This window comes from Bacteroides sp. 90-K9/2 (assembly GCF_047310725.1).
GTDB classification, from domain to species: domain Bacteria; phylum Bacteroidota; class Bacteroidia; order Bacteroidales; family Bacteroidaceae; genus Bacteroides; species Bacteroides vicugnae.
In genome coordinates, this window is the sequence record NZ_JBCGVL010000004.1 from 1 (window position 1) to 115,343 (window position 115,343).

General features: G+C 42.6%; 71 protein-coding genes, 1 tRNA gene and 2 pseudogenes (1 of these 74 running past the window's edge). 48 read left to right on the top strand and 26 right to left on the bottom strand.

Going from position 1 to position 115,343, the window contains the following annotated elements; genetic code table 11:
* Window positions 1–30: 30 nt before the first annotated feature.
* The 7 genes and pseudogenes from AAHJ11_RS11325 to AAHJ11_RS11355 all read left to right on the top strand — a co-directional run.
* Window positions 31–642, top strand: a pseudogene (locus tag AAHJ11_RS11325) (glutaminase domain-containing protein); the annotation flags it as partial.
* A 17-nt stretch (window positions 643–659) separates the two neighbouring features.
* Window positions 660–2,165: an IPT/TIG domain-containing protein gene (locus AAHJ11_RS11330; protein ID WP_148364128.1), complete on the top strand. Its 1,506-nt coding sequence runs from the start codon at window positions 660–662 to the stop codon at window positions 2,163–2,165.
* 12 nt (window positions 2,166–2,177) lie between these two features.
* Window positions 2,178–5,267 (top strand): SusC/RagA family TonB-linked outer membrane protein, encoded by a 3,090-nt coding sequence (locus tag AAHJ11_RS11335; RefSeq protein WP_148364127.1) that lies wholly within the window; start codon window positions 2,178–2,180, stop codon window positions 5,265–5,267.
* A 15-nt stretch (window positions 5,268–5,282) separates the two neighbouring features.
* Window positions 5,283–7,331, top strand: coding sequence for a RagB/SusD family nutrient uptake outer membrane protein (locus AAHJ11_RS11340; RefSeq protein ID WP_148364126.1), 2,049 nt, complete (start codon window positions 5,283–5,285; stop codon window positions 7,329–7,331).
* A gap of 20 nt (window positions 7,332–7,351) precedes the next feature.
* Window positions 7,352–8,371, top strand: coding sequence for a DUF4973 domain-containing protein (locus tag AAHJ11_RS11345; RefSeq protein ID WP_148364125.1), 1,020 nt, complete (start codon window positions 7,352–7,354; stop codon window positions 8,369–8,371).
* A 219-nt stretch (window positions 8,372–8,590) separates the two neighbouring features.
* A complete protein-coding gene (locus tag AAHJ11_RS11350; RefSeq protein ID WP_148364124.1) occupies window positions 8,591–9,943 on the top strand; it encodes a sulfatase in 1,353 nt (450 codons plus the stop codon).
* Window positions 9,944–9,980: 37 nt separating this feature from the next.
* Window positions 9,981–11,666: an arylsulfatase gene (locus tag AAHJ11_RS11355; RefSeq protein WP_148364123.1), complete on the top strand. Its 1,686-nt coding sequence runs from the start codon at window positions 9,981–9,983 to the stop codon at window positions 11,664–11,666.
* Window positions 11,667–11,810: 144 nt separating this feature from the next.
* Here the strand turns inward: AAHJ11_RS11355 and AAHJ11_RS11360 are convergent, their stop codons facing one another.
* Both AAHJ11_RS11360 and AAHJ11_RS11365 read right to left on the bottom strand, forming a co-directional pair.
* A complete protein-coding gene (locus tag AAHJ11_RS11360; protein ID WP_148364122.1) occupies window positions 11,811–14,375 on the bottom strand; it encodes a hypothetical protein in 2,565 nt (854 codons plus the stop codon).
* Between the two features lie 9 nt (window positions 14,376–14,384).
* The gene (locus AAHJ11_RS11365) at window positions 14,385–16,172 is read right to left on the bottom strand and encodes a glycoside hydrolase family 2 protein (RefSeq protein WP_148364121.1); all 1,788 of its coding nucleotides are present in this window, start codon (window positions 16,170–16,172) and stop codon (window positions 14,385–14,387) included.
* A 298-nt stretch (window positions 16,173–16,470) separates the two neighbouring features.
* Here AAHJ11_RS11365 and AAHJ11_RS11370 point away from each other — a divergent pair, with 298 nt between their 5' ends.
* The 5 genes from AAHJ11_RS11370 (at window position 16,471) to AAHJ11_RS11390 (ending at window position 24,346) form a co-directional block, all read left to right on the top strand.
* Window positions 16,471–18,063 carry an arylsulfatase gene (locus AAHJ11_RS11370; protein WP_167511710.1) on the top strand — a complete coding sequence of 531 codons (1,593 nt, stop codon included), beginning with the start codon at window positions 16,471–16,473 and terminating at the stop codon, window positions 18,061–18,063.
* Window positions 18,064–18,079: 16 nt separating this feature from the next.
* Entirely contained in the window at window positions 18,080–19,450 is a 1,371-nt protein-coding gene (locus AAHJ11_RS11375) for a sulfatase (protein WP_148364120.1), read from the top strand.
* 54 nt (window positions 19,451–19,504) lie between these two features.
* Window positions 19,505–20,881: an arylsulfatase B gene (locus AAHJ11_RS11380; protein ID WP_195648884.1), complete on the top strand. Its 1,377-nt coding sequence runs from the start codon at window positions 19,505–19,507 to the stop codon at window positions 20,879–20,881.
* 34 nt (window positions 20,882–20,915) lie between these two features.
* Window positions 20,916–22,295: a sulfatase gene (locus AAHJ11_RS11385; protein ID WP_217723549.1), complete on the top strand. Its 1,380-nt coding sequence runs from the start codon at window positions 20,916–20,918 to the stop codon at window positions 22,293–22,295.
* Window positions 22,296–22,825: 530 nt separating this feature from the next.
* Window positions 22,826–24,346 (top strand): arylsulfatase, encoded by a 1,521-nt coding sequence (locus AAHJ11_RS11390; RefSeq protein WP_320974443.1) that lies wholly within the window; start codon window positions 22,826–22,828, stop codon window positions 24,344–24,346.
* 103 nt (window positions 24,347–24,449) lie between these two features.
* Here the strand turns inward: AAHJ11_RS11390 and AAHJ11_RS11395 are convergent, their stop codons facing one another.
* Both AAHJ11_RS11395 and AAHJ11_RS11400 read right to left on the bottom strand, forming a co-directional pair.
* On the bottom strand, window positions 24,450–26,264 hold the full coding sequence (locus AAHJ11_RS11395) for a glycoside hydrolase family 2 protein (RefSeq protein ID WP_148364116.1): 1,815 nt from the start codon (window positions 26,262–26,264) through the stop codon (window positions 24,450–24,452).
* Window positions 26,265–26,481: 217 nt separating this feature from the next.
* Window positions 26,482–27,591, bottom strand: a complete 1,110-nt coding sequence (locus AAHJ11_RS11400; RefSeq protein WP_167511709.1) for a family 43 glycosylhydrolase — start codon at window positions 27,589–27,591, stop codon at window positions 26,482–26,484.
* 165 nt (window positions 27,592–27,756) lie between these two features.
* Here AAHJ11_RS11400 and AAHJ11_RS11405 point away from each other — a divergent pair, with 165 nt between their 5' ends.
* The 17 genes and pseudogenes from AAHJ11_RS11405 to AAHJ11_RS11485 all read left to right on the top strand — a co-directional run bounded on the left by AAHJ11_RS11405 (window position 27,757) and on the right by AAHJ11_RS11485 (window position 55,837).
* The gene (locus tag AAHJ11_RS11405; RefSeq protein WP_297284764.1) at window positions 27,757–28,746 is read left to right on the top strand and encodes a glycoside hydrolase family 43 protein; all 990 of its coding nucleotides are present in this window, start codon (window positions 27,757–27,759) and stop codon (window positions 28,744–28,746) included.
* A 105-nt stretch (window positions 28,747–28,851) separates the two neighbouring features.
* Window positions 28,852–29,424: an RNA polymerase sigma factor gene (locus tag AAHJ11_RS11410; protein ID WP_148364113.1), complete on the top strand. Its 573-nt coding sequence runs from the start codon at window positions 28,852–28,854 to the stop codon at window positions 29,422–29,424.
* A 112-nt stretch (window positions 29,425–29,536) separates the two neighbouring features.
* Window positions 29,537–30,739: a FecR family protein gene (locus tag AAHJ11_RS11415; RefSeq protein ID WP_148364112.1), complete on the top strand. Its 1,203-nt coding sequence runs from the start codon at window positions 29,537–29,539 to the stop codon at window positions 30,737–30,739.
* Between the two features lie 158 nt (window positions 30,740–30,897).
* Entirely contained in the window at window positions 30,898–34,329 is a 3,432-nt protein-coding gene (locus tag AAHJ11_RS11420; RefSeq protein ID WP_320974442.1) for a TonB-dependent receptor, read from the top strand.
* A gap of 11 nt (window positions 34,330–34,340) precedes the next feature.
* Window positions 34,341–36,260 (top strand): RagB/SusD family nutrient uptake outer membrane protein, encoded by a 1,920-nt coding sequence (locus AAHJ11_RS11425; protein ID WP_195648864.1) that lies wholly within the window; start codon window positions 34,341–34,343, stop codon window positions 36,258–36,260.
* Window positions 36,261–36,283: 23 nt separating this feature from the next.
* Window positions 36,284–37,606, top strand: coding sequence for a glycoside hydrolase family 76 protein (locus tag AAHJ11_RS11430; RefSeq protein WP_195648863.1), 1,323 nt, complete (start codon window positions 36,284–36,286; stop codon window positions 37,604–37,606).
* A 25-nt stretch (window positions 37,607–37,631) separates the two neighbouring features.
* Entirely contained in the window at window positions 37,632–38,774 is a 1,143-nt protein-coding gene (locus AAHJ11_RS11435) for a DUF4972 domain-containing protein (protein WP_148364108.1), read from the top strand.
* A 22-nt stretch (window positions 38,775–38,796) separates the two neighbouring features.
* Entirely contained in the window at window positions 38,797–40,263 is a 1,467-nt protein-coding gene (locus AAHJ11_RS11440; RefSeq protein WP_320974440.1) for a DUF4972 domain-containing protein, read from the top strand.
* Between the two features lie 231 nt (window positions 40,264–40,494).
* Complete coding sequence (locus AAHJ11_RS11445) at window positions 40,495–41,754, top strand: glycoside hydrolase family 76 protein (protein ID WP_195648861.1); 1,260 nt, start codon at window positions 40,495–40,497, stop codon at window positions 41,752–41,754.
* A 28-nt stretch (window positions 41,755–41,782) separates the two neighbouring features.
* Entirely contained in the window at window positions 41,783–43,954 is a 2,172-nt protein-coding gene (locus AAHJ11_RS11450) for a hypothetical protein (RefSeq protein ID WP_320974439.1), read from the top strand.
* A 31-nt stretch (window positions 43,955–43,985) separates the two neighbouring features.
* Complete coding sequence (locus tag AAHJ11_RS11455) at window positions 43,986–46,463, top strand: glutaminase domain-containing protein (protein ID WP_148364104.1); 2,478 nt, start codon at window positions 43,986–43,988, stop codon at window positions 46,461–46,463.
* 12 nt (window positions 46,464–46,475) lie between these two features.
* Window positions 46,476–48,767 carry a GH92 family glycosyl hydrolase gene (locus AAHJ11_RS11460; RefSeq protein WP_234132636.1) on the top strand — a complete coding sequence of 764 codons (2,292 nt, stop codon included), beginning with the start codon at window positions 46,476–46,478 and terminating at the stop codon, window positions 48,765–48,767.
* Between the two features lie 104 nt (window positions 48,768–48,871).
* Window positions 48,872–50,233: pseudogene (locus AAHJ11_RS11465) on the top strand (glycoside hydrolase family 125 protein); the annotation flags it as partial.
* 129 nt (window positions 50,234–50,362) lie between these two features.
* Entirely contained in the window at window positions 50,363–51,493 is a 1,131-nt protein-coding gene (locus tag AAHJ11_RS11470; RefSeq protein WP_320978789.1) for an aldose epimerase family protein, read from the top strand.
* Window positions 51,494–51,500: 7 nt separating this feature from the next.
* Window positions 51,501–52,649: an acyltransferase gene (locus AAHJ11_RS11475; RefSeq protein ID WP_320974437.1), complete on the top strand. Its 1,149-nt coding sequence runs from the start codon at window positions 51,501–51,503 to the stop codon at window positions 52,647–52,649.
* Between the two features lie 19 nt (window positions 52,650–52,668).
* A complete protein-coding gene (locus AAHJ11_RS11480) occupies window positions 52,669–54,723 on the top strand; it encodes a beta-L-arabinofuranosidase domain-containing protein (protein WP_320974436.1) in 2,055 nt (684 codons plus the stop codon).
* Window positions 54,724–54,748: 25 nt separating this feature from the next.
* Window positions 54,749–55,837: an acyltransferase gene (locus AAHJ11_RS11485; protein WP_008998070.1), complete on the top strand. Its 1,089-nt coding sequence runs from the start codon at window positions 54,749–54,751 to the stop codon at window positions 55,835–55,837.
* A 162-nt stretch (window positions 55,838–55,999) separates the two neighbouring features.
* On the opposite strand, the gene AAHJ11_RS11490 is transcribed toward AAHJ11_RS11485, so the two are convergent.
* A complete protein-coding gene (locus AAHJ11_RS11490; protein ID WP_320974435.1) occupies window positions 56,000–56,467 on the bottom strand; it encodes a hypothetical protein in 468 nt (155 codons plus the stop codon).
* Window positions 56,468–56,956: 489 nt separating this feature from the next.
* Between AAHJ11_RS11490 and AAHJ11_RS11495 the strand changes: the two genes are divergently transcribed.
* Window positions 56,957–57,592 carry an HU family DNA-binding protein gene (locus tag AAHJ11_RS11495; RefSeq protein WP_320974434.1) on the top strand — a complete coding sequence of 212 codons (636 nt, stop codon included), beginning with the start codon at window positions 56,957–56,959 and terminating at the stop codon, window positions 57,590–57,592.
* Between the two features lie 125 nt (window positions 57,593–57,717).
* Window positions 57,718–58,518, top strand: a complete 801-nt coding sequence (locus AAHJ11_RS11500; protein ID WP_320974433.1) for a hypothetical protein — start codon at window positions 57,718–57,720, stop codon at window positions 58,516–58,518.
* Between the two features lie 305 nt (window positions 58,519–58,823).
* Here the strand turns inward: AAHJ11_RS11500 and AAHJ11_RS11505 are convergent, their stop codons facing one another.
* Window positions 58,824–59,540, bottom strand: a complete 717-nt coding sequence (locus AAHJ11_RS11505) for a hypothetical protein (protein ID WP_320974432.1) — start codon at window positions 59,538–59,540, stop codon at window positions 58,824–58,826.
* A 295-nt stretch (window positions 59,541–59,835) separates the two neighbouring features.
* Here AAHJ11_RS11505 and AAHJ11_RS11510 point away from each other — a divergent pair, with 295 nt between their 5' ends.
* Genes AAHJ11_RS11510 through AAHJ11_RS11525 form a run of 4 tightly spaced genes read left to right on the top strand, consistent with a single transcriptional unit; the run spans window position 59,836 to window position 62,874 of the window.
* Window positions 59,836–60,285 (top strand): DUF4369 domain-containing protein, encoded by a 450-nt coding sequence (locus AAHJ11_RS11510; protein ID WP_320974417.1) that lies wholly within the window; start codon window positions 59,836–59,838, stop codon window positions 60,283–60,285.
* Window positions 60,263–60,634: a hypothetical protein gene (locus tag AAHJ11_RS11515; RefSeq protein ID WP_413579551.1), complete on the top strand. Its 372-nt coding sequence runs from the start codon at window positions 60,263–60,265 to the stop codon at window positions 60,632–60,634. Before AAHJ11_RS11510 ends, AAHJ11_RS11515 begins: the two co-directional genes overlap by 23 nt.
* Before the next feature lie 25 nt (window positions 60,635–60,659).
* Window positions 60,660–61,667 carry a DUF2059 domain-containing protein gene (locus AAHJ11_RS11520; RefSeq protein ID WP_320974415.1) on the top strand — a complete coding sequence of 336 codons (1,008 nt, stop codon included), beginning with the start codon at window positions 60,660–60,662 and terminating at the stop codon, window positions 61,665–61,667.
* 16 nt (window positions 61,668–61,683) lie between these two features.
* Window positions 61,684–62,874: a TlpA disulfide reductase family protein gene (locus AAHJ11_RS11525; RefSeq protein WP_320974414.1), complete on the top strand. Its 1,191-nt coding sequence runs from the start codon at window positions 61,684–61,686 to the stop codon at window positions 62,872–62,874.
* 84 nt (window positions 62,875–62,958) lie between these two features.
* Here AAHJ11_RS11525 and AAHJ11_RS11530 read toward each other — a convergent pair whose 3' ends face one another.
* A complete protein-coding gene (locus tag AAHJ11_RS11530; protein WP_217721791.1) occupies window positions 62,959–64,029 on the bottom strand; it encodes a M20 family metallo-hydrolase in 1,071 nt (356 codons plus the stop codon).
* A 109-nt stretch (window positions 64,030–64,138) separates the two neighbouring features.
* Between AAHJ11_RS11530 and AAHJ11_RS11535 the strand changes: the two genes are divergently transcribed.
* Window positions 64,139–65,953, top strand: a complete 1,815-nt coding sequence (locus AAHJ11_RS11535; protein ID WP_148364084.1) for an AMP-dependent synthetase/ligase — start codon at window positions 64,139–64,141, stop codon at window positions 65,951–65,953.
* A 183-nt stretch (window positions 65,954–66,136) separates the two neighbouring features.
* On the opposite strand, the gene AAHJ11_RS11540 is transcribed toward AAHJ11_RS11535, so the two are convergent.
* Window positions 66,137–69,055, bottom strand: a complete 2,919-nt coding sequence (locus AAHJ11_RS11540; RefSeq protein WP_320978790.1) for a M16 family metallopeptidase — start codon at window positions 69,053–69,055, stop codon at window positions 66,137–66,139.
* A gap of 99 nt (window positions 69,056–69,154) precedes the next feature.
* Here AAHJ11_RS11540 and prfB point away from each other — a divergent pair.
* From prfB to AAHJ11_RS11565, 5 genes are all read left to right on the top strand, one after another.
* Window positions 69,155–70,271, top strand: a protein-coding gene (gene prfB / locus AAHJ11_RS11545) for a peptide chain release factor 2 (RefSeq protein ID WP_143256892.1) whose coding sequence is annotated in 2 segments (ribosomal slippage) — window positions 69,155–69,217 and window positions 69,219–70,271 — 1,116 coding nt in all. Because the reading frame shifts where the segments join, the coding sequence is not laid out codon by codon here.
* An 84-nt stretch (window positions 70,272–70,355) separates the two neighbouring features.
* Window positions 70,356–70,490 (top strand): hypothetical protein, encoded by a 135-nt coding sequence (locus tag AAHJ11_RS11550; RefSeq protein WP_004299554.1) that lies wholly within the window; start codon window positions 70,356–70,358, stop codon window positions 70,488–70,490.
* 234 nt (window positions 70,491–70,724) lie between these two features.
* A complete protein-coding gene (locus AAHJ11_RS11555) occupies window positions 70,725–71,777 on the top strand; it encodes an OprO/OprP family phosphate-selective porin (RefSeq protein ID WP_259022031.1) in 1,053 nt (350 codons plus the stop codon).
* Window positions 71,778–71,896: 119 nt separating this feature from the next.
* Window positions 71,897–72,364: a CYTH domain-containing protein gene (locus AAHJ11_RS11560; protein ID WP_259022032.1), complete on the top strand. Its 468-nt coding sequence runs from the start codon at window positions 71,897–71,899 to the stop codon at window positions 72,362–72,364.
* Window positions 72,365–72,422: 58 nt separating this feature from the next.
* Window positions 72,423–73,715, top strand: a complete 1,293-nt coding sequence (locus AAHJ11_RS11565) for an MgtC/SapB family protein (RefSeq protein WP_148364248.1) — start codon at window positions 72,423–72,425, stop codon at window positions 73,713–73,715.
* Window positions 73,716–73,871: 156 nt separating this feature from the next.
* On the opposite strand, the gene AAHJ11_RS11570 is transcribed toward AAHJ11_RS11565, so the two are convergent.
* Both AAHJ11_RS11570 and AAHJ11_RS11575 read right to left on the bottom strand, forming a co-directional pair.
* Window positions 73,872–75,017, bottom strand: a complete 1,146-nt coding sequence (locus tag AAHJ11_RS11570) for a DNA/RNA non-specific endonuclease (RefSeq protein ID WP_148364080.1) — start codon at window positions 75,015–75,017, stop codon at window positions 73,872–73,874.
* A complete protein-coding gene (locus tag AAHJ11_RS11575; protein ID WP_320974230.1) occupies window positions 75,014–76,039 on the bottom strand; it encodes an endonuclease/exonuclease/phosphatase family protein in 1,026 nt (341 codons plus the stop codon). Before AAHJ11_RS11575 ends, AAHJ11_RS11570 begins: the two co-directional genes overlap by 4 nt.
* Before the next feature lie 200 nt (window positions 76,040–76,239).
* Between AAHJ11_RS11575 and AAHJ11_RS11580 the strand changes: the two genes are divergently transcribed.
* The 4 genes from AAHJ11_RS11580 (at window position 76,240) to AAHJ11_RS11595 (ending at window position 82,678) form a co-directional block, all read left to right on the top strand.
* Window positions 76,240–78,768, top strand: a complete 2,529-nt coding sequence (locus AAHJ11_RS11580) for a TonB-dependent receptor (protein ID WP_148364078.1) — start codon at window positions 76,240–76,242, stop codon at window positions 78,766–78,768.
* 47 nt (window positions 78,769–78,815) lie between these two features.
* Window positions 78,816–79,658 carry a DUF5689 domain-containing protein gene (locus AAHJ11_RS11585; protein ID WP_258979274.1) on the top strand — a complete coding sequence of 281 codons (843 nt, stop codon included), beginning with the start codon at window positions 78,816–78,818 and terminating at the stop codon, window positions 79,656–79,658.
* 20 nt (window positions 79,659–79,678) lie between these two features.
* Window positions 79,679–81,691: a DUF6359 domain-containing protein gene (locus tag AAHJ11_RS11590; protein ID WP_234132607.1), complete on the top strand. Its 2,013-nt coding sequence runs from the start codon at window positions 79,679–79,681 to the stop codon at window positions 81,689–81,691.
* 138 nt (window positions 81,692–81,829) lie between these two features.
* The gene (locus AAHJ11_RS11595; protein WP_234132605.1) at window positions 81,830–82,678 is read left to right on the top strand and encodes a DNA/RNA non-specific endonuclease; all 849 of its coding nucleotides are present in this window, start codon (window positions 81,830–81,832) and stop codon (window positions 82,676–82,678) included.
* A 47-nt stretch (window positions 82,679–82,725) separates the two neighbouring features.
* Here the strand turns inward: AAHJ11_RS11595 and AAHJ11_RS11600 are convergent, their stop codons facing one another.
* A complete protein-coding gene (locus AAHJ11_RS11600) occupies window positions 82,726–84,279 on the bottom strand; it encodes an ATP-binding protein (protein WP_148364075.1) in 1,554 nt (517 codons plus the stop codon).
* Between the two features lie 190 nt (window positions 84,280–84,469).
* Here AAHJ11_RS11600 and AAHJ11_RS11605 point away from each other — a divergent pair, with 190 nt between their 5' ends.
* Window positions 84,470–86,035 (top strand): ATP-binding protein, encoded by a 1,566-nt coding sequence (locus AAHJ11_RS11605; protein ID WP_234132602.1) that lies wholly within the window; start codon window positions 84,470–84,472, stop codon window positions 86,033–86,035.
* A gap of 152 nt (window positions 86,036–86,187) precedes the next feature.
* On the opposite strand, the gene AAHJ11_RS11610 is transcribed toward AAHJ11_RS11605, so the two are convergent.
* Complete coding sequence (locus AAHJ11_RS11610; RefSeq protein WP_259022038.1) at window positions 86,188–88,299, bottom strand: BT4734/BF3469 family protein; 2,112 nt, start codon at window positions 88,297–88,299, stop codon at window positions 86,188–86,190.
* A 1,098-nt stretch (window positions 88,300–89,397) separates the two neighbouring features.
* Here AAHJ11_RS11610 and AAHJ11_RS11615 point away from each other — a divergent pair.
* Window positions 89,398–89,847, top strand: a complete 450-nt coding sequence (locus tag AAHJ11_RS11615) for a hypothetical protein (RefSeq protein ID WP_195648846.1) — start codon at window positions 89,398–89,400, stop codon at window positions 89,845–89,847.
* 213 nt (window positions 89,848–90,060) lie between these two features.
* Complete coding sequence (locus AAHJ11_RS11620) at window positions 90,061–92,619, top strand: outer membrane beta-barrel family protein (protein ID WP_148364072.1); 2,559 nt, start codon at window positions 90,061–90,063, stop codon at window positions 92,617–92,619.
* Window positions 92,620–92,646: 27 nt separating this feature from the next.
* Here the strand turns inward: AAHJ11_RS11620 and AAHJ11_RS11625 are convergent, their stop codons facing one another.
* The 14 genes from AAHJ11_RS11625 to AAHJ11_RS11690 form a co-directional block, all read right to left on the bottom strand.
* Window positions 92,647–94,050, bottom strand: a complete 1,404-nt coding sequence (locus tag AAHJ11_RS11625) for a glucoamylase family protein (RefSeq protein ID WP_148364071.1) — start codon at window positions 94,048–94,050, stop codon at window positions 92,647–92,649.
* A 111-nt stretch (window positions 94,051–94,161) separates the two neighbouring features.
* Entirely contained in the window at window positions 94,162–96,471 is a 2,310-nt protein-coding gene (gene bglX / locus AAHJ11_RS11630; RefSeq protein ID WP_148364070.1) for a beta-glucosidase BglX, read from the bottom strand.
* A 142-nt stretch (window positions 96,472–96,613) separates the two neighbouring features.
* On the bottom strand, window positions 96,614–98,146 hold the full coding sequence (locus tag AAHJ11_RS11635; protein WP_234132597.1) for a RagB/SusD family nutrient uptake outer membrane protein: 1,533 nt from the start codon (window positions 98,144–98,146) through the stop codon (window positions 96,614–96,616).
* A 66-nt stretch (window positions 98,147–98,212) separates the two neighbouring features.
* Window positions 98,213–101,278, bottom strand: coding sequence for a SusC/RagA family TonB-linked outer membrane protein (locus AAHJ11_RS11640; protein WP_148364068.1), 3,066 nt, complete (start codon window positions 101,276–101,278; stop codon window positions 98,213–98,215).
* A gap of 181 nt (window positions 101,279–101,459) precedes the next feature.
* The gene (locus tag AAHJ11_RS11645; RefSeq protein ID WP_234132594.1) at window positions 101,460–102,350 is read right to left on the bottom strand and encodes a carbohydrate kinase family protein; all 891 of its coding nucleotides are present in this window, start codon (window positions 102,348–102,350) and stop codon (window positions 101,460–101,462) included.
* Window positions 102,351–102,406: 56 nt separating this feature from the next.
* Window positions 102,407–102,491 (bottom strand) — tRNA-Leu (locus tag AAHJ11_RS11650).
* A gap of 73 nt (window positions 102,492–102,564) precedes the next feature.
* A complete protein-coding gene (locus AAHJ11_RS11655) occupies window positions 102,565–103,599 on the bottom strand; it encodes a S41 family peptidase (RefSeq protein ID WP_008649432.1) in 1,035 nt (344 codons plus the stop codon).
* Window positions 103,600–103,644: 45 nt separating this feature from the next.
* The gene (locus AAHJ11_RS11660) at window positions 103,645–104,505 is read right to left on the bottom strand and encodes a DUF3316 domain-containing protein (protein WP_413579555.1); all 861 of its coding nucleotides are present in this window, start codon (window positions 104,503–104,505) and stop codon (window positions 103,645–103,647) included.
* Entirely contained in the window at window positions 104,505–107,150 is a 2,646-nt protein-coding gene (locus AAHJ11_RS11665; protein ID WP_195648833.1) for a DNA gyrase/topoisomerase IV subunit A, read from the bottom strand. Before AAHJ11_RS11665 ends, AAHJ11_RS11660 begins: the two co-directional genes overlap by 1 nt.
* Before the next feature lie 135 nt (window positions 107,151–107,285).
* Entirely contained in the window at window positions 107,286–108,614 is a 1,329-nt protein-coding gene (locus AAHJ11_RS11670) for an MFS transporter (RefSeq protein WP_008998021.1), read from the bottom strand.
* A 101-nt stretch (window positions 108,615–108,715) separates the two neighbouring features.
* The gene (locus AAHJ11_RS11675) at window positions 108,716–110,467 is read right to left on the bottom strand and encodes a RagB/SusD family nutrient uptake outer membrane protein (RefSeq protein WP_413579556.1); all 1,752 of its coding nucleotides are present in this window, start codon (window positions 110,465–110,467) and stop codon (window positions 108,716–108,718) included.
* 22 nt (window positions 110,468–110,489) lie between these two features.
* Window positions 110,490–114,032 (bottom strand): TonB-dependent receptor, encoded by a 3,543-nt coding sequence (locus AAHJ11_RS11680; protein ID WP_413579557.1) that lies wholly within the window; start codon window positions 114,030–114,032, stop codon window positions 110,490–110,492.
* Window positions 114,033–114,055: 23 nt separating this feature from the next.
* Entirely contained in the window at window positions 114,056–115,042 is a 987-nt protein-coding gene (locus AAHJ11_RS11685) for a FecR family protein (RefSeq protein WP_122137926.1), read from the bottom strand.
* A gap of 224 nt (window positions 115,043–115,266) precedes the next feature.
* On the bottom strand, window positions 115,267–115,343 hold the 3' end of the coding sequence (locus tag AAHJ11_RS11690; protein WP_148364063.1) for a glycerophosphodiester phosphodiesterase family protein. 862 nt of this gene lie beyond the right edge of the window; the window shows 77 of its 939 coding nt (coding positions 863–939); its start codon lies off the right edge, out of view; the stop codon is at window positions 115,267–115,269.

Below are 115,343 nucleotides of genomic sequence, written 5' to 3' on the forward strand. Positions count from 1 at the left end.
GTAACAATTAGTTATCTACTATCAACTTAGTATGGACAGGACCCGGAAAACCAACTTTGCACGGATGACTTTGCCGGACATTGGGCGCACAATGCCAACCTTTCAGTGAAAGCGATTATGGGCGTAGCCGGATATAGCGAGATGGCTCGTATGCTCGGTTTGAATGATGTGGCAGATAAATATGCAGCGACAGCCAAGAAAATGGCGGTGAAGTGGGAAGGAATGGCAAATGAAGGCGACCACTACCGTTTGGCTTTTGACCGTAAGAACACTTGGAGCCAAAAATACAATATGGTTTGGGATAAGTTGTGGAATCTGAATCTGTTCCCTAATAATGTAATCGGAAAAGAAATCAGCTATTACTTGACAAAACAGAATCCTTATGGACTTCCTCTAGATTCCCGCAAAGAATACACAAAATCCGACTGGATTATGTGGACAGCAGCTATGTCTCCGGATAAAGAGACTTTTCAGAAATTTGCTAATCCTCTCTATAAATATATCAACGAAACGGTATCTCGTGTGCCTATCAGTGACTGGCATCATACAGACAGCGGCAGATGGGTCGGCTTCAGAGCACGTTCAGTAATCGGAGGATACTGGATGAAGGTATTAATGGACAAAGTTCAGAATAATCAATAATTTAAATCTAGTGTATTATGAAATGTAAAACTATGAAACATGGGAGCATAGGGCTACAGTGCATGATGTTGGGATTCATCTTTGCAGTCTGTCTTGGTAGCTGTAAAGATAGTAAAGATGAGACATCAGCGCCTTACGATCCGAATCAGCCGGTAGAGGTGACAGATTTTACGCCTAAATCGGGAGGTGGAAAAAAGAAAATGATTATCTATGGAAGTAATTTTGGAACAGACCGTTCTATCATTTCTGTAAAGGTAGGTGGAAAAGATGCGATTGTTGTCAGTGCCAAAGGTACCAGTATTTACTGTTCTACACCGGAAAGCTGTTTTGAAGGGACTGTCGAAGTGAAAGTTGGTGAGCAAACGGTGATATTGCCTGAAAAATACCAGTATGAACCGCAAATGGTAGTAACGGACTTATGTGGTGATGTGGACGAATTGGGTAATGGAGATGTCGTAGAGACTGGGCCGTTCGATAATTGTGGAAAAATAGAGTATCCTTTCTGGTTCTCTTTCGATCCCCAACATCCTAACATTCTTTATTTGTCTCAAAATAATCAAAGTAGACCTTTAAGAGTGTTGGATTTGGAAAAGAAAATGATCTATTCCAAAAAATTGGATAATATTGATCGTACAACGACCATTACATGGACGAATGATGGAGATATGGTATTGGCTACCCCACAAAATAATGGTGCTACGAATAGAAATAATATTATTTTAGAGCGTGGCAGCAGTGCCGATGGGCAGGATTTCAAAGAGTCCAGTTGGGTGCCTTTGACGCATGGCAATGCTTGTAATGGATCTATGATTCTTCCACAAACGGGAGAGCTTTATTTCAATCATCGTGCAACGGGCAATGTATACAGATATAATTTTATAGAGAACGGCTATAATAACAATCCGAATGTTCCTAACGGAGCCGGATTGCCTGACCTTCTGGCATTTAGTGTGCCTAATCAGACGGTTGACTTCAGTATGGTCCCTCATCCAACGGGGAAATACATTTATATCATCATGCATGAGTCACATTATATCCTTCGTTCCAATTATGATGAAGAAACCAAAAAACTGGTGACTCCGTACATCGTATGCGGACAATCCGGTGGGGCTGATTATAAAGATCTTGTAGGTATCAATGCGCGTATCAATAAACCTGGTCAAGGTGTTTTCGTACTCAATGAGGAATATAAGGCTGCTAATAAAAGTGATTGGTATGACTTTTATTTTACGGATACAGAAAATCATTGTATCCGAGTGTTGACTCCGGATGGAATAGTTTCGACGTTTGCCGGACGTGGTTCTGCCTCTTCAACTAGTTATAAATGGGGTAAGCAAAACGGAGAGATACGCGAGAGAGCTCGTTTTAATAAACCGATAGCTTTGGCCTACGATGAGGCGACGAAGACTTTCTATGTTGGCGATTCGGGAAATTATAAGATTCGGAAGATTGCCAAAGAGCAGGCTCCGGACGATTTAGTCGGAGCAGAACCTAGTGACAGTGAGAATCAAGAAAATCAATAAAAAGAAGAACACATGAGAGTAAAAGAATTTATTACGATTTGCCTGTTACTGGTCTCTGTTTCCCTTTTTGCTCAGGAGAAGACATTTGAGGTGACAGGAGTCGTGACAGATACAAATAAAGAGCCGTTGGTCGGCGTCAATGTGACAGTGAAGGATAAGCCGGGCTTGGGAGCGATAACAGATATCAACGGACGTTACAAAATTAAGATTGAGGAATTTTCCCGTTTGGTATTCTCGTATATCGGTTTCGATACGCAAGAGGTATTGGTGAAACGTCAGAATTTGGTCAATGTATCGATGAAAGAATCGGATGCCAGGGAAATTGATGAAGTGGTTATCACGGGAACCGGTGCACAGAAAAAGTTGACCGTGACCGGTGCCGTGACGAACGTAGATGTCGAGGTTTTAAAATCTAATCCTTCAGCCAACCTCTCCAATGCGTTGGCGGGAAACGTGCCGGGTGTGCTTGCCATGCAGACTTCCGGACAGCCGGGTGTGAACACCTCTGAATTCTGGATTCGTGGTATATCTACTTTTGGTGCCAATAGCGCTGCATTGGTGTTGGTTGATGGCTTTGAACGTGATCTGGATGAAATCAATATTGAAGATATTGAATCTTTTACTGTATTGAAAGATGCTTCTACTACAGCGATTTATGGTCCTCGTGGTGCAAATGGAGTAGTGCTGATTACAACCAAACATGGTAAGGAGGGCAAGATTAAGATTAATGCTAAGGTGGAGACCTCTTATAATGCGCGTACCATTACGCCGGAATTTGCGGATGGTTATACTTATGCCATGTTGATGAATGAAGCGCGAATTACTCGTAATCAGGAGAGAATGTATCAAGATGATGAAATGGAGATTCTGCGGTTGGGACTTGATCAGGATTTGTATCCGAATGTAGACTGGATGGACGTGCTGTTGAAAGATGGAGCGATGACTTATCGTGCCAATTTGAATATGAGTGGTGGCGGCAGTACGGCACGTTACTTCGTGTCTCTTAGCTACGTCAATGAAGAAGGTATGTATAAAACAGACGAGGCCATGCGCAAGGATTACAACACCAATCCTAGTAGCCAGCGTTGGAACTATCGTTTGAATACAGATATTGACATTACGAAGAGTACTCTTGTCAAAGTAGGGGTGTCCGGTTCATTGAAGAAACGGAATGCACCGGGACAGGGTTCTAACGTATGGACTTCTTTAATGGGACAGAGCCCGATCAGTATTCCCGTCATGTACTCTAACGGTTACATTCCTTCACACGGAACGGACGATAATCGTAATAATCCTTGGGTACTTGCTACACAGAGTGGTTATAAGGAAATCTGGAATAATAAGATTCAGACCAATATCTCTTTGGAGCAAAAGTTGGATTTTATCACCAAAGGTTTGCGCTTTGAGGGACGTTTCGGATTCGATACAAACAATCAGAGTGAAATCGATCGGATAAGAATGCCGGAAACTTGGCGCGCTCAAAGAGACCGTGATGATGAGGGGAATGTGGTTTACAAGCAACAGAACGCAGAAAAACCGATGGCACAAACCAGTTCTTCTACTGGTGAGCGGCGCGAATTCTTGGAAGCATTCTTACAATATAGTCGTGCGTTCAAAGCGCATCATGTGGGTGGAACATTGAAATATAGTCAGGATGCTTATCGGACCACGGTTGGTATAGGAACGGATGTGAAAAATGGGGTTGCCCAACGTCACATGGGATTGGCAGGTCGTGCCAGCTATAACTGGAACTATCGTTACTTTGCCGATTTTAATTTTGGTTATAATGGTTCGGAAAATTTTGCGGATGGACACCGTTTCGGCTTTTTCCCGGCTTTTTCTTTGGCTTGGAATATAGCGGAAGAGAAGTTTGTCAAGAAACATCTGAAATGGATGAATATGTTCAAGTTGCGTTATTCTTATGGTAAAGTGGGTAACGACAAGATGAATGAACGTTTCCCCTATTTATACACGATTAATGATAATGGAAGTGGCTGGACTTGGAGTGATTACAATTCTTCGGACAATGTTTATACAGGAATGTGGTATACACAACTGGCATCCAATAATGTTACTTGGGAAATTGCAACCAAGCACGATGCAGGTGTGGATCTCTCCTTATTCAACGACAAGTTTACGGCTACTGTAGATTATTTCCACGAACGGCGTGACGGTATCTATATGGAACGTAAATATCTGCCGGGCATTGTGGGGGTGAATAGTAACCCGAAAGCGAATGTGGGAAGTGTGCTGTCGAAAGGTTTTGACGGGAACTTTGCTTATAAGCAGAAGTTGGGAAAAGTCAATCTGACTGTCCGCGGTAATTTCACTTACAGTAAAAATGAGATTCTGGAGAAAGATGAAATGAATGCGGTTTACCCTTATCAAAAAGAGGCCGGTTATCGGGTGAATCAGGCGAAGGGATTGATCGCTTTGGGGTTGTTTAAGGACTACGATGATATACGCAATAGTCCGCAGCAAACCAACTGGGGAAAGGTTCAACCGGGTGACATCAAATATAAGGATGTTAACGGAGACGGAATTATCAATGCGAGTGATGAGGTGGCTATCGGTGCCACAACGAAGCCCAATTTAATTTATGGGTTTGGTATCTCTGCGCAGTGGAAAGGGTTCGATTTCAATGCACATTTCCAGGGGGCAGGCAAATCTTCGTTCTTCATTAACGGGCCTACCGTATATGCCTTTAGTGGTAGCCAGTGGGGAAATGTCCTGACAAATCTGGTGAAAGACCGCTATGTCGATGCGGAGACAGCTGCCACATTGGGTATCTCTGCCAATGAGAATCCGAACGCTTCATATCCGCGTCTTAGTTATGGAGGAAACGACAATAACTATAGGGCCTCTACCTTCTGGCTAAGAGACGGTTCTTATTTGCGCTTGAAAACATTGGAAGTGGGCTATACCTTACCGAAATCGATCGTAAACAAGATGCGGTTTAATAAGATACGTGTATTTTTCATTGGTACCAACCTCCTGACGTTTGCCAAATTTAAAGAATGGGATCCGGAAATGGGAAGTACTAACGGAGAGAAGTATCCGCTTGCCAAAACATTTACTTTGGGGTTGACTGTGAATATCTAATTTAATGCATGAAAAATGAGAAAGATATATAAACTGTATATTGGTATTATGCTGAGCGTGATTGCCGTTGCTTGTTCGGATAAACTCGACTCAGATAAATATTTCAAAGACCGTCGGTCTTTGGAGGATGTGTTTACTGACAAGGAAAACACGGAAGAATGGTTGGCAAATGCCTATTCCTATTTGGGAGGATACAATCTGGAAGTATCTATGATGCTGAATACAATCACTAATTTTGCCGATGACATTTATTTCGGAGGCAATAGTCTCGCAGGGTATAAGACTTTTAAGACCGGTACTTACGATGAGAGTTACCGGCACTCATGGGATGATAGTTATAAAGGTATCCGCCAAGCCTCTATCTTCATTCAGAATATTGACATGAACACGAAGTTTACGGAAGAGGAGAGAGCGGATCTGAAAGCGCAGGCGCGCTTTGTCCGTGCTTACTATTACTGGTTGTTGTTACGCAAATACGGTCCTGTACCCTTGCTGCCCGATGAGGGATTGGATTATACTGCCACTTATGATGATCTAGCCATTCAACGCAGTTCGTATGATAAGTGTGTGGAATACATTGAATCGGAGATGCTTCTGGCTGCCAAAGATCTGCCCTTGACCCGTGCCATTAACCAGGTGGCACGTCCTACGCGCGGAGCGGCATTGGCTGCTCGTGCCAGAGCATTATTGTATTCGGCTAGTCCCATCAATAATCCCCGCCCGGGAGATGCGGACAAGTTCTCGGATATGGTAGATTACGACGGAAATTGTTTGATGTCACAGGAATACAATGAATATAAGTGGGCCAAAGCAGCTGCTGCGGCCAGAGATGTGATGGAACTTCCCGGAGAAAATAGCGGACATCGCTATGAACTCTATCATAAAAAGGCGACTAACATTGCCGAACCCGGATATCCGGCTACCATTGCCCCTTACCAGGACGATGACTTCTCAACGAAGACATGGGACGAAGGTGGTTATAGTGATATAGACCCTTATGAATCTTATCGGGCAGTTTTTAATGGTGCATTAGCGATGTATCAAAATCCGGAGTTGATTTTCAGTCGCGGACGTAACCAGGGAGGTAACAGCCTGGTTGAAATGGTGAAGCTTCAAATGCCGAGAACTTTAGGGAACGGAAGTAATGCTTACGGTATGACATTAAAGATGTGTGACGCTTACTATATGTATGACGGTTCAGAGTTTGACCGCCAAACCTTTTTGGACACTTGTCGGGTTGGAAACCGTTTTGTGACTGAAAAGGAAGGACAAGCAGGGACATATCCTCATTTAAAGAAAGGAGTGTGGAAAGAATATGCATGGCGTGAACCTCGTTTCTATGCTTCCGTTTCTTTCAATGGTTGCGTGTGGTCTTTACTGAAAAATGCAGAGACAACAGACTATAAGAATGACGTTGAGAAGCAGGTCAACTATTATTACGGCATCAATTCTGACGGTTTCTCCGGTACAGGTGTTTATTTGCGGTCCGGCATCGGTATCATGAAGTATGTACATCCGGATGATACGAATCGGAAAGAAATCAAAGCGAAAGCGGAGCCAGCTATTCGTTTTGCCGAAATTCTGTTAATCTATGCCGAAGCTTTGAATGAATTGGAAGACGGATCTTCATACAACATTCCATCGTGGGATGGTTCTACTAGTTATACTGTCAAACGTGATATTGATGAAATGAAAAAGGGCATCAGAGATGTGCGTCGTCGCGCAGGTGTTCCCGATTATACCATGACAGAATATCAGGATCGGGATGTGTTCCGTACGAAACTGAAACATGAACGTCAGATTGAGTTCATGGCAGAAGGACAGCGTTATTTCGATTTGCGCAGATGGAAAGATGCAGAAGTGGAAGAATCCAAGAAAAATTACGGATGTAACTTTTATATGTCGGATACAGAGGAGCAGAGAGAACAATTCTACACTCCGATTGAAATTGCGGATTTGCCCACTGCCTTCTCACGCAAGCTCTATTTCTGGCCGATCAGCCACGATGAGTTGAAACGCAATAAACGGTTGACACAGAATCCGGGATGGACATACAATGATTAATCTCCTAATAAGAATATGATATGAAGAATATATATATTTATTTAAGTTTATTGGCTGTCATCGTCTTGGGAACCGCTTGTAATAATGAGTGGGAAGATGAGCAGTATGAACAATACGTCTCTTTCAAAGCGCCTATCGCTTCCGGAGGCGATGGTGTTACTACTATCTACGTCAGATATAAGGAGGATGGGAAAGTGACTTATCAATTGCCTGTAGTTGTCAGCGGCTCTACAGTGAACGGACAGGACAGAGATATTCATATAGCGGTGGATAAGGATACACTGCACACGTTGAATATCGAGCGTTTCAGTCTTTATCGCCCGGAACTGTGGTATACGGAACTGGAGGAGGACAAATATGAATTCCCCGAAACGGTGCATATTCCTGCCGGTTCGTGTGTAGAACAGTTGAATATCGATTTCAATTTGCAAGGCATTGATATGTTGGAAAAGTGGGTTTTACCACTAACCATTGTAGATGATGAGTCTTACAATTATCAAAGTCATCCGCGCAAGAACTATGCGAAAGCTTTGTTGAATGTGGTTCCCTTTAATGATTATTCAGGTTCGTATGCGGCTTCGTCCATGAAAGTGTATACTTATATCAATGGTAAGCCCGATACCAATGCCAGAACGACCGATAAGCGCACCGCGTATGTGATAGACAACAATTCCGTATTCTTTTATGCCGGTCTGATTAATGAAGACATGGATAAGGATATCCGTAAGAAATACAAAATCAATGTGCGTTTTAGGGACGATGAAACATTGGATATGGAACCAGATGATCCCAATAACGAAATGCAGTTCAAATTGATAGGAACACCTATCTATAGCAAAACATCGATTATGGATGCTACACGCCCTTATTTGGAACGTCGTTATGTTCAAATCATGTTTGAATACGATTTTCAGGATTTCACCTATGGTGGAAGTGGTATAGAAGTCATTCCCATCAAATATAGGGTGGAAGGAAGCATGACGCTTCAGCGGAATATCAATACCCAGATTCCGGATGAAGATCAGCAGGTTGAATGGTAATCCTATTAATAAATAGAAATAGGGAAGATATAGGAAATTATATCTTCCCTATTTGCTTATAAATAGATTATGACCGACAGCTTTCACCTCTGTTTACCTGTTTTTTTCCTTTATTGATTTGTATTTTTCCTTTTTTAAAAGAAAACTTCTCTACTTTTGTTCTGTAGGTCAGTCATACAAAAAACGACAAGAAGTACAGTTAATTAAATCAAAATAGTTATGAACATCAAGAAACATTTGCCTTGGCTCGGAGCTTTGCTACCCGTGGTCAATATGCAGGCAGAGACAAAACCCAATGTTGTCATTATCTATATAGATGATATGGGAATCGGAGATATCGGTTGTTATGGAGGTAAGTTTGTCCCCACTCCGAATATTGACAAGATAGCGCAGGACGGATTATTATTCAATCAATATTATTCCTCGGCACCGGTCAGCTCACCTTCCCGTTGCGGACTGACAACAGGGACATTTCCTATAACACAAGGAATCAACACCTTTTTAAATGGGAAAGCTGCTAATAAAAAATGTGAGCAACGCAACTTTCTAAGCGATAAGGCTCCTTCTATGGCACGTGCTTTTCAGAGTGCAGGTTATGCTACCGGACATATCGGGAAATGGCACATGGGAGGCGGACGCGACGTGCGCAATGCCCCTTCTATTAGGAATTATGGTTTCGACGAATATATATCAACGTATGAAAGCCCTGACCCTGATCCGGCAATCACTGCTACCAACTGGATCTGGTCAGCTAAAGACAGTGTAAAACGTTGGAGACGTACCGAATACTTTGTAAATAAGAGTATTGACTTTGTCAAACGTCATAAAGACCAACCCTTCTTCCTGAATCTGTGGCCGGATGATATGCATACCCCTTGGGTACCGGAATTTAAGCAAAAAGAAAACAAAAGCTGGAATACGGAAGAAGCCTTCATTCCTGTTCTTGCTGAAATGGATAAACAGATCGGACGTTTTATCAAAGCACTGGAAGAGCTGGGATTATCAGAAAATACAATCGTGATTTTCACTAGTGACAACGGACCGGCTCCCAGCTTTCAATCCGCTCGTGCTGCTTATTTAAGAGGAACTAAGAACAGCCTTTATGAAGGTGGTATTCGTATGCCGTTCCTGATAAAATATCCCAAGAAGATAAAGGCCGGGCAAGTGAATAGCGAAAGCGTGTTGTGTGCAGTCGATTTATATCCGTCTTTGTGTGCAATAGCCGGGATTGCAACAGAAAAAGGCTATCAAGGAGACGGACAAAATTATGATAAAATTCTTTTGGGTAAGTCAAAAGCTAAACGTAAAACAGATTTGATGTGGGATTTCGGAAGAAATCAGTTCTTTAAGAAACCGGGAAACCCGAATGACAGAAGTCCTCATCTGGCTATACGCAGCGGTAACTGGAAGTTGCTGATAAATAGTGATGGAAGTGATGCGCAATTGTATGATATTGAAAAAGATAAGTTCGAGAAAAATGATGTAGCACAGTCGCATCCGGAAGTTGTAGCCAAGTTAAGTAAAAAAGTATGTAAATGGTTTGAAGAGAATAAAGATAAAGGAAAAGAGTAATACAGTGAAAAACAAATTATAAACCAACATTAAACTTATGAATTCTAAATTATTACTATTGCCGACTGCTTTGATGGTTGCCGGTAATTCTGTAGCGGAAGCGAAAGGGAAAAAGTCGGATAAACGCCCTAATATTCTGGTAATTCTTGCAGACGATCTCGGGTACTCCGATTTGGGATGCTATGGTAGTGAGATTCATACTCCTAATTTGGACAAACTGGCACAAGAAGGAGTACGATTTAATCATTTTTATAATGCAAGCCGTAGTTGTCCGACGCGTGCTTCCCTATTGACGGGACTTTACCAGCATCAGGCCGGAATCGGACGAATGACCTTTGATGCTCACTTACCGGGCTATCGTGGGACACTCTCACGTAATGCCGTTACCATTGCCGAAGTATTGAAGGAAGCAGGATATACCACCAGTATGGTTGGAAAATGGCATGTTGCAGAAACTCCTCTGCGCAAAGATCAACGCGAATGGCTGGCACACCGTGTTTTCCATGACACATTCTCTGATTTGTGTCATTATCCTGTAAATCGTGGGTTTGATTCTCATTATGGAGTTATTTATGGGGTAGTGGATTATTTTGATCCGTTTAGTCTGGTAGAAGGTGAGGTACCCATAAAAGAAGTACCCGACGGGTATTACATCACACAAGCTCTTTCAGACCGTGCTGTACAGGAAGTAGAAGAATACGCAAAAGATGACAAACCATTCTTCATGTATCTGGCTTATACAGCACCACACTGGCCGCTGCATGCATTGCCGGAAGATATTGAGAAATACAAGGATACCTATAAAGTAGGTTGGGAAGCTATCCGTAATGCCCGCTACGAACGTCAGAAGCAATTGGGCATTTTCCCGGGAATGGATAATTTCTTGTCCGAACGTCAGTTTCATGACAAATGGGAAGACAATCCGCACGCGGAATGGGATGCCCGTGCCATGGCTGTTCATGCTGCCATGATCGACCGTGTAGACCAAGGTATCGGGCAGGTTATTGAGGCTTTAAAAAAGACTGGGCAGCTTGATAATACATTGATTCTTTTCCTGTCTGATAATGGGTGCAGTAATGAAGATTGCCAGAATATGACTGGTGGGGAGAACGACCGTCCGGATATGACCCGTGATGGAAAGAAAATCATTTACCCACGTAATAAACAAGTATTGCCCGGACCACAAACTACATACGCTTCATTAGGAGCCCGCTGGTCTAATGTGGCTAATACTCCGTTCCGCTTCTGGAAAGCTAAATCTTATGAAGGAGGTATCTGTACTCCGATGATTGCCCACTGGCCGAAAGGTATCAAAAAGAACGTAGGTGGCATGACGTCTGAAATCGGCCATGTGATGGACATTATGGCTACTTGTATTGATCTGGCGGATGCAGAATATCCTACAACGTACAAAGGACATGATATTCTTCCTATGGAAGGAAAGAGTTTGCTTCCGATCTTTAAGACCGGACATCGTAAAGGACATGATTATTTAGGTTTCGAACACTTCAACGAACGTGCTTTCCTGTCTAATGATGGCTGGAAATTAGTTCGTCCGAAAAATAACTCTCAATGGGAATTGTACAACTTGAATGAAGATCGTAGTGAGCAACACGATCTGGCTGCTAAATATCCGGAAAAGGTGGCAGAGATGGCAAAGGCTTATGAAGCATGGGCGAAACGTTGTATGGTAGAACCTTATCCGGGACAGAAAAAGAAATAAGAATTATTTCATAGAAAATGGGTTTTATATAAAACAGATTAATAGAGGACTGAACAAATAATGGGGATGAAGGATTCCGGGTCAGGAATAACTTCATCCCCATTAATATATTCACATACTAACTTGACTAATCCGTAATAGAGATTATTGTTCTGTTTTGCTAATAGTAGAATACCTCATGCTTCCTATTTGTCCATCTTTACCCAGTGTTTCCGCTTGAATAATCAACGGAGTGGAATATTGATTATTATAACATTCAATCACCGCTTTCCCATTTTCATCAGCTTGTACGGATGGATTCCAGTATAACGTCCGTCTTTTATCTACTTTGTCCATATACAGCTCCTTGGTCGGGTAGGCGGGAGAATAATATTCCAATGGACGGGTATATCCTTGGATAACAGTTTGCCGGGTACCTAGTACCGCACTTTGGCTTTTATTCAATACATCGCGTCTGGGCAGGGGAATCAGGTAGAAAACACTATATTTATCCAGTTTGCTTATATCGACTCCTGTACTATCGGTCACCTCGGACATCTTTGTATTTTGGATGATGTCGTCATCAATACCTCCGGTACCTTTGCTAATGATGATAGAAGCTAATCCGTCCACCTCGGTCAGCATCATTTGAGTTTCTGTTTCAGACAAAATGTGATTATCCATAATATAGCAGATCGGTTTCTGGCGATACGTATGCTTGTCATTGGTACGATCCCAATAAAATTGCGGGCTCAACTTTTCCATTAATTCGGGAATGGTAGTGACAATCTTTCCATTATCGCGTAATACATCCACCGAACGGCGTACATCGTAATAAGCATCAATACTCTTCTCGCTGATCTTGGTAGCCATGTTACTTCCTTGCCGGCGTTTGCTTTTTATTTCCACCTCATCCAATACATAAAGTCCTTCTACCTTCCGGATAGAATCCATGTATAGAGAATCAAAACTCTCGGCTTTCTGTTGCCAGTAGGCCAGGTCTTTCCATTCCGGATGAAGCTCTTTGTAGCCGTAGGCCCGCGGAGCGGGGGAGAAATTACGGTCGATCAGGATAGAAGCATCCTTATTACGTTCTTTACCGACTTTCCGGGTTTGGATCACTGCCTCCGTCGTTCCTTCAAAATCTTCCACCGGAATGGTGAAACGACCGTTTTCATCGGTCACGGTTCCTCCGGTTATGAATTGATCGTCCTTCTTCACTATCACGCTAAGCGCAATATCTTTCAGCTTATTTTTGAGAATGGTTGATTTCACCTGCCCGTTCAGTGCCAATTGTGCTTCCGGCAATTGAAGCGGAGTGAAAGGAGCGGTAGAGATGGTCTGGTTCATGTCATATTTACGCCATCCGTGCACCATCAATAAAACATCCAGTTCGGTTTGCTTTCGCGGAGACGGGGATGCGAAGTAATAACCGGGTTGGTGGATATATCCTTTTAAATCGGAGGTTAACAGCAGATCGGTGAAAATATTGTTGTCATACTCCAGGTAATCCGACCGGACACCATCCCGGATGCTGACTGACAATTCTCCGGATACTGGTTCTCCCTTAGCATTCTTTACTTGCAATTCGCAACGAATGGGAGCGTAGGGAGCGTACACTTCTTTCAATCCTTCCGTCGATATTTGCAGGGGAGCACGCGGATTGGCAAAGACGAAACGTTCGCACAATGTATTACCTGCCCGGTTGATGAGGCTGACCTGCAGTACACCTGCCGGTAGTTTACGGGTGGGCAAAATAAACTCCTGCGGAGCATCTGCCCGGCAACTAATCAGCTGATGAATAGATGGACGCCCTTGATGACTGATAAATACAGCCAATGTGTCTTGAGGAGTGGCGGCATTGCAGGATACTCTCACCAAAAGGGCACCGGCATTACTGACAGTGCTTAAAACATACCCGTTGGGCAATGCCTGTGGAAGTGTGAATTCATATTTCTTTCCTTGAAAACTGACTTTAGCGATCGCGGGTTGAGCGGAAGGAGTATATTCAAAATGTCCTATTCCATCGTGCAAAGTTTCGAAAGAGGTGATCTCTGTTCCTTCTTTGGTATAGATCGTTCCCGATAATTCAATGTCCCCTCCATTCTTACTCTCCGCCTTGAAAGCGACTTGCGAAGTTACCCCCTCCACTAATTGTCCTCCTTCAGGGAAAAAACGCAAATTAAACTTCTCCTCCGTTTCAGACGGACGGTTCTTCATCGACGAACTTAGTTCGTAAGTCGTGATACTACGTTCCAATTTATCACTATTGGAAAGCTGATAAATAGGAAAAGTGCGCGAAAAATACTGTGGCTCATCGAAAGCAAGCATCCAGCGCGTATAGGCGCGTACCTCATAATAACCGGATAGCATTGAATGAGGAAGAATAAATTGCCCATTTCCTTCTCCCTGTGTCAGCTTGATAATTTGTTTATCTGCTATATGCCCTGTCTGGTCTACTAACTCCACATACAGAGGGCGACTGATCAGACTGAAAGTCTGCTTTTCGGCAAGGGTGACATAAGCTTTGAACCAAATTGTGTCACCGACGTAATAACTCGTATTATCAAAATGTAAATACGCTTTCTCCCGTGGAAAGTTGTTGGCGAATGTTTGTGCCTGGTTCATATATTGTTGGAATATAACCTTGGCGGGAGGTACTTCTCCTGACACATACGCGGTCAGGAGATTATATACAATGAATATCAGTACGAATAGTTTGTTTTTCATGGTAGTTTACTATTTTTTTATTTCTCTCGGCCTACTTGGAATCTTTTCGAAGATAGCTTTAATACGTTGCATATCCAGCTTGGGACGTCGGTCATAATAATAAATTCCATTTTTCTCTAAATCAATGTCGGTCAATTGCGTGTAGCAAAATCCTGTAACATCGGGTGAAGAAGCTATCGTCTGGATTAGCCCTTCCAGTCGTTCGTAGAATCCCTCTTCGTTGGTAAGCATTCCTCCATATCCCCACGAGTTATCCCGTTTGGTCGATTCTGTCCAAAGTATACCTCCGAATTCTCCGATGAAAAAAGGCTGATTGTTGTAGAACGCCATTCTGTTGTTAGGCTTCAAGTGTTGTGCAAAACGTATGGCGTCAGATTCGTAGTTCCTGATACTCCAGATGTCACTCATGAAGTGTACGTCCCCTGCAATACCGTTCACAGGACGTGAAGGGTCTATGGCTTTGGTCAGTTGATAGGTGCCGATGCACAGACGCATCATTGTACCCGACAGGAGGGATAATGCATCTTCAAGCGGCTGATTGAAGGGAACCCAGGTTATGATTGACGGATGATTGCGATCTCGTGTGATAACTTCTGTCCATTCGCTGAGGAAGTTGCGTGATGCTACTTCATTCTTGATATTCATACCCCAGTTGGGAGATTCTCCCCAGGTTATAAATCCCAATTTGTCAGCCCAGTAGTGGAATCTTTCTTCAAATACCTTTTGATGAAGGCGTGCTCCGTTGAATCCGGCTGCTTTGCTTAGTAGAATATCATTTTTCAGAGCTTCGTCGCTTGGAGCTGTCCAGATTCCATCCGGATAATATCCCTGATTTAGGACGAGGCGTTGAAAGTAAGGCTCATTGTTTAAATAGATCATTCCGTCTGATGTATGCACTTTACGCATACCTACGTAAGATTTTACCTCATCTACGGTTTCTCCGGTCGAATTTTTGACGCTGTAGACAATATCATAAAGTTGCGGATCTTCGGGACTCCAGAGTTTCATATTCTTGACGGGAAGAATGACAGGAATCCCATTATTACATTTTATTGTTTTTTGAATCACCTTTTTCTGGTTGTCGTACAAGGTGATTTGAAGTGTCCTGTCATTGGATGCCTGATAAAATTCTGGTGTGATGATTAGCTGCCCTTCATCAATATCCGGGATGGTTACGGCTGATTTCAGGCCATAGTGAGAAACTGCTTCCATCCATACTGTTTGCCAAATCCCTGTGGTACGGGAGTAGAAACATCCATAGGGAGATATTCGGGTGGATTGTTTACCGATAGTTTGAAGTCCGGAACGGGCATCATCTGTAACATAAACAACCAGATTGTGTTTTTGTCCCGCTTTTACGGCAGTAGTTACATCCATTGAAAAAGAAGAACTTCCTCCATAATGACTGCCTACATAATGTCCGTCGATGAAGACTTCTGTGTAATAGTCAACTGCTCCAAAGTGCAGTATGATTTTCTTTCCCTCCCAGTCGGAAGGCATGGATATGGAACGCTGGTACCACATCTGATTGATAAAATCTGTATAATTCACTCCTGACAGCTTGCTTTCAGGACAGAAAGGGACGGTAATTGTATTACTGAGTTGCTTGGCTGCTGTCAACCGCCGGCTTTTCCCCGAATTGGAGAAATCGAACTCATATGTCCATTCACCGTTGAGATTAATCCATTCGGATCTTTCAAACTGGGGTCTCGGATATTCCGGACGAGGAATATCATTGGTCGCATTTAATGTAAAGGATAACAATAAACCGACCAAAATCAGATGTGTCTTTTTCATTCTACTATTTTTTTATTTTGCGTTTGGTGCGCAATTTTTAGTGTATTAGTTTTATACAAAGATAGTGTATCTGAAATACAAAGGAGGAAACATTTTGTTCAATAAAAGAAAAAAGCTGTTCATTCTAAAAGGTTACATTGAATTAAACATCGAAAATGGAAGGTTACTATTGTATTTTAAATGGGGAATTTTCTTTCTAGGTATCACATATACCTGATTTTGTTCTTTATTGATTAGCATTTTTCCTTTCTTTTGCATAAACTTCTCTACTTTTGTTTTCCAGATAATTGATAATACTATGGTAAAGAAGAATTTCTTAATGACTGCCCCCTTACTGATGGCATCGTTTTGTTCGGCACAGGAAAAGCCGAACGTCGTACTGATTATGGTAGATGATATGGGTTATTCCGATATCGGCTGCTACGGTGGAGAAATACTGACCCCTAATATTGATGCGTTGGCATCCAAAGGAGTACGCTTCACCCAATTTTACAACACTTCACGTTCTTGCCCCGCCCGGGCCAGTTTAATGACAGGACTATATCAGCATCAGGCGGGCATCGGGCAAATGTCCGAAGATCCGTTTAAGCAAGAGAATCAAAAGAGTCCGAACGACTGGGGAGTGCCGGGATATAAAGGATTCCTGAACCGGAACTGTGTCACAATAGCCGAGGTCTTGAAAGAAGGAGGCTACCATACTTATATGGCTGGTAAATGGCATCTGGGAATGCATGGAGAAGAAAAATGGCCTTTACAACGGGGATTTGAACGTTTCTATGGTATCCTGGCAGGAGCTTGCAGCTATCTTCGACCATCAGGAGGACGCGGGTTGACGCTAGATAACACCAAACTTCCGACTCCGGAAGCGCCTTATTATACAACGGATGCATTTACTGATTATGCCATCCGCTTTGTTGATGAACAGAAAGACGATAAACCTTTCTTCCTTTATCTGGCTTTTAATGCTCCTCACTGGCCGTTGCAGGCGAAAGAGGAAGACATTCAGAAATTCACAAAGATCTATCGTGAAAAAGGATGGGATGAAATTCGTGAAGCAAGACGGAAACGGATGACTAAAATGGGAATTATTGACTCGAGCACAGAATTCGCCGAATGGGAAAACCGGAAATGGGATGAATTGACGGAGCAGGAGAAAGATAAAGTAGCCTATCGGATGGCTGTTTATGCAGCACAGGTGCATTGTGTAGATTATAATGTAGGAAAATTGCTGGATTACCTGAAGAAGAATCATAAACTGGACAATACGCTTGTCATGTTCCTGTCCGACAATGGTGCTTGTGCCGAACCTTATGCAGAATTAGGAGGCGGAAAAGTGTCAGAGATCAACGACCCGGCTTGTAGCGTATTCCCTTCTTATGGAAGGGCATGGGCACAGGTTTCCAATACTCCGTTCCGCAAATACAAATGCCGTTCTTATGAAGGAGGTATTTCTACCCCTCTCATCGTGTCGTGGAAAAACAATCTGAAGAATAAAAAAGGTGAATGGTGTCGTGTTCCCGGTTATCTGCCGGACATTATGCCGACTATTCTGGAAGCGACAGGAGCCGCTTACCCGGAAACTTATCACGGTGGAAACAAAATATATCCATTGGTAGGAAGCAGTCTTTTCCCTGCTATTCAAAAGAAAACAGACTCTTTGCACGAATATATGTACTGGGAACATCAAAACAACAGAGCGATCCGCTGGGGCAACTGGAAAGCGATCCGCGACGAAAAAGGAAAAGAATGGGAACTGTATGACGTGGTTAAAGACCGCACCGAACGTAACAATCTGGCAGAACAGCACCCTGAAGTATTGACGAAACTGGTTACCGAATGGGAGAAATGGGCGAATGCTAACTTTGTATTGCCTAAACATCCGAAGAAATAATTAGGAGGAACACAAAATGAATAAATTGCTATTGAGCGCATCCGTTGCATTGGGTTCTACCAGCCTGGCATATGCACAGCAAACGGAAAAACCGAACTTTGTGTTGTTTATAGCCGACGACTGTTCCCATTATGATCTGGGCTGTTATGGAAGTGTTGATTCGAAAACTCCGAATATCGACCGTTTCGCTACCCAAGGAGTACGTTTCACACAAGCCTATCAGGCTGTCCCGATGTCATCACCTACCCGCCATAATTTATATACAGGTTTATGGCCTGTACGTAGCGGGGCTTATCCCAATCATACTTGTGCCGATGAAGGAACATTGAGTGTCGTGCATCATCTGCAACCATTGGGCTATAAAGTAGCATTGATCGGGAAATCGCATATCGCTCCGGAATCAGTATTTCCTTTCGACCTTTATGTACCTTCTTTGAAAGGAGGAGATTTGAATTTTGAAGCGATTCAGAAATTTGTTTCCGATTGCAAAGCAAAAGGAGACCCTTTTTGTCTGTTTGTTGCTTCCAATCAACCGCATACTCCCTGGAATAAAGGAGACGCTTCGCAGTTTAATGCAGATAAACTAACCTTACCCCCTATGTATGTGGATATTCCCCAAACACGCAAGCAGTTTACTCGTTATCTGGCAGAAATCAATTTTATGGATCAGGAGTTTGGCAACGTCCTTTCTATTCTGGATCAGGAAAAGATGACAGATAAATCTGTTGTCGTATATTTGAGCGAACAAGGCAACAGTCTGCCTTTTGCCAAATGGACTTGTTATGATGCGGGAGTACATTCTGCGTGTATCGTCCGCTGGCCGGGAGTGATTAAGCCGGCAAGCGTGAGTGATGCATTGGTGGAATACGTCGATATTGTTCCTACCTTTGTCGACATAGCAGGAGGAAAGCCGCAGGCGAAAATGGATGGAGAAAGCTTCAAACCGGTGTTGACAGGCAAAAAGAAGGAACATAAAAAATATTCTTTCTCCCTTCAGACCACGAGAGGTATCAATGCCGGATCGCCGTATTACGGAATCCGTTCGGTATACGACGGCCGGTACAGATATATTGTCAATCTCACTCCGGAAGCTACTTTTCAGAATGTTATGACGAGTTCTCCTTTATTCAAGGAGTGGAAAAGTCTGGCGGAAACGGATAGTCATGCGAAAGCTATGACGACCAGATACCAGCATCGCCCTGCTATCGAACTGTACGATGTGAAGAATGATCCGTATTGTATGAAAAACTTGGCGGAAGATGCGGGACAAGCCTCTACCATCAGCCGGCTGGATAAAGAATTGAAACGATGGATGAAGGATTGTGGAGACGAAGGACAAGCTACCGAGATGCGTGCCTTCGAACACATGCCGGGAAAGAAAAAATAAGCCGTCACATATCAAACGAATGAAACACAGAATGTTATTAATAAATCGTATATCATGAAAAAAGAATTTTTTGGTTTGCTTTGTGGATGTACTCTGCTTCCGGCATTTCTTCATGCACAGACAGAGCGTCCTAATATTGTGATTGTATTGGCCGACGATTTAGGTTGGGGAGATGTCGGATTTCATGGAAGTGAAATCAAGACTCCCTGTCTGGATGCTCTGGTTGGAGAAGGAGTGGAGCTCGAACGTTTCTATACCTCTCCTATCAGTACGCCTACCCGTGCGGGACTGATGACGGGACGTTACCCGAACCGCTTTGGTGTTCGTTCGGCTGTTATTCCGCCTTGGCGTGAAGACGGTCTGGACGAGAATGAAGAAACGATGGCCGATATGTTGGCACGCAACGGATATAAGAACAGAGCCATTATCGGTAAGTGGCATTTGGGACATACGAAGAAAGTGCATTATCCGATGAATAGGGGCTTTTCTCATTTCTACGGTCACCTGAACGGTGCAATAGATTATTTCGACCTTACGCGTGAGGGCGAATTGGATTGGCACAACGATTGGGAAACTTGTCATGACAAGGGATATTCTACCGAACTGATAACTAAAGAAGCTATCCGTTGCATCGATGCTTATGAGAAAGAAGGTCCGTTTATGTTGTATGTAGCTTATAATGCGCCTCACACTCCGCTGCAAGCACAGGAAAAAGATATTAAACTTTATTGTGATAACTTCGACAGTCTGACACCGAAGGAACAGAAAAAGGTGACTTATAGTGCAATGGTTTCCTGTATGGACAGAGGAATCGGAGCTATCGTAGATGCCTTGAAGAAGAAAGGAATAATGGACAACACTTTCTTTATCTTCTTTAGCGATAACGGTACTGCCGGCGTTCCGGGATCCTCATCAGGACCATTGCGTGGGCATAAATTCGACGAGTGGGATGGAGGCGTGCACGCTCCGGCTGTTCTCTATTGGAAGAAAGCAGAGAAACAGTATAAGAACTTGAGTTCGCAGGTGACAGGTTTTGTTGACCTTGTTCCCACATTGAAAGAACTGGTAGGAGATAACAGTCGTCCGAAACGTGAATATGATGGTATCAGCATACTCCCTGTATTGAATGGTAAGAAGAGCTGCATCGACCGCGATTTCTATCTGGGACACGGAGCCGTAGTCAATAAAGACTATAAACTGATCAGAAAAGGCATGAAACCGGGACTTGATTTGAAACAGGATTTTCTGGTTGATTATAAAACAGATCCTTATGAAAAGAAAAATGCCAGTGCAGGAAACGAGAAGATTGTGAAGGCCCTGTATCAGGTTGCCTTGAAATATGACACCATCACTCCTTGTATACCGGAGGTTCCATACGGTAAAGGCCGTGACGGATTCAAGGCTCCTAAAGAATGGAAAGTAGTACGTTGAATCTGTTAACCCTATGAATTGAAAATAATACAAGATGGAAAAATCAATGATTAGCATGTGCCTTTTAGGCGGATTGGCGATAGGGAATGGGTTTGCCCAAACTCCTTCGAAACCTAATATTCTATTAATCATAGCCGACGACTGCTCCTATTATGATATAGGCTGTTTCGGGGCTGTAAACAACAAGACACCTCATATAGACGCACTGGCGGAGCAGGGGATCAAATTCAACAATGCGTATAACTCCGTTTCGATGAGTACGCCTACCCGGCATTGTGTGTATACAGGTATGTATCCGATGCATCATGGTGGTTATGCAAACCATAGTGCGGTCAATGCTGATGTAAAGTCTCTTCCCACTTATCTAGGGAAACTTGGCTATCGGGTAGGATTAGCCGGGAAATGGCATATCAGGCCTTTGGCTAACTTCCCCTTCGAGAAAGTACCGGGATTTCCTGAAGGATGTACAAGTACAAACACTGACTATCATACCAAAGGCATCGAAAAGTTTATGGAGCGTGATGCTTCCCAACCTTTCTGTCTGGTATTGGCTTCTATCAACTCGCATGCTCCCTGGACGGGTGGTGACGCTTCCGTCTTCGACCGGAAGAAACTTCAATTGCCGCCACAATTTATTGATACGGAAGTAACGCGTGAATACTATGCCAGATATTTGGCTGAAGTCGGTTTGCTCGATCAGCAGGTGGGTGACGCTATGCAGATTCTGAAAGATAAGAATCTGCTGCAGAACACGCTTGTCATTTTCATCTCCGAACAAGGTACGCAATTTGCCGGAGCTAAATGGACGAATTGGAGTGCAGGGGTCAAGTCGGCGATGGTTGCTTCCTGGCCGGGTGTCATTAAACCGGGTGTGGAAACTTCTGCCATTGTTCAATATGAGGATCTTCTTCCTACGTTCATCGATGTTGCAGGCGGAGAAATTCCTGACGTGATAGACGGAAAGAGCTTGCTGGGTGTGTTTCAGGGGAAAACGAAGACACACCATAAATATGCTTATCATGTTCACAACAATGTTCCCGAGGGTCCGGCCTATCCGATTCGCTCCATTTCAGACGGACACTATCGCTTGATCTGGAATCTGACTCCGGAAGAAACATACGTGGAAAAACATATTGAAAAGGCAGAATGGTATCTCTCCTGGAAAGCACAGGAGTCGGATCAGGCACATAAAATATTGAACCGTTACAAGAATCGTCCTGAATTCGAGCTATATGATATCAAGAAAGATCCGTTCGAGATGAATAATCTGGCGGATATGAAGAAATATAGTAAGAAGAAAGCTGAACTGACGATGGAACTGCAGAAATGGATGAAGCAGCAAAATGATACCGGAGCTGATAAGGACCAGCCACGCACCCCTAAGAACAAGCAGAAGAAAGCAGCCAATGCATAGCATTCCAACAATGCTATCGTTATTTGCTCTCTGAAAGAGATTTTATTTTTTTATTTCTCATTTCTCATAAAATCTCGATAATTAGCTTGTAATTAAATGTATATAGTATGAGAGATGTTTTTTAAACAGGCATCTCTCATACTTTTTATAGATATTTTAACGGAAAAAGGGCTTTCTCTCATACGTTTTTCAATCATTTCTCATACACTTCTCATCGAAATTGCACGGATGATGGGTACTGTAAACGCCTACATTGAAAACAGATGAAGAGCATTTTCCGTTCAAACAACCTGATGTCCTCCTGTTTTCCATTCGTTCTTGCCTTGTTATTGATAAAGCATCTGCATCGTTCCACTAGAGTGGCACAAACTGTTTACTAGAGTGCACAGACCTGTTCACTGGAGTGAAAGGGGTCGTTCACTGGAGTGGAACGAAAGAGATGGCAGTAGGATAATACGGGCATGCCGCTTGGAAAACATGAAGGCATAGGCGATATCACCTATTAACTACGGTTTTAATACATTATATATATGAATAAACTAATCACAATCTCTTCTGCACTTTTTGCAGTAACTGCTGTAAGGGCGCAAACACCCAATATCGTGTTTATATTGGCTGACGATTTAGGCTACGGAGACATCTCCGCCTTCAATCCCGAATCTAAAATCCATACTCCTAACATCGACAAACTGGCCGGGCACGGAATTGCCTTTACGGATGCCCATGCTTCCTCTGCTTTATCCACTCCTTCCAGATATTCTCTCCTGACCGGAAGATATCCGTGGCGTACCAAACTGAAACGAGGCGGTCTTAATGGTGATTCACCTGCTATGATCGACCCTGAACGTCGCACCATCGCACAAATGTTTTCAGCCAACGGATACAATACCGCTTGTATCGGCAAATGGCATTTAGGCTGGGACTGGGGATATACGGACAACGGTAGAAGCATGAAAGATATCGATTTCTCGCTCCCGATCAAGAACGGACCTACCGACAGAGGATTTGACTATTACTTCGGCATCCCTGCATCACTGGATATTTCTCCCTATGTTTACGTGGAAAACAATAAGGCAACCTCTATCCCCGATCATGTGATAGAACCCCAGAAAAAGAACCTGGCTTTACTGATGCACGGAGGAATGGCAGGAGCTGACTTCAAACCGGAAGAATGTTTTCCCAGCATCATTCGTCACAGCCTGAACTATATCAATGAGCAGAAAGGCAGTAAGAAACCATTCTTCTTATATTTGCCTATTACTGCTCCCCACACACCTATATTGCCTTCGAAAGAATTTCAGGGTAAAACCAGCATCGGTCCCTATGGTGATTTTGTAGTCATGATAGACGACATGGTGCGCCAAATTGTAGAAACATTGAAGAAGAATAAACAACTGGATAACACCATCATCGTATTTGCTTCGGACAATGGCTGTGCTGCCTATATAGGCGTCAAAGATATGGAAAGACAGGGGCATTTCCCCAGTTATATCTACAAAGGCTATAAGAGTGATATTTATGAAGGCGGTCACAGAATACCGCTTATTGTCTCCTGGAAAGGTAAATACGGGAAAGAGACAAATAACTCTCTGGTTTCGTTGATTGACTTTTATGCTACCTTTGCCGAAATGCTTAACCACAATTTGGAGACGGAAGAAGCCGTCGACAGTTACAGTATGTGGCCGATATTGAGTAAGAAAGGCACTTCCACCCGCAAAGACTTGGTGCATGAGGCAGGAGAGGGGTATCTGTCTTTACGTACTTCCCAACTGAAACTGGTATTTTACGGAGGCTCCGGTGGGTGGACATATCCCGTTAAACCGGTTGATGTAGCTAAGTTCCCTCCGATGCAATTGTTTGATATCGTGAAAGACCCTTCGGAAAAAGAAAATATCATCGGTGATAAACGTTATGAGAATGAGGTGAAAGAGATGAAACGGACTATGAAGAAATATCTGGAAGAAGGACGCTCTACACCCGGTGAGAAAGTATCGAATGATACGGAGAATAGCTGGAATCAGGTAAAGATCTTCATGCAGGAAGAAGAGTAAGCCCATCGGGAAAAAATGAAAACATAAAAAACAGCCCCCTGAATATAGACCTTCAGAGGTGCTGTTTTTAAATTCAACAAGGAAAAGAGTATTATTCTAATTATTATTTATTCAGAGAGTTACAGATTTTCTGGTTGATTTCCCTGATTTTAGCTTCATCCATTTTGATTACTTTACGGTCGTAAGTGAGCAGACCGTTGATTTCACCTTCTACGTCTGTTGTCTGAGTATATACGGCAGCAGAGAATCCTTTCTGGATCAATTCCAACAGATGTCTGCCATATTTGATGTATTCGTTGGTTACTTCGTCCGATGTATTGAACTTCACATAACCCCAGTTTTTCTTGTCATTCACCCAAGTGTTTCCTTCTACTACAAGGCCGATACCTCCGTACTCACCCAATACGGTAGCACGTCTCGGATCGTAAAGGAACATGTTTGGTCCCGGATAGTGGTGAAGGTCGAGAATATCGCCACAAGTGTAGTGATTACCACCACTGGCAGGATTCACCAGTCGGCTAGGATCGTATTCTTTGGTCCACGCTACGATTTCCGGAGTTTTGAATTGGCCCCATGCTTCATTGAAAGGTACCCATACAGCGATACTCGGATAAGAGTACAGACAGTCGATGATTTCTTTCCACTCTTTGCGGTAGTTAGCTTCGGAAGCAGCAGAGCGAATCACTTCTGTACCGTTGAAATAGTTACGTGCTTGCCACTGTGGGCTGGGACCACCGTTCGGCATATCTTGCCATACGATCAATCCCAACTGGTCGCAATGAGTGTACCAGCGTGCAGGTTCTACCTTAACGTGCTTACGTACCATGTTGTAGCCGAAGTCTTTTGTTTTCTTCAAGTCGTAAACCAAAGCTTCGTCTGTCGGTGCAGTATATAAACCATCAGGCCACCATCCCTGGTCGAGCGGACCGAATTGGAAATAATCTTTGTTGTTCAACTGCAGGCGAGTGATACCATTCGGACCCTTGCGGATAGAATATTTACGCATAGCAGTATAGCTCTTTACCTGGTCGATTGCTTTTCCGTCTTTATACAGAGTCACTTCCATATTGTAAAGGAAGGGAGAGTCCGGAGACCACAGTTTAGCATTAGCAGGCATTGCCAGTTCAACGGGTACTCCGTTCAACGCTGCACCTTTGGCTACAAGGTTCTTGCCGTCGAATACTTTTACTTCCACTTTGTCAGCAGAAGTTGTGTTGGCAGCAACTTCTACCTTAACAGAGTTATTATCAATATTAGGAGTAGTTTTCAGATTAGCGATGTATTGTGCTGCCACCGGTTCCAACCACACTGTTTGCCAGATACCTGTAACCGGAGTGTACCAAATGCCATGAGGATTTGCTATTTGTTTTCCTCTGGGTTGTTCGCCACGATCTGAAGGGTCCCATACTTTTACTACCAGATCATTATTGCCTTTATTAAGTACGGAAGTGATATCGAAATAGAAAGGAGTAAATCCGCCTGTGTGTTCACCTACCTTTACGTCATTCACCCAAACTTCTGCTTTCCAGTCTACTGCTCCGAAGTGCAACAGGACTTGTTTGCCACGCCAGTTGGAAGGAACGTCGAAAGTGCGTTGGTACCACAGTTCCTCTTTCTCGTTTATCATTTTGCCTACGCCTGATAAAGACGATTCTACAGCAAAAGGAACCAGAATGTCACCCTGGTAAGCAGCAGGCGCAGGAGCTCCCTTCTTTGTGATTGCATATTTCCAAAGCCCGTTCAGGTTTTTCCAGTCACTACGTTCCATGATAGGACGCGGATATTCCGGCAATACATTTTTAGGATCGAGCTGTTCTCCCCACGATGTCTTGATTTTGTCACCGGCAGGTTTCCATTGAGCAAAAGTCGAACTGCATAGAGCCAATGCAAGTAGCATTGTTAGAAAATTCTTTTTCATGTTCATGGTATACATTATAATTAGTTATTAGATATAAATTCCATAAGAAGGAACATTGCAAAGAAAGTGGAATTTAAAGAGAATAAAGGAAACTTGCCGTTCAAAAAACAGCAAAATCTCTTCTTTTTCTATATAAAGTCTCCTATAAAGTTACTTTTGATGATAAATACCGGAAGTAGTGGTCAGTTTTTTTCTTTGTTGAACAATCGTTTTTTTGTTATTTGTCAGCAGTTTTTGTTCCTGATGGTTTGGGGAGTTTCGTTCCGGCTTTGTCCGGAACACCCAGTACAGGCATTCCGTCTTTGTCCCACTCCATTTTTTGTAAGCGGGGAGTACGTGAGTCCATTGCACCCGGAGCGTCGTTGGGAATCTGGCGGGCATGATAAAGCATATAACATTCTTTTCCATCCGGTGAAGGAATGAAAGAACTGCCGCCGGGACCAAAAACTTCGTTTTTCGGCTCCTGCTGAAATACAGGGGTCGGATGTTTCTTCCAGGAAGCGGGATCCAGCAGGTCAGCATTGGCGTCTGCTGTTAGTAATCCTACACAATAATAAGGCGTCCAGCTACCACTGGCAGAATAAAAAATGCAAACTTTGTCTTTATTCTTCGGTTGGAAAAAATGAGGTGCCTCGTTCACATGAATCGGATAGGCCGTTTTACTGCCATCAGGATTGACCCATTGACATTCCCATTCATATTCAGGTTTGGAAATCAGGACTCTATCGGAAGAAAGAGTCCATGGATTTTCCATGGAAGCGATGTAAATGCACTGTGTCTCACTGTCGATTCTTCGTTTTTGCCATCCGCACCAGATCATATAATGTTGTCCGTTATGTTCAAAAGTGCTTGCATGAATCGCCCAGTTGTTATCTTTGTCAGTCGGTATTCGGCCTTTCATGACAAACTTTCCTTCTGTAGGAGTGGCAGCCTCGTTCTCAATTACATAAATCTGGTGATTGTCCATGTTACCGTCATCTGCCGCAAAATAGATATACCATTTATTATTGATCCGATGTAGCTCGGGGGCCCATAAATGGTGCGAATTACTAGGGTCTGTCGGTATCCATACCGGTTTTTTAAGACTGTCATCCAAGTTTGTTATATCACTCGTTTCCCAAAGTATGATCCTGCTTTCGGAACCTTGTGTGTAGTAATATTTCCCTTCGTGAAAAACACCCCATGGTTCTGCTCCTTTTTCGCGCAACGGATTCGTATAGGTATCTCCTGTTATCGTTTCCTTTTCCGGCTCTGTTTTCTTCTTGGGTTGGCAAGATGCACAAATAATGACTAAAAGTACAGTTAGTAATGAGATTCCGCTTTTCATGGTATTTTTCATTTTATAATGACACTGCAAAGAAAGCACAAAATCTTGATAAATCATCTTTTTTTTGCAGATTGGTTAGTATTTATCCTTAATTGGTTCATAATTATTGAATTTTCTATTCGTTTTTTCTCATCTTTGTAGCACGAACTTTAAAATTGATATTATATGAAACTAAAACATCTTATTCTTTTCTGTATTATTTGTTGTTCCCTGTCTGTATTTGGGCAAAAGGCCGGTCAGCAACCAAAGACAAGTGGCAATCCTGTATTTCCGGGCTGGTATGCCGATCCGGAAGGAATTGTGTTTGGAGATGAATACTGGATTTACCCTACGTATTCGGCGCCTTATGACGAACAAACCTTCATGGATGCTTTCTCGTCTAAAGACTTGGTGAACTGGACAAAACACCCGAAAGTGTTGTCGAAAGAGAATATAAGTTGGTTTAGACGTGCTTTATGGGCACCTGCTGTGATTCATGCGAATGACAAATATTATATATTCTTCGGTGCGAATGATATTCAAAGTAATAACGAGCTGGGAGGTATCGGTGTGGCTGTAGCCGACAATCCTGCCGGACCATTTAAGGATGCACTGGGCAAACCTCTGATTGATAAGTTTGTAAATGGTGCACAGCCGATCGATCAGTTTGTTTACAAAGATGATGACGGACAGTATTATATGTATTATGGTGGCTGGGGACATTGCAATATGGTGAAGCTAGCTCCGGACTTGTTGAGTATCGTACCGTTTGAGGATGGTACCATCTATAAGGAAGTAACTCCCGAAAAATATGTAGAGGGACCTTTCATGTTAAAACGTAACGGTAAATACTATTTTATGTGGTCGGAAGGCGGTTGGACCGGACCGGATTATTGCGTAGCCTATGCGATTGCCGACTCACCATTCGGACCTTTTAAAAGAGAAGCAAAAATCTTACAGCGAGATCCCAATATTGGAACGGGTGCCGGCCATCATTCTGTAGTGAAAGGTCCGGGAGCGGACGAATGGTACATCATTTATCATCGCCATCCATTAGGTGAAACGGATGGAAACGCTCGTGTGACCTGTATTGATCGCATGATTTTTGATAAAGACGGAAAAATAAAACCCATAAAGATGACTTTCGAGGGAGTAGAAGCCAGCCCATTGAAGTAAAATCTGAAAAGTTCAGCCCATCGGTAATTAATATTTTAATAAAGATGGGCTTTTTTTGATTTATTGTTTTATTTTTGTCCTTATAAATTCAATATACTTATTATAATGAAATCGGATATACACTCTCTCTCTGATTCCCTTTTGTGGAGAAGGTTTCTCGAAGGAGACTCGAGTGCGTATACCCAAATATATAATCAAACAGTACAAGATCTGTTTCGATTCGGATTATTATATACTTCGGATAAAGAATTAATTAAAGACTGCATACATGATGTGTTTGTGAAAATTCACATGAATCGTGCAAAGTTGGCTCCAACAGATAATATTGCCGCCTATTTGACAGTGGCGTTGAAAAACACTCTTTTTAATGCGCTGAAAAAAACAACAGATTCTCTCCCGTTTGATGAAATAGGTGAGAGAGAAGATACGGTTGACGACTCTCCTTCCACTCCGGAAACTATATATATTAATAATGAACAGGAAAAACAAGTTCAGACAACCGTACATTCTATGATGTCTGTATTGACGGACAGACAGCGCGAAATTATTTATTATCGGTATATCAAAGAGATGAGTATCGATGAAATCAGTAAGGTGACAGATATGAATAATCAGTCTGTTTCTAATTCTATTCAACGGGCTTTGGGACGTATCCGCGACTTATTTAAGAGAAAATAAGAGAGAATAATCAGCCCATTTTTCCTGCCTATCAAAAAAAGTGGAAAAAACTTCGAAAAAGGTGAGTATAAAATGAAAGTACAACTGTTATTCATACGTAAAGACAATGAAAATGATGAACTCTGAACAAGAACATACAGATTTTTCCCTATATACTTTTGAAGAATTTCTTCAGAATGATTTCTTTGTTTCTTCTATGAACTATCCTACGGAAGAAACACAGAAGTTCTGGGATGAATTTGAACAGATGAATCCTTCTAATATAGATGAATATATCGCTGCAAAAAGATATTTGGAAGTTTTTTCGAAAGAGAAGGGTGAGGTACTTTCAAACCAGGAAACGGATGATTTATGGATTCGTATTCAAGCGACTAATATAAATAAGGAGAAAGCGAGACGCAAGAACTATTTCTTAATAGGATTGAGTGCGGCTGCCAGTGTGGCTATTCTTGTGGGATGTTTCTTCTTTTTGAAGAACTATTCTTCGGCTCTGGATCCGGACATTGCCACATTTGCTGTGAATACGAAAGCCGATTTGCCTTTGACGGAAGAAACACTGTTGATTTTGGCAGAAGATAATGTCGTGAGTTTGAAGGAAAAAGAAACAGAGATCACGTATGATTCCGTAGAAATCAAAACGAATCAGGAAAGTATACAAAAGGAGAAATCGGCAACTTATAACCAATTGGTTATTCCACGTGGAAAACGTTCGGTATTGACGTTTGCCGATGGATCTAAAGTCTGGGTGAATGCCGGTACAAGGGTGGTTTATCCGGTGGAGTTTGAACAAGACAAACGTGAAATCTATGTGGATGGTGAAATCTACATAGAAGTGGCCAGAGATGAAAATCGTCCTTTCTATGTGCGGACCAAAGATATGAATGTCAGAGTGCTTGGTACTAAATTTAATGTAACTGCGTATGAATCGGAAGCAATTAGAAGTGTAGTGCTGGCACAAGGATGTGTTCAGGTGGAGACAGACCGGACTCCTAAAGCCATTCTGGCTCCTAATCAGATGTTCAGTTCTGCCGATGGAAAGGAAAATATAACACAGGTAGATGTAGAAGAAGCTATATCATGGGTGAATGGACTCTATTATTTCCAAAGTGCTGATTTGGGAATCGTTTTGAAACGTCTGTCTACCTATTATGGCATTAACGTAGAATTTGACCCAGCGCTAAGTAAAATAAAATGTTCCGGAAAAATCGATTTGAAAGACAACTTTGAAACAGTAATTAATGGATTAACCTTTGTTGCACCAATCTCTTATGCCTATGATGAACAATATAAGACGTATCGAGTCGTAAAGAAATAGATATGAAAAAATAAGATAAAGAATAAATCTAATTCCTGAATTTTATGGTAATTTTTGTAGAAAGTGGATGATACACGCTATCATCCAACTGGGACGTGTGTACCCAATAATGTTTAGATACAGAAATAATATTATGAGAAAATTTTAACATGTTTAATATGAAAAATGCAATTAGAGAACGAAAGAGTAAGGTTCTCGGGCTATTCCTTTGCTTTTTACTTCTCGGAATAGACTACTCTTTCGCAAGTTACAACAATTATTCTCAATTTAAGACCCTCTCGGTCAGCGTTAATAACTCGACGTTGAGAGAAGTGCTTAAAACGATAGAGAAAAGTAGTCAATTTGTTTTCTTCTACTTAGATGATGCTGTGAACTTAGAACGTAAGGTATCTATCGACAGTAAGAATAAGAAGATAGAAGAAATTCTTTCTGAACTTTTCGAGGGTACTTCATGTACTTATCGGATCTCTGACAGACAAATCTTTATTTCCGGAAAAGCATCGGCTCCTAATGAACAGCAACAGAATAAACGGAAAATAACCGGACGTGTTACTGATGTAAAAGGGGAACCGCTTATTGGAGTGAACGTTACCGTGGATGGAGATGCAAACGGTTCGATTACCAATATGGATGGTTTGTATGAGATATTCGTAACCAAAAAAAGCGTAGTGCTTAAATTTACTTATATCGGCTTCAAAACTTCAGAAATACGGACGAATGCTTCTACCAATATTTACGATGTGGCTTTGGAAGAACAGGTGAACGAGTTGGAAGAGACTGTGATTGTTGGTTATGGTACCCAGCGTAAAATAAGTAATATCGGTGCACAGTCTTCTATGAAGATGGAGGATATTAAAACACCTTCTGCCAGTTTAACTACAACGTTGGCAGGTCGTTTGGCCGGTGTTGTAGCCGTGCAACGTACGGGAGAACCGGGTAAAGATGCCGCTGATATCTGGATTCGTGGTATTTCTACTCCCAACACTTCTTCTCCGCTGGTATTGGTGGATGGAGTGGAACGTTCGTTCAACGACATCGATCCGGAAGACATTGAATCGTTGACAACACTGAAAGATGCATCGGCAACGGCTGTGTATGGTGTGCGAGGCGCTAATGGTGTGATTCTGATTAAAACCAAACCGGGAAAGGTGGGGAAACCGACAGTGAGCGCGGATTATTATGAATCGTTTACCCGTTTCACGAAGATGGTTGATTTGGCAGACGGTATCACTTATATGAATGCAGCTAACGAGGCAATGCGTAATGACGGTATTGCTACAAAATATACGGAAGACCAAATTCGTAATACGATTGCCGGCAAAGATCCTTATTTGTATCCGAACGTGGATTGGTTGAAGGAAATCTTTAATGATTGGGGACATAATCGCCGTGTGAATGTAAATGTGCGGGGTGGTAGTGAAAAGGTTGCTTATTATGCGTCAGTCAGCTACTTCAATGAAACAGGTATGACGGTGACTGATAAGAATATCAACACCTATGATTCCAAAATGAAATATAGCCGTTATAACTTTACCACTAATCTGAATATTGATGTGACTCCTACTTCTAAAGTGGAGATCGGTGCACAAGGTTATTTGGGAGAAGGAAACTATCCGGCTATCTCTTCTGCTGATTTGTATAATGCGGCAATGTCAATTTCACCGGTTGAATATCCAAAGATGTTCTTTGTCAACGGAGAAGCCTATGTGCCGGGAACTTCAACTAACAACAATTTTAATAACCCTTATTCACAAGCTACCCGTCGTGGATATGATAACCTGACGAAAAATCAGATCTATTCTAATCTACGTATCACACAGGATTTGGATATGCTTACTAAAGGGTTGAAATTGACTGGCATGTATGCGTTCGACGTGTACAATGAGATACATGTACATCAGGACCGTGCAGAGTCTACTTATAACTTCCTGGATACCAGTGTTCCTTACGATATGGACGGACAACCCATTTTGCAACGTATTTATGAAGGAAGTAATGTGTTGAGCTATAAACAGGAAACAAGTGGTAATAAGAAAACTTACCTGGAGGCTTCCCTGAACTATGACCGGACGTTCAATGACGATCATCGTGTCAGTGCATTGTTTCTGTTCAACCAGCAATCCAAACTGTTGTATCCGAAAGGTACACTGGAAGATGCGATTCCTTATCGTATGATGGGTATTGCCGGTCGTGCTACTTATTCGTGGAAAGACCGTTATTTTGCAGAATTCAACATCGGTTATAACGGTGCCGAGAACTTCTCACCTAAACATCGTTTCGGTACTTTCCCTGCATTTGGTGTGGGTTGGGTTATCTCAAACGAGAAATTCTGGCAACCGCTGTCAAAAGCTGTTTCTTTCCTGAAGATACGCTATACGGATGGTAAAGTAGGTAATAGTGAAGTTTCCGACCGTCGTTTTATGTATCTGGACCAGATGAAAGAGAATGGCGATTATGGTTATAAATTCGGACCGAATGGTACCAAATGGTCTGGTTATGAAACAGTGAATATGGCTGTTGACTTGATTTGGGAAGAATCTCGTAAGCAAGACTTGGGTATTGATATTAAACTGTTTAATGACGACCTGTCTATTGTATTCGACTTGTTTAAGGAACGTCGTGAAAACATCCTGTTGAAGCGTGAGCATTCTATACCTTCATTCCTGGGATACAATACATCTGCTCCTTATGGAAATATTGGTATCATAGAAAATAAAGGGTTCGATGGAACGATAGAGTATAACAAGCGTATTAATAAAGACTGGGTACTTGCGCTTCGTGGTAATATCACCTTTAATAAGGATAAATGGATTCAGGGAGAACTGCCGGAACAGAAATACGAATGGATGAACCAGTATGGACGTAACATCAATGGAGTTAAAGGATATGTGGCCGAAGGACTGTTCACACAAGCTGAAATAGATGATATGGCACGTTGGGAATCGTTGTCGGATGCCAATAAAGCAATCACTCCCAAACCTTTTGCTTCACAGTTTGGTACAGTAAAGGCGGGAGATATCAAATACAAGGATTTGAACAATGACGGTCAGATTGATGCGTACGACCAGACTTACATTTCCCGTGGGGATGTGCCGACAACTGTTTATGGTTTCGGATTTACTGTAGGTTGGAAAGATTTGTCGGTAGGTATGATGTTCCAAGGTGTAGCAGGAGCCGAACGTGTTTTGAATGGTAGCAGTATTAATCCGTTTAACGGCGGTGGTGGTAGCGGTAACCTCTACTCTAACATTGGCGACCGTTGGACAGAGGAAAATCCGGATCAGAATGCCTTTTATCCGCGTCTGTCTTATGGAAGCGAAACAACCAGTAATATTAATAACTTCCAGAAGAGCACATGGTGGGTGCGTAACATGAACTTCCTGCGTCTGAAGACATTGCAGGTATCTTATAACCTGCCGAAACCTTGGGTGAATAAAGTTCATCTGAAGAATGCGGCTGTATATGTAATGGGAACTAACCTGTTCACCTTGAGTCGTTTCAAATTGTGGGATCCGGAGTTGAATACCGATAATGGTGCTTCTTATCCAAATACGACCTCTTACTCAGTTGGTATTAATTTCACATTCTAAACAAAAAGATAATGAAAAAATATAATTATATAATCGTTAGTTTGCTGGCGTGTCTCTTGACGACATCTTGTAATGACTATTTTGATCAGGTGCCTGATGACCGTTTGTCACTCAAAGAGATTTTTACAACCAGAGATGGAGCTTTACGGTATCTTTCGAACGTATACACATTCTTACCGGATGAATTTAACCAACGTCAGGTACATGAAACCAGTCTGTACCGTACTCCCGGTCCTTGGACAGGTTCCAGTGACGAGGCAGAGTGGACAAATGACAATAAGGGAAAACTGATAAATAACAACTCTATCGATGCTACCGAAGGAACGATGGTATTGTATCGCTGGAAGAGCTGGTTCTCTGGTATCCATGAAGCTGCAGTATTTACAGAAAATGTAGGTCAGGCACCGTTGACTGTTACAGAAAGAAATCAATGGAAAGCAGAAGCAAGAGCTTTACGGGCTATCTACTATTTTTATTTAGTACGTACTTATGGCCCGGTTCCTTTGCTTGAAAAGGACTTTGCGATGGATACTCCAAGTGACGAGTTGCAACTCCCGCGTAATACGGTAGATGAGTGTTTCGATTTTATCGTATCAGAACTGAAAGGTGCACAAAATGACGGTTTGCTGGATGATGCTTCTACCGACAAGGTGTCCGGATATGGTCGTATTGACAAAGCGATTGCACAGGCATTTATCATTGAGGCATTGACTTATCGTGCCAGCTGGTTGTTTAATGGAGAAAGTACCTATTATTCTGATTTGGCTAATAATGATGGAACAAAACTATTTCCCGACAGACCGGATGAAGCTACCAAACGCGCCAACTGGCAGAGAGTGATTGATGAATGTAACACATTCTTCTCTAACTATGGTAGCCGTTATCATCTGATGTATACCAATAAGGATGGTGTTTCTGTTTCCGGCCCGGACTCGGAAGGATTCAGTCCGACAGAGTCTTATCGTCGTGCAGTGAGAACCCTGTTTTCTGAAATGGGTAACAATAAAGAGATGATTTTCTATCGTCTGGATAATGCTGCTGGAACCATGCAGTATGACCGTATGCCGAATAGATCCGGTAATACGACCGACTACAGAGGTGGTAGCTTGTTGGGGGCAACACAGGAAATGGTAGATGCCTATTTCATGTCAAACGGAGAATCTCCTATTTCCGGTTATAGTGCTGACGGAGTCACTCCGATTATCAACGAAAAATCTGATTATGTAGAAGAGGGAGTCTCTACAACAGAATACAAAGGAACAGACGGTACATTATATGCACCGGTAGGAACCAGAATGATGTATGTCAATCGTGAACCTCGTTTCTATGCCGACATTACCTTTAGCAATTCAAAATGGTTTGAGGGAACAGAAGGCGGTTATGTAGTAGATTTTACTTATAGTGGAAGTTGTGGTAAAGAACAAGGTAGCAATGACTATACGAGCACAGGTTATTTGGTGCGCAAAGGAATGGATTCCGGCGACCGTAACCAGAATTTGGTTTGTGTGCTCTTACGTCTGACTAATATTTATTTTGACTATATCGAAGCGCTGGCACATGTCAGCCCGACTCATGAAGATATCTGGACTTATATGAACATGATCCGTAAGCGTGCAGGTATTCCGGGATACGGTGAGACAGTCAATCTGCCTAAACCGACTACAACGGATGAAGTCATGGAGTTGATCCGCAAGGAGAAACGCATCGAATTGAGTTTCGAAAACTGCCGTTATTTTGACGTACGCCGCTGGGGATTGGTAAATGAATATTTCAACAAGGCAATTCATGGAATGAATGTCAATTATGACGGAAATGAATTCTTTAAACGTACGGAGATTGTAAAACGTATTTTTGACCGTCAGTATTTCTTCCCGATACCACAGGGTGAGATTGATATTGATAAGAACTTGGTTCAGAATACAGGATTCTAAATACTGATTATAAAATAGAAATTATGATGAAACAATATATTTTCTCTGCAGTTTGTCTCATGTCCGGTGTCCTTTGTATGTCCTCTTGCAATGAGGATAAGCAGGCAAAGCCGTATACGCCGGATTATGAGATTGTCCCGGAGTATACCAATGCAGATACCTGGACTGCCTATGAGGCATTTAATGATTATTTGCTGGACCCCGATAAGAATATTTATAAAACAAGTACCGCTTATACTGCTGCTGTAGACCGCAATAACGGAGCTGCCGCTATCTGGTGCCAACCTATTTACTGGGACATGGCGATGAATGCTTATAAACGTGCAAAAACGGAAGGGAATACGGAAAGAGAAAACAAATACAAGCAGTTGTGCGATGATTTGTTTGCCGGAAATAAAGCGCATTATGCAAACTTTGATTTTGACAATAATAATGAGAACACCGGCTGGTTTATCTATGATGATATCCAATGGTGGACCATTACTTTAGCGCGTGCTTATGAATTGTTTAAAGTAGACGAGTATCGCAGTCTGGCAGAAGCAAGTTTTGCACGCGTGTGGTATGGCTCGAAAAAGGTCGGTGATACGGGTTCGTATGCAGATCCGGAAAAGAATTTGGGTGGAGGTATGTTTTGGCAATGGCAGCCTATCAGCAATCCGAATGAGAATGTAGCCAGCGACGGCAAGATGGCTTGTATCAACTTTCCGACTGTAGTGGCTGCATTGACTCTCTACAACAATGTTCCTGCCGACCGTGTGGCAGATCCGAATCCGGAAAGCTGGAGTAATAAGTACGGTAACTTTACCCGTCCGCATTATGAAACAAAAGATGCTTATCTGGCAAAAGGAAAGGAAATCTATGAATGGGCTGTGAAGAATCTCGTGGACAGCAATACTGGAGAAGTTGCCGACAGTAAGCATGGCGAAGGAAATCCGGCATGGTCAGCCCATGTGTACAATCAGGCCACTTTTATCGGAGCTTCGTTATTGCTATATAAAGCTACCGGAGAGAAAACTTATTTGGATAATGCGGTTCTGGGAGCCGACTATACGATGAATACCATGTCTGCAACCTACGATTTATTGCCGTTTGAGAGTGGAGTGGAACAGGGTATTTATACCGCTATCTTTGCGGAATACATGGCTATGCTGGTAAACGATTGTGGTCAGACACAGTACTTACCATTTTTGAAGCGTAACATTAATTATGGCTGGGCTAATCGCGATCAGACACGTAATCTATGTGGCGGCGAATACCATAAGGCACAGATAGAAGGTGCTACTCTCGACAGCTATAGTGCGTCCGGAATACCGGCATTGATGTTATTGTTTCCGGCAGATAAATAATTGTAACCCATAAAAAAGAAGAATAATGAATACGAAATATTCAAATTGGAAAATGTGGTATTATGTGTTATGCATGATACTGACACTTCAATTGGCGGCTTGTTCTGAAGAAACACATGACGAGTATACTGCGGCTCCTGAAATAGAGGATGCCTATATCGACCAACTGGATGCATTGATTGCTGAAATGACCGATTTGCAGCAAAATTCAGAATACGGAGATAAGAAGGGACAGTATCCCACCGAAAGCCGGGCTATTCTGACAGATGCGATAGATGATGCTAATCGTGCAGTACTTCTAATCAAATATCAGAAACCTTCTCCGTCAGAAAGTGAGAAACAACGTTATGTGGCAGAAGCCGAAGCGGCTATAGAACAGTTTGAAAGCACGATCCGTACAGAAGATGCTGAAACTACGCCGGCTGAACTGTTTGTGGATGGACGTGGAGACGGTGGTTCTTACATCGATTTCGGACGTAGCGAAGAATATGTGAATTTCGGAACTGAAGGAAATCAAGCCTTTACTGTTGAGTTCTGGGTGAAAGTAACCAAAGGTGGTGGAAAAGACCAGAATGTGTTCCTCTCTACCTACATGGGCGGTGATGGATGGCGCAATGGCTGGATGATGTATTGGCGCAATGCAGACGGTGGTATTTATCGTGCAACTTGGGGCGAAACGGGAGGAAATATTTGTGAACCGTCATTAAAGGCTCCGGAAGATGGAGAATGGCAACACTTCCTGTTTGTGTACAGTGATAAAGGTTTGCCGGGTAGTCCGGAATTCCGTGCGAAGTTGTATGTGAATGGAGAAGTGAAAACGACCGAGGGAAATGTTGGCAGCAGATTCTATAATTCCAGTAACTATGCCAGCTATAACACGCCGATGACCGCTTTCGGACGGTATATGCGTACCAGTGATAATCTGTTTGAAGAAGGTTTTGCCGGTTATATGAAAAAAATCCGTATCTGGAAAAGTGCAAAGGATAACGAATATATCCAGAGCTCTTATAATGGGACGACTGAAGTGACTGGTAAAGAAGAAGACTTGGCGGCAGCATGGGATTTCACCACCAAACCTTCCGGTTCGGGTAATGAAGTAATAGACCTGACAGGTCGTCATACTGCTAAGATTATCGGTACTTACGAGTGGCAACGTATTGTTGAATAATAATGTAAAAACGATGAAAAACATGAAATGTTTAACTAATAAATGGAGAGAGGGAGCAATGCTCCTCTCTTTCCTCCTGATTTCTTGTCTGGCAGGGATATTTACCGCTTGTGATGATATTGAAGACGAGTATATAACAGATACACAATTGAGTATCCTGCAAGGGAACCGTACATCATTGAACTATTTATTGAAAAATTCAACCTATGGAACTGCTCCCGGCACCTATCCCGAAGCCGGAAAGGATATATTGAATGCTGCCATTGCCGAGTTGGATGCCCTGATAAAGCGGGTAGAAGGTGGCGAAGAACTGGATGAAACAACTCTGGAAGCTGCTGTAGCAAAGGTAAATAAGGCTATTGATGAGTTTAAGAATTCAAAATATTATAATCTGTCTCCGGAAGCACAACAATATATTAATAATTTGCTGGCTAAAGCGGATGAAATACTTGCAATCGTTAATGATGAAACGAAGTGGGGAAATCATCAAGGACAATATCCGGTTGATAATAAATCAGTTTTGGAGAGTGCTGCTAAAGACTTGGAAAGTCTGGCTGAAAGAATCAAATCCGGTTCCATTACAGATATGACGAAGGAAATTTATGATGAGGCTATTGCCGCTGCCGATAAGAAAGTGGAAGAAGTAGAAGATTCTGCATGGCCGGATAACAGCCAGATTACCTGGAATCTGTTTGTAGACGGAAATGCCGGTTCATATATAGACTTTGGTTATAGTGAGGATTATGTAAAGTTTGGAGAGGATGATAATCAGGCATTCACGATAGAACTTTGGGTGAATATCAAAGAATACTGTAATAAACAGGGGGAAGATAACTGTACTTTCCTTTCTACGATGACGAACGATCCTTATTGGAGCGGATGGCGTGCACAGGATCGCACAAAAGGGCTGTTGAGAACAATGGTTGCCCATTGGGAAGATGATAATCATACAAATCCTCAAGAGTGGGAGCCGGGATGGAAGAAATCGGACAACTGGACTAAAGATCGTTGGACACATTATGCATTCCTGTTCAGAGATAAAGGGTTGCCGGGATTTGACACTCCGACAGATGTGAAATGTTATTCCATGATTGACGGTACGAGACAAGGAGATCCCATCCGTGTGGGTGAACCCTGGAGAACATATATCAATAAACAATCCATAGCTAATCAGATTCACATGACCGGATTCTGTATGATGGACAATAATGGAAATCGTAATGAATGGTTCTCCGGTTACATAAAGAAGATACGCATCTGGAAAACAAACCGGACAGAAAATCAAGTATATGCTTCTTATATGGGAAATGAAGAAGGTGTAAATGCTGATAATGCGGATTTGGTAGATGCTTGGGATTTTGAAGTGAAAGGCGATCAGCCTACTCAAAGTGCTACCGAAACAATAAAAGGTGTGAAAGGTCATACAGCAACATTAGTTGGTGATAACTGGCAATGGGTTGAATCTACAACTATTTCAGATAACAAATAATTGTTTACCAGGATGAGTTTTCAATAGGTAGATTAAATATTCCCCTTATCTCTGTCGTAAGGCAGAATGAGGGGAAATTATTCTCCAATACCCTTTTATTAATCCTATATTTTTATTGCAGAAAAGCGTTTTGGTCTGTATTTGTTCTTTATTGAATAAATATTATTGTTTTTTTTCAGCTATTTCTGCAATCTTTGTAACAGGAAAAATACTATAAACTTATAAACTATCATGAAAGGCAAAATTCTTTTGGCTCTGACGCTGCTAATGGGAGCATCAACTACTATATGGGCAGTCGGCAATTTAGGAAAAGCAAACCAGAAGAAGCACGCATATACTAACGAAGATGTATGGGCAGCTTACGAAGGATTTAACAATACCCTACTAGACTCTAATAAATATATTTATAAAACAAATTCCTCCTATCCAAGCGCCGTTGACCGCGGTAATGGAGCGGCGGCTATTTGGTGTCAGCCTATTTATTGGGACATGGCGATGAATGCCTATAAACTGGCAAAGGCACAGAAAGACAAAAAAAAGACTCGTGAGTATAAAACTCTTTGCGAGAAAATTTTCGCAGGAAACAAAGCACAATATTGCCAGTTTGATTTTGATGATAACAACGAAAACACCGGCTGGTTCATCTACGATGACATCATGTGGTGGACTATTAGTCTGGCGCGCGCATACGAGCTTTTTGGAGTGAATGAATACCTGAAACTCTCGGAAGCCAGTTTCAAACGTGTGTGGTATGGCTCGGAAAAGGTGGGTGATACCGGTTCGTATGACAAAGAAAACGGAGGTATGTTCTGGCAATGGCAACCCATTCGGAATCCGAAACCGAATAAATTCGGTGATGGAAAGATGGCATGTATCAACTTCCCGACAGTGGTAGCGGCATTGACGCTCTACAATAATGTGCCTGAAAATAGAAAAGAATCGACCGACAAACGTCCGTCTTATCAGACGAAGGCTCAATATCTTGCCAAAGGCAAAGAAATCTACGAATGGGGAGTGGAAAATCTGCTGGATAAAGAAACGGGAAAGATAGCTGATAGCCGTCATGGAAATGGCAATCCCGCGTGGAAGTCACATGTCTACAATCAGGCAACCTTTATCGGTGCATCCATACTGCTTTATAAGGCGACCGGAGAGAAACGTTATCTGGACAATGCAATTTTGGCAGCAGACTATACAGTGAAAGATATGTCTGCGGAACATAAAGTGCTACCTTTCGAAGGTGGTATTGAACAGGGTATCTATACTGCTATCTTTGCAGAATACATGGCATGGTTAGTATATGATTGCGGACAAACCCAATATCTTCCGTTCCTGAAACGTACCATCAAAACAGGTTGGGCAAACAGAGATGAGACGCGGAATGTGTGTGGAGGCGAATATCATAAGAAGTTGCCGGCAGGTGCGGAAATCGACAGTTATTCAGCTTCCGGTATACCGGCATTGATGCTTTTATTTCCGGCTAAGAAGTAAATAGAAAACGACACAGAACCACGTGAAAATGAATAATAAACAACTACTGATTGTATTCAGCCTTTTATTAAGCGGTAATAATGCCTCCTTTGCTCAAACTCAAACGACTAACGGCAAGGAAGCAAAAACAACTTTTCAAACAGCCGAACCCTGGAAACCGGAAACAGATGTGCGTGCCGATGCCACGATGGTATATGGTACACTTGATAAAAAGGGTGTTTCTTTTGAACAACGTGTCCAGTCGTGGAGAGACAAGGGATATCAGACACAATTTATGACCGGAGTGGCATGGGGAGACTATAAAGACTATTTTCTCGGCAAATGGGATGGAATAGACGGTCACCTGAAAGAAGGTCAACGGGATCGTAACGGAAACGAGATAGCCCACGGACACTTGATACCCTACATTGTGCCTACCGAAAGTTTTATCCGTTATATGCAGGAAACGCAGATAAAGCGGGTGATTGATGCCGGAATTACTTCTATCTATTTGGAGGAACCTGAATTCTGGATGCGTGGCGGATATAGCGAAGCCTTCAAGTCAGAATGGCAGAAATATTATAATTTCCCCTGGAGACCTCAACATGAATCTCCCGAGAACACCTACCTTTCCAATAAGTTGAAATATCACCTCTACTATTATGCACTGGATAAGATATTTACTTATGCCAAAGAATACGGTAAATCGAAAGGGCTGGATGTGAAATGTTATGTGCCTACTCATTCTTTGATTAACTACACTTCCTGGCAAATTGTAAGCCCGGAAGCCAGTCTGGCTTCATTGGATTGTGTAGACGGCTACATAGCACAGGTATGGACGGGTACTGCCCGTGAACCGAACTTCTATAACGGTGTAAAGAAAGAGCGTGTATTTGAGAATGCCTTTCTCGAATATGGCTGCATGAAATCCATGACCGATCCTTTGAATCGCAAAATGTATTTCCTGACCGATCCGATTGAAGACCGTGCCAAAGACTGGCTGGATTATAAGATAAATTATCAGGCCACTTTTGCCGCACAGCTAATGTACCCGATGGTAGATACTTATGAAGTGATGCCATGGCCGGACCGTATTTATCAGGGATTATACCGGATAGCCGGAACCGATCAGAAAGAACGCATTCCACGCTCATACTCCACGCAAATGCAGGTGATGATTAATACATTGAATGACATTCGCACCTCTGACAAGCAGATCAACGGTACACACGGCATTGGGGTATTAATGGCAAATTCGTTGATGTTCCAGCGTTTTCCGGATCATAACGGATATGACGATCCGCAATTCTCCAGCTTCTATGGCCAAACTTTGCCATTATTAAAAAGAGGAATCCCGGTGGAACTGGTACACATGGAGAATACTCCGTTCCAAGAAACTTTCAAAGGACTTCAGGTACTCGTAATGTCCTACTCGAACATGAAACCGATGAAGCCGGAATACCATAACTATCTGGCAGACTGGGTTAAAAAGGGAGGTACACTGGTGTATTGCGGAGAAGATGTCGATCCCTATCAAACCGTTTTGGAATGGTGGAATACAGAAGGAAACGCCTACAAAGCCCCTTCGGAACATTTGTTTGAGACAATGGGCTTGTCCCGCACTCCCGGTGATGGAACATATCGTTCCGGGAAAGGTACTGTGATTGTCATACGCGAAGATCCGAAACATTTTGTATTGAAGAACGGCAACGACCGCAAATACTTTGAAACGATTGCATCCGCTTATCTGGACAAAACAGGTAAAAAGATAGAAATCAAAAATAATTTTGTGGTGGAACGGGGACCTTATACAATCGCGGCAGTAATGGATGAAAGTTCCTCTAAAGAGCCTTTGAAACTGTCGGGACTGTATATCGATTTATTCGACAAAGACCTGCCGATACTGACCATGAAACAGATTAATCCCGGTGAACAAGGATATTTGTATGACTTGAGTAAAGTGCCCGGTAAGGTGAAAGCGAAGGTGCTTTGCGGAGCTTCTCGCGTTTACGATGAGAAAGTCGGGAAGCAGAGCTACTCATTTGTAGCTAAGAGTCCGTTACATACGACGAATGTATCCAGAATCCTCTTGCCGCGCAAGCCCGGGAAAGTTCTGGTAAACGGGAAGACGGAACAGCCGCAATGGGATGAATCTTCAAAAACTCTTTTATTGAGTTTCGAGAACGATCCTGCCGGAGTGAATGTATCCATAGAATGGTAAAATAGATTAAATAAAACAGGTGATTTAAATTATGAAACAACAACTGATGATGCTGTTGCTGGGAACAGCTTCCGTACTTTGTAGCTGTGAGACCCAGATAGAGCAGCACGAGAAAAATGAATTACGTGCTCCGGCCTATCCGCTGGTGACGATTGACCCTTACACTAGTGCTTGGTCTACTACTGACAATCTGTATGATGGCTCCGTAAAACATTGGACAGGTAAGGATTTCCCTTTGCTTGGAGTGGCGAAAGTAGACGGACAAACTTACCGTTTCATGGGAACGGAAGAACTGGAACTACGTCCTTTGGTAAAGACATCCGAACAAGGTAGCTGGATAGGAAAGTATACCACTCAACAGCCTGCTGACGGATGGCAGAATGCCGGATTTAATGATAAAGCATGGAAAGAAGGCGAAGCTGCTTTCGGAACCATGGAGAATGAACATACAGCCAAGACCCAATGGGGTGAAGAATTTATCTGGGTACGTCGGGTAGCTGATATTCAGGAAGACTTGACAGGAAAGAATGTATATCTGGAATTCTCTCACGACGATGATGCTATCATCTATATCAACGGCATCAAAGTGGTAGATACTGGTAATGCTTGTAAAAAGAACGAGAGAGTGAAACTGCCCGAAGAAGTGGTAGCTTCTTTGAAACCGGGTGAGAATCTGATTGCCGGCTATTGCCGTAACCGTGTAGGAAACGGATTACTGGATTTCGGATTATTGGTAGAACTGGACGGTTACCGTTCTTTCCATCAAACAGCACAACAAATATCTGTAGACGTACAGCCTATGCAGACTTATTATACCTTTACTTGCGGTCCGGTAGATTTGAAACTGACATTTACCGCTCCTATGTTTATGGATAATCTGGATTTGCTGTCACGTCCGGTCAATTATATTTCTTATGAAGTAGCTTCCAATGACGGCAAGAAACATCAGGTTGAATTGTATTTCGAAGTATCTCCGCAATGGGCAATCGACCAACCTCACCAGGAATCTGTAGCCGACAGTTTTACTGACGGCGACTTGTTATTCCTTCGTACCGGAAGCCGTAATCAGGAAATCCTGAAGAAGAAAGGTGATGATGTACGTATCGATTGGGGACATTTCTATCTGGCTGCTGAAAAAGAAAACAGCACATCTGCAATCGGTGACGGCAGAGAACTGCGTAAAAACTTTGTAGCAAATAAACTGGAAGCTCCTACCACGAATGGTTATGATAAATTGGCTTTGGTACGTTCATTAGGCGAAACACAAAAAGCGGATGGTCATCTATTGATCGGATACGATGATATTTATTCTATCCAATACTTTGGCGATAACCTGCGTCCTTACTGGAACCGTCAGGGCAATGAAACGATTGTATCCCAATTCCAGAAAGCAGAGAAAGAATATAAGACACAGATGAAGAACTGTGCCGCTTTCGACAAGAAAATGATGGAAGAAGCGATTGCAGCCGGTGGACGTAAATATGCCGAACTTTGTGCATTGGCTTATCGTCAGGCATTGGCTGCTCATAAATTGGTAGAAGCTCCGAACGGTGACCTGGTATTCCTTTCTAAAGAAAACTTCAGTAATGGTTCTATCGGAACAGTCGACCTGACTTATCCGGGAGCTCCGCTGCTTTTGTACTATAACCCGGAACTGGTGAAAGCTACCATGAACCATATTTTCTATTATAGCGAAAGCGGAAAATGGGAGAAACCGTTTGCGGCACATGATGTAGGTACTTATCCATTAGCTAACGGCCAGACTTATGGCGGTGATATGCCGGTAGAAGAATCGGGTAATATGGTAGTGCTGGCTGCTGCTATTGCAAAGGTGGAAGGCAATGCAGAATATGCACAGAAACATTGGGAAACACTGACTACTTGGACGGATTATCTGGCAGAGCACGGACTTGATCCGGCCAACCAACTTTGTACCGATGACTTTGCAGGTCACTTCGCACACAATGCCAACCTTTCTATCAAAGCGATCATGGGTGTTGCTTCATATGGCTATCTGGCAGATATGCTGGGCAAGAAAGAAGTAGCCGAGAAATACACACAGAAAGCAAAAGATATGGCTGCCGAATGGGTGAAAATGGCGGATGATGGCGACCACTACCGTCTGACATTTGACAAACCGGGAACATGGAGCCAGAAGTATAACTTAGTGTGGGATAAACTGTTGAATCTGCAAATCTTCCCTAAAAATGTTGCAGAAACGGAAATAGCTTACTATCTTTCGAAGCAAAATAAATATGGTCTTCCATTGGATAACCGTGAAACATACACCAAAACCGACTGGATCATGTGGACAGCTACATTGGCTGACGACAAAGCTACCTTTGAGAAATTTATTGAACCGGTATATCTGTTTATGAACGTGACACCTAACCGTGTTCCGATGTCCGACTGGGTATTTACAGATGAACCGAATCAGAGAGGCTTCCAGGCACGTTCCGTTGTAGGTGGATATTTTATCAAGATGCTTGAAGGAAAACTGATTAAATAAAACAAGAATACCATGAAGAAACTAGCTCTATTCGCTTTTACGTTACTTAGTGCATGGAGTATGACTGCAAAAACAATTACCGGCCCAGTGGACTATGTTAGTCCGCTGGTTGGTACGCAGTCAAAGCACGCACTATCTACCGGAAATACTTACCCCGCCATTGCGTTACCCTGGGGAATGAACTTTTGGGTTCCGCAGACTGGTAAAATGGGCGATGGATGGGCCTATACGTATGACGCTGACAAGATCAGGGGATTCAAACAAACCCATCAGCCAAGTCCCTGGATCAATGATTACGGTCAATTTGCTATCATGCCGGTCACCGGTGAAGCAGTATTCAATCAGGACCAGCGTGCCAGTTGGTTCTCTCACAAAGCTGAAACGGCTACCCCTTATTACTATAAGGTATATCTTGCCGATCATGATGTAGTGACGGAGATTGCTCCGACAGAGAGAGCCGCCGCTTTCCGTTTCACTTTTCCCGAAAACGACCACTCTTATGTAGTGGTAGACGCCTTCGATAAAGGCTCGTTTGTGAAAGTGATCCCTTCGGAGAACAAGATTATCGGCTATACTACTAAAAACAGCGGTGGTGTTCCTGCCAACTTTAAAAACTACTTTGTACTGGTATTCGACAAACCGTTTACTTATACGGCTGCCGTAGCCAGTGGTGTGATTGACACCAACAAACTGGAAGCGACAGACAATCATGCCGGTGCACTGATCGGTTTCAAAACCCGCAAGGGCGAACAGGTGAATGTGCGTGTAGCTTCTTCTTTCATCAGCCCCGAACAGGCTGAACTGAACCTGAAAGAGCTGGGTACGGACAACATTGAACAGATTGCTGCGAAAGGCCGCAAGGTATGGAACGACGTTCTGGGACGTATCGAAGTGAAAGACGATGATATCGACCATTTGCGTACATTCTACTCCTGCCTGTATCGTTCGGTATTGTTCCCTAGAAGCTTCTATGAAATAGATGCCAAAGGAGACGTTATGCACTACAGCCCTTATAACGGTGAAGTACTTCCGGGCTATATGTTTACCGACACCGGCTTCTGGGATACATTCCGTTGTCTTTTCCCATTCCTCAACCTGATGTATCCATCCATGAATACAAAGATGCAGGAAGGATTGGTGAACACCTACAAGGAAAGCGGATTCCTGCCGGAATGGGCGAGCCCCGGTCATAGAGGTTGTATGGTTGGAAACAACTCTGCTTCCATAGTTGCCGACGCTTACCTGAAAGGATTGAAAGGATACGATATTGAGACGTTGTGGGAAGCCGTGAAACACGGAGCGAATGCTGTGCATCCGAAAGTGGGTTCTACCGGACGCCTGGGATATGAATATTATAACAAGTTGGGCTACGTACCTTATAATGTAGGTATTAACGAGAATGCAGCCCGCACACTGGAGTATGCTTATGATGACTGGTGTATCTACCAACTCGGCAAAGCCTTGAAGAAACCGAAAAAAGAGATTGAAATTTTCGCAAAGAGAGCGATGAACTATAAGAATCTGTATGACCCCGAACACAAACTGATGCGTGGCAAGAATGAAGACGGCACCTTCCAGTCTCCGTTCAACCCGTTGAAATGGGGAGATGCTTTCACAGAAGGTAACAGCTGGCATTACACCTGGTCGGTATTCCACGATCCTCAAGGTCTGATCGACCTGATGGGTGGTAAAGACGGCTTCAACCAGATGATGGATTCCGTATTTATTCTGCCTCCGATATTCGATGAGAGCTATTACAGAGCCGTTATCCATGAAATCCGTGAAATGCAGATTATGAACATGGGCAACTATGCACATGGCAACCAGCCGATCCAGCATATGCTTTATATGTACAACTATTCCGGCCAACCCTGGAAAGCGCAGCACTGGATTCGTGAAGTGATGGACAAACTTTATACCCCTGCTCCCGACGGTTATTGCGGTGATGAGGACAACGGCCAGACTTCTGCCTGGTATGTATTCTCGGCAATGGGATTCTATCCGGTATGCCCCGGTACGGATGAGTATGTCCTGGGTACTCCTTACTTCAAAGAGATGAAACTGCATCTGGAAAACGGAAAGACAGTAACCATCTCCGCCCCGAATAACGGAGACGACAAGCGTTACATTTCATCAATGACACTGAACGGCAAGGAACATACCAAAAACTACCTGACCCATCAGGATCTGATGAATGGCGCCACCATTTCTTTCAAGATGGATGCCAAACCCAATCAGCAACGTGGTACGAAAGAAAGCGATTTCCCTTACTCTTTCTCTAATGAATTCAAAAAGAAGAAGTAATCATGAAAAAACAAATCAAATATATCAGTGCAGGTATGCTGGCGGGTATGCTTCTCTGCGGTGGCCAGCTGCAAGCTTCCAACCGTATGACGGAAATGCATGTATGTCTGGCAGATGCCATTCAGAAAGATAACCGCCCGGAAATATCCAACCGCCTGTTCCGTTCGAATGCAGTGGAAAAGGAGATTCTTCGTGTACAGAAGCTTCTGAAGAATGCGAAGCTGGCATGGATGTTTACCAACTGTTTCCCGAATACCCTGGACACTACCGTACATTTCCGTAAGGGAAGCGATGGCAAACCGGATACATTCGTGTACACGGGAGATATTCATGCCATGTGGCTGCGCGACTCCGGTGCACAGGTATGGCCTTATGTGCAACTGGCTAATTCGGACCCCGAACTGAAAGAAATGCTGGCAGGAGTGATCCTCCGCCAGTTCAAATGTATCAATATCGACCCGTATGCAAATGCGTTTAATGACGGTGCCATTCCTAACGGTCATTGGATGAGCGACCTTACGGATATGAAACCGGAATTGCACGAACGTAAATGGGAAATCGACTCCCTGTGCTATCCGTTGCGTCTGGCTTACCACTACTGGAAGACTACCGGAGATGCAAGCATATTCACCGAAGAATGGATTCAGGCAATCACTAACGTACTGAAAACCTTCAAGGAACAGCAACGCAAAGAAGGAGTAGGCCCTTATAAATTCCAGCGTAAAACAGAACGTGCACTGGATACTGTGAGCAATGACGGCCTTGGAGCACCGGTGAAACCTGTCGGTTTGATTGTTTCCAGCTTCCGTCCTTCGGACGATGCCACCACTCTTCAATTCCTGGTTCCTTCCAATTTCTTTGCCGTGTCTTCTTTGCGTAAGGCTGCCGAGATTCTGGAGAAAGTAAATAAGAAAACAGCCTTGTCTAAAGAATGTAAAGACCTGGCTCAGGAAGTAGAAACAGCTTTGAAGAAATACGCGGTATATAATCATCCTAAATATGGTAAAATCTATGCCTTCGAGGTAGATGGCTTTGGAAATCATCATCTGATGGACGATGCTAACGTGCCGAGCCTGCTTGCAATGCCTTATCTGGGCGATGTGAATGTGAACGATCCGATTTATCAGAACACCCGTCGCTTTGTATGGAGCGAAGACAATCCTTACTTCTTTAAAGGCAAGGCAGGTGAAGGAATCGGCGGACCGCACATCGGTTATGATATGGTATGGCCGATGAGTATTATGATGAAAGCCTTTACCAGTCAGAATGATACCGAAATCAAGACCTGTATCAAGATGCTGATGGATACGGATGCCGACACGGGCTTTATGCACGAATCTTTCCATAAGGATAATCCGAAGAAATTTACCCGTGCATGGTTCGCTTGGCAGAATACTCTTTTTGGTGAACTGATTTTGAAGTTGGTTAATGAAGGAAAGGTAGATTTATTGAATAGTATACAATAATATGCTGACATACTAAATTAGACGTGGATAACGCGGATGATGCGGCTCTTTCTCTGATGTAAAATGAGAAAAAACGCGTTATCCGCGTCGTCTGCATCTGAAAATGAATATCTAAAAACAAGTTGTATCATGAAAAATTTATGTGTATGGGTAGTTGCCGCCCTTTTAATGGCATCTTGTACGCCGAAAGCCGAAAAGACTACGGATTCCGGTTTATTGCAGAGTAATTTCCAGACGGAAGTGGATGGAAAGAAAACTGATTTGTTTACTTTGCGCAACAAGAACAACATGGAAGTTTGTATCACGAACTTTGGTGGACGTATTGTTTCAGTGATGGTCCCCGATAAAGACGGACAGATGCGCGATGTCGTGCTCGGTTTCGATTCTATTCAGGATTATATCAGTAAACCGTCGGATTTCGGCGCAACTATCGGACGTTATGCCAACCGTATCAATCAGGGTAAATTTACATTGGACGGTGTGGAATATCAGCTTCCTCGTAACAATTATGGCCATTGCCTGCACGGTGGTCCGCAAGGATTCCAGTATCGTGTGTTTGATGCTGTTCAACCCAATCCGCAGGAACTGCAACTGATCTATCTGGCAGAAGACGGTGAAGAAGGTTTCCCTGGAAATATCACTTGTAAAGTGGTAATGAAACTCACAGATGATAACGCTATCGACATTCAATACGAGGCAGAAACAGACAAGCCGACTATTGTGAATATGACCAATCACTCTTATTTCAACCTGGAAGGAGACGCAGGCAACAACGCCGGGCACCTGTTGACAGTTGATGCGGATTATTACACTCCGGTAGACAGCACCTTTATGACTACGGGTGAAATTGTTACAGTAGAAGGTACTCCAATGGACTTCCGTACCCCGACTCCGGTAGGCGAGCGTATCAATGACTATGATTTCGTACAACTGAAAAACGGCAACGGCTACGACCACAACTGGGTATTGAATACAAAAGGTGACGTAACTCGTAAATGCGCTTCTCTGAAATCACCGAAGACAGGTATCGTACTCGATGTTTATACCAATGAACCGGGTATTCAGGTATATGCCGGAAACTTCCTCGATGGCTCACTGACAGGAAAGAAAGGTATCACTTACAACCAACGTGCTTCCGTATGTCTTGAAACACAGAAATATCCGGATACACCGAACAAACCCGAATGGCCGTCGGCTGTACTTCGTCCGGGTGAGAAATATACAAGTCAATGTATCTTTAAGTTTTCTGTAGATAAATAATAAAAGTATGAATCAGCTCCCTGCTCTCGATCATCGGATGGTCTGGTTAGACGTAATCCGTGCTGTGGCCATGTTAATGGTGATTGGTGTACATTGCATCGATCCTTTTTATATTTCTCCTACGTTGGGCGTCATTCCCGAATATACGCATTGGGCGGCTATTTACGGGTCTTTGTTGCGTCCTTCCGTTCCTTTGTTTGTGATGATGACCGGTTTGTTATTGCTGCCTGTCAAACAGCAACCTTTGGGAACGTTTTATAAGAAACGTATCTTTCGTGTATTGTTTCCGTTTCTGATCTGGTCTGTTCTCTACAATATGTTTCCATGGTTTACGGGAGTAGTGGGGCTTGATAAGTCCATTATCGGGCAGTTCTTTTGTTATGTGCAGGGAAATGAATCCCAAGAGTTGATGGATTCCCTGAAAGATGTGGCGATGATTCCCTTTAACTTCAGTTTTAAGGAGAATCATATGTGGTATATCTATCTGTTAATCGGCCTTTACCTGTATATGCCTTTCTTCTCGGCATGGATAGAGCGGGCAGATCAGAAGATGAAACGCACTTATCTGCTGATTTGGTTCATCTCTTTGTTTCTGCCTTATATGGCGGAATACATCTCCGGTTATCTGTTCGGTACAAGCACCTGGAATGCATTTGGCATGTTCTATTATTTTGCCGGATTCAACGGATATTTGTTACTGGGGCATTACGTCAAGAAAGGAAATGACTGGGGAATATGGAAAACGCTGCTTATCTGTGCCGTGCTTTTTGCCATAGGCTATTATGTCACTTATTCCGGTTTCAGTGCGGCGGCAGCCGACCCCAATCATACGGAATCGGATATGGAATTGTTCTTCACTTTCTGTAGTCCGAATGTCGTGCTGATGACGTTGGCCGTGTTCCTCTTGCTTCAGAAAGTGACGGTTACTAACCGCATCGTTATCAAGGCACTGGCAAATATGACGAAGTGCGGATTTGGTATTTATATGGTGCATTATTTCGTTGTAGGTCCATTCTTCCTGTTAATCGGTCCGTCGTCCATCCCTATTCCTCTGCAGGTTCCGTTGATGGCGGCAGGTATTTTCCTTTGTAGTTGGGCGTTTACAGCACTGATGTACAAGTTGATGCCTAATAAAGCTCATTGGATAATGGGATAAATAAAAAAGAATAGACGATATGAAGAAAATAAAGACTAAAAGTATTTTTGCATCGATAGTGCTTGGGGTGGCGGTTACAGCTTGCGCATCTGCTCCCTCCAGTGGTACGGTGACAGTAGTGGATCGACCGGACATACAGTCTACCAATACCAATTATACAGGGTATCGCGCTCCGCTTCGTCCATTGAATTTTATAAAGTTGCCGGTAGGCAGTATTCAACCTGAAGGTTGGGTGAAGAAGTATCTCGAATTGCAGCGTGACGGTCTGACCGGACACTTGGGAGAGATCAGTGCCTGGCTGGAAAAAGATAATAATGCTTGGTTGACAACCGGTGGTGACCACGGCTGGGAAGAAGTTCCCTATTGGCTCAAAGGCTACGGCAATCTGGCATATATCCTGAACGACCCGAAGATGATTGAGGAAACCAAGTACTGGATTGAAGGCGTATTTGCCAGCCGCCAGCCGGATGGTTACTTCGGTCCTGTCAACGAACGTAACGGAAAACGTGAACTTTGGGCACAAATGATTATGCTCTGGTGTCTGCAATCCTATTACGAGTATTCTCAAGATCAGCGTGTCATTGACCTGATGACGAACTACTTTAAATGGCAGATGACTGTTCCCGATGACCAGCTTCTGGAAGATTACTGGGAGAAAAGCCGCGGTGGTGATAATATCATCAGTATCTATTGGCTTTACAACCATACCGGAGATGCTTTCTTGTTAGAACTGGCTGAAAAGATTCATCGCAACACTGCCGACTGGACTAAATCTACCTCTTTACCCAACTGGCACAATGTCAATATCGCCCAATGTTTCCGTGAACCTGCCACTTATTATATGCAGACCGGGGATTCAGCGATGCTGAAAGCCTCTTATAATGTTCATCATCTGATTCGCCGTACTTTCGGACAAGTGCCCGGTGGTATGTTCGGTGCGGATGAGAATGCCCGTTTGGGATACATTGATCCCCGTCAGGGAGTGGAAACCTGCGGACTGGTTGAACAGATGGCTTCCGATGAAATCATGCTTTGCATGACGGGAGACCCTATGTGGGCTGAACACTGTGAAGAAGTAGCATTCAACTCTTATCCTGCTGCCGTGATGCCGGACTTTAAAGCATTGCGCTATATCACCTGCCCGAACCATGCCATCAGTGATTCCAAGAATCATCATCCGGGCATTGACAATCGTGGCCCGTTCCTTTCGATGAATCCTTTCAGCAGCCGTTGTTGCCAACACAATCATGCACAAGGCTGGCCTTACTTTACCGAACATCTGGTATTGGCAACTCCCGACAACGGAGTGGCAACTGCTATTTATGCAGCTTGCAAAGCTACTGTAAAGGTGGGCGACGGAAAGGAAATCACTCTTCACGAAGAGACGAATTATCCTTTTGAGGAAAGCATTGCTTTCTCTGTTTCTACCGGTGAAAAGGTCACTTTTCCGTTCTATCTCCGCATTCCTTCATGGACAAAAGGAGCAGAAGTGCGCGTGAATGGTAAGAAGGTAAATGTAGATCCCGTAGCGGGAAAATACCTTTGCATCCATCGGGAATGGTCGAATGGAGATCGCGTGGAACTGACGTTACCGATGTCTTTGTCTATGCGTACCTGGCAGGTTAATAAAAATAGCGTAAGCGTAGATTATGGCCCCCTCACTTTGTCTCTCAAGATTGCAGAGAAATATGTAGAGAAAGACAGCCGCGAGACTGCTATCGGTGATTCTAAATGGCAGAAAGGCGCTGATCCCCAGAAATGGCCTACTACTGAAATCTATCCGAATAGTCCCTGGAACTATTCATTGGTACTGGACAAGACAGAACCTTTGAAGAACTTCAAGGTAATCCGTAAATCCTGGCCTGCCGATAATTATCCTTTCACAGTAGCCAGTGTACCTTTAGAGGTAAAAGCTACCGGCCGCTTGGTTCCTGAATGGAAGATAGACGAAACCGGATTGTGTGGCGTACTGCCGGAAGAAGATGCAGTGAAAGGTAATAAAGAAGAAATAACGTTGATCCCTATGGGTGCGGCACGGTTGAGAATATCTGCCTTCCCGAATACAAGAGAATAAATTAATAACTAGAAAACTTAGAAAAATGAAACGTATTGTTTTTTTAGATTATGTCCGTGTGTTTGCATGCTTTCTCGTAATGGTTGTTCATGCCAGTGAGAATTTCTACGGTGCTCCCGGATCCACAGATATGGCAGGACCGCAGTCTTTTTTGGCTAATGAAGCAGACCGGTTATGGGTAGCTGTTTACGACGGTTTCTCGCGTATGGCAGTGCCGCTGTTTATGATAGTCTCCGCATTCCTGCTTGCACCGATGAAAGAGGAACAGACGATGTGGCAATTCTATCGCCAGCGCTGTCTCCGCATCCTGCCACCGTTTTTTATATTCATGATACTATACAGCACCCTGCCAATGCTATGGGGACAGCTGGACGCGGAAACATCTATCAAGGATTTATCACGAATATTCCTGAATTTCCCTACGCTGGCCGGACATTTCTGGTTTATGTATCCTCTGATTAGTCTTTACCTGTTTATTCCTATTATATCTCCCTGGTTGCGTAAAGCCACGGCAAAAGAGGAACTCTTTTTCATAGGACTATTTGTATTGTCAACCTGTATGCCCTATCTTAACCGTTGGTGCGGTGAAGTGTGGGGACAATGTTTCTGGAATGAATATCACATGTTGTGGTACTTCTCCGGCTTCCTCGGATACCTCGTATTGGCACATTACATACGTGTACACCTCACATGGAATCGTTCCAAACGTTTCATCATAGGCGCCATACTAATGGTGATCGGTGCTGCATGGACTATTTATTCATTCTACGTTCAGGCTGTACCGGGCGAACTCCATTCCACACCTGTAATAGAAATAGGATGGGCTTTCTGTACCATCAACTGTGTGCTTCTCACATCGGGTACGTTCCTTTTGTTCACATGCATAGAGGGTCCGAAAGCTCCGGTGCTGGTGACAGAAACATCCAAACTCAGCTATGGTATGTATCTTATGCATATCTTCTGGCTCGGATTGTGGGTATCTGTATTCAAGGACACATTGGGATTACCTACCGTTGCCGCTATCCCATGTATTGCAGTGGTTACATTTATCAGTTGTTTCGTAACGACGAAGATCATTTCGTATATACCGGGTAGTAAATGGATCATAGGATAAAATAAATATCCTATCAAATAAGGGTATCACTTTCACGGTTTCTATCGGTGAAAGTGATACCCTTTTTTTATGCTTGTTGAATTGAAACTACATCTTCAATTATCAACGGAATAAGGTTTTATATTCGGGTAATCAAAAATATAGTGCCTGATTAAAGACTGACTATTTAATGGAATCGAACTTCAATGTGCCATTTTCATTGACTATTTTCAAAGTGCGGTTACCTTTAATTCCCATATCAATGAAATCAACTTTGTAAAAGCCATTGGTTAATACGGCTACTGATGTCACTTTACATACGTCGCTTGGTCCATCTTGCGCACCTGTCCGGAAATCCCATATTGCATACCCTTCGCCGTCATACTCGTAGTTGTCTTTCAACTGTTTCTGCAATTTGGCTGTACAATGTTTCTTCACAGCCGGAATATAATTCTTTTCTCCAAAGACGTAGTTTGCGTAGAAATCTTTAATGAATTGGATTACTTTAGCATTGTCCACCTTAGGCGATTGCAGAATAGCAGTAGTCTTGTTGGCGGGAGGCGTTTCATTGTCGAGACAGCAAGCCTGAACTTGTATAGGCTGCAGAGCAACCCCTAGATAAATGGCATAAAAAAATAAAATCTTTTTCATATTCATATATTATGTATTTTTGTCTTTGCGCTTGTTGCTGATAAATGCAATATATTCGTCTTTTCATTTCATGTAATTAAACTATTGTAACTAAAAGAACTATGTTTTAGCATTCTTGAAAAACGTATTAGAATCTGCGACTTATTGCAAAGGTAGCGTTAATTATTAAAGATGAGCGAGATATGCGGGAAAATATAATATAAAGGGTCCCTTGCTATTTTTAATATTGGATGTAAATCAGCGATAGCTTTCAGGTAATTTTATTCATAATAAACTGTAGAATGTTTTATAGCTCTTTTATGCTATTTCTCTATGCTTTATCGTATCTTTGTTGAAGATCTATCAATGATTCACCTTGGTGATTTAAATAAACGACAAGCGTTATTCGATTGAATAACAGGAGTGATTTAAATGAATCACCAATGTGGTTCGTTGATAAATCTAAAGGTTTTGCATGAAAAGTATTCACTATTAAACCGTTAACTACTAATGGCTATACTATACGATTGGTATGAGAATCCCGGTGAGTCCGATGATTCGGAAGAGAAAGGCTTGCATCCCCGCATTTTTTTGAATGGTAAGGTAGGGACAGATAAACTGTGCCGGATGATTCACGGACGCAGTTCCCTTTCTGTGGGTGATGTGAAAAACACCTTCGAAATGCTGGCTCAAATTTGTGGTGAAGAACTACGTGAAGGGCGTGAAGTACATATTGAAGGACTTGGCTATTTTGCTCCTATCTTGAAGAGTACGCAGAAAGTAACCCGCAGTACTAAGAACAAATCGACAAAGATGGAATTGAAAACAATAGGTTTCCGTCCCGATGCCCGTTTGAAAGGTGAGCTTGTGGGTGTCAAAGTCAGTCGGACTAAGTATGCACGCCACTCGGAGTCTTTGTCGGAGGTAGAGATCGATATGCGGCTGAAGGAATACTTTACCGATCATGATGTAATGCTTCGCTACGATTTTCAGGAGGTATGCTACATGACACGGACTACAGCAAACCGGCATCTCCGCCGACTGTTGGAAGAGGGTAAGTTGCGAAATATAGGTAAGCGTATGCAACCGATTTACGTGGCTGCAGCAGGTCACTATGGGGTGTCGAGTGATGTGGTACGGCGATAGGGCGTAATCATTCTGTTGGATAATGCAGAACTTTTCGTTTTATAGTAAGAATATTGAAGTAGATTGACAATGTAAACATACTTTTTTTCTTATATTTGTGACTCAAGAGCACAAGATAAAAGAGAATGATGAAACAGTCCACTTATTCTATTAAGCAATTACTGTCGGGAGGTTTGCTTTGCTGTTTGATTCTGCTGACAGCCTATATATTTCAAGCTTTTTTCCCTGAAATGTATGTTGATGCATTTTCATCATCCATATATCTATTGATGTGGCTGACTCTTTTTGTGGGAGCATTGCTATGGACATTTCATACAAAGGGGGAACGTATGGGGATTTCTGAAATAATAGACTGGCAGTTTATTGCTGCTTTTATTTTGATTACGGCAGACCAGATTTATATGATTATGCCCAAAGAAATCCATATAGAAATGACTCCTGTATTGTCGGGTTATACTATTCCTGTGTTGGTGGTCGTTGGCATAATGGTAGCTGGCACAATTAAAGTCTCCATTGTGTTATATCGGAAATTGGCAGACGAGCGTCAACGCACCATTCTTCAAACTCAAAAGATCCGGCAATTACTGGATGCTCCTCCAGCAGAAGAAAAGAACATTTTTTATCTTCGTATGCTTATTGAGAACCGGTCTATCGCTCAATTCTCTGCCAAAGATTATCTCTTATTAGTAGAAGGGTGTCAGGTGATCGATCCTGATTTCTTTGCTTGGTTGAAGAAACAAGGTTGTCAACTTCCACCGCGAGATATTATACTATGTGTGCTTATTCGAATGCGTAAAACAAAAGAGGAAATATCATCTATATTTAGTATTAGTGATGGTACTTACCGTACGATGAAGTCTCGTGCCCGGAAACGTTTGGGTATTGGAGAAGTGGATTTGGAGGAGTTTTTGCAGGAGATTCACTAATAATATTGAATGTCCTTTATCTATTTAGTATTTCTATCAGTTTAACAAGATGTTTAATTGCTGCTAAACTTCCTCCCATGATGGCATAATAGAACCAGATCCTTTTGTTGGAGTACGACTCTTGGGGAAGTGTCCCGATGGCACCTATTATAATTACTATCCACGAAAGAAAGATAAAAAAATCAATGAGGAAAGCTTGTACGGTATAACTGATGTTATCTATAACACAATCTAAATAACACATGGCGATACTAATTCCCCATATTATATTATATTATATAAGATAATGTATCGAATGATCCTTTTCACTTGTTGTTTATGCATGCTTCATATTCTCTATCAGCTATCCTTCTATCTCTGGCATACCTTGAAGATACTTGTATGTAATATAAATATGAGGCGGCAGTTCTTCTACATTCAGCAATAGCATTATTATAATTTGTTTCTGCCTCTGTATACGCTGCTTGTTTCAACTCTTCACATTTACTGTTGCCATTTCTTGCGTTACGGGTCTTTAAGACCTTTCTTTTGGTTAATTCATGATTTTCAGCCCATGTCCTGAATAATAACGTCTGTTCGTTCTCACTCAATCTTAAGAATACTGTATGTTCAAGTAAGCCTTTTTTGGCTTCATCCATCTGTTGCAGTTCGTTTTCTAATTTTGCTTTTTTTATAAAGTCTTCTACATACTCTTCATTATTCAATTTCTCCATGAGTTTGTCATACTCTTGGTCGTTTAAGTTTGAGGTATAACTGCTGAATTTGTCGGCTAGTTGTTCACTGCATCTTTCAAATTCATAAAACTCGTCTGAATTGGCTACGGAATCTATTAATACATTGCCTGTATTCCATCTTTGAGGGGCAAAACTACGTGTTTGGGCAATCGGGTTTTCTTCTGTTTTTATCTTATCTGTATGGCTATACCCATCAGTATTGCAACTATAAATAAAGAATGTAGTCAACAATATTCCAAGTAGTGTGATTACATGTATACTACTCTGTTTCTTGTTTCTGCTTTTCATGTCTTGTTTATACTTTACATTAAAGAAACAAAGGAACGGATTTTAAGGCAAATAAATGGAATGATTTGCTCAAAAAATGAAATAATTAGTTCAGCTGTTTGTTTGGTGACCATGATAACTAATATGTAAATGTTACAATCCGGATATAAAATGATATTTTTTCGATTGTATATGCCCGATAAATGCCTGTATGACGGGGATAGAAGTGTAACGCTCTCTTGAATCGTATTTATTATACCCGTATTTTTGTATAAAAAAGTAATGCTGTAAGAGTCTAAATTTAATATGTGCAAAAATGAAAAATAGTGGTATATTACTGATTATCGTATTCGTTTCTATTGTTCAGTTATCTTATGGGCAGGAAAGATATACAATCAGGGGTGAGTTTCCGGATCATTCTTTAGATAATGAATATATATTGTTATATGAGCAATCTGCTCTTTTAGGTGAGTCTGAACGTATGAAGCAGGCATTTATAGACAGTATATTAGTGGTTAATAAGGAATTCCATTATGAAGGGACGATTCATCGAAAACCTTTTTTGGCATCGCTCTCTTGCAGTAAAGGCAGACATTTTCGATATAACACAACTTTCGTTGTGGAACCAGGTGATATTCAACTTCGCATTGTCGACTGGGAAGGTGAGGGGAAAGTATCAGGGACTCTTATAAACGATGATTACAACACGTATATTATTGAACGGGGGAAATCAAGTAAAAAGGATGATGTATTTGTTGGGAACTGAATGGGAGGATATAACGAAAAGGAATATTCATACAAAGGATGACAAAAGTGTATCTTTCATAAATGCGTACACGTATGCCGAAGAAGGCAAGTCTCTTTTTCTGGAAAAATATGCCCAATATCCAGATGTTATTCGGTACTGGCTGGCTTTGTATATAGATCCAACTGATTCGGTAGCAAAGGAAACTAATCTGCCGCGATTTCTGCATATTGTAGATCTAATGCCTGAAGTTGATAGGGATATTCTTTTAGCTTGGAGAGAATACAGGATCAAATTGAAGGAATATCAGGAAAAGACTAAAGCTCTAAGAGATAGCTTGGATGCTAATAAACCTCGTTTCATAAATTAATAAGTATAATTAAAACTGAAAGACAATGAAGAAACATTTTTCTTTTTGGGCAGTAACATGTATGGTTATGCTGTTTGCTTTGGCTTTACCCGTTTCTGCACAAAGAACAAACGCGACAGATGAGTATAAAGAAACAATGAAGAAGATAATGAAGCTTTCCGGTGCTTCGACAACTACGGACGACTTTTCACGAAAACTGTCGTCTATGATGAAATTCAATGCACCGGAAAAGGATGAGGCTTATTGGAATGAATTTACTAAAAAATGGAAAGAGAAAATAGAAAATAAGGTGCTTGAAATGTATATGCCTATTTATGAGAAACACTTAACATTGGAAGATTTGAAAGCTGTTGTAGCATTTTATGAATCTCCTGTTGGCAAGAGATATGCGGAGACTTCATTGATTGCTATGAATGAGGCGATGCCATTGTTGGTGCAACAACTCCAGACAGAGATGTTCAAAGAGGTAATGCCAGAGAAAAGTGAACGAGTAAAAAGAGGGGAACAACGGATAAAAGAATATGAGCAAAAGAAGAAACGTGATAAAGAATTGTATGCACAAGCTTATATGCTTCCAAGCGATAGCGTAGTTGTAGTGCCCGAAAAAGTTTATGAAGATGGGATGTCAACAACTCCTTCCTTATATTCGATTGAAAGGAGAAAAAATGATACTAAAGTAACATTCATACAGCCTATTTATTGGGATTGGCAATGGCTGTATTTTAGTCCGGGATTCAAGATTATTGATAAGAAAAGTGGTGATGAATATATTGTGAGGGGATATGATGGGGGAGCTCCGATAGGCAGATTGTTGGCTGTCAAAGGATTTAATCATAAATATATTTATATCAGTCTCTTATTCCCCAAACTAAAGAAAAGTGTGAAAGAAGTTGATATTCTTGAATTGCCGCATGAGAAGGATAAAGAGCAATTACCTTCCAATGACAATGGCAAGTCTAAGTCATATTTTAATGTAAAGGTGAAGGATTATCAGGTTGCTTCCGGTAAGGGAAACAAGAAGGTTTATTTCTAATATAAACTGATTTTGTATGAGAAAACAAATTATGATTTTATGCACTTTTTGTGCTATTGCTATATTTTCTTCGGCTCAAGAGAAATACTTAATTAAAGGCATTGCTAATGAGGAATTAAATAATCAACAGTTGAATTTATGCCTGATGGGAAATGGAGAAAAAGCCAAAGAGGTTGTTTTGGACAGTGCAACAGTGGAAAAAGGTTTGTTCTCTTTTTCCGGTGTACATCAGATGCCTGATATTGCAATCATCAAGGATATGGATGGAGAAACCTATCCGTTGATTCTCGAAAAAGGAAAGATTTCAATCAATATTGGTGCGAATGAGAGAGGGGGAACACCTTTAAATGATTCATTGAATATAGCTTTAAATCGTATACAGCCTATAATGGACAATATGGTAAAAACATCAGAGGATATTTCTAAGTTAATGACTGGAATGAAGCCTGAGGAATTTGCTGATAAGATGATGAATGATACTATATTTAGAGGAAGATATGATAAGATAGAGAAGATTTTTTTTGCACAAATAGATTCAATATCATGTTGCATAAAGGATTATAAGAATAGTATAGTGGGTATATACCTATTCTCTGTTGGAGGTATGATGATGCCTTTTGATGATATGAAGACTTTGATGGAAGAAGCTCCGCCTATGTTTTCGCAAAATGGTCTGGTGAAAAACATAGTGGAAAAGAAGAACCAAGCGCAGTTGCGCATAAAGGCGGAAGTGGAAAAGACAATGTCCAAAGAACGAATGGAGGCTCAAAAAAAGCGGCAGGATATGGACGCTAAGATAAAGATTGGCGAACGTTTTCCGGATGCTAAAGTGAAAGATAATGCTGGCAACATGAAACTCTTGTCTGATTATGTGGGTAAGGGGAAGTATGTGTTGATTGACTTTTGGGCTTCATGGTGTGGTCCCTGCCGACGTGAAATGCCCAATGTGAAAGCTGCCTATGAAAAATATGTTTCTAAAGGATTTGAGGTGATTAGCATATCTACAGATCGGAAACTGAAACCTTGGAGGGCTGCTATTGAAGAACTTGGAATGAACTGGACACAATTATTGGATGTGGATGCTGGTGACGTATATGGCATTTATGCTATACCTAGAACTTTTCTTGTAGATCCTACAGGCATAGTTATAGACAAGAACTTGAGGGGGGAAAAGCTGGAAGAAGCTTTATCGAAATTGTTTGAATAATCGTTGTTTTGTTTTTTATTGTATTGGTGAATTGATAGTTGAAAGTTATTAGTATGATAACAACTATCAATTCACCAATGACTTTTATTGAATAAGAAGTCCATCTAATAATTCCAGATATAGCCCGATAGCTTCTTCTATCTCTTTCAGCATAATATATTCCTCTGCCGTGTGTGAACGGGACGAGCGTCCCGGACCTATTTTCACCGATGGAAAGGACATTAATGCCTGATCGGACAATGTTGGAGAACCGAAAGGCACACGTCCCTGCTTCACAGCTTTTTGGACAAACGGATGTTTCTCGTCGATTCGTGAAGAGTTGAGGCGGAATGAACGGGCTTGTGCTTCGCAGGAAATATGTTTCTTGATTTCCGCAAACAGTTCTTCATTCGAGTAAAGCTCGTTGCTTCGAACATCGACAACGAACGTACATTTGTCGGGAACGACATTGTGTTGTGTGCCGGCATTGATGACAGTGACACTCATCTTCACAGGTCCCAATAACGGTGATTCTTTCTCGAAACGATAATCACGGAACCAGGCAATGTCGTCCAATACCTTGTAAATAGCATTGTCTCCTTCGTTGCGTGCGGCGTGTCCCGCCTTACCTGTGGCAGTAACATCCAATACCATTAATCCCTTTTCGGCAATGGCAGGTTGCATCTCCGTCGGTTCGCCCACTATGGCAAATGAAACAGGAGGAAGTCCCGATAATACGCTCTCAATTCCGTCTTTTCCAGAAACTTCTTCTTCACAGGAAGCAAGATAAATCAGATTGTATTTTTGTGAAGTACGACATAGTTGCAGGAACACCTGTAATAGAGAAACAACACTGGCACCGGCGTCGTTACTTCCTAACCCATATAATTTACCATTCTCTTCACGTGGAGTGAACGGATCTTTCCGCCAACCATTAACAGGTTTCACTGTGTCTATGTGCGAGTTAAGTAAAATAGTAGGCTTCTTCAAATCAAACATAGGGCTAAAGCACCACACATTATTTCCTTTACGTCCGGTCTGCATACCTGCCATTTCAATATAATTTTGCAGGAAATCCGCAGCCTGGGTTTCTTCCCGGCTGATTGAAGGGATACTAATCAGCGATTTAAGTAGGCTTACAGCCTCTGTCGACATATACGGAATATCATATTTCATAGTGCAAATCTTTTATCTATATCTTAATCTTTGCACAAAGATAGTCGTTTTGAGCAATAGTTTCAAATAAAACTAATACCTTTGTGCCATATTTACTAATACAAAGAGTATGACTTATCATCATTTATCTGTCCTGGTCCATCGTCAGGCCGAAAAATATGGCGACAAGGTAGCCTTAAAATACCGCGACTATGAGACAGCTCAATGGATTCCTATTTCATGGAAGCAGTTCTCCGGAACAGTACGGCAAGCAGCTAATGCTTTCGTGGCATTGGGAGTGGAAGAACAAGAGAATATCGGTATATTTTCACAGAATAAACCCGAATGGTTCTATGTAGACTTTGGTGCATTTGCCAACCGGGTGGTTACCATTCCGTTTTATGCAACCAGTTCACCTGCGCAGGCGCAATATATCATCAATGATGCGCAGATTCGTTTTCTTTTTGTCGGTGAGCAATATCAGTATGATGCCGCTTTCAGCATCTTTGGTTTCTGTTCTTCTTTACAACAACTGATCATCTTTGACCGTTCGGTGGTAAAAGACCCTCGTGACGTTTCATCTATCTATTTTGATGAATTTATGGCGATGGGAGAGGGATTGCCTCATAATGATACGGTGGAAGAACGTACGGAGCGGGCTTCTTATGATGACCTGGCAAATATCCTCTATACTTCCGGCACAACGGGGGAACCGAAAGGAGTTATGCTTCACCATTCCTGTTATCTGGAACAGTTTCATACACACGATGACCGTCTGACGACGATGTCGGATAAGGATGTATCGATGAACTTTCTTCCATTAACACACGTGTTTGAGAAAGCATGGTGTTATCTCTGTATTCATAAAGGAGTGCAGATTTGTATCAATCTCCGTCCGGCAGATATACAAACAACGATTAAGGAAATTCGCCCGACACTGATGTGCAGTGTTCCCCGTTTTTGGGAGAAGGTGTATGCAGGGGTACAGGAAAAAATAAACGAAACAACAGGGTTGAAGAAAGCACTGATGCTGGATGCTATCCGGGTAGGTAGAATCCATAATCTGGATTATCTGCGTCAGGGAAAGACTCCTCCGGTGATGAATCAACTGAAATATAAGTTTTACGAAAAGACTATCTATTCTCTACTGAAAAAAACAATCGGTATTGAGAATGGTAACTTTTTCCCGACTGCCGGTGCTGCCGTTCCCGATGAAATCAATGAGTTCGTTCATTCGGTAGGAATCAATATGGTGGTAGGATATGGGCTGACGGAATCTACGGCTACTGTATCTTGTACGCTGCCGGTTGGCTATGACATCGGTTCGGTAGGCGTCGTATTGCCGGGACTTGAAGTGAAGATTGGTGAAGACAATGAAATCCTGCTTCGGGGTAAGACGATCACAAAAGGCTATTACAAAAAAGCGGAAGCCACAGCTGCCGCTATTGAGCCGGATGGCTGGTTCCATACAGGTGATGCCGGTTATTTTAAAAATGGTCAGCTTTTCCTGACGGAACGTATTAAAGACTTGTTTAAAACATCGAACGGCAAATACGTCGCTCCGCAAGCTTTGGAAACGAAGTTGGTCATTGACCGTTATATCGACCAGATTGCCATTATTGCCGATCAGCGTAAGTTTGTCTCGGCTCTGATTGTTCCTGTATATGGATTCGTAAAAGAGTATGCCAAAGAAAAGGGTATTGAATACAAGGATATGGCGGAACTGTTACAGCATCCGAAGATTGTAGGACTGTTCCGTGCACGAATCGATACACTTCAGCAGCAGTTTGCACACTATGAACAAATTAAACGTTTCACCTTACTGCCTGAACCATTCAGTATGGAACGTGGAGAGTTGACTAATACACTGAAACTGAAACGGGCAGTAGTTGCCAAGAATTATAGTGAGCAGATAGAGAAGATGTACGAAGAAAATGAGAAATAAGCGATAGGCGGTTTATCGTTAAAAATGAAACGGTAAACCGTAAATGCGCAAACAATAAAGAGTGTATTGGAGCTCTCTTTAAAGTATTACCCCTGTTACAGATTGAACTGTAACAGGGGTAAACTTTGTATTTAGGGGTGCTTTGACACCTTCTTTTTATTATTTATGGCCGGATCATTTCTTTTAATATCCGAAGATTTGTTCCTGAGTCAATTCTTCAATAGGACCTACAGCTTTCAATTTATCCAGCTCCAAATCTTTCTTATCTCCCAGAATACAATAAACATACGTACGTCCTTTTACCCATTGCTTTTGGAAATCGACAATATCTTTCAGCGTCATGTTCTGTATATCGTTGTAGAGTTTGATGCGCGGGTCTACGTTTTGCCCTAAATCCTGTGCATTGATATAACTCCAGATAATGTCACCCTTGATGATACGTTCGGTGCGCAGACGGTTGGTTAATCCGTCTTTAGCCAGTTTGAAAGCAGCTTCGGATTCCGGCATATTGTTGATGATGTCATTAAATGTAGTGACGGCATCAATCATTTTGTCGTTTTGCGTGGCAATCTGTGTACGTAGTACATAGGGATACTTCAAGTAACTCGGCGGCATTATGCTAGCCCAGGCGGAATAAGCCAATCCACGTGTTTCACGCATTTCCTGGAAGACGATGGAGTTCATGCCCCCTCCGAAGTATTCATCATATAATGCGCGGATAGGTTCAATAGCCGGATCATGCTTCTTGTCGAGATTGGATATCTGTGCCATGTATATTTGCTTGGCGTCATAAGGAGCTATTAGAACTTTAGTGACGGGAGTCTCGAGATAAGAATACTCGTTTCCGGCAGGAATCTCTTTCAGAGTTGCCGGAACCTGATGATATTGGTTGATGGTAGCCAGTAAATTTTTGCTGCTGCTTGGACCGTAGTATAAAATACGGTGTTTGTAGCTGTTCTGATTGTGAATCCGGTCTACCAGTTCCTGTGGATTCATATTTGTCAGTTCCGCTTCCGTCAGTAGATTGGTGGCAGGGGATTTGGGACCGTACATGGCAAAGCTCATCAAACGGGAGAAGTTCTGTCCCTGATTCAGTTTGGCATCCGAACGGGCTTTCAGTATATCGCCGGTCATATTAGTATAGGCTTCCTTATTAACCTGCGCATCTGCCAGCAGCTTTTCGAATAATTGTACGGCAGCAGGCATGTTCTCATTCAGTCCGGAAAGTACGACATACGTGCGTTCGTTACCCGGAGAAACATAGAAAGTACAAGCCAGGCGATAGAATTCACTTTTCAGTTCTTCCGGTGTCATGTCCGAAGTACCCAGATATTCGAGATAATCGAATGCTGTTCCCAAAGCTTTGTCATGGTTGTTTCCCATATCAAAGACATAAATCAATTGGAACAGGTCATTGGCTACATTCTGCTTGTAAAGAACCGGAATATCCGATTTTGCTTTTAACTGGCTCATATCCTTTTGATAGTCGAGGAACACAGGTTCAATCGGTTTAACTGCGCTTTCCTGTACCTCCACAAGGAACGGACTGGCTACATCACGATTGGTTATGATGGGAGTAATCTCCGGTTTCGTCATCTTCTTTTCGTTCGGGTCTTTTCCTTGCTTTTTGTAGATAACGGCATAATTATCTTCTTTCAGGTATTTGTTGGCGAACGCTAGGATGTTTTCTTTGGTCAGTTTGGCCATGCGGTCGATGGCAGTAACTTCATTTTTCCAGTCTGTGCCGTTGATAAATGAGTTGACAAACATATCGGCACGTCCTTCGTTGCTTTCCATGTTTTGCAGTTCACCGAGCTTGAAGTTGTTGATGTTCGCTTCCAGCATTTTCTCGTCGAACTCTCCGGCACGGAGCTTCTTGATTTCGCTGAGTAGCAAGTCTTTTACCTCTTCCAGTGTTTGTCCTTGTTTGGGAAGTCCTCCTAACAGCAATGCAGAGTAATCTGCCAGTCCCATCGGGTAACCGTAGCTATTCAACACTTTCTGCTGCTGGTTCAGGTCAAGGTCGATAAGTCCTGCCTTTCCATTGTATAATACTTGCGAAACGACTTGCAGGATTTCAAAGTCCTTGTCGGACACACCGGGGAATCTCCAAGCCAGTGCAACGCTTTCGGCATCCGGACCTAGCACTTCTTTTACAACAGGTTGCGTGATTGGCGCCTCTTTCGGCAGGTCCAGTTTCGGAAGTTCCGGATTGGGTTTCAATCCGCCGAAATATTTGTCGATCAACGCAATCGTTGCATCCGGGTCTAAATCGCCGGACATACAGATTGCCATATTGTTAGGCACATACCATTGTTTATAGTAGTTCTTGATATTCGTGATAGAAGGATTCTTCAGGTTTTCCTGCGTGCCTAACACAGTCTGTGTCCCATAAGGATGGTTGGGGAAAAGAGAAGAAAAAATAGCTTCCTGCACTTTGCTATTGTCACGGGTGAGCGACATGTTCTTCTCTTCATATACAGCTTCCAATTCAGTATGGAAACCACGAATCACATTGTTTTCAAAACGATCTGCCTGAATCTTCGCCCAGTTTTCTATCTGGTTGGAAGGAATGTCTTCCTGATAGACCGTCTGGTCATACCAGGTATAAGCATTGCTGCCGGTAGATCCGATAGCTGCCATTAATTTGTCATATTCATTAGGGATAGCATACTTGGAAGCTTCGTAAGAAAGGCTGTCGATGGTGTGGTAAATCGCCTTACGTTCCGCTTCATCCGTAGTCTTACGATAAATCTCGAACTGTTGTTCGATTGCATCCAGCAGAGGCTTTTCGGTCGCGTAGTCTTGTGTGCCAAACTTGTCAGTGCCTTTAAACATCAGGTGTTCGAAATAATGAGCAAGTCCCGTCGTTTCTGCCGGGTCATTCTTTCCGCCCACTCTTACTGCGATAAATGTTTGTATGCGCGGAGTCTCCTTGTTTACGGTGAGGTAAACCTTTAGTCCGTTGTCCAGTGTGTAAATGCGGGCCTTTAGCGGGTCATCGGGCACTGTTTCGTAGCTATACTTCTTTTGTGAGCTACAGCTGCAAATCACTAATGCCAGGAAGAGTGACAAGCAAGAAAGTTTCAATCGTTTGTTCATAATATGACAACATTTTAATAACAAAAACAAAGGTAGCAGAATTTTGCTTATCTTTGTCCCCGATATCTGAAATTTGTAAATAATAAAATTGTAAATCAAATGATTACTATTGAACAACTTAAAGACGTGAAAGAGCGCACTGATGCGCTGAGGAGGTATCTTTGACATCGACGGGAAGAAAATTCAAGTCGAAGAAGAGCAATTAAGAACACAAGCTCCGGGATTCTGGGATGACCAGAAGAGAGCCGAAGCTCAAATGAAACTGGTGAAAGACCTGCAAAAGTGGATTGAGGGTTACAACGAACTCAAGACGCTGGCAGATGAACTCGAACTGGCATTTGATTTCTATAAAGAAGAACTGGTGACTGAGGAAGATGTAGATGCTGCTTATGCAAAAGCCAGTGAGGCGGTAGAGGCGCTCGAACTCAAAAATATGCTTCGTGATGAAGCCGACCAGATGGATTGTGTGCTGAAAATCAATTCAGGTGCCGGTGGAACGGAAAGTCAGGACTGGGCTTCCATGCTGATGCGTATGTATCTGCGTTATGCCGAGACGAATGGTTATAAAGCTACCATTGCCAACCTTCAGGAAGGGGATGAAGCCGGAATCAAGACCTGTACTATCAATATCGAAGGTGACTTTGCTTATGGTTATTTGAAAGGAGAGAACGGTGTGCACCGTTTGGTCCGTGTTTCTCCCTACAATGCGCAGGGTAAACGTATGACCTCTTTTGCTTCTGTGTTTGTTACTCCGTTGGTAGATGACAGTATTGAAGTTAATATTTTGCCTGCCAATATCTCTTGGGATACGTTCCGAAGCGGTGGTGCCGGTGGACAGAATGTGAATAAGGTGGAGTCCGGTGTCCGTTTGCGTTATCAGTACAAAGACCCTTATACCGGTGAGGAAGAAGAAATCCTGATCGAGAATACCGAAACCCGTGACCAACCGAAGAACCGTGAGAATGCAATGCGTCAGTTACGTTCCATCTTATATGATAAGGAATTGCAGCACCGTATGGCAGAACAGGCAAAGGTGGAAGCCGGTAAGAAGAAGATCGAATGGGGTTCTCAAATCCGAAGCTACGTATTCGATGACCGTCGTGTGAAAGACCATCGTACCAACTATCAAACCTCGGATGTGAACGGCGTGATGGATGGTAAAATAGATGGTTTTATCAAAGCTTATTTGATGGAGTTTTCTTCACAGGAATCATAAAAAATAAAATTAGCAAGAGTTATTTTTGGAAAGTTAATAGATTTGTACTTACTTTGTTAGCGTTGAACTTTAAAGCTAACTATTATGGGTAAGGTGAAGAAAAAAGTAGCAATTAGTAAAAAAGAAGAAGAACAAGCCCAGAAGGTTGTCAAAATAGTGTTCGTCTCATTAATTATTTTGGCATTGATTATGCTGATCGCATTTTCCTTTTTCGGCTGATAGTTCGCCACAAATTATACGGTTAACCCAGATTGTTTGGTTATTGATAGGATGAATATCAAATCCGATGTGTGTTAATCAGCGTAATTTGTGGTGAACTCTTTGTTTTGTAATGCATTTGTATTCTCTGTAATATAAATGTAACTTTTCTGTCATTTTCCCGTAGTTAATTTGTCATCTCCGTGTATCCTCACAGTTGTACTTTTGCCGTGAATTTAGTAGCAGACAACTGAAATGAGTAGAATCACAACAACCGTCGTTATGCTTTTGCTGGCGACAATGGCCTTTGGACAGGCAAAAGAAGATGCAGGGGATGGTAAGAAGCTGGATAAGCAGACCATGGAGTTTAAGGATTATCTGCCGGAGATTCACGGAACTATCCGGGGAAAGTACGAATACCAGACAGAAACAAGTGAAAGCCGTTTTGAAGTACGTAATGCACGCTTCAGTGTTTCGGGAAATGTGCATCCGATAGTTGCCTATAAAGCGGAAATCGACCTTTCTGATGAAGGTTCTATCAAGATGCTTGATGCGTATGCACGTGTTTTTCCGGTGAAAGACCTGAATTTTACGATTGGTCAGATGCGCGTTCCTTTCACGATAGACGCTCACCGTTCACCACATCAACAGTATTTTGCAAATCGCTCATTCATAGCTAAACAAGTAGGAAATGTGCGTGACGTCGGTTTCACGGCCGGCTATACGAATAAAGGCGGTTTCCCTTTTATCCTTGAAGGAGGATTATTCAACGGCTCCGGTTTGACCAATCAAAAGGAATGGCACAAAACGCTGAATTATTCCATAAAAGCACAGCTATTACCTAATAAGAACTGGAACCTGACACTTAGTACCCAAATGATAAAACCGGAAAATGTGCGTATTAATATGTATGATGCCGGTATCTATTATCAGAATGATCGTTTTCATATTGAGGCGGAATATTTATATAAGATGTACGGGCATGAAGCATTCAAAGATGTTCATGCAGTGAATAGCTTTATCAATTACGATTTACCACTGAAAAAAGTATTCAATAAGATCTCTTTCCTGGCTCGCTATGATATGATGACCGACCATAGTGATGGCAAAATGGATGAAACGACAAAAGCCCTGATTATAAATGATTATGCCCGCCACCGTGTGACAGGTGGAATCACATTAAGTCTTTCCAAAGCCTTCATTGCCGACCTCCGGCTGAATTTCGAAAAATATTTCTATAAGAACTCCGGCATCCCCAAAGAATCGGAACGGGATAAGATCGTGATTGAATTCATGACGAGATTCTGATGTAAATTGAGAATTGAAAATTGAGAATTAAGAAATGATAGTTTGATACCTTGCATCGTGTATCAGAAAACTACAGCGTTTTGATTCTCAATTTTCAATTTTTAATTTATCTTTGTGTCATGGCACAAGAAATAGAACGTAAATTTTTGGTTACCGGTGAATTTAAATCTTTGGCTTTTGCGCAGAGTCGCATTGTACAAGGGTATATCAGTAGTGCTCGTGGGCGTACTGTCCGGGTTCGTATTCGGGATGATAAGGGGTATTTGACGATAAAGGGGGCTTCTAATGCTTCCGGTACCAGCCGTTATGAGTGGGAAAAGGAATTGCCTTTATCAGAAGCGGAAGAATTGATGAAACTTTGCGAACCGGGGATCATTGACAAGACCCGTTATTTGGTGCGCAGTGGCAAACATACATTTGAAGTCGATGAATTTTATGGTGAGAATGAAGGACTTATTGTGGCGGAAGTAGAACTGGAATCAGAAGATGAGGCCTTTGTGAAACCCGGTTTTATTGGTCAAGAGGTTACCGGAGATATACGCTACTATAACTCACAGTTAATGAAAAAACCGTATAAAACGTGGTGAACGTTAACAAATAAACCGTATATTTGTTCTTATATAAAAAAGAGAGCAGTGTATGGATATGGAACAGTTGTACGGTTATGTGCCGCGTGAATTGGTTACTTTTGTTTTAGTTACTTTGTTTTCATTGCTAATCGGACTTTCGCAGCGTCGGATCAGTTTGAAGCGTGAAGGTGAGACTACTCTTTTCGGAACCGACCGAACTTTTACCTTTATCGGTATACTGGGCTACCTGCTTTATATACTTGATCCTATGGATATGCGCTTATTTATGGGAGGCGGAGCGGTGCTGGGATTGCTATTGGGATTAAACTATTATGTAAAGCAATCACAATTTCATGTCTTTGGCGTGACTACCATTATTATAGCCCTGATTACTTATTGTATGGCTCCTATCGTAGCTACCCAACCTTCCTGGTTTTATGTCATGGTGGTTGTGACAGTGCTTCTGCTGACCGAACTCAAACATACTTTTACGGAATTTGCGCAACGAATGAAGAATGATGAAATGATTACGTTGGCAAAGTTCCTGGCTATCAGTGGTATTATATTGCCGATGCTTCCGCATAAAAATCTGCTTCCGGATGTAAATCTCACTCCTTACTCTATTTGGCTGGCAACGGTAGTGGTATCCGGTATTTCTTATCTCTCTTATTTATTAAAGCGATATGTATTTCATGAATCCGGAACATTAGTCTCCGGTATTATCGGCGGATTATATAGCAGTACGGCTACTATCTCGGTACTTGCCCGTAAAAGCCGGAAAGCTTCGGAGCAGGAAGCTACTGATTATGTTGCTGCCATGTTATTGGCTATCAGCATGATGTTTCTGCGCTTTATGATATTGATACTTATTTTCAGTCGGGAAATCTTCTTGTCTATTTATCCGTATCTGTTGACTATGGCAGTGGTGGCAGCTATTGTGGCCTGGTTTATTCATTCCCGTCAAAAGCGTTCCAACGACCAGCCTGTCGAAGCGGAAGAGGATGATAGCAGCAATCCATTGGAATTTAAAGTTGCTTTGATTTTTGCCGTACTCTTTGTCGTATTTACTTTCTTAACTCATTATACACTCGTTTATGCAGGTACAGGCGGATTGAATCTCCTGTCTTTTGTATCTGGTTTTAGTGATATCACTCCTTTCATATTAAACTTGTTGCAAAATACGGGTAGTGTTGCTGCATTGATAATTACTGCTTGTAGTATGCAGGCTATCATCAGTAATATAATGGTAAATATGTTTTATGCTTTATTCTTTGCCGGGAAAGGAAGTAAACTTCGTCCTTGGATTCTGGGAGGGTTCGGTGTGGTGATTGCTTGTAATCTTGTGTTGTTGCTGTTCTTTTATATTTAAAGGGGCTTTTAGGTATAAAACAACTGTTATTTGTATGGACGAGATAGATTCTTAGATTTATTTTAGAATAAAATGCTCATGTATATAATTCCATAAAAATATCCCTATCTATTTTTACTTGATATTAATAGATAGGGATATTTGTAGAAAGAGCCTTTACCAAGACCAGTCGCTCTCTTTGTAATTTGCCTCTACTGCTGTCTCGATCTCATCAGGTAGATTATGATAGAAATCAAGTCCGGTTATGGATTCTAACTCATCGATAGATTTTGCACATGCTTTAATATTTTTTGATTTGTCGCTTTTGTGCTCTATATAAAATCCAATAGCTTTGTACTGTCCATTCTTATAAGATAAGATTGTACTGAAGTAATATTTAGGTATCTTGACACCATACGTACCTGTTTCCAGTATTGCATAATCTATGGATGTTCCTTTCACAATGTAAGTTGTATCTTGAGGATTTGACACCTTTGCCCACTCCTGTACTTTGTTCTCTATCGCATCCCAAGTACTTCCACCTTGGTTGAATCCGGTTATTAGTTGCGGACTGATATTAGAATAATAGAATGTCTGACTATTTGCTTCACGGCTATATAATCTGTCACTTGAAGCTACCATGTGTCCTCTATTATACGGTGAATAGTAGTCTTGTTTGTCAGTCCTGTATTGTGCCGGAATATTAGTATCTGGTTTATAATCGTCTTTACGATCCACATTCTTTTGAGAAGTCACATTGTCAAAAGTCAATGCTACCCAACGTACATGTTTTTTCGTACAATCGTATTCATAACTGTAAGTGACAGTCTTTTTTCCATTCTCTGTAGTTGTCCAGGTATGAAAAATGTTCATGCTTCCACCTTTCAGTTTAGGAATTTCGATTCTTCCTGCATACCCTGATGGATTAGGGTCCGGATCTGGATCCGGATTTGAACCATCGCCTGCTAATTGTTTGAGTGTGAATTTAGCCGCCTCTTTCCCTGCTATGATTGTAATAACGACACTTCGTTCAGCTCCGGTATTTGCTTTCATATATCCGCTGATTGAGCCGTTTCCGTTGCCGGATGTTCTACTCAATGTGCACCAAGTCTCACTACTTGAAGCCTGCCATGTGCCGTCAACTTTTACACGAATGATAAATCCGCCTCCGTTTCCATTGATTTGCGTTTGGTCAATAGAGGCGATTCCTTGATTCGTGTTGCCCGGATTATCAGGGAGTTCGGGAGAATCCTGTTCACTACATGAGATTGCTGTGCTACAGGTTATGAACAGGATGAATAGTTTAAATAATGCTTTTGTCATTTTATCTCTTTGATTAAATAAATAATAGTAGGCAAGTGATCGCTATATCCGTTTAGCCATACACCACCTGCTTGTGTCCGTTTAGGATATCCTTTGTATTTCCCTTCTTTTTGGAACATAAAATCACGGCGGAAAATTTCATGTTTATAGAATTTCAGTGTACTGCGGTCAGTACCTAATAGATTTCCGGTAAATACGATTTGATCGAACAAATTCCATTTACCTTTGTACATCAGAGTTCCGTATCCTTTCTTCAAAGTATCCCACCACGGATTGTACAAGTCTGTAGGACCTACATCAGCAGGTTTCCGCTTAGCTCCAAGTGCTACAGCCATACTTTTATCCATCGGGTCATCGTTCATATCCCCCATGATAACAATTTTGGCTGCGGAGTCTTCCCTTAACAGTGAGTCTTTGATAGCTCTTACCTGTTCTCCTGCACGTTCACGCGCTGGAGAAGCCGCTGCTCTTGAAGGCCAGTGATTGACGATAAAGTGCATCTTTTCTCCTGCAATATTACCGCTGGCAATCAGGAAACCGCGCGTCTTATGTATTGTGTCATTGATATATACATAAGGTACGAGCTTGCTATTCGTCAGCTCAAACAGTTTGGGATTATAGAAAAAAGCACAGTCTACACCACGTTGGTCTTCTCCTTCGTAGTGAACATACTGGTAACCTCTGTCCGCTAAAGCAGGTTGTTTCAGTATGTCTTCCAATACTCTGTAGTTTTCGATTTCAGAAACGCCGATAATGGCGGGGCCCATTGGTAACTTGTCAGTACTTAACAGACTTAATATTTCCGACATGTTTTTCAGCTTAGCCTTATACTTCATCGTATTCCACTGATTAGTACCGTTAGGAAGATACTCGTAGTCATTCTTACCTTCATCGTGAATGGTATCAAACAAATTCTCCATATTGTAGAACGCTACACTGTAGAGGGCAAATTTCTTTTCCTGTCCGTAGGCTATGAGGACGAAAAGAGTGAGTACACCTAAAGTAATTAAGCTTTTTTTCATCTTTAAAATTGATTTTAAAAGTGGGTAATTTGTCATTCGTATGACAAATATCTAAAAAGAAAACGGAAAAACCACCCTTACTAGTTACTTTTTTTGTAAAAAACATTGTTATTCATAAAATTCTTTGTTATTTTGCGTAACAACTTATTTCATTTGTATTGCAAAATGAAAGACCAATTAACATTAATATAAATTAAATTATGAAACAACGACTAGGGTTAGCGATCGTGCTATTTTGCTTAATGCCAGCACTTTTTGCACAGCAAAAGGCAAAGCAAAACGCCCGTGAGGACAATGCTTCTTTCATGTTTACAGAATCACAATTGAATGAGGATGATGATGCAGCACAGAGCACATCTGCATTGGTCACTTCTAACAATGATGTTTATCTGTCAAATGTAGGTTATCTGTTTAGCCCAATGAGATTTCGTGTGAGGGGATATGATTCCCAGTATAGTGACATGTATATCAATGGGGTACAGTTTAATGATGCAGAAACAGGACGTTTCAGTTACGGACTAATAGGAGGATTAAACGATGCTACCCGTAATAAGGAGGGGATCGGTCCTTTTGAAATTAACAACTTTACTTTCGGAGCCATAGGGGGAGCTTCCAATATTAATTTACGTGCCAGCCAATATGCGGCCGGTTCAAAACTAACCTTATCAGGTAGTAACCGCAACTATATCTTGCGTGGAATGTATACTTATTCTACAGGTCTGATGAATAATGGATGGGCCTTTACCGGTTCATTGGGATATCGTTGGGGTAACGAGGGAAATATTGAAGGAATCAAGTACAACTCTTTTTCTTACTTCCTCGGTGCTGAGAAAGTGTTCAATGATCGCCATAGTCTCTCTTTGGCAACTTGGGGAACACCTACAGAGAGAGGGCAGCAAATGGCGGCAACTGAAGAAGCCTATTATTTAGCAAACAGTCATTATTATAATCCGAACTGGGGATATCAGAATGGAGAAAAACGAAATGCGCGTATTGTACGCCAGTTCGAGCCATCAGCTATCGCTTCATGGAATTTCACCATTGATGATAATAAGAAACTGGTGACGAGTGCCGGATTCAAATATTCCAATTATGGCAAAAGTGCTTTGGGCTGGAATGGTAATGCAGCCGATCCACGTCCGGATTATTATAAAAAATTGCCTAGCTCTATCTTCGACGTGTGGGAATCCGTTCCTACTGCTGATGAACTGCAGCAGTTTAATGAGGTTACTGATAATTGGAAGAATAATAAAGCTTATCGTCAGTTGGATTGGGATGCTCTTTATTTTGCCAACAAACAGGCGAATGCATTAGGTAAAGAGACGCTTTATTATGTGGAAGAACGTCACGACGACCAGTTGGCTTTCAACTTGAGCTCTGTATTCAATCATCAATGGAATGAGCACAATAGCTACGTTGCCGGAATTGCAGTGAATACAACCAAAGGTATGCATTATAAGAAAATGAAAGACTTGCTGGGCGGACAGCTTTATACGGATGTCGACAAGTTCGCAGTACGTGACCATGGCGCTAGTTCCAGCATGGTGCAGAATGACCTCGATAATCCTAACCGTCGTATTGGTGAAGGTGATAAATTTGGTTATGACTATAACATCTATGTGAATAAGCAGAGTGCATGGGTACGTTACCAAGGTAATAATGGCGGATCATTAAATTATTTTGCTTCCGGTAAAATAGGATCTACACAAATGTTCCGTGACGGATTGATGAGAAACGGACGTGCGCCATTGAAATCACTTGGTAGTAGCGGTACGGCGAAATTTCTGGAAGGCGGTATAAAAGCTGGTCTGAATTGGGCTATCAATGGTAATCATTCCTTCACGTTGAATGCCGGATATGAAGAACGTGCACCGCTGGCTTACAACTCTTTCATCGCTCCGCGTATCAAGAACGACTTTGTGAGAGATTTGAAAACAGAGCGTATCATTGGTGGTGATTTGACTTACAACTTCAATACTCCTTGGGTGATGGGACGTTTGACGGGTTATTACACTCGTTTCCAGAATCAAGTAGAGATGGATGCTTTTTATAACGATAGCGAAGCACGTTTCACTTATCTTTCTATGAATGGTATTGAAAAGGAACATTGGGGAATAGAAGCAGCAGCTACTTTTAAATTGACAAGTGAACTGTCATTAACAGCTATCGGTACTTGGAGCGAAGCTAAGTATACCAATAATCCGGATGCTGTGTTGACGTATGAAAGTGAGAATGAGTCAAACCTCGACCGTGTTTATGCTAAAGGTATGCGTGCTAATGGCACTCCGCTTTCTGCTTATAGTCTAGCTTTGGATTATAACGTAAAAGGTTGGTTCTTCAATTTGACAGGAAATTATTATGATCGTGTATATATAGATTTCTCAAGCTATCGTCGTCTTGGCAGTGTATTGGATAAGAATGGTGCCGGTGTAGATGCTAACGGAAATCCGGTTCTCAATGTACCGGGTCAGGAGAAACTGGATGGCGGATTTATGTTGGATGCTTCTATTGGAAAATATATCCGTTTGCGCAATGGAAAGAGCATTAGTCTCAATTTAAGTTTGACTAATATCTTGAATAATACAGATTTGCGTACAGGTGGTTTCGAGCAAAACCGTGATGATAATTACAAAGACGGTGACGCACGTGTTTACAAGTTTTCCAAGAATTCTAAGTATTTCTACGCATTCCCGTTCAATGCTTTCTTGAACATTGGTTATAGATTTTAAGAATGTGTAGTTATCAATCCAAAACAAAAAGAAAGGAAGAAACAATTATGAAGAAATTACTATCTATATTATGTACCGGATTGCTGCTATGTGGCGCAGGTCTCACTTCCTGTGAGAACTATGATGATCCGGTGACGGGAAATGCTTATGGCAATAATTCGATCCCGGAAGGACGTACGATTTCAATAGCGGCATTGAAAGAGAAATATAATGATTTCATCGATACAAGCAAAGACACTTATACGACTATCGAAGGTGAGACACGTATTGAAGGAGTAATAACCTGTGATGATGAAAGTGGAAACTTGTATAAGAAGCTCGTGGTGGCAGATGAAACAGGAGCGATCGTTATTGGTGTTAATGCAACCGGATTGTATGCATTCTGCCCGGTAGGTCAGAAAGTAGTGATTGACTGTAAGGGTTTGCAGATAGGTAGCTATCGTAAACAGGCACAGATCGGAACTGTTTATAATAATTCTGTAGGACGTATGCCAGAGTATGTTTGGAAACAACATGTACGTTTGATAAACGAACCTAAGTTGTACTATTCGGAATTGACGCCGATTGAAATTACTACTCCTGCTGATCTTGCTGCTATAGATTTGAAGGAAGCTCCTGTACTGGTTACTTTCAAAGATGTAAAACTTTCTGAAGCAGATGGAACAGCTACTTACGCTCCAGGAGATGAAGGTTCGGTAAAGCGTTATTTTACTTATGCTGACGGTACGCAGAGTGGAAGTAATCTATTCCTTTATACCAGTGCTTATGCAAATTTCTCAATGGAAGTAATGCCACAGGGCAGTGTAAATATTACAGGTATTTTATTGCGTTACAATAACCAATGGGAGGTTGTTGTCCGTACTTTAAGCGATATCAAACGAAATAATTAATTCAATTAACACATATAATTATGAAAAAGATTCTAAATGCTTTATTCATGACACTGCTTGCGGTGTTCACATTTAGTTCATGTAGTGATGTACCGGCTCCTTATGATATATTGGGAGAAGGTGATGTTCCAGGGTTGACGGGTGATGGTACGAAAGAGAATCCATATAATATAGAAGCCGCACAACAGAAACAAGACGGTTCCATAGCTTGGGTGCAAGGATATATTGTGGGTGCTATAGAAAATGTATATGATGATAAAGGGGAATTTGCAGGCAATAAGGCTAGCTTTACAGCTCCTTTTAATATAACATCTAATGTACTGATTGCTGAAAGTCCAGATGAAACCAATGAAAGTAAATGCTTACCGGTTAAAATAAAAAATGGTAGTGATCTAGCCAATGCTTTAAATTTGAAAGACCATCCTGAAAATAAGGGAGGAGTCTTATTGATTCAAGGGGAGTTGAGTGCTGGTTTCGGTAAGGCAGCATTGATTAATACGACAGCTGCAGTATTTAATAATAAAGAGATTGGTGAAGAACAAGGTGGAGAAACTCCGGGTGGTAGTACCACGATTACAGAAAATCAACCTTATTCTGTATCGTTTGCTTCAGACCTTGCAGGATTTGCAGTTGAAAATAAAGTAAGTGAGGGCTTGACTGGGGATGTTTGGTATTACAGTAAGAAATATACTGCTGCTACTGCCAGTTCATACAATGGATCTACAAATGTTCCAGCAGAAGGATGGTTCCTTTCTCCGGTTTTAGATATGACAGCTATTAGTAAAGCAACATTGACATTTGAACACTCTTCTTATAGTGAAGGTAAACCTGAAGAGTTAATGCTAAAAGTTAGAGAGGAAAATGCGACCTCTTGGACTGATTTAGTTATTTCTAACTACTCTAATGGTCGTGATAATCATGTAACTACTACTGTGGATCTTACAGCTTTTGCTGCAAAGAAAGCACAAATTGCTTTTGTGTATAAAAATCTTGCAGGAGGAACTAATAATACATGGTATATTTATAATTTGAAGGTTGCTGCTGGTGAGGGTGGTGGAGAAACTCCGGGAGAAGGAACAGAACTATTGACTAATGGAGGATTTGAAATTTGGGCAGACGGGTACCCAACAGGTTGGAAGTCTGTGTCTACGGCAAGTAGTGCAACTCTTGAACAGTCTACTGATAAACGAAGTGGTACATATTCTGTTTTAGTAAAGGGGGATCCGTCAGGTAATAAGCGTCTTGGTAGTACAGAAATGACATTGAAAGCTGGAACTTATGTGTTCTCTGCTTATTTTAAAGCAGCTACAGCGGATAGTAAAGCAAGTGCAGCTTTAGGCTATGTGCCAATTGGTGAAGATGGAACGATTGGTGGGAGTGATTACAAATATGATGATTATGTTAATGATTTGGCTAATACTGATTGGGTATTTAAAAGTTATACATTTACTTTATCAGAACAACAAAAGGTGTGCTTACTTGTAATGAATTCGAAGAAACCGGGAGGTAATTTGTTGGTTGATGATGCTAGTTTAAAAACAACAGATGGTGGAATTGTAGGTGGTGGAGGAGTAGATCCGGAACCAGATCCGGAGTTAGATCCATATGAAAGTAATATAACCATGCCTACTACTGCTGACTCTAAAGTAGATTTCTATTATAATTGTACCATAAATAATTTCGCTAGTTTAAAATTGGGCAAAAGTGGTTTTGCTGGAACATGGACATCTGAAGTTCTTGGAGCTGCAAAGACAAAATTGTCTTTCTATTCTGTTGCTTGGACAGGCAAGAATGATACAAGTTTAACTGTAGAAATTGTAGGTGGAGGGACTTTTGAAGGTGGCGAAGTTTCAAAGACAATAAGTTTGACTGCAAATACAGGTTTCTCAGGCTCAGGAAGTTCTTATTCAATTGTTCCCGTTGTTGATACAGACTATCATGAATATACTTTAACTGGTACTACGGCAAATTCTAAGATTAAGTTTTCGACAGACAAAGAGCGTGGAGCTGTCTTCGGGGTTAAAGTGAAATAATAGTATAAGGTTAATATAGCAGAAATATCTCAAAGGGAGAATGAGGGGTTCTCTTCTTCTCTTTGAGATATTTTTTTCTTTTCCTCTTATTCGCAGGAAATAGGAATATGCATCGTAGGTTATCATAAGAATTGAAATATGAAATATTTAGAAAAATGTCTTTTATTGAGTCTGTTGTGTATAAGTTTTTATTCTTGTAGCAAGGATGAAAATAACGACTCCAATAATTTTGCCACCGGCATTGTAGAACTCCCTGCTCTCCGCAATGGTGCAAACGATGTATTCATAACCCACTCTACTACTTTCAACGGGCAGAAAGTAACCTCTTTCAGTATGGAATACGATAAGAGTAAGAAACATTCCCGTTGGATTGCCTTTCGGTTTGATAATCAAACAAAGCAACAAAATGTGTCACGTAGTGATGAGCCTTTTGATGCAGATCCTGCTATCGGCTCACAATACCAACGTGTGCAAGCAGATTTTGGAAAACAAGGTTATGATAGAGGGCATCTTTGTGCTTCTGCCGACAGACTTTATTCGCGTGAGGTGAATGAACAGACCTTCTATTACACGAATATGAGTCCTCAACGAAATAAATTTAATACAGGTATATGGTTGACTTTGGAGGGACAGGTGCAATCATGGGGACGTAGCTGCACATCTTCAGATACCTTATATGTGGTAAAAGGAGGAACGATTGATAAGGAAGATCAGATCAGAGGATATATTAGTAACGACCTTAGCAAACCTATTCCTAAATATTATTATATGGCTTTGTTGTTTAAAAAAGGAGATTCATTCAAAGCAATCGCTTTTTGGATGGAGCATACTGACACTCCGAAATCAACAAAACTTGTTGACTATGCATTATCCATAGATGAACTGGAAGAAAAGACAGGAATCGATTTCTTTCCGAACTTGAATGACAATTTGGAAAATGCGCTTGAGGCTACATATTCAACAAAAGCATGGCCGGGATTGGAATAAGATTGCCACGTTAATAGTAACACTTTCTTTTCAAGGCAGGGTATACTTCAGACTTCTACCACCCATTTTTCAATATTACGGGTCTTCTCACTGAAGTTAATCCCTATCTTGAATAGTTTCCGCCCATCCGCTTCGAAAGGTAGCGCATAGCGTTTGTCGTTAATCTGCTGTAAAGCCTCTTCTGCCGTGCCATTCAGCTTAAATTCCATAATATAAATGAATTTGTCTGTCTGCAGGACAAGATCTATACGCCCTTCATTGGTGTGGTATTCTACCTTAGTATAGAAACCAACCAGTTTGAAAACAATGAAAAGCACGTTCTCATAATGTAATTCCTGTTCCCTGATTATTTCGTAAGTCGTATCGGCGAAGAAGCTTTGCAGGCGGCGGAAGAACGAATTATAATCACCTGTTTCTACTTCATTGACAAATTTCTGAATTTCAAACGGGGATTCTACCTTATTTACATTTGCATAAAAAGGAAGCAGAAAACGAATGAACCCTTCTTCTACTTCACGGTTGGGGAAACCTAAACGGTATATACCAAAACGTTCGTCATATCCTTTGATCGTGAGATATCCGCTTTGGTAAATCACCGGAATCGGGTTGGTTGATTCGGAGTCGATGCTGTTTAATACTTGTGCATCGGTTTCTTCGTGTGCCATCCGTTCCAGATCATAATGATGCTTTTTCAGTAATTTCACCAGATAGGTAGGTGTGCCTGTTTCAAACCAATAACTACCGAATTCTTTATATTTGAAAGCATTAAGCAGACTAAACGGATTGTATATGCCGATAGAATTGTGTGTAAAATGATAGCCGTCATAAAATTCCTTTAGTTTGGAACAGAGTTTGTCATATGACAAACCTTGCGTCTCTGCAAATTCATGAAGTTCGATATCCAAATTTTCATGAAGCTCCTGGTCGCTGATACCGCAGATTTCAACATAATCTTTCCGCATCGATATGTCGTCCAAGTTATTTAAGTCGCTAAATACACTAACTTTGCCGAATTTAGTAACACCGGTCAAGAACGCGAACTTTATGCACCCATCCATTGTTTTGAGTGCCCCGTAGAAAGGTTTTAAGGTATCCCGGAATTGCTTTTGCAATTCTTCGTTGCCGATGGCTTGCAACATGGGTTTGTCGTATTCATCTACCAAAATAACTACACGCTGCCCTGCCTGTTTGCAGGCGCGTTCTATGATGCCGGCAAAACGCAGGGAAAATGAGCGCTCGGACGGTTCGGAACCATAGAGCTTTTCCCACGCAGTCAACGATTTATCGAGTATATTACCCAGACTTTCCGGTGTGTCGTATTTTTCGATATTAAGATCCAGATGCAATATCGGATATTTGGTCCATTCCTTTTCCAGCTTTTCTACTGCCAATCCTGCAAACAGTTCCTTTTTACCTTGAAAATAGGCTTCCAGAGTAGAAATAAGCAGACTCTTCCCGAAGCGGCGTGGGCGACTTAAGAAATAGTAACTACCGGTTTTTACCATTTGATACATCAATGCCGTTTTATCAATATAGAAATAACCGTCATTACGAATCTTTTCGAAATTCTGTATGCCAATGGGATAAATTTTAGTGCTCATATACTCCGGTTTTATAAATCAATTACACAAAGGTAATAAATTTCCGGGTACTTCATTGCTTTTAGAAAAAGGAAAGTATGAGTATAGTCGCTTTTAACTGAATGAAGTGTAGAAAACAGTACGTACTGTTTGAAGTCTATATTTTAATCCCTATATTTGTCTACATTTCAATTTTATAAGGATAGGCATTATGGATACTACTTTCAGAATATACCCGATAGGGATACAGAATTTTGAAGACTTACGCAATAATAACAACGTCTATGTCGATAAGACGGAGTTGATTTATCGTTTGGCTAATACCAATAAGGTTTATTTCTTGAGTCGTCCCCGTCGTTTCGGAAAAAGTTTGCTGGTGTCCACTCTTGATGCTTATTTTCGGGGGAAGAAGGAGTTGTTTCAAGGTCTGGCAATGGAGCGTTTGGAGAAAGAGTGGAATGTCTATCCGGTGTTGCATCTTGATTTCAGCATGACGAAGTACACAGCTATGTCTGATTTGGAAGAACGTTTAAATCTTCAACTTCGTGAATGGGAACGAATTTATGGTAATGATCCGGAAGAAGAAGGTTATGCGGCTCGTTTTTCCGGAATAATAAAAAGGGCATATCAGCAGACTGGTTTACAGGTAGTAGTGCTTATCGACGAATACGATGCTCCCTTATTAGACAGTAACCATTTGCCGGAACTGCAAAATGAACTTCGTGAAGAAATGCGGAAATTCTTCAGTCCCTTGAAAGCGCAAGGAGAATATCTTCGTTTCCTTTTCCTGACAGGTATCAGTAAATTCAGTCAAATGAGTATTTTCAGTGAATTGAATAATTTGCAGAATATCAGTATGAGAGACGATTATAGTGCTATCTGTGGTATAACCGAACGGGAGTTACGTACACAATTGAAAACTGATATTGAAATGATGGCGCAGGCTAATAATGAAACCTACGAGGAGGCTTGTACGCATCTAAAACAACAATATGACGGATATCATTTTAGTAAAAACTGTGAAGATATTTACAATCCATTCAGTCTGTTCAATGCATTTGCTCAAAAGAGCTATGAGAATTTCTGGTTTTCTACCGGGACGCCTACTTTCCTGATAAATATATTGCAGCAGAGTAATTTCGACATTCGCGAGTTGGATGGCGCAACGGCTACTGCAGAGCAGTTTGATGCACCAACGAGTGTTATTACCGATCCTCTTCCTGTACTTTATCAAAGTGGTTATCTTACCATCAAGGGGTATGATCCGGAGTTTCAACTCTACACATTAGCTTATCCTAACAAAGAAGTGCGGAAAGGGTTTATAGAATCTCTGATGCCCGCTTATGTGCATTTACCTGCCCGTGAAAATACATTCTATGTAGTCTCTTTTATCAAGGATTTGCGCGCCGGAAAACTGACCGAATGTCTGGAACGAATAAGATCTTTCTTTGCTTCGATTCCCAATGATTTGGAAAATAAGCAGGAAAAACATTATCAGACAATCTTCTATTTGCTGTTCCGTTTGATGGGGCAGTATGTAGATGCAGAGGTAAAGAGCGCAATCGGACGGGCGGACGTAGTAGTAAAGATGCAAGATACCATTTATGTCTTTGAATTTAAGGTAGATGGAACTCCGGAGGAAGCTTTGGAACAGATAAACAATAAAGGATATGCTATTCCTTATCAGTCCGATCATCGGAAAGTGGTAAAAATAGGAGTTAACTTCGATACTGCGACAAGAAGCATTGGTGATTGGAAAATCGTAGAGGAAGTATAATTCTTTCTCTCCCTGTTGATTTCTCAATTCCTCTTTCAACCTATCACCATCGTTCTGAAACTCTTTATTCATCGTGTTTACAGAGCGGTGATAGGTCATCCCTAACCTATCACCGTATCTTTCACCTATCACCTGAACGAAGAGGTGTATATTTATGCTCTTTTTGGCTTGATTCGAACCACTTTATAAACATTCCCGCGCTTGGTATGTATAGAAGGCACTTGATTCTTTTGCAATATTCTCCCGAATTGAATAATATTGCAATCGGATATATGAATTCTACTGTCGTGTTGCACCTGTTCCAGTATCTCAATAGCAAGAAGTAACTCATATTCTTTGTCCTCTTCTTTAGCAGCCCGGAAAAATTGGTGGAACAACTGCTCCGCAATGGGAATTACTTGAAATTCCTGATTGGCTTCGGTCATCACCTTTTCATCTTCAGTGTCGAACCAGTAACGTTCTCCCCTGTAAATATCGTGCATTGCTTGCGCATAAAGTTGTTCGTAATCAATTGGAGAACAGTCAATCGGACCGGTCACATTGATAACAATGTAGCGTCGGCTTCCGGAAGTGTCAGTCAGTAAGTCCTTGTGGTTGCTTGTTCCTATAAATGAAGCGTAACGGCGCATCTCTTGTGTGGCTGTGCCGTGAGGACGACGGATATTAACCACGGGCTTTTGCAGGATATGTTTCAGGAAAGCCTGCTGATTCACTCTATTCTGATCGAACTCGTCCATGTTGATGAGCGCAAAACGGTTTAGAGCCAGCTCGGCATCCCTTTTATTACTGAAATCAATGCGGTCGGTGTAATATATCTGTAATTCCGGCGGCAACAAACTCCGGCAGAAAGTCGATTTTCGATAAGCTTGCGGTCCGACAAGTAGCGGTACTGTACAATTGGCATACTTTCGATCGGTGTGACGCCAGTGTTCCACCATATTTAGAAACCAACGATAAAACAGATCCGGCCAGTGAGCGTTGTTGCAGGGAACACGGGAAGCCAGTTCACGAATCCGGTCGCGTCCGTCCCAACGGACATCCACTCCGAAAAGAAAATCCTCAATAGGGCTGAATATCGGGATGCGGTCGGAATCGAGGTAACGGATTACGTCCCGGTCCCATAGGTTGAGGCCCTCCAGACGTGCGTTCATGGCGATACTGTTGCGTATACGGTTGGTGATGGGGCGGAAACAAAAACAAAAGGTGTTCCGTTCGCGAAATTCCGTAACAGTCGTCATTGTGTTGTAACGAAATTCGTATCGGCGTTGCATAAACTCTTCCGTTCGAAATTCCAGTTCCTGTTCGGTTGATAAAGGTGATTTTTGTCCGAATCCTTTGGCTCCTGTATATACGTTCTGTATGGTTTGCCGGATGAGAAATTCTTTCTTTTTGGTGTAGAAATGAGCGATTGCCCAACGGGCTGTTTCTTCTTCCGGTATGCCTGCCTGAAAACAGTTTTCCCCCAGATGGACCAATAATGGCTTGAGGTCTTCGTCGGAATGTAGGTGTATGTTGGGGTGAAGTTCGCTTAATGAATGGTAAGCCTTGTTCAGGGCTGCTTCGAAGAGTGCGGACAAAGTGTCAAAGCTGTCATAACCAGGAATCAGCCGTTTGAAAGGAGATGTTTCTGCTTGTACGGATTCTTTGTAGGTTGTGTCCGATGGCATTTCCAATGGCTGACGCATATAAATGACGGTGGAGTCGGGATTATAGTAAAGTTCCGGATCACACGTTTGCCGGCAGAATTGCTCCAATGTCGGGTTTTTCAGTTCGATGGAGTAGGAGAGTGCCGGTTGATAAAGGCTGACGGCTTTTCTGTAGGCGTGGGCTTGGAATATTTCTGCTTCTTCCCGGTCTTTAGGAAGTGATTTGTCCGGGCGGGTGAAGCGTAGCCATATTTTTACGGAATGACCGCTGGAACCCATAAAGGCGGCAAAAGTCTGTGTAAGTTCTGCTGCTTCCTGTTTGATACGGTTTACTTCCGTCCGGTTTGCCAGATGGTTTACTTCTATTTGCACAATGCCGTTATATCCGGTCATTTGTGCGCCATTTGTTGTTTTGCGGAAGTTAGCCGCAGGGATGACTTTGGGTAGTTTTTGAGCAGCTTCCAGTTTGCTGTCCGGTGAGGCATAACGTATGCTTGTCCGTAGATTACTTATCGGGCGGGCTTTCGTTTCATGCTTCATCGCTTCTATTTGTAGGTTTATGTCCAACGTCCGCATGGTTGATGTTCCGTTGTTGTCCCGCATCAAAGTAAGTTTCATGTTAAAAGTGTTTATTGTTATGCCTCTTTATTAAAGGCTCATAAAGATAGGCTTTATTATCCGGTTTGCCAAGTTATATCGTACTTATTTATTGTTTGTTTCATGGAGCGGATTCTGTTCCTTTATGTGGTCGCAAAATTCTATTGTGAAGAGAGCTTATCGCATGAATATACTAAAATGAAGAATGTAGTTCATTACGGGATAAAAAATGTTTCATGCCTCAAAACACTTGGTTTCAAGGCTTGAAACTCTTGTTTCCCCGGCTTGAAACTTTAGTTTCACCATGGGGAAACTTTAGTTCCATCAGCAGGAAACTAAAGTTCTTAGCCTTTGAAACTAAAGTTTCTAGCCTTTGGAACTAAGTGTTTCAAGCCTTGGAAACAAGAGTATCTAAGTATGAAACAAAGATTACTCCTTATTAAAATGACTGTTTGCTATAGGCTTTTTTCAAAAATCAAGCGGTGATAGGTGATAGATGTGGTGATAGGTTAATGACAACCTGTCACCGTTCTGAAAGTACGATGAATAAAGGATTTGGTGATGCCGGTGATAGGTTGAAAGAGGATTTTCATTTTTATGTATGAAAGAGCTTGATGAATATATATAACTTCCAGTATTTATTTCCATATTTCTATCACATTTAGAAAAATATGTATATCTTTGCCACATGCTTTCTGCTCATCAGCGTGATGAAACTAGCGGGAGGCGGTATATATTACTAAATTGGAATATGTAATGTATTGTCTCTCCCACTCGAAACTTAGCAATTTCATATAGAGGAGGGATGATTCAACAGATATTCCACGCTGGCAGCTTTATATCAACATATTCGTTAAAGATGTGTTATATATAAACGATTGGCGTGGGTGTCTGTTGTTATCATTGTCTTTCTATAGGGTATGCTAAGACCTCGAGTGGAGATAATGGTGCAACAGCATTCACGTCTTTCTTGTGTCCGGTCGGTTATGATTACCCCAAAAAGTCTAACCTAAACAATTCCCCGTCCGCCCGAAATACAGAAAACGTGAATGCCCGTTGCTCCACATAAACAAAATAATATTCAATCTTTATTGTGGAACACATTAAAACAAATGTATTATGTCGAAATGGATTAGCGTAGAAGAAGCAGCGGTCAAGTATGGAATTAACAAAGAGGTAATCTGGCTTTGGGCGGAGATGAAAAGATTCCCTATGTCATATGAGGGAGCTATCACTGCTGTTGATGAAGAAAGTCTTGAAGGATTCCTGCATCAGAATAAGGATCGAATTACAGCCGAGTATATCGACACATTGGAAGAGCTGTGTATTGGAAAGACAAAGATTTGTCTTTTATATGCTGAAATCATCGGTTATCAAGACAAGGAACTTCTGAATCAAAGGGAGCAAATCGCCCGGATGAAAGAAATACAAACTGTTATAAAAAGACAAAACAGCCGACTCCGGGACTGCGAAAAAGTGTTCACGGAATATGAAGAGAACTTTAGTTCCTGTTGGATTGGAAGAATCTGCGCTAACTTAAGGCGGCTGATACGGTTGATACGACGGTAAATATTATCCATCTCATTTATTTAAAGATACCCTTGAACAGAAATGTTTAAAAATACTAGAAATATACTGTCATAAGATTTTTTATCCATTCGTTTTATATTCTTAACTCCGAAAAATTCGTAAGCGTTGATAAACCAATTACTTTTGGCTCCTGATTTCGCAGCATTTTTGAATATTCTGCGTCTAATAAACATAAACTAAATATTTCTAGTCATGAAACACAGACTGTTACTACTATTGCTATTCGTGTTCGCCACGTCTGTGGCTGGGTGGGCACAAAAATCCACGGCTCCTTCTTATACCATCAAAGGAGTGCTTCTTGATTCTTTAACACAAGAAGGAGAACCGTATGCCACGATTAAGATTACTCCCAAAAATGCTCCGGATAAAGCTGTAAAGATGGCGGTCACAGGGGCGAATGGTAAATTTCAGGAGAAACTGAATGTCGCTGCAGGCAGTTATATAATCACGATTTCTTCCATTGGCAAGTCGCCTATAGTAAAAGAGTTCACTTTAAAACCTTCGGTCAGGGAGATTGATTTGGGAACGATGATTTCTTCAGAAGCCAATAATGTGCTGAAAGGAGTGGAGGTTGTTGCACAGAAACCTTTGGTGAAGGTAGATGTGGATAAGATCGAATATAATATTGAAGATGATCCGGATTCAAAATCGAACAGTATATTGGAGATGCTTCGGAAAGTCCCTCTGGTCACGGTGGATGGAGAAGACAATGTGCAAGTGAACGGCAGTAGCAGCTTCAAGATCCATGTGAATGGAAAGCCCAATAATATGATGAGTAATAATCCGAAGGAAGTACTGAAAAGTATGCCGGCAAATACCATTAAATATATTGAGGTGATTACTTCACCGGGAGCCAAATATGATGCGGAAGGTATCGGAGGTATTTTGAATATCGTCACAGTGGGTACCGGATTTGAAGGATATACGGCTACTTTCAGAGGAAATGCCAGTAACAACGGAGTAGGCGCCGGCACTTATGCAATGGTGAAGCAGGGCAAACTGACGGTTTCTGCCAACTACAACTATAATTATAATAATAGTCCGCGCAGCTATTCCGACAGTTACCGGGAGAATTATGAACCTGATAAGGAGAATGAAAAGTTTCTGGAATCGGAAAGCAGTTCCAAATCGAAAGGTAATTTCCAGTATGGCAATTTAGAAGCCAGTTACGAGATTGATACGTTGAGGCTGCTGACTGTGGCTTTCGGAATGTATGGTAGCAATGACAAAAGCAACAGTGGCGGAACTACGATTATGCACGGAGCTGATCGTCAGGATTTTGCATATCGTTATAGAACGGACAATCATGGAAAAGGATCATGGTATTCCATCAACGGTAATATAGACTATCAACGTACTTCCCGGAAGAACAAAGAACGGATGATTACCCTTTCTTATAAAATCAACTCCCAACCTCAAACGAATGATTCCTATAATACTTATCTGGACATCGAGCCTGATGAGAATAAACTGGAGATCATCAAAGAACTGTCATTGAAGAATTTCCATTCGGACGGAAAGACGAACACAATGGAACAAACTTTCCAGGTGGACTATACTACTCCGATTGGAAAGTTGCATACGCTTGAAACCGGTGCTAAATATATTTTCCGGCGCAACTCCAGTGATAATCGGTTTTATGACACCGAAGGGGAAAGTGAAAACTATGCATATAATGAGAAACGTAGCAGCGAGTACCGCCATCTGAATCATATCCTTTCCGCTTATGCCGGATATACGCTGAAATACAAGGATTTTACTTTCAAACCGGGACTTCGTTATGAGCAAACCATACAGGAAGTGAAGTATCTGGTCGGTGCAGGCGAGAATTTCAACTCGAACTTTAGCGATCTGGTTCCTTCCGTCTCCTTGGGAATAAAACTAGGTAAGACGCAGAACCTCCGCGGCGGATATAATATGCGTATCTGGCGACCGGGCATTTGGAACTTGAATCCTTATTTTGATAATCAGAATCCGATGTTTATCAATCAGGGAAATCCGAACCTGAAGAGTGAAAAGAGTCATTCGTTTGATTTGTCTTACAGCAGTTTCACCGCCAAGTTCAACATCAATCTCTCTTTGCGCCATTCTTTCAATAACAATGGAATCGAAAGAGTCAGCCGCCTGATTACCGATAAAGACGGAGAAATATTTGAAGGTGGTCATAAAGCTCCTTATGGGGCTTTGTATAGCACGTATGATAATATTGGCAAAAGCCGGGAAACTGGATTGAACTTTTATCTGAACTGGAATGCTTCTCCCAAAACGAGGATTTACATCAATGGGCGTGGAAATTATAGTGATTTGCGGAGTCCTGCCCAAGAGTTGCATAATTATGGATGGAATGCCTCTGCGTATGGAGGTATTCAGCAAACCTTACCGGGAAAAGTCCGTTTGAGCTTGAACGGAGGGGGAAGTACACCGCGTATCAGTTTGCAGGGAAGAGGTTCGGGATATAATTATTATAGCTTGGGATTGAGCCGTTCTTTCCTGAAAGAAGAACGTCTTTCTTTGAATATTTATTGTAGCAATATCGTAGAGAAATACAGAACTTACAATAATCACACGGAAGGAGTTAACTTTATCTCGAAAAGTTCGAGTAAATATCCGAGCCGGTATTTCGGCTTTAGTGTCAGCTATCGGCTTGGAGAGTTGAAAGCCAGTGTGAAGAAAGCTGCGCGCAGCATCGACAATGATGATGTGAAAGGTGGCGGAGAAGGTGGAAACACGGGTGGCGGAGGTGGTCAGTAGACCACTTCCACGCACCGTAGTTCCCATTTATTTCTGTCTCACGTCTTGCTTGTTGGTGTTAAAACCAAGTTTGGTCAATCCGGCTTGTACGTCAGGATGGCTCATGAAAAGGTTCCATAACAACCCTGTCCGGTAATTTTCGATCATTACAGCGATAGGTCCTTGGTCGATAGCCAGATACCGTTGCGGATACCAATTATCCGTTTCGCTGAAAGCATCATAGAATCCGAAAGGACCGAACACTTTATCCCCCATGCCATACAAATGGCGCATTACCTGCATGGAATACTCCGGTGTATAGACAATCGATGAAAGTGCGGCGGTAGGGGAGATGACTCCTTTGTCGTCCTGCTCGTTGGGTGAATGAGCTGCATATCCATCGACGGAGTAACTGGCAGTCAGTCCCCAACAATCCGGTCCGAAACCTTTGTAATGTTTGGGGTTGCGGATGCAGTAAGCACGGTTGACTAATGTCAGGTTGCGCATCTCGTGGAAGTAGCTGGGGCAGTATTCATCTTTCAATCCCACCGGATCAAGTCCGAGGAAAGAATATTGAGCCCAGAAAAGCGGTCCGGCTTCCGTGCCCTGATAGCGGAGATGCAATTCGATTCCTTCTACTTTGTGTGGAGAGACGATGGCTCCGTTCTGTGCCCAACCGTCATGATAAACGGCTGCAGGTACTCCATGTGTGGGAGAAGCGGCAGCAAGAATATACATAATCATACATTCGTTGTAACCGTGTACGGGGAAATCCATTTCCCAGCCATACGTCGGACTCCAATGCCAGTAGAGGACATTTTGCCCGCCTTTCCGATACCAGTTCCAGTCGACATCCCGCCAAATCCGGTCGATACGTTGAGCGAGTGCTTTCTCTTTCTCATTTCCGTTGACGTAATATTGGTGCACGGCAAGCAGACCTTGTATGAGGAAAGCTGTCTCTACCAGATCGCCTCCATTGTCTTTCTGACCGAACGGTTTCACCTTTCCGGTATCACCATACCACCAGTGGGGGTAGGCTCCGTGGAAACGGTCTGCTTTTTCGAGGAAAGAAACGATGCGTTCCATCCGTGCCCGTCCCTCTTCGCGGGTGACGTAGCCGCGGTCGATTCCCGCAAGGATAGCCATGATGCCGAAACCGCTGCCGCCGGAAGTGACTACATTGGCATCGTTTTCAGGATATACGCCGTCCACATGATACCGTTCGGGAGCCAGACCGCTATTCGGTTCGGCACCTTCCCAGAAATAGAGGAAAGTCCGTCGCTGAACGGTGTCCATCAGGGCGTCGTCCGACAGGGAGTCGGTGGCGGCAGTAAGGTTGTCATTCTTGCTTTTCCCTTTACAGCTTTGGAAAGTCAGGGCGATGGCGGATAGAAACAGTAACATGAGCGGAAGTGCGCTCATCACTGCGATTCTTTTATATTTATCGTTCATAATCAAGGTCATAATTTATAGGATTAGGCACGGATTACACGGATTTCACGGTTTTAGGAATTGTGGTTACATAAAACAACAGCGTAATCCGTGTAATCCGTGCCTAAAAGTTTAGTTCAATGTAAATTTCGCAGTTTTCACATCCCGGCTGTTCGTGCCGATCATCACTTCAAAGTCGCCCGGTTCGGCAACCAGTTGCAGGTCATAATTATAATACCGTAGCATTTCCGGTGCAATCTTGAAACGGACAATCTTCATCTCTCCCGGTTCCAGGAATATTTTCTGAAAGCCTTTCAATTCTTTGACGGGACGGGTGCTGCTGCCTACAACGTCGCGGATATAAAGCTGCACCACTTCCGTGCCGGGCCATGTGCCGGTATTGGTAACTTCCACTGCTGCGGTCAATGATCCGGTCATGTCCATGCTGGAATGGCTCAAGTCGATATCACTGTAAGAGAAAGTAGTATAAGAAAGACCGTAACCGAACGGATAAAGCGGATCATTATCCACGTCGAGATAGTTACTGCGGAATTTCTCAAACCATTTACCTTCTTTCAAAGGACGTCCGGTATTCTTGTGCGCATAATAAAGAGGTATCTGGCCTACGTTCTTCGGGAAAGTCATAGTCAGTTTACCACCCGGATTGACATAACCGAAGAGGGCGTCGCCAATGGCGTAAGCTGCTTCACTACCTCCAAACCATACATTCAGAATGGCGGGCACGTGTTCCTGTTCCCAAGTCAACGTAAGCGGACGACCTGTAAATAATACCAGTACTACCGGTTTGCCTGTCTTTAAAAGCTCTTTCAACAGATTCTGCTGTACATCGGGAATGTTTAAATCCGTGCGGCTGCTACTTTCACCGCTCATTTCGGAAGATTCGCCTAAGGCAGCGATGATAATGTCCGACCGGCGGGCTACGTTCAACGCTTCATCCAACAATTGTTGGTCGGTGCGGTTATCGCGGTTCAGGGAACGACCGAACATCGTTGCCCGTTCTTCGTAACTTGCATCACTAATCAAATTACTTCCTTTGGCGTACATGATATTCGCTTTTCCGGCAGTCATCTCTTTCAGTCCTTCCACGAGAGAAGGGCAGCGGTCGAGCACGGCTGCTACGCTCCATGTACCCGGCATATTACTCCGGCTGTTTGCCAACGGACCGATCACTGCAATATTTCCTTTCGGATTGAAAGGCAGTAACGGATTTCCGTTCGGATTGCCGTCGGGACTGTCGTTCTTCAAGAGGACGAAACTTTCTGCTGCAATACTGCGGGCTGCGTCGCGATGCGCTTTGGTAAAGATATCGCGTGCCGGACGTTTCGGATCGCAATATTTATAAGGATTATCAAACAATCCCAGTTTATATTTGGCTTCCAGAATACGGCGGCAAGCCGTATTCAGCGTTTCCATAGAGACTTTTCCTTCCTGAACGGATTTCTTCAATGTCCCCACAAAGCCTTCGCTTACCATATCCATATCCACTCCGGCATTGATGGCACGGGCGGATACCGTTTGAAGATCACCGATACCATGGTCGATCATTTCTGAAATACCCGTATAATCGGTTACCACAAAACCGTTGAATCCCCACTGTCCGCGGAGAATGTCTGTCATCAGCCATTTGTTGGCAGTGGCCGGAATACCATCCACTTCATTAAAAGAAGCCATCACGCTACCTACACCTGCTTCAACGGCTGCTTCATACGGCAGCATATAATCATTGAACATCCGCTGACGGCTCATATCTACGGTGTTATAGTCACGTCCTGCTTCTCCCGCACCATATAGTGCAAAATGCTTTACACAGGCCATGATTTCATCATTCCGTTCCATGTTCTTCCCCTGATAGCCGCGCACCATCGCTTCGGCAATCATAGCTCCGAGAAACGGGTCTTCGCCGCTGCCTTCGGACACACGTCCCCAACGAGGGTCGCGTGAAATATCCACCATCGGGCTGAAAGTCCATGAAATGCCGTCGGCACTGGCTTCTACGGCTGCAATGCGGGCCGATTCCTCAATGGCTGTCATGTCCCAAGTGCAAGACAGGCCGAGTGGGATAGGGAACATCGTTTCGTATCCGTGAATGACGTCCATACCGAACAGCAATGGAATTCCTAAACGGGATTGTTCCACAGCCTGTTTCTGTACTTCACGTATTTTCTCCACTCCTTTCAGGTTGAACAACCCTCCCACTTCGCCTTTCTTGATTTTAGCGGCAATATCGCTGCTTTTGGCTTGTCCCGTAGTAATCTCTCCGGTGACGGGGAGGTTCAACTGTCCGATCTTTTCTTCCAAAGTCATTTTGTTCATCAATACGTCGATGAAGCGATCCATATCCTGTGGCGACTTCTGTGCCGATGCGGTCAGAAAACCTGCGGCAAATAACAGGACGGATAGACTTAACTTTTTGTATATCATGCTATTATTTCTACTTTTATATCCATTCATATAAAGTCCTCCCTGTATGTTGAATGTCCGGCACCGAGGAGGACATCGTTCGGCACCGGGAAACTATAGTTTCGGCACCGAGGAAACAACCGTTCGGCACCGAGAAACTTTTTTATTGATAGTCGGGGTTCTGTACCAGTACTCCTTTAGACTTGTCAATCTCTGTTTGAGGCAATGGCAGTAATGCGTTTTTGTCCTGATAATTTGTTTTACCGGCTGCGTGCAACACTTCCTTTGCAATACCCCAGCGAACAAGATCGTAGAAACGGTCGAATTCCATTCCCAGTTCCACACGGCGTTCGTGGCGGATGGCATCACGCAATTCTCCCTGGTCGGTGGTCGTCACTTTAGGCAATATATTGGTATTGGAACCTCTGGCACGTGCGCGGACCTGTTCCAAATAGTCGATTGCTTCACCCGGGATTCCTTTTTCGTTGGCCGCTTCAGCTCCCATCAATAATACATCTGCGTAGCGGATCAAACGAATGTTTACCCAGAAGCCCTTGTTGGTATATTCTTTACGCAAAGCCGGATCGGTATATGCTTTCTTATTGAAGTAAGCCCCTATTGCCGGGGAAACCGGAGATTCGCCATAAGGCTCATTGGTGTTTTCCGGAGTGATAGGATCGCTGTCCGAGTGGCGGAAGTAGAGTAGGGTCGCGTTTTTACGTGGGTCACCCTGCTCGTAAGCTTGTGCCATATTTTCTGTTGCCATGTGCCATCCCCAGCCCAAGTCCCATTGACCTGCTCCGCGCACACCCTGCACTTCACAAAACTGGCTACCGATAACGGTACTTTGAGGAAGGGCGGCAGTGGCTGTACATTGAAGTTCGAATATAGAACCGCCGTTGTTTTCACCGTCATCCGTGAAAATCTCGTTATACGGAGTTTTCAGGTTATAGAGTCCCTTGCTGATGACATCGGTGGAGGCTGTGTACATATTGTCCCAATCGTTGCGCATCATATAAGTACGTGCGTGTAAGGAACGGGCAGCTCCCCAAGTCAGTCGTCCGGTGTATTCGGTACTCCAAGTTTCCGGCAATGATTCTTCTGCTGTTTTCAGGTCCTTGTCAATCAGCTCATAGATTTTATCAGTGGTTGTCTTCGGGATATTGGCTTCCGATGCATCGTTGATTTTATAAGTCACCAAGGGGACTTCACCGAAAGCTCTTACCAAGTTGAAGTAGCAATAAGCACGGAAGAAAGAAGCCTCTCCCTTATTGATAATATCTTCAGCTTCTGTCTGTCCGGCTGTTTCTTTTTCTGCAATGGCGTCAAGAATGTCATTACATTGGTAGATGATGGCATAATTCTGCCCCCAATAAGCTCCTAGCAGACCGTTGGTCGGCGTATACACGAAATCGTCATACATCTCGGCTACATCAGAACCATCGCTGGCGATACTTCCCTTTTCCGAATCTTCCGAACGGAAACAGTGGATGGCAAAAGCGGGAGGTCCGGCAGTGACATTATAGTTACGCATCATCGTATAGACATTATAAATCTTACCGTTGACCAGTGCGTTCGGATTATCATCTTCCGTGAACTGTCCTTGTGGACTGCGATCCAGAAAGTCGCTACAACTGCCTAGCGATAGTGTGGCTGCAGCGATAAAAATTGAGTATATATATTTATCTAGTTTCATACAATTATAGTTTTAAAGATTAAAGTTATATTCCGCATGAGAAAACTTGCCCGTGACACTCTGCCGTTAAAAAGTCAGGTTGATACCGAAGGTGTAGACTGCCGGTACGGGATAGCTGCCGTCATCTACTCCAAATGCGGTGGCGGTTCCTCCAAGTTCGGGAGTATATCCGGTGTTATGTTTCCACGTCTTCAGGTTCTGTATGTTGACATAGACTTTCAGAGCTTGCAGGCGTATTTTGGCAAGTAAGCTTTTGTCAAATGCATATGCTAACTGTACGTTGCGGATACGGAAGAACTTGCCGTCCTCAATGTAATATTCAGAGTTCAGGTTGTTGATGGAATGTTTGGTGTTCAGTAACGGTTGGGAGTTGGAGGTACCTTCTCCGTGCCAACGATCCATGCGTTGTTCCAGATAGTTGAATTGGGCGAAGTTGTAGTTGTCCCATGTACGGAAAATCTGGTTCCCGCCTTGTCCCATCATGTCGATGCCTAACGACCAATTCTTGTAGTTTACTCCGAGGGAAAAACCATAAGTCACCTTTGGGGTAGGGTTACCTATCATGGTACGGTCCTCCGGGGTGATTTCTCCGTCACCGTTCACATCAGCGAATTTTAAGTCACCGGGTGTCACGGTAGCCAACGTGTTTTTAGGTGATGCGTCAATATCTGCTTGCGACTGATAAACGCCCGCCACCTTATAACCATAGAAATATCCGATAGGATAACCTGCCATTGTGTAACTTTGCTGTTTATCTCCGGCAATGATGGAATATCCTTCCTGAACAAGGCTTTTGACCTCATTCTTGATGGTAGTCAGGTTGGCACTGACGGAATATCCCCAATCACCGATCTGATCGCGCCAGGTTACTGCCATCTCCACTCCTTTATTCTGAATCTCTCCCAAGTTGCCGATGCCGGGGATTGTTCCGGAAATTCCGGGAACCTCGGCTAACAAATCTTTGGTGTTCTTCTTGTAGTAAACACCCTCGAAATGTAAGCGGTTGCGGAGCAAGTTCGTTTCAAATCCAGCTTCCCATGCTTCTACTTTTTCCCAACGGAGGTTAGGATTAGGCAGATAAGCAAGCTGGTATCCGGGATAAATGATGGACGGTTTGCCGAATACGGCGGAATAAGCATTGGTCAATAACGGTTCGGCAGGATAGGCCTTGTCCAGATTCTGGTTTCCTAATGTACCGTAAGATGCTTTGATTTTCAACATATCCAGCCATTTGATATCTTTCATGAATTCTTCTTCAGACATCAGCCAACCTCCACCCAGTGAGAAGAAGTTCTGCCATTCATTGCCTGTATAGGAGAAAGCGGAAGAACCATCCCGGCGGAAAGAACCGTTGAATAGATATTTACCTTTATAGTTGTAGATGACACGTGCAAGCATAGATACTGTGCTGCGTTCCCATTGGGTACTTCCATTGGTTGCGGTAGCCGCATCACCGATGCTGACAAACCATTTGTCCGGATCGCCCGGAATGACTAAGCCTACTCCCTGTTTGCGTGCTCCGTCCAATCGGCTCAACGAATTGTAGTAAGTAGTAAAACCGGCGGTAGCTGTCAGGTTATGGTTGCCGTTGTCGAAGCTGTTGGTGTATGTCAGCAGGTAGTCACTCTGCACTTTCGTTTCATTCTCTTTGAACTGGCTGACCTCGGTCTTTCCTGTTCCCAAAGTAGAAACACCTCCGTTGACAGTGGCATCATATACTTTCACAATCGGCGTATACGTACGCCCGTTGTTCGATGCATAGTCCATGGAGAACATAGCCTTGAAAGTGAAATGTTTCAGGAAGTCTACCTCACCGTAAATGTTACCGGATGCCCGGTAGTTCTCTGCTTTGGTAGTATTCGCTTTCAATTCGACGTCTACCATCGGATTGTTGATCTGCGCTTTCTGGAATTCGGGCAGAGCCGTATATAATCCATATTCTTCGTTATATACCGGAGCGATAGGAGCCGAACGAAGAGCGTTCAATACCTGTTTGGAATCTGCAGGAAGCATACGTGCTCCGTTAAACTGGAATCCGACTTTCAAAAAGTCTGTAATCTTATAATCATTACTGGCATTGATGGTCACCTTGCTGAATTTCTCATGCTCGATGTTTCCTTGTTCGTAAGAGTAGCCTACGCCCAGATAGAAACTATGTTTGGGGGAAGCTCCTGTAATACTGATGTTGTTGTTGGTAATGAAGGCCGTTTGGAAAATCTCGTCTTGCCAGTCTGTATTGGCATCCCAACCGCTATAATCGAATGGATTATCTCCTTGATTGGCAAGCTGTTCGCTATATAGCTCCTTGAATTGTGGGCCGTTCACCAGTTTCACTTTGTCCACCACTTTCTTGAAACCGAAAGAAGTGTTGATATTCACCAGTGTCTGTCCTTCTTTGGCTTTCTTTGTGGTGATTATGATCACACCGTTCGCACCGCGAACACCGAAAATAGCCAGAGATGACGGGTCTTTCAGAATCTCCATAGATTCAATATCCTCCGGATTCAGAAAATTAATGTTGTCGTTGAATAGCCCGTCGACAATGTACAGCGGTTTATATCCGTTGATGGAGTTTGTTCCGCGAATACGTATTTCCGGATCAGATCCGGCCCGGCCGGAGTTGACAATCTGCACACCTGCTACCTTTCCCTGCAGGGAAGACAGCGGATTCATAGCCGGTTTGTTGGCTATTTCTTCTCCTTTGACGTTGGTGATGGAACCTGTCAAGTCTCTTTTCTTTGCACTACCGTATCCGATAACGACTGTTTCGGCTAGCACTTGTGAGTCTTCTTTCAAAGTGACATTGATTACATTCTGTGCCCCCACTTTAACAGTCTGTGAAGTCATTCCCACGTATGAAAATGCCAGCACGTCCTCCGGTGTGACAGAGATTGAATATTTACCGTCCATATCCGTGATGGTTCCGGTGGAAGTTCCTTGTACGAGTACCGATGCACCGATCAATGGTTCATTGGCAGCATCCGTCACTGTTCCTGTCACCGTCTTTGTCTGTGCAAAGACCGATGTGGAGGTCAATAGCAGGCAAAAAAGCGTCATGATGCTCCTTGACCTGATGGCTTTTTTCTGAAGATGTTGTAAAAGTCTAGTCCTCATTGCATTAAATTTTTCCATTTGTTATTATTTAGGTTGAAGTCTTTTTTCTGCCGTCTTTTGGCGAGAGTAACAAAGGAAACAAACGAAATTCAAAAAAGATTTGGGAAAAAAGAGAGGATGCTTGTTTTTAACACAAAAGGGTGAGGAGACTGTTGAAAAAGTTCAGACATGAACCGGTGTGGTTCATGCCTTTCCTGTTTTAAAACATTTGTTCCGCAGTGGTCATACATTGAATGACGTCTTCTTTGCTGCCATTGAAAGGACCTGATTTCTCTATTTTTAATGTAGACATGGCGGCTGCAAAACGACCGGCTTCTTCGATGCCGGCACCTGATACCCGTTGATATAAATAGCCGATGGTATACGTGTCTCCACATCCCGTTGCGTCTACCACTTCTCTGGGCTTATAAGCCGGAATACGATAGAAGTCTTTTCCGTTGAAGATAAGTGAGCCCATGCCGCCTAATGTGACTAATACTTCTTTCACTCCCCATTCATATAATTGGCGGGCAGCTTCATGCGGGTCGGAAAGACCGGTCAGTACTTCCATTTCATGCTCGTTGACTTTGAGGAAATGAATATATTGCAAGGCTTCTCTCTTATCTGTCCAGTCCACCGGATAGACGTGGGTGTCACGCACTTCACGTAAATAGCCTTGTGAGTCTACTGCAATCAACCCTTTTTGAGATAGTTCTTTGATTACTTCCAATGAGAAGTCGTCAGCCAGCAGAGAGCCGAGATGGTAGATTTGCGCATCTATCTCTTTCAACTGACTGGCTGTGAACGGATCGGCTTTCGCTAATACCCGTTGGGTACGGTCGTCCGGATTGGCTCCATAGATGTTCTCGAAGTATACGGAGTGTTTGCTCGGTAAGGCAGTTACGTTAATACCCACTTTGCGCAGCTGCTCTACAACTTTCATTTCAGTGGCACCTACTGCCGTTACCAGCGCATAATCGATATCATTAAAATGGCGGATGGCATGTGAGCAATAAAAAGCTGTTCCTCCCGGCATGTAGACAGTGTTTTGAGGAGTGACTACTTTGTCTAATGTGATGTGACCGATGCAGCAAAGTTGATGTTTATTCATGTCTAACCAATTAAAAAGCCTCCAAGATAGTATCTTGAAGGCTTATAGTTTATTTTTGGTGCGGATGATAGGACTCGAACCTACACGCCTCACGGCACCAGATCCTAAGTCTGGCGCGGCTACCAATTACGCCACATCCGCATGTGTAGCTTTTTTGTTTAGCGGTGCAAAGATAGGAAGATTTTCTGATTTGGCAAATAATTCGACAATAAAGTTATTCACTTAAGATTTCGAATGCTTTTTCAATCAGAGTGTCTTTGTGCTTAAGTTGATCTGATTCAGACATATTGATGGCAATGTCCGGCTCAATACCTTCTTCCAAGGGTTGCTTGTTTTTGTCGAAATGCGGACTGGCGGAGAAACGGACGCTCCATCCATTAGGTAATTCCGATGAGAAGGGAAGTCCCGAACCACCTCCGGTCCAGTCACCTAACTGGATGATTCTTTTCTCTTCGTTGTCCTTGTTTAAGCTGCGCATCGCATTCACAAAATCATTGGTGGCACTATAACAACGACGATTGGTCAGAATGATTACTTTCTTCTGCCACCGGATGCTGTTGGATGGTTCCAGATAGATCGGCTCCATCTTGGAGAAATCATTATGTCCCGGTCCGGTTTTGTGCTGTATATATCCGGTAAGTGTTTTCTCGTTGGTAAACCGGGCGGCAATGCGGGTGGAGTTGGTCAGGTTTCCGCCTCCGTTATCACGTACATCGATGATTAATCCGTTGCAGGTGGCCAGGTAGAGGAGAACTTCATCCAAGTTGCCATCGCCCACTCCGGAACTGAAACTTTCATAACGAATATATCCTATATTATTATCGAATATTTTATACTTTAAACCGGCGGATGTATAGTATCCTGTGCTGGCACTGCCCAGATAAGTTTGATAGAGAATATCTTCCCGGTAGTTCCAGTCGTAACCCTGATACCATTCATCGTAGAAAGAAGTACGTTTGGCAGAGGATAGATTGACATGTCCGTCTTTTAAAATGTATAGCATCTGGCTTAGGATGTCGAACAGGTCGTCATTAGACATTGTCGGAATAATCAGTGGGCTATATTTGTCGTGAACGGCATCCCAGTCAATACCTTTTGCTTCCAGAAAACAATACTGTTCGTCGATGATCTTCCATAGTTGTTCGAAGTTTCCTACAGGATCATTGGCGTAGTCTTCTTCTCCGATGCAACCGGTCAATACCGGAAGACAGCAGAGCAGCCAAAGCATTTGTCTAATCTTATTTCTCATTCTTAATTGATCTCACTTGAAGTTTCAACATTAAATTTTGTTCTCTTAGTAGGCTCTGACCGATGAAGGCAAAGCTGTTCCTTTTTTGTTTCGGATACGGTATAGGTCTTTCACAAATCCTACCATGAATACGTGCGAGTAGGTATGTGTCTTGATATTGTTTACATTGGATTGTTGCAAATCAGCCAGATAGCTGAATCGCATTTTTGTATATCCTATCGGTAAGTCGACCGAGAGCATCTGCCGCAGTGAAGGCTGGTTGTGCAGGGAGGTGAACTTTATCACTCCACTCGAATTTCTCAAAGAGAATATCTCGTAGTAAGATTGTCCGTAGTGCGGTGAGAACATTACTCCCATCACCGGTAGATTGACTTGATAGCGTAATACCATCGGGTACCGTTTGATTTTCAAATGCCAGATAGCCATTCCGGAGGCATCCAAATTGACGTATGCCCGTGCGGATGCCGGATTGTTGGTGTTCCGGAGATTATAGACAAAGCCTCCGTTGGCATCTATCAATCCTCCGGCTAATAATTTGAAATTCTCCGTCAGTCGAAACTGGTAGTGTAATCCGTAATTCCAGTTGACTAATCCGGAGAAGGTGTTATTGTTATCGGCACGGTTATGGGTATAACCGATGTCTGCCTGAAAGAAATTCTGCACAGACACATTTCCATCGAATAACTTGGTCATCCGAATCGTCTCGCGGGAAATACGGAAGTCAATTCCTTTGTATTCCTGCGGTGAAAGATAGGTGTCGAATACGTTGGTAAATCCTACACCGTACATGGTGGCACGTGTTACATACCGATGGGTTTGCAGACTGTCAATCTGCGCTTGTAATCTGGTGCAAAGGGCGAACAGGATGCATCCTGTCAGCCCCAGATATATTAGTTTTTTCTTCATCAGAATAATTTCATCTGCCCGGTGATCTCATCAATAATATCGCCTTCGCTCTTATCACTGTCCGGGTCCAGATTTTCCGGTTCCTCTTCCGGGCTTTCCTGCTGCTCTTGTTCAGGTTCGGGGAAGCGGGTCGGTTCAAGTTCGTTGATCGTATCCACGGTATAGGTCGTGATGCGTTTTCCTTTGGCTTTGAATCCTTTGACAGCTATGAATTCATCTGCATCGATATCCAACGGATCACGGAAGCTGTCGTGTCCGCCAAATATAACTTCCAGACGCGGATAGTACTCATCGGTCAGCAAGATGAGACGGTTATTCTTATTCTCTCCCAGATAGTTCTGTTTGCGGTTGGAGGCCTCGAAGCAGAAGCGTTTCAGGTACGGGTAATTCTGTTGATCGGCATCATAAAGTGCAGCGGTCCATACCTTATGGGGATCGAATTTCTCAACGATGCTCACATTGTCTTCGTAGTGATTGCTCAAATCGAAGTTGGTGGTGTAGAAATCACCATTGTTCAGTACAACCAGAATGGAGTCGTCACTTTGGAATTCTCCCAGATATTCGCCTCGTCCGTCATAGTTGAGACGGAGTATGTCACGGTCAAACCAGACTTTACGTCCACCGAGAGTAGAGCCGCCTTTTTGTTTCAGGGATATTTTGTGTACCGGCAAGCGAGTGAGAATTACACCCCGTGCCTGGCGTCCCTTGATACTGACTTCGCTGAAGTCATGTTCGAAGATAATACGGCGTACACGTGGGTTCGGCTTCAATGTCACCTTGATGATTTCGGCTTCTCCGTTCGGGTTGGCGCTGAAATAGGTGATCCGTGAATCAGGAGTTCCCTGTGTTACATCATATTCACGGTCGCGGACCACGGAAGTTACGGCGAAGCGTTTTACGTAGGTCGTTCCTTCTTTTCCGTCACGGTAGGCTACGTTGTAGATCGTGCGTTTATCGTTCTTCTTGAATACATTGACATAAAGAACGTTCTTACCGACAAATTTTTTATCTGCAACAGGAGTAACAATGTACTTGCCATCACGGAAGAAGACAATCACATCGTCAATATCCGAACAACAGGCCACGAATTCATCTTTCTTTAATGCCGTTCCGATAAATCCTTCTTCACGGTTGATATAGAGTTTTTCGTTAGCTTCTACTACTTTGGCTGCTTCGATGGTGTCGAAGTTCCGCAATTCCGTGCGGCGCGGGAAATTCTTGCCGTATTTGTTTTTCAACATCTGATACCAGTTGACGGTATAATCCACGATATGGGCCAGATGGTTATCAATCTCGGCAATTTCCTCTTTCATCTTGGCGATCAGTTCATCCGCCTTGTCCGAGTTGAATTTCAGGATACGTCCCATTTTGATTTCCATCAACTTGAGAATATCTTCTTTTGTAACTTCACGGATAAATGTCGGATAGTAGGGTGTCAAGCGTTCGTCGATATGTGCACAGGCTGCATCCATGTCTTTGGATTGCTCAAACTCTTTATCCTTATAGATGCGTTCTTCGATAAATATCTTTTCGAGAGAAGAGAAATGCAGGGATTCCAGTATTTCTCCTTTCTTGATTTCCAGCTCCTGCTTCAGCAAATCCATCGTATTGTCTGCCGACTTTTTCAGGACTTTGCTCACAGTAAGGAAATGTGGCTTACTGTCATCGATAATACAACAGTTGGGCGAGATACTTACTTCACAGTCTGTGAAAGCGTAGAGAGCATCAATCGTTTTATCCGATGAGGTGCCGGGTGCGAGGTGCACCAATATTTCTACGTTGGCAGCCGTGTTGTCGTCTACCTTACGAATTTTGATCTTTCCTTTATCAACAGCTTTCAGGATAGAGTCGATCACTGTCGAAGTCGTCTTTCCGTATGGAATTTCTGTGATAGCAAGCGTTTTATTATCAATCTTGTTGATCTTGGCACGTACTTTCACGGCTCCGCCACGCTCTCCGTCGTTGTATTTGGCTACATCGATAGAACCTCCCGTCTGGAAATCAGGATATAGTTGGAATTCCTCTCCGCGTAAATAGCTGATAGAGGCATCACAAAGTTCGTTGAAATTGTGCGGCAAGATCTTGGAAGAGAGTCCCACGGCGATACCTTCCACTCCCTGTGCTAATAATAACGGGAATTTCACAGGAAGAGTGACCGGTTCCTTGTTTCGTCCGTCATAAGAAAGTTTCCATTCGGTGGTTTTGGGATTGAAGACAACATCCAGCGCAAACTTGGACAAGCGTGCTTCGATATAACGGGGAGCAGCTGCGCCGTCTCCGGTGAGGATATTACCCCAGTTACCCTGACAATCGATCAACAGGTCTTTCTGTCCCAACTGTACCAGGGCATCCCCGATAGAAGCATCACCGTGAGGGTGGAACTGCATGGTGTGCCCCACAATATTAGCCACTTTGTTATACCGTCCGTCGTCCAGACGTTTCATTGAATGTAAAATACGTCGTTGCACAGGCTTCAAACCGTCATTGATATGAGGCACGGCACGTTCCAGTATAACGTATGAAGCATAGTCCAGAAACCAATTCTGGTACATGCCTGTTAACTGATGCTTTACGTTTTCGTCCCGCGTGTCCGCCGGTTTGTAGTCTGAATGTCCTTCCGTTATCTCGTTGATTTCGTCACTCATATATCAATCTTCGCTTTGCTTTAACAACAAATTATCTTCCTGAACATCAAAAAAGGGGATGTCCACGCAAAAATACGAAATAAATTCATATGAGGACGAAAAGAACTCACGTTTTTTATGATACTGACAGTTCTGTTAATCCTTTGATTTCACATTCCATACCAATAAAGCAAAAAAGACGGAGAGTAATGCGGCTCCGATCCAAAAAATATTGATATAAGAAAAGTCATAGATTTCTTTGCCATCGACAATGCTTTTATGCCCTCCTATGAGAATACCGCTCATAATATCCTGTATACCTGCCCCGATGTAACTGGCAATACCTACGATTCCTAATGCTGCACCTGAAGCGTTCCGGGGAGCAATGTCAACTGCCATCAATCCGCCCAAGAAACAGAGGAGTACTCCGATCGCAGTACCGAACAGTACCATGGATAACGCGTCTACCCAAAAGTGGACACCCGGAACTAATAGAAACAGACAAAGTGCCATTACATTCATCAGACCGAAGATGAGTGCAGGAGCATTTCTGCGCCCACTGAAAAACTTGTCGGAGATGACACCGGAAAACATTGTACCGATAATTCCACAAACCGAACCGATAGAAATGATAAAACTGGCGTCCAGTGTAGAATATCCTTTCTGGGTTTCCAGATAGAAGACTCCCCAGCTGTTTACGGCATAGCGGCTGACGTACATCAATGCACTCGAAATGGCAAGTATCCAAATTGCGGGCATCATTAGAGCTTGCCGTTGTGCCTTGTTGAAATCGGCAGCATCACCTGTTTCACTTTGCATTTGTGGATGATTGACGGCAGGCAGCCCTTCACTTTCCGGAGAATCATGAAAGAATCTCCAGACGATTAATGCCCCGATTATTCCGATACTTCCGGCTCCAATGAAACCGTATCTCCATCCTAAAGCACTGACAATGGAGGCGACAATAATGAAAGTCATTGCTTCCCCGATGTTGTGGCTTGCCGACCAGAAGCCATAGAACGATCCCCGTTTCTTATTTTCAAACCAACGGGATAATCCGACTACGCAAGAAGCAGCCCCCATTGACTGAAACCATCCGCTGATTCCCCATAATATGGCGAATAGAATGAAAGAGTGGGTGAATCCTAGGCATAAGTTTGCCAGGGCTGTAATTAGCAGTCCGGTGGACATGAAACGCCTGATATTGCTGCGGTCTGCCAGAAATCCGTTAGTGAATTTTCCGATAGCATAGGTGAAAAATAACACTGCTCCGATAATACCGAGCTCTGTTTCTGAAAAGATTCCTTCTTCAACAATCGGTTTCTTTACTACATTCAGGCTTAGCCGACAGACATAATAAATACCATATCCGGCTGTGGCGGAAAGAAAGGTAGCCCACTGCAATCTTTTAAGTTTTTTCTTGTCTTTTTTAAGAGGAGTCGCAGGAGTGCTGATGTGATAAAATTTGATAAGTTGTTTTAACATGGTGGTAGGATTTGATAGCCTAGTGAAAGGCGATAGTAATGGGAAGGTGTATCGATTATCTTCCGATACACCTTCTGATGAAGAAATAAATAAAGAGTTAGTTAGTAGCTTAGTCCATCTTCCCAACCCGGATTTTGGGTTAGAATGCCTTGTGTAAGTACGCGCTGGTCAGCAGGGATAGGCCATAAGTAGTCTCTTTCCTCTTTCCAGTCTTTGCCATAAGTAACTTTGGGGAATCCGATAATATAACCGGATGTTCCGTTGGAGAGATAGATATCCTTATCCAGTTTCTTTTTATTATCACATTGGGAGGTCGCTGTGGTTTCGTAGATTTCCAGATCAGGCTTCCCGTCACCATCCATATCGTATGTTCCTACTCCGGGAACATAAATACCGTAGTAAGGTACGTAATGATTGAACATTTGTTTACCTTCTTTCCAACGGAATAAATCCCATTGTCTCAACCCTTCCATTACTAGTTCAATTGTACGTTCGCGACGGATTTCGAGAATGACGCCCTTATTCGCTCCCTGCTCAACATTCGGATAGCAAGCTGCCAGATAAGGATCAGGGTTACTGTTGGCATCCGTAAGATTCAGATCCGGCATTTTAGCCCGTTCTCGAATTTTATTGATAGAGATATCCAGGTCTTCTTGTTTGAGTGTTCCCAGTTCGGCTTTGGCTTCGGCATAATTCAGGTAGACTTCCGCTGCTCGCATCAAAGGCCAATCGGAGGTACTTTTAGCGGCTCCGTCATGATCTTTGGTACCTACAAATTTGATAGGTCTGTAGCCGCAATAAGCAGTTAAGTCATTGGCGGTCACGGTTGTTTCTCCTTTTTGGATATAGTTCGGACAAAGTACGGTTTGTTGCAGGCGTGGATCGCGGTTTTTCACCTCGTCTGTGTAAAACATTGTTTCATATCCTTGTTTATCAGTGAAACGTGTTCCGTTCGCCATCAGGTAGTGATTCATAAACCGGCGGGTAAATCCCATTTGCAGGTTAGCGATGCTGAATTGTACGGAGTGTGATAATTGCAAACCTTCGAAGTTATAAGCTCTTGCCAGTACGACTTCTGTGGTTTTGGCGTTGTCGGCACAGAACATATCTCTGTAAGGTTCCGTTCCTTCTTTATACAGGCTGAAGCCGCTTTCGTCAATAAACTGCCGGGCAGTGCTTGCTGCAATTTCCAGGTATTTCTCATAATTATCCAGTCCATGGTATTTCCGATAAGTCCCTTCATAAAGTGCAGCTTGACTGGCAAATGCCAATGCCGCCCATTTAGTGACTCTTGTGTTCCGAGTTTCTGTGCTTTTGGTCGGCAAACTGGTAGCGGCATCTTGGAAATCTTTGAGTACTTGATTCATCACAAACTCGCGGGAATCCCTGGCTTTGACTAATAATTCCTGATCTTCCGAACCCAGCACTTGATCGTACCAGGGTACATCTCCATAACGGCGTACCTTTACGAAATAGAAATAAGCTCTGAAGAATTGGGCCACTCCATTATATTGATTGCGGGCGGTTTCATCATCACAGTTGGAAGAATGTTGCAGGAAGTAATTAATGTGGCGGAGTTTGGTCCATGACCATCCGGTTTCGCTGGCAGCCGAACGGGTTCCTTCAATTACCTGTCCCATGCCTTTGTCGATCATATCATCTGCATTTGTACCGGCTGAAGCATCTGGCTCGTCCAGCAAGGTATAAAATTGATTGGTCCATAATTCCAGATCGGATTTGTTTTGAAAGTAATTCTCTGGTGTCACTGCATTTTCCGGTAGGAGTGTCAGGTCACAGCTATTGAATAGGGCTACGACCATTCCCAGAATTATTATTTTGTTGATAGCTTTCATACTATATCTGATTAGTCATTAATTAAAAAGTTATATCTACTCCAACAGTGTAAACACGCGGGTAAGCATATCCCGAACCCGTGTTGGATGAGTAAGTGCTACTGGAGATTGCCAATTCCGGGTCGATAGTTTTGTTATGCTTCTTCAGAGGCGACCAATAGTATAGATTTTCTCCCGATACGTAAACACGAACCTTTTCAAAAATACGTTTACTGATAGGCAGTGTATATCCAATAGAGAGATTCTTGAAACGCAGATAAGCGATATTCTGTATATATCGGTCGTTTACGGTGCCGAGTGAACCGCCTGAATAGGATTGATAACCTCTGATACGTGGGAAGAAAGCATTTCTGTTGTCTTCTGTCCAGCAGTCTTCCGGAAGTGATTTTTCTACAAATGAGGTAGAAGGGAAAGAATATGGTCCCCAGAATGAATTTGCTCCCTGTGAGGTGGTACTATAAGATGGGTACCAGTCTCTTTTACCAATTCCCTGGAAGAAAGCGGATACGTCGAAACCGTTCCAGCTCGCATCCAGACGGAAAGAATAACTGTATCTGGGAGTTGTGTTTCCAATGATTCGTTTATCACCTGGATCGTCTACTGTTCCAGCTCCGGCCCCAATCACATTGTCACCGTTTAAGTCGGCAAAGCGTACGTCACCGGCACGCAGATAACCGTCGACCTTACTGCTATAAACACGTCCGTTCACGGCTTTGTCATTGATCTTTGCCTGATATTCTGCTGCTTCCTTATCTGTTTTGAACAATCCGTCTACATGGTATCCCCAGATTTCTCCCATCTTCTTGCCTACATAATGGTCGGAGATCAGTTTGTCCGGATTATTGTATTTGGTGATTGTCCGTTGGTAATCTCCCAATGTAGCTTGTATTCCATACCTGAAAGGTTTGTTGGCCACTTTGAACGAGTCGTTCCATGAAACGGATAATTCCCATCCGTTTGTCCGTAAGTCGGCACAGTTGGCTTTTGGGGTGGAAGCACCGTATACATCCGGTAACGTCAATGAAGTAGTTAGCATATCTGTTGTTTTACGAACGTAATAGTCGGCACTCATACTTAAACGGTTTCTAAGGAATGACATATCCAATCCGACATTGTAGGTTGTAACGGTTTCCCAAGTCAGTCCGGAAGAAATCGGGTTGGAAATCTTTGCGTAATATGCTTTGCCTTCTCCGTCGAAAGTATAGCTGAACTGATTGTCCGAAGTGATTGTCTGCAGATAAGCGTAATAATCTACCTGCTGGTTCCCCAGGCTACCGACAGATGCGCGTAACTTCAGGCTGCTCCACCAGTCGCTTACCGGTTTGAAAAAGTTCTCTTCGGAGATTCTCCATCCGGCAGATACTGAAGGGAAAACTCCCCATCTGTCTCCTTCTGCGAACCGGGAAGAACCATCGGCACGACAGGATACTTCGAGCAGGTATTTACCCATGTAATCATAATTGATACGGCCGAAGAAACCAAGCGTTTTATAGGCGCTGATATCTTGTGATACGGTGAGTACACTTTCAGGAGTTACTGCCGAGAAGGAGTCGAGGTTATCATTGGACAGGTTAGTCATAGAAGTGTTTTTGTTGACATTGCGGTAAGTCTCATACTGGCTACCTGCCACTATTTTAAGATTGTGTTTCTTTGCCCATGAATGTTCAAATGTTGCATAATAGTTCAACATGTGAGTAACAGGGAAAGATTCGTCTTCCTCATAATTATTAAAGATACTTCCGGAAGTGAAAGTTTGCGTCACTCCCTGACTGCGTGAATACTCAAATGAATTGTTGCGATAACGGTACAATTGCTTTCTTTGTTGGTAACTGTAGTTGGCGGTCAGAGTCAGTCCCTGTAGTAACGTAATGTCAATCTGATTGACAACGGACAAGAGTGTTCTGGATTTGCTGTTATGACCTCTTCGTGACGTTAGGTATCCGCCGTCACCGGCTCCCAAGGGAGAGTTGGCATAAAGTTGGTTAGTATATTGCACAATCGTTCCATCCGGATTGAAGGGGACGAATGAGGGACTGATATTTGATTCCAGGCGGGCAATAGTCATTGCGTAGTTGGAAGTACCGTTATAATTGTAATTGTTATTATCCAGTCCGATATTTGTCGACCATTTGATCCATTTGTTTAGTTGAGCATCCATTTTGGCACGGAATGAATAATCCTTATAAAGGTCTTTGTCGATGTTGAACATACCATATTGCTGGTAGTAACGTCCACTGATATAGTAATTCACCTTTTCGCCACCTCCGGTGATAGAGACATTGTGTTCCATCTGTGGGCGGGTACGATTGTAGAAGTATCCATACCAGTCCGTATTTCCATAATAATAATATTTCCCGTCTTCTCCGATTTCCACCCATGGACGTTCCGGATTCTCAGTCATATCATTCCGGCGGTCATAGAGTTTCTGGAGCTCTTCATCTTCGTACAAGTACATATTCACGCCATTGTATGCATGGTAGAACTTGTTGGCGAAAGTGACATAATCGTATCCGGTACGGATAAAATCAGTGGAAGTCGTGTTCTGTGTCCATCCAAATCGACCGTTGTAGCTGATTTTGGCTTTTCCTTTTGTTGCAGCACTTCCCGATTTGGTGGTGATAAGTACCACACCTGCAGAGGCCTTTGCTCCATAAATGGCACATGAAGATGCATCTTTCAATACGGAAATCGACTCGATGTCATTTGCATTGACTTGGTTCAGCGGAACTTCTACACCGTCGCAAAGTACTAATGGCGTACCGCCATTGACAGAGATCCCTCCGCGAATGTTTAATGAATAGCCGGACTCGGGAGAACCGGTGCCGAAAGTCAGATTTACAGACGGATCGGCTCCTTGTAATGCATTGGCGGCAGATACTACCGGGCGGTTGTTCAGTTCTTTGCTTGAAATGGTGGATACAGCACCTGTCAGATTACTTTTGCGTTGGCTACCATAGCCCACTACAACTACTTCGTCAATCATCAGACTGGAAGGTACCAGACGGATTGTCTTAGTCTGACCGTCTTTTACATGAACTGTCGCTACCTTATAGCCTACATACGAAATATCAATAGTCGAAGGAATGGAAGTCTCCAGGGAAAACTTTCCATCCAAGTCGGTAATTGCTCCCTGTGCGGTTTCTTTGTTCATCACCGAAGCACCGATAACGGGATTTCCTTCTTCGTCATAGACAACCCCAGTGATTGTCTGCTTCTTTTTCTCATCGGACTTTTGCTGGCTGGTATCGGACTTTTTACTGATGATGATGCTATGTCCGTTGATGGTATAGCTAACATTCTGTCCCACGAATATCAGATCCAAAACGACCTTGATAGGCGCATTATTGGCATTGATTGACACCTTCTTACTCATGTTGATCTCGGAAGAATTGATTACAACTGAATAATTCTTGGTCTTATGTAAAGCTTCTATCGCTTCTTTTACAGTAACATTCTTTAATTGTAAGGTTATGTCTTGTGCTAGAATAGGTTGAGAGAAAAATATCATCACACAAGCAAACCAGATTGTCGATATATATTTTTTATAAATATTAGTTTGCTTCATATCAGGTTATACTACTGCTAAATTTATGGAGTTGCAGAAGTAATCATGATTACTTCCTGACTCCGGGTTATGGACATTTGTCCGTCTGTATTGAGATTGGATAAAATCTCGTCAAGAGTTTCCCCGTTAGTGAAATAAGCAATGTACGTGTTGTCGCTTAACTTTTGATCTAATATGATGATTCTGGTATCGAAATAATATTCCAGTTCCTTCACAATATCACTAAGGGGAAGATTACTGAAATAGAATCCTTCGCTTTTTGACGGACACTTGTACAGATTGGCAAGGAATGTTTCACGAACAATTTTCTGTGAGGCACGGTTGTACTGGATCATTTCTCCTTTTTTCAGAATCTCATTAGGATGAGTCGGAGTTTTGAACAGTACCGAACCTTCTACGAGTGCGACTTCTACCGTCTCAATATTCTCGTAGGCACGGAGATTGAACTTTGTACCCAGTACCTGCACATGGACGTCACCGGCAGAAATGATAAAAGGCTTGTCCGGGTCCTTTGCCACATCGGCAAAGAGTTCTCCACTGACAAAGATTTCTCTTTTATCTTCTGTGAAGTCGGAAGGATAAATAACCCGCGTGCCTGAATTGACGTGGAGCTTCGTTCCATCCGAAAGAGTGAGTGTTTGATGCATACCGTGTGGTACGGTGATATCATTCCAGTGTGTATTTGCCTTCTTGTCAAGAAGTAAATATCCGGCTAAAAACAAAAGTGGTATAAAAAGGACGGCTGCTACACGCTGCATCCAGCGGATTGAGTGCTGAAGCCTTGGGCGTAGTATGCGAACCTGTTTGGGTTGAATAGCTTTTTGAAATTTCTGAAAGGCTTTTTGAGATAACTCACGGTCCTCTATTTGAATTTCAGAGATAATCTCACGGAAACTCTGGTCCATCAGGTTATTGTCATTTTCTGTCAACCACTTTTGGATTTCTATTTCTTCCTCGTGAGAACACTTATCGTAGAAATAATCTTTTAATATGTCGTTAGTTATCTTCATAGCGTATTTGTTTAAAGTACAAAAATGCATTTTTTTTCTTTATCTGTGAGTATATTATGTTGATTATTTCCGAATAAGATATTCTATTGGGGATAGATTTGTATTCTTAATCTGATCTCATATTCATAAGCACTTGTTTTTATTTAATATAGTGAAGTCAGAAGGAGCAATATAAAATTTCTCATGTTTCTTTATCTGATAAATAGAGTAATAACTTCGAGAGGCTAATCGTGGCGTCCGATTTTCTTCAGGTAGCTGATTAATAACTCTGGTCGGTCGGTTTGTATGATGGATGTACCGA

Bases quoted from the DNA above. Each gene is read 5' to 3' on its own strand.
- AAHJ11_RS11330 (WP_148364128.1), top strand. From the start codon at position 660: ATGAAATGTAAAACTATGAAACATGGGAGCATAGGGCTACAGTGCATG.
- AAHJ11_RS11335 (WP_148364127.1), top strand. From the start codon at position 2,178: ATGAGAGTAAAAGAATTTATTACGATTTGCCTGTTACTGGTCTCTGTT.
- AAHJ11_RS11340 (WP_148364126.1), top strand. From the start codon at position 5,283: ATGAGAAAGATATATAAACTGTATATTGGTATTATGCTGAGCGTGATT.
- AAHJ11_RS11345 (WP_148364125.1), top strand. From the start codon at position 7,352: ATGAAGAATATATATATTTATTTAAGTTTATTGGCTGTCATCGTCTTG.
- AAHJ11_RS11350 (WP_148364124.1), top strand. From the start codon at position 8,591: ATGAACATCAAGAAACATTTGCCTTGGCTCGGAGCTTTGCTACCCGTG.
- AAHJ11_RS11355 (WP_148364123.1), top strand. From the start codon at position 9,981: ATGAATTCTAAATTATTACTATTGCCGACTGCTTTGATGGTTGCCGGT.
- AAHJ11_RS11360 (WP_148364122.1), bottom strand. From the start codon at position 14,375: ATGAAAAACAAACTATTCGTACTGATATTCATTGTATATAATCTCCTG.
- AAHJ11_RS11365 (WP_148364121.1), bottom strand. From the start codon at position 16,172: ATGAAAAAGACACATCTGATTTTGGTCGGTTTATTGTTATCCTTTACA.
- AAHJ11_RS11370 (WP_167511710.1), top strand. From the start codon at position 16,471: ATGGTAAAGAAGAATTTCTTAATGACTGCCCCCTTACTGATGGCATCG.
- AAHJ11_RS11375 (WP_148364120.1), top strand. From the start codon at position 18,080: ATGAATAAATTGCTATTGAGCGCATCCGTTGCATTGGGTTCTACCAGC.
- AAHJ11_RS11380 (WP_195648884.1), top strand. From the start codon at position 19,505: ATGAAAAAAGAATTTTTTGGTTTGCTTTGTGGATGTACTCTGCTTCCG.
- AAHJ11_RS11385 (WP_217723549.1), top strand. From the start codon at position 20,916: ATGGAAAAATCAATGATTAGCATGTGCCTTTTAGGCGGATTGGCGATA.
- AAHJ11_RS11390 (WP_320974443.1), top strand. From the start codon at position 22,826: ATGAATAAACTAATCACAATCTCTTCTGCACTTTTTGCAGTAACTGCT.
- AAHJ11_RS11395 (WP_148364116.1), bottom strand. From the start codon at position 26,264: ATGAAAAAGAATTTTCTAACAATGCTACTTGCATTGGCTCTATGCAGT.
- AAHJ11_RS11400 (WP_167511709.1), bottom strand. From the start codon at position 27,591: ATGAAAAGCGGAATCTCATTACTAACTGTACTTTTAGTCATTATTTGT.
- AAHJ11_RS11405 (WP_297284764.1), top strand. From the start codon at position 27,757: ATGAAACTAAAACATCTTATTCTTTTCTGTATTATTTGTTGTTCCCTG.
- AAHJ11_RS11410 (WP_148364113.1), top strand. From the start codon at position 28,852: ATGAAATCGGATATACACTCTCTCTCTGATTCCCTTTTGTGGAGAAGG.
- AAHJ11_RS11415 (WP_148364112.1), top strand. From the start codon at position 29,537: ATGATGAACTCTGAACAAGAACATACAGATTTTTCCCTATATACTTTT.
- AAHJ11_RS11420 (WP_320974442.1), top strand. From the start codon at position 30,898: ATGAAAAATGCAATTAGAGAACGAAAGAGTAAGGTTCTCGGGCTATTC.
- AAHJ11_RS11425 (WP_195648864.1), top strand. From the start codon at position 34,341: ATGAAAAAATATAATTATATAATCGTTAGTTTGCTGGCGTGTCTCTTG.
- AAHJ11_RS11430 (WP_195648863.1), top strand. From the start codon at position 36,284: ATGATGAAACAATATATTTTCTCTGCAGTTTGTCTCATGTCCGGTGTC.
- AAHJ11_RS11435 (WP_148364108.1), top strand. From the start codon at position 37,632: ATGAATACGAAATATTCAAATTGGAAAATGTGGTATTATGTGTTATGC.
- AAHJ11_RS11440 (WP_320974440.1), top strand. From the start codon at position 38,797: ATGAAATGTTTAACTAATAAATGGAGAGAGGGAGCAATGCTCCTCTCT.
- AAHJ11_RS11445 (WP_195648861.1), top strand. From the start codon at position 40,495: ATGAAAGGCAAAATTCTTTTGGCTCTGACGCTGCTAATGGGAGCATCA.
- AAHJ11_RS11450 (WP_320974439.1), top strand. From the start codon at position 41,783: ATGAATAATAAACAACTACTGATTGTATTCAGCCTTTTATTAAGCGGT.
- AAHJ11_RS11455 (WP_148364104.1), top strand. From the start codon at position 43,986: ATGAAACAACAACTGATGATGCTGTTGCTGGGAACAGCTTCCGTACTT.
- AAHJ11_RS11460 (WP_234132636.1), top strand. From the start codon at position 46,476: ATGAAGAAACTAGCTCTATTCGCTTTTACGTTACTTAGTGCATGGAGT.
- AAHJ11_RS11470 (WP_320978789.1), top strand. From the start codon at position 50,363: ATGAAAAATTTATGTGTATGGGTAGTTGCCGCCCTTTTAATGGCATCT.
- AAHJ11_RS11475 (WP_320974437.1), top strand. From the start codon at position 51,501: ATGAATCAGCTCCCTGCTCTCGATCATCGGATGGTCTGGTTAGACGTA.
- AAHJ11_RS11480 (WP_320974436.1), top strand. From the start codon at position 52,669: ATGAAGAAAATAAAGACTAAAAGTATTTTTGCATCGATAGTGCTTGGG.
- AAHJ11_RS11485 (WP_008998070.1), top strand. From the start codon at position 54,749: ATGAAACGTATTGTTTTTTTAGATTATGTCCGTGTGTTTGCATGCTTT.
- AAHJ11_RS11490 (WP_320974435.1), bottom strand. From the start codon at position 56,467: ATGAAAAAGATTTTATTTTTTTATGCCATTTATCTAGGGGTTGCTCTG.
- AAHJ11_RS11495 (WP_320974434.1), top strand. From the start codon at position 56,957: ATGGCTATACTATACGATTGGTATGAGAATCCCGGTGAGTCCGATGAT.
- AAHJ11_RS11500 (WP_320974433.1), top strand. From the start codon at position 57,718: ATGATGAAACAGTCCACTTATTCTATTAAGCAATTACTGTCGGGAGGT.
- AAHJ11_RS11505 (WP_320974432.1), bottom strand. From the start codon at position 59,540: ATGAAAAGCAGAAACAAGAAACAGAGTAGTATACATGTAATCACACTA.
- AAHJ11_RS11510 (WP_320974417.1), top strand. From the start codon at position 59,836: ATGAAAAATAGTGGTATATTACTGATTATCGTATTCGTTTCTATTGTT.
- AAHJ11_RS11515 (WP_413579551.1), top strand. From the start codon at position 60,263: ATGATGTATTTGTTGGGAACTGAATGGGAGGATATAACGAAAAGGAAT.
- AAHJ11_RS11520 (WP_320974415.1), top strand. From the start codon at position 60,660: ATGAAGAAACATTTTTCTTTTTGGGCAGTAACATGTATGGTTATGCTG.
- AAHJ11_RS11525 (WP_320974414.1), top strand. From the start codon at position 61,684: ATGAGAAAACAAATTATGATTTTATGCACTTTTTGTGCTATTGCTATA.
- AAHJ11_RS11530 (WP_217721791.1), bottom strand. From the start codon at position 64,029: ATGAAATATGATATTCCGTATATGTCGACAGAGGCTGTAAGCCTACTT.
- AAHJ11_RS11535 (WP_148364084.1), top strand. From the start codon at position 64,139: ATGACTTATCATCATTTATCTGTCCTGGTCCATCGTCAGGCCGAAAAA.
- AAHJ11_RS11540 (WP_320978790.1), bottom strand. From the start codon at position 69,055: ATGAACAAACGATTGAAACTTTCTTGCTTGTCACTCTTCCTGGCATTA.
- AAHJ11_RS11550 (WP_004299554.1), top strand. From the start codon at position 70,356: ATGGGTAAGGTGAAGAAAAAAGTAGCAATTAGTAAAAAAGAAGAAGAA.
- AAHJ11_RS11555 (WP_259022031.1), top strand. From the start codon at position 70,725: ATGAGTAGAATCACAACAACCGTCGTTATGCTTTTGCTGGCGACAATG.
- AAHJ11_RS11560 (WP_259022032.1), top strand. From the start codon at position 71,897: ATGGCACAAGAAATAGAACGTAAATTTTTGGTTACCGGTGAATTTAAA.
- AAHJ11_RS11565 (WP_148364248.1), top strand. From the start codon at position 72,423: ATGGAACAGTTGTACGGTTATGTGCCGCGTGAATTGGTTACTTTTGTT.
- AAHJ11_RS11570 (WP_148364080.1), bottom strand. From the start codon at position 75,017: ATGACAAAAGCATTATTTAAACTATTCATCCTGTTCATAACCTGTAGC.
- AAHJ11_RS11575 (WP_320974230.1), bottom strand. From the start codon at position 76,039: ATGAAAAAAAGCTTAATTACTTTAGGTGTACTCACTCTTTTCGTCCTC.
- AAHJ11_RS11580 (WP_148364078.1), top strand. From the start codon at position 76,240: ATGAAACAACGACTAGGGTTAGCGATCGTGCTATTTTGCTTAATGCCA.
- AAHJ11_RS11585 (WP_258979274.1), top strand. From the start codon at position 78,816: ATGAAGAAATTACTATCTATATTATGTACCGGATTGCTGCTATGTGGC.
- AAHJ11_RS11590 (WP_234132607.1), top strand. From the start codon at position 79,679: ATGAAAAAGATTCTAAATGCTTTATTCATGACACTGCTTGCGGTGTTC.
- AAHJ11_RS11595 (WP_234132605.1), top strand. From the start codon at position 81,830: ATGAAATATTTAGAAAAATGTCTTTTATTGAGTCTGTTGTGTATAAGT.
- AAHJ11_RS11600 (WP_148364075.1), bottom strand. From the start codon at position 84,279: ATGAGCACTAAAATTTATCCCATTGGCATACAGAATTTCGAAAAGATT.
- AAHJ11_RS11605 (WP_234132602.1), top strand. From the start codon at position 84,470: ATGGATACTACTTTCAGAATATACCCGATAGGGATACAGAATTTTGAA.
- AAHJ11_RS11610 (WP_259022038.1), bottom strand. From the start codon at position 88,299: ATGAAACTTACTTTGATGCGGGACAACAACGGAACATCAACCATGCGG.
- AAHJ11_RS11615 (WP_195648846.1), top strand. From the start codon at position 89,398: ATGTCGAAATGGATTAGCGTAGAAGAAGCAGCGGTCAAGTATGGAATT.
- AAHJ11_RS11620 (WP_148364072.1), top strand. From the start codon at position 90,061: ATGAAACACAGACTGTTACTACTATTGCTATTCGTGTTCGCCACGTCT.
- AAHJ11_RS11625 (WP_148364071.1), bottom strand. From the start codon at position 94,050: ATGAACGATAAATATAAAAGAATCGCAGTGATGAGCGCACTTCCGCTC.
- bglX (WP_148364070.1), bottom strand. From the start codon at position 96,471: ATGATATACAAAAAGTTAAGTCTATCCGTCCTGTTATTTGCCGCAGGT.
- AAHJ11_RS11635 (WP_234132597.1), bottom strand. From the start codon at position 98,146: ATGAAACTAGATAAATATATATACTCAATTTTTATCGCTGCAGCCACA.
- AAHJ11_RS11640 (WP_148364068.1), bottom strand. From the start codon at position 101,278: ATGGAAAAATTTAATGCAATGAGGACTAGACTTTTACAACATCTTCAG.
- AAHJ11_RS11645 (WP_234132594.1), bottom strand. From the start codon at position 102,350: ATGAATAAACATCAACTTTGCTGCATCGGTCACATCACATTAGACAAA.
- AAHJ11_RS11655 (WP_008649432.1), bottom strand. From the start codon at position 103,599: ATGAGAAATAAGATTAGACAAATGCTTTGGCTGCTCTGCTGTCTTCCG.
- AAHJ11_RS11660 (WP_413579555.1), bottom strand. From the start codon at position 104,505: ATGAAGAAAAAACTAATATATCTGGGGCTGACAGGATGCATCCTGTTC.
- AAHJ11_RS11665 (WP_195648833.1), bottom strand. From the start codon at position 107,150: ATGAGTGACGAAATCAACGAGATAACGGAAGGACATTCAGACTACAAA.
- AAHJ11_RS11670 (WP_008998021.1), bottom strand. From the start codon at position 108,614: ATGTTAAAACAACTTATCAAATTTTATCACATCAGCACTCCTGCGACT.
- AAHJ11_RS11675 (WP_413579556.1), bottom strand. From the start codon at position 110,467: ATGAAAGCTATCAACAAAATAATAATTCTGGGAATGGTCGTAGCCCTA.
- AAHJ11_RS11680 (WP_413579557.1), bottom strand. From the start codon at position 114,032: ATGAAGCAAACTAATATTTATAAAAAATATATATCGACAATCTGGTTT.
- AAHJ11_RS11685 (WP_122137926.1), bottom strand. From the start codon at position 115,042: ATGAAGATAACTAACGACATATTAAAAGATTATTTCTACGATAAGTGT.